We start from the raw sequence: 115,343 nt of genomic DNA on the forward strand, positions 1-115,343 counted from the left end.
CAAAAGCATGATATTCAAAACGATGAGGTAAAAGATCCCTCCCTGGTCACTCCAAAGCAAAAAATTCCGAAAATTCTTCCGCTTCAGATCCGGCCGGGTGATTATGAAATCAAAGTGCAGATAAAAGATATTCACTCTGGACATACAGGAGAACAGAAGATTGCAGTGAATGTCCCTGAATTTCCCAAAGATTCATTGGTTCTGAGTGATATTGAAATTGCATCCTATATTTTGAATGCAGAAGAAATGAGTCATTTTACCAAGCTGGGCCGTTATGATGTCATCCCCCATGCCCAACGGGTTTATAATCCGGACAATCCATCCATGATCGTCTATGCTGAAATATACAATCTGACAAAAACGGACAAACGGCGTGACAAAAACCGGTATACACAGGTCAGCCGCGTGTTGGATATGAACGGCCAAGAAGTGATGAAGAACAAGGAACTGGAAATTGACACCCCCGGATCTTTCAGTGTGGTTATGGATAAATTGAATGTGGGGACGCTGGAGCCGGGTATTTACACCTATGAACTTCAAGTGGAAGACTTAAATACCGGGCAGACAGATATTTCCTCGAAGAAGTTCTATGTGATGAGTCCCCAGGGAGCGATGCCGCAAAAAAATCCGCTGGATGATATTGTCCGGAATATGAGTGCTGAGGAAGTGGATTCCATTTTTAGTATTTTACAGCCGGTGATGGCAAAAGAAGAAATTCGCATGTACAAAAACAGCAACCTTGAAGGGAAACAAAGTGTGTTGATCCGCTTTTGGGAAGCCCGGGATCCGGATCCTGCCACACCGGTGAATGAATTCCGGATTGAGCTTGAAAAACGGATACAATATGCCAATGACCAGTTTTCAACACAGATTCGACGTGGGGCTCAAACAGACAGGGGTATGGTTTTGTTGAAATACGGTTTTCCCAGTGACAGAGAGGTCTTCCCAAGCCGTATGGAGAGAAACCCTTATGAAATATGGAGTTATAATCATATAGAAGGTGGCGTGGAATTTGTGTTTGTGGACGAAATGGGAACAGGGCTTTATGAGTTGGTTCACAGCACCAAGAGAGGAGAACGCTACGATCCAGACTGGTACGAAAGGTATAATTACCGATGAATAAGTCGAAACATTTTGCCATTGGGGTTGATCTGGGAGGAACAAAAGTTCGCCTTGGGCTTGTGAATGAAGCCTATGAAATAATAGGAGAAACGCCCAGGTTAAATACATTTGATTGCAACACGGGAGATGAGGTTGTCGCCCGGATCCATCAGGGAGTTCGGATTCTGATGGAGAAGAATGATTTGAGTTCCGGCCAAATCAAAGGTATCGGTGTAGGATCTCCAGGGCCTTTAGATCCCTACACCGGATACATTAAGGAAACATTGAATTTAAAGGCTGTATGTAATTACCCGTTGGGAGAATCCCTGGCAGAAGCGACGGGGATGCGGGTCTGTGTGGATAATGATGCAAATTGTTTTGGGTTGGGAGAACAGCGTGCAGGAAAAGCCAGGGGCATGCACCACGTGCTGGTAGGTACTCTTGGGACAGGTTTTGGTTTTGCCTATATACTGAACGGGAATGTCCTGCACGGCTCCACAGGTACGGCGACTGAAATAGGAATGCTACCCTATCAGGGTGGGATTTATGAGGATTTTGTGACGGGGCGGGGTCTTCGGGCCATGCATGCCCGGTTGAGTGGTGAGGATCTTGATCCAAAGGAAATTTCTGAACGGGCGTACAAAGGTGATGAAAGCTGCCTGAAAACCTTTGAGGAATATGGGCAGACCGTGGCTTATACCATTTTACCCTTTATTGCGCTGGTAGATCCGGAGATTGTGGTCCTGGGAGGATCAGTATCCATCAATTGGCCCTTTTTTCAGGCCAGCTTAAAAGAAACAATCCGACAACATATCTTTACGCATCAGCAGGAACATTTAAAAATTGAGAAATCCGAATTGGGTGAACTCGCAGCCGTCATCGGTGCAGCCGGACTTTTGGATATGGATTATTCTATTTAAGCAGTTCGGATTTTAAAAATTAATATTTTGTTTACTGCTTTATTCAGTATGTTGAGAGGGGTAACTTTATTCGTTAATCAGTTTAATGATCCGGCTGAGTTATTGAAGGGAACATCATGTGTCAATATATTAATAATAATATAATCTTGACACGGCACGGGAATGGCTGTATCTTACCCCCGGGGTGGGGGGTGATACCTTATCGAAAATCTATATATGAGTGATGTAATTTGCAGTTAGAGATAAGATGGTGGAAACATAATATATTATTAATAATATTAAATTGAATTTTTTGGTTTTTTACGTTAATATTTGATTACTTATTTCTGAGAGGAATGAAAGAGTAAAAATATAAAATATCGTAAAAGCTGTCTATTTGTGCTGACATGTCCTAAAAAAAATCTTTCAAAATTGAAACATCTAATAAATATGTTTTTTCCCTCCCGATGTCTTATTTGTCGCCGTGTTGCGCTTTTTTCAACTTTTATCTGCAGGGATTGTTTTTTGGAACTGGAGATTTTTCTGGATATGCCGGTTGATTTTACACGGGATGATATGCCATGGCTGGGAGATGTTGTGTGTGTATATTGGTTCACGCCAGGACTCCAGATTTTGGTGCATCATCTGAAGTATAAACAGTCTGATTACATTGGCCGTTTCCTGGGAATGAAAGCGGGTTTACTTACCAAACATCTTCCTGTGAGCCAGGCTGATGCATTGATTCCGGTACCTCTGCATCCCCGGCGGAAACGGCAGCGGGGATATAATCAAAGTGAACAGATTGCCCTTGGGATTTCTCAGATATGGAATGTTCCCGTCCATTCAGAATTGACTTACCGAAAAGTCCATACGTCTACACAAACTCGGTTGAACAAGGAAGAGCGACGGAAAAATATTTCCGGTGTATTTGGTATCAAGAGAGGCCAGATTCCCCCGGCTCACTGTGTGATTGTAGATGACATCCTGACAACCGGCGCTACAACTTGTGAACTGAGCCGGACCCTGTATGAAGCCGGTGCAAATAAAATCAGCATCATGACATTGGGCACTCCGTTTACGCATCTGGGAATTCAATTTTCACCGGATATTGATGAAACAGATGAAATAAATAAAACATTAAATTCTGAATGATATGCGATGGCTAAAGTTGAGTTACCCGAATAAGGTTTTGGGTTTTAAATCCGCGTTCCTGAAGTTTCTCTGTCAACCGTTGATATAATGTTTCGCTCATTGTTTTTGACCGGCTTAATATCCAAAGATATTTTTTTGAGTTGCTGGTTACAACGGCATATTGATAGTTTTTATCAAGGTCTATTACAATATAGTGAGATGAAATCAACGGGAAAAAACGGACTTTCAAGTGACCGTTCTTTTTCTCAGAGGCTCTGTAGGCCACTGCCTCAGCTTTTTTTACCTTTTCCGGATTATCGCTTTCTATACCTGTGTTGAGAACCTGGACTTTTCCATCTTTTCGGAGTGTGTATTTTGCCTGGTTGCTTATCAGTCCCCGTTCAAATGGGTGGTTAAAACGGGCAATTTCGTACCATGTGCCCATGTAGCGTTCCAAATCCAGTTCAGGTACTACATACTGCAGATTTTTACTTGAGCCGCATCCCCAAAGCATGAGAAATCCTCCCAGCAAAATGTATTTCCTCATTAGCTTCTCTCGCTTTCTTTTACTATAATTACGTGCCTGATTCAATGGAAACGTTACGATTCTGGGATCACAGATGTAACGAAAGAAAGAAAAAAGCACGTACAAACAGATAAAAACAGGGTGGAGCGTATGATGGTAATTGGAGTAATGAAAGAACCGGCTGGAGAGACGCGAATCGCTCTTCTGCCTGAACATGTACAAAAGCTGATTGATTCAGGGAAACACGAAGTGCTTGTTGAAAAAGGTTTTGGTGAATCCCTTTTTCTGCCGGATGGAGATTATGTAAAGGCAGGAGCGACGGTCACAGACCGGGATACCCTTTTAAAAAAGGCTTCTGTTTATGTACGGATCAATCCCCCTGATAGTGAATTGATTCAAAAAATTCCCAAAGGGAATGTATGGATCAGCTATCTGGATCCGGTGAATCGAAAAAAAACAATTGAAGCATTGGCCCAGAAGGGTGTAAAGGCTTTAAGTCTGGAGTTTATTCCCCGAAGTACCTATGCCCAGAAAATGGATGCTCTGAGTTCCCAGGCAAGTCTTGCAGGGTATGAAGCCGTAATTCTTGCGGCTGAACGGTTGAATAAAATTTTTCCCATGATGATGACACCGGCAGGAACGATCCAGCCGGCCCGAGTATTTGTGATAGGGGCCGGAGTCGCCGGTTTGCAGGCCATCGCAACAGCCAAGCGGCTTGGAGCCCGCGTTGAAGCCTTCGATACGCGCCCGGTTGTGGAGGATGAAGTCCGCTCACTGGGAGCAAAATTTGTTAAAATTGATCTGGGAGAAACGGGTCAGACAAAAGACGGATATGCAAAAGAGCTTACGGAAGAGCAATTGGAAAAGCAGCGACAACTGATGGCCAAGCATTGTACTTTGTCGGATGTTGTCATTACGACAGCTCAGGTGTTTGGCCGAAAAGCCCCCTTGATTGTCACCCGGGAAATTATTGAAAAGATGAAAAAGGGGAGTGTCATTGTGGATTTGGCTGTTGAGTCCGGGGGTAATGTAGAAGGTTCGAAACCTGGAGAGGATGTCATGATACATGATGTCACGATTGTGGGTGTACGAAATGTCCCGGGGCGCGTGCCCGTGGATGCCAGCCGGATGCTGAGTGGGAATTTCACAGCCCTTCTGACACATCTTATGGATTCTGAAACCGGGGATTTGAAATCTCTGTCAGATGATGAAATTTTCCAATCGATTTGCCTTACCCGGGATGGTGAGGTGATCCATGAAACGCTGAAAAAAATGTGGAGTAAATAATGGAATTCATTTATCTCATATTCATTTTGATGCTGGCGATTGTTGCCGGGTTTGAACTGATTTCCAAAGTACCGGCGACCCTGCATACCCCCTTGATGTCCGGCAGTAATGCTATCTCAGGGATTACACTGGTGGGTGCGCTGATTTCTGCTGGTTCAGCCAATGAAACGGTCACCATCATTTTGGGGACACTGGCTGTAACGTTTGCTACCATCAACGTGGTAGGCGGATACCTTGTAACAGACCGCATGCTGGCCATGTTTAAGAAGAAAAAAGAGGGGGAGGATAAATCATGAATATTGATCAACTGATTAATCTGGTGTATATCCTGGCGGCCCTTCTTTTTATTATCGGTGTCAAGAAACTCAGTTCCCCCCAAACTGCCCGTCAGGGGAATGGCCTTTCATCCCTGGGTATGTTATTGGCCGTTGTTGCAACATTGTGGCATCAGGATATTATTGGTTATGAATGGATTATTGTGGGACTCCTGGCCGGTGCCGTGATAGGAACAATCAGTGCCCGGGTTGTTAAAATGACAGCCATGCCGGAAATGGTGGCCCTATTTAACGGGTCCGGCGGGATTGCCAGTCTGCTGGTAGGGTGGAGTGTCTATCATGTAGGAAGTTCTCTGATACCCTCTACGACTATTCCCATTATTTTATCTGTCCTCATTGGGGGTGTCACCTTTACAGGAAGTCTCATAGCATGGGCAAAATTATCCGAGGTTATTGATGGGAAACCACATATTTTCAAGGGACAGCATATTCTAAATGTTTTGATACTTTTAATCCTGCTGGCAGCGGGTATTTTTCTGGTGATTAAGCCTGTTGGAATGTTCTGGGGTACAGATTTGTCCATGTACTGGATTTTTATTTTGCTGGTGCTTGTCTCAGGTATTTTAGGTGTGTTGATGGTAATTCCCATTGGTGGCGCAGATATGCCGGTTGTGATATCCCTCTTGAATTCTTTTTCCGGTCTTGCCGCCGCTGCCGCCGGTTTTGTGATCAGTAATAACGTTCTGATTGTATCCGGAGCTCTCGTAGGTGCCAGCGGAATTATTCTTACACAAATTATGTCCAAAGCCATGAACCGGAGTCTCGGAAATATCCTGTTCAGTGGTTTCGGATCGGTTGTATCCAGTGAAGGATCATCCGAACAGGGCGATGTGAAACCCATTACCGTTGAAGATGCTTATCTGATACTTGAGGCAGCCCGTTCAGTTGTGATCATTCCCGGTTATGGGATGGCGGTAGCTCAGGCTCAGCATGTCGTGCGTGAATTGGCGGAACTGATGGAAAAAAATGGAACGGAAGTGAATTTTGCCATCCATCCAGTGGCGGGCCGGATGCCGGGACACATGAATGTCCTCCTGGCGGAAGCCAATGTGGACTATGATAAACTGCGTGAAATGGATGATATCAATCCTACCATGCCCACGGTGGATGTTGCAATCGTCATTGGTGCCAATGACGTTGTGAATCCAGCCGCCCGGGAAGATCAAAGTAGTCCCATATACGGCATGCCGATTATTAATGCTGATTATGCGCGAACCGTCTTTGTGTTGAAACGATCCATGCGTCCGGGTTTTGCCGGTATTGAAAATCCTCTTTTCTTCAAGGAAAATACGCGCATGCTCTTTGGAGATGCCAAACATTCCATTCAGGGACTGGTGGCAGAATTTAAAAGTTGATATATCCGTTGGGAGTCCTGTGTAAGGAATTCCCAATATATCGTCAACAAAAGATAACGGGTTTATTAAAGTGAATGTTAAGTAATATAATATATCAAATGTAATATAAACTTGCATTTTTGTGTAGTCCGGACTATTTTATCCCCGGGGGTTTTTGGATATAACATAAACTATATATAGTATACTGCTTATAATCTATTAAACGAACAAGTATCTCAAACATCTAAGATATGATTAATTTTTTCGAATATTAAAAAGGGGTGGTTATATCTCCACCCCTTTCATCATTCGAATGTCAGAACTCATCAATCCATATGCGGATATCGATAGTCTTTCGGCGGCAGAAAGTTTTCTTTGATAGCCCTCATAGAGACCCAGCGCATAAGATTCATGGGTGAGCCGGCTTTGTCATTTGTACCGGATGCCCTTGACCCTCCGAAAGGCTGTTGTCCGACAACTGCTCCGGTTGGCTTATCGTTGATGTAAAAATTACCTGCGGCATGACGTAAAAGTTTCTCTGCCTGCCGGATAGCAAATCTGTCCTTTCCAAAGACAGCTCCCGTCAAAGCATACGGACTAGTTTCATCACAGAGTTTGAGCGTCTCTTCATAGGCATCGTCTTTATATATGTAAAGGGTGATGACCGGCCCGAAGATTTCCTCTTCCATTGTGATAAATTTAGGATTTGTCGTCAGTATCGTTGTGGGTTCGATAAACCATCCCTTAAAATCATCATAGTTGCCACCGGTTACAAATTCCGCCTCACGGGATTCTCGGGCCAGGTCTATGTATTTTGTAATGTTTTTAAAAGCAGCTTCATCAATCACTGCTCCCATAAAATTCTTCAGATCTGTAGGATCTCCCATGGGAATAGATTTGACTGTTTCCACGTATTTATCTTTTATGGTATTCCAAAGGGATTCAGGTATATATGCTCTGGATGCGGCGGAACATTTTTGTCCCTGATATTCAAAAGCCCCCCGGACCATGGCTGTAATCAATTCATCAGGATCCGCAGACGCATGAGCAAAGATAAAATCTTTTCCGCCTGTTTCACCGACGATGCGTGGGTATGTTTTATAATTGGCGATATTATTTCCCACCGTTTTCCACATACTTTGAAAAACAGCTGTAGATCCCGTGAAATGGATACCAGCCAGATTTTCATTTTCCATCACCAGTCGACCCACCACAGAGCCTTTTCCGGGAATAAAATTGATGACTCCATCGGGCAATCCAGCCTCTTTGAAGAGTTTCATCAGGAAATAAGCCGAATAAACCGCTGAAGAAGCCGGTTTCCAAAGGACCGTATTTCCCATAAGAGCGGGAGATGTAGGAAGATTACCGGCGATGGATGTGAAATTAAATGGTGTAACCGCAAAGATGAATCCTTCAAGGGCCCTGTATTCCAAGCGGTTCCAGGTTTCCTTCGTATTGTAGGGGGGTTGATCTTTATAAATCTGGCACATGTAATCAGCATTGAAATTGAAAAAATCAATGAGTTCACACGCACTGTCAATTTCTGCTTGAAAGACGGATTTACTCTGGCCAAGCATGGTGGCGGCATTCAGCAATTCTCTGTATGGACCGGATAAAAGAACAGCCATGCGTTTAAAAATTGCTGCCCGGTCTTCCCAGGGCATTTCGGACCATTTTTTCCAGGCTTCTGCAGCAGCCTTCACTGCCATATCAATTTCTTTTTCACCGGCCTGATGAAACACGCCCAGATCATGGTGATGATCATGAGGTATGTGACATCTTTCCAGGTTTCCGGTTTGGACTTCTTTACCCCCGATGATTAGGGGAATTTCTATTGTTGTTTTTTTTAATTCTTTAAGCTTTTTCTCCAGACGAACACGCTCCGGACTTCCAGGAGCATAAGATAAAATCGGCTCATTGACTGCCGTCGGAACTTTAAATATTCCATTACTCATTAGTCACCTCATCATGGTTAATGTTCTCTCTTCTCTCTTCTCTTTATTCTATATCATGCATCTCAACTTATCCTTTTCATTCGATTATTTCCATGAAAAAATCATGATAAATCCTCCGATTTTCTGAGGTTAGTTGTGTGATATATGTCACGGAGCCTTTTCTGAAGGTCAGAACAAGCCCCTATGGATAAAAAAACCTTGCACTTGTTCATATCCTTTGAGTAAGATAAAGCAAGTACAAATAATGAATGGTTGAATGATGATGCTAAATGGTAATAAGATACACCCATCTCTGATGGAAAATTTTTTATTTGGAATAAGGAGAGAACGATGAAATTTGTTAAAAGTATTGTATTACTCCTGATGTGCGCTGTCCTGTTGTGGGGACGGTCTTTTACGGTCCTGGAGTTCAGAGAACTACAATCTGATTTTAAAGCTCAAACCGATCCTGAACTGGATATGGACATGAATTATTGTTCGGTTTTACGGGTGGAAAGCACCCGGGCAGTGGAAATCTCCCTGAAAGAAAAAACCTACAGGACAGAAAAAATTGGACCGGGTAAGTTCTATTTTTATTTTTCCTCACGGGAAAAATCTTTGACGCTCCAGTCCCATAATTATGAGCCTCTGACTATTGAGGCTCCAGATCGGGGTTTTAAGCCCGGAATAGTTTACTTTTTAAGATTGGATACCCGCGATGATGTGGATGTTTCAATCCGGGTGAATCCTCAAAATGCCAACATACGGATTGATGGAGAATTATGGGCTCAAAGCACCGGTAAACTGACTCCGGGTAATCATGCCCTCGAAATTACCCTGGAAGGATATGAACCCATCCATGAGACGCTTCAGATTGAAAACCGGGCAGCTGTTTTTAACTATACCATGACACCAAAAACATCGGTTCCGGAAACTCCTCCACCTGCAACGCCATCAGCACCTCCATCGGAGTCCGTATCAGCAGTAAAAGCCTATGATTTTTCCTTTGATGTGCTATCCTGTAATCGGATTCCCGATGGGAACGTGATGATTAAAATCCGGATTACCAATCTTTCCCTTGATGACAGAGAATTGGCGATTCACCGAAACACCCGTTTTTATGATGACCAGGGTCGTGAATTCGGGTCTCCGGTCAGAACTATTGGAAATAAAGAGGCGACATATCACACTGTGTTGCAACACCGTATGATCAGCCAGGTTCCTACATTGTTGACTCTCACATTTAATGATGTTCCCCAATCATCCAAATCCATCAGCCTTCTTGAACTGGTTACTCAGGAGTGGATTTTACCCTTCAGAGGTCTTCCGATTAAATGATGATGTATGTGATATACCCAAAGCCGGTGATTTCACCGGCTTTTTTATATAGGGATATGACATATTTAAATCTCGTGATGTGCTCGCCCCCCACCCCGGGGGTAAAATAATCCAAAATCTGAAACAAGTCAAGTTAATATTATTAATAATATATACAATAATAATGATTATTGTTCTATTTTTTTGATGATATTTTCAGAAAAGTTTTTCAAGGATCGAAATAAAGATTTATTCCTTTAATTTTTGTTTTCTACATTTGAATAATCATACCCGAAAGGATAGATGATGAAGGAACTAAAATGGGGAATTCTCGGTACAGGACGCATGGCAGAAATTTTTACGAGTGAATTAATGAAATTGCCAGACGCACATGTTGTGGCTGTCGGTTCCCGCATTCAAAGAAAAGCAGAAGCTTTTGGAAAACAGTTTCATATTCCTGAACGCTTCGGCAGTTATTCGGACCTGGTGAATCATTCTTCTGCAGATATCATTTATGTAGCAACTCCCCATCCTTTTCACAAAGACAATACGATCCTTGCATTGGAGGCCGGTAAGCATGTATTATGTGAAAAACCCTTTGCTATCCATGCCGGGGAAGCTGAAGCAATGATCAGAGTTGCCCGATCCCGGGGATTGTTTCTCATGGATGCTTTGTGGATCCGCTTTACACCTCTGATGCAATGGCTGAAAGAGTCACTTGGAAAGGGTATTTTGGGAAACCTGGGTATTTTTTCCGGTGCCTTCGGATATGCCATGGATTTTGATCCCCAAAGCCGGGTGTTTAATCCCCATTTGGGTGGTGGCGCATTGCTGGATGTGGGCATTTATCCTCTGTCAACCAGTGTTTGGATCATGGGAAATCCCGTTGAAACAGCAGCTCTTGCCACCCTGGGCAGAAGTGGTATCGATGAACGGACCGGCATCGTGATGAAAACAGCGGATGAAAAATTGTCAGTCCTCTATACATCTGTTATTAACCAGACCCCCTATGATTTTACGGTGATGGGTGAAAAAGGAGTGGTCACTGTCCATGGACCCTGGTGGCATCAGGATTCCCTCACAATTCATCCGGGAACAGAGAAGCCGGTTGTCAAACATTTTGCTTTTGAGAACCGGGGATATGGCTATATGGCGTCTCACGTTATGACCTGTATCCGAAATGGAAAGACTGAAAGTCCTGTTGTACCCCATACAGAAACACTCACGATTATGAAAGTGATGGATCAGATCCGGCAACAGATAGGATTAAAATATCCTGGTGAGGCCTGAAATTCAATCAATGTGGATATGGTTTGTAATCTGATATTGTGAAATATATTCGAGATGATGTGAGTTGATGAGTTGTGTCTCCAGTTCCGAAATACTGCCCCGCCCCATTTCACAGGGCAGGCAATCCCCTGTGAAATACGCTGCACTCATTTCACGGGGCAGGCAATCAAACCAATCATTCAATCGAATCAATCTCCCCAATCCCCCCCAGTCTCTCCGCGCCCTCCGCGGGAATGCCCAAAATAAACTCTGCCTCTCTGCGCCCTCTGCGGGAACCCCCCAAAAAAAACCAGTCTCTCCGCGCCCTCTGCGGGAATGCCCAAAATAAACTAAGCCTCTCCGCGCCCTCCGCGGGAATGTCCAAAATAAACTCTGCCTCTCCGCGCCCTCTGCGGGAAATGCCCAAAATAAACTCTGCCTCTCTGCGTTCACTGCGGGAGGAATCAAACTTACCACTATTCTCTCATTTCATGATACCCACAAAATATCCATCAGTATCAAAATCCTGTGGACTAATCCTGAGCCAGGGGGTTTTTGAAGGTTTCAGTGGCAAATCCAGGTCCTGAATCATATCTGAAATTGGTACCGGATTTAAATGAGGCCAGGTTTTCATAATATACTCCATTTGTCCTTCATTTTCTTCGGGCAGGATGGAGCAGGTTGCGTATATAAGGCGTCCACCCGGTTTCATCAGCGGTATGTTTTCTTCAAGTATTTTTCGTTGCATTTCCACGTAGTTTTGGATAATCCCCGGGGTCAGATTCCATTTCAGGTCCGGCCGACGCCTGAAAGTACCGCTCCCACTGCAGGGCACATCCAGAAAAACTATATCTGCCTTGCCCTGAAGGGTTTTGAAAACTTCTTTCTGGTCCATCACCTGAATACGGGCCTCTGTACGGGCTGCCCTGTGCATGAGTTCCATCAGCCGTTCAGGATATTTATCGGTGGCAATAATCCGGGCCTGATTTTGAGTGAGGGCTGCAAGGTGGAGAGATTTTCCTCCGGCTCCGGCACAGGCATCGAGGATGCAATCTCCCGCCTGAGGTTGAATTAAACGGGTAATAAGCTGACTCCCCTCATCCTGAATTTCAACCCATCCCTGCCTGAATATTCTGTGATGTCTGATATCCGGGTTCCCTTGCATTCGAAGGGCTTCCGGCAAAAGGTTACCCTTACGGATGGTGTATTCCGGACAGGCCTGTATGACATCCTTAACCTTTGCTTTTAGTGTATTTACCCGAAGATGAATCCCCGCCGGTTTTAATAGAGATGTGGCAGTGGCATGTAATGTCTCATGGTCAAAAATTTCCTCCAGCTCAGTCCACATCCATTCCGGGAGGCTGTAAGTGACAGGATCCGGAGGGTTTTTCTCCATTTTATTTTTTTCTGTATGTCTCCACGCCTGACTAATAGCATCCTCTTTCCGGAAGTCCGGTGCCGGAGATGTGGGGTAAAGATCCCGGTAAGCCCAAATCACCAGCTCTTCCACAGGTATGGTGGTGCTCATGGTAGGAGATGCAACTTCGGCAGAATGCCACTCCAAACGCGACTTGTGACGCATCACATGCCAGAATAATTCTGATATCGCCCTGCGATCCCTTTTTCCTAAAAAATGCCTTTGTTTAAAATAGTAGTGTACAATTTGATCTGCCGGCTGACTGGATTCTTTGGAAGCCTGCTGATACAGCTCGGTGACCAGAGTGAGCAGGAGTGGAATGTTCATACAAGAATCACTAACCGAAGGTTTTTTTAGAGATCATCGTAAGAAATTCTGCCCGGGTTTCCGGATCATCGTGAAATTCCCCAAGAACTGTAGAGGTTGTTGTATAGGAATTTTTCTTTTCAACACCCCGCATTTGCATGCACATATGCTGACCTTCAATAACCACCCCCACACCAATGGGATGCACCGTGTTCCAAAGTGCTTCTGCAATCTGGCGGGTCATGCGTTCCTGAATTTGCAAACGACGGGAATACATTTCGACAATCCGGGGAATTTTACTGAGCCCCAAAACCTTTCCGTTGGGAATGTATCCTACATGGGCGACACCAAAAAAAGGCAACATGTGATGTTCACACAGGGAGAAAAAATCTATATCACGGACCACAACCATACCCCGGGATTCTTCATCATAGATGGCATCGTTGATAATATCCTTAAGCTTCATTTCATAGCCTTTTGAAAGAAATTCCCAGGACTTCGCTACACGGTATGGTGTTTTTAACAATCCATCCCGTTGTGGGTCTTCGCCGATTTCTTTTAACAGATCCAGGGTGATGGCTTCGAGTTTTTTTATGCGGGGATTACTCATTGCTTATCTTTGCTCCTAAATCAGGGGTTTCGCGGACTTCCACCGATATCAGCGTCACAGACGGGGGAAAGGCACGCTTGAGTTGATGATATACAAACAAGGAAATGTTCTCGGTTGTGGGAAGATGCTCCCTGAACCAGGGGATATCTTCTTCCAGATGGGATATATGCAGAATGGATATGATTTTCTCTTTGAGGATTTGTTCCACCTCGAAAAAATTGATTATCATTCCGCTTTGCATATCTACAGGTCCGCGCAATCCCAGGGTTACTTCGTAATTATGTCCGTGGACACGGCTGTATTTTCCGTATTTCCGACGGTTTTCTTCCGGGGATTTGTCTTTGTCCCGGTAGCTGTGGGCGGCGGAAAAGGTGATGCGGGTATATAGTTCGAGGATAGGATTGCTATTCTCCACGATAAACAACCCAATTGTTTTCTGTCTCCCACAGTTTCAGCTCATACAGCATTCCTGGTTCCAAAACCTTTTCCAGTTCTTTCCAGATCAATACAATCAGATTTTCTGATGTGGGGATGACTCCTTTCAGGAACGGGACATCCGTGTTCAGGAATTTGTGGTCCAGTTTATCTACAATACTTTCATGAATGATGAGTTTCAGCTTTTTTAAATCGATGATCATGCCCGTTTCTTTAGGGATGTGTCCCTGTACGGTGACTTCGAGGATATAATTATGCCCATGGCCGTGAGGCCAGCTGCATTTACCGTATATATCCTGATTGGTTTTATCGTCAAAATCCGGATTCCGGAGTACATGAGACGCTGAAAAAGTCACCCGTTTTGTCAGGTAGATCATGGAATCCTCCTTGTTTTTATCTGTCTCTCCATGATGAATCTTTTTGGACACTTTCCATGGGGCTTCGTTACTATTTATTCGTGTTCAGGCTGTATTTCGAGTCCCAGGCGGACCATGGTATCGTGGCGGCTGGTACGTTCAAGGCATTCCTGGCAAATGTAAAATCCTTTGTTGAAAGGATCCTCTGTTAATTTTTCTCTGTTTTCTTCACCACACAGGGAACAGGTTTTTCCAAAAGGTTCCGGTGTTTTTTCTTTCTCTTGATTTTTCATGGAATAAAATCCTTATATAGCCTTCGATTGCAGGAAAAGCTGCTAAAACTCAAGATATCCACCCAAAGCCAGTTCGATTCCTTTTGCTGTCTGCAGGCTGAATCCATTATGCAGTGCCATGGCAAAATCCAGGTTTAAAATCCAGGTTTTTACCGAAAAACCGAAGGAGATATGTTTGTTATTTTTTCCACCCCAGGCCAATCCGGCCCGAACCGGGAAGGCGGGTGAGCGGACAATTTCGATACCGTTGCTCCACAGCCACGAATCCCGGGCAAAAAAGATATTGTGAAAGGATGCTGAAAAATCGCTGACCCAAACAACTTCCGGATTCAGTTGCCGCCGGAGGCCAAAACGGACCCATGCGGGATAACGGATTTTAACGGCTCCATCAGGAGGATTGAGTGAGGATTCCTCAGCCATATAAATTTCTTCAAATGTTGGCATCACGCCTGTTGTATCCCCGAAGAAATCCATGGGAGTCAGTTCTTTCAGACGGTACACATACTTTTTACTCTGATAAATATCTCCTTCATCAACACCCAGCAGCATCCGTGCATAGCTGGGTTTGTTCCAGTAGGTCTGGGCAAAGAGATTGTTCAGTGCCACACTGAACTGCCAGCCATTCCAGGGATTGGAGGTGTAACCCAGGTCCAATCCGGCACCGGTCCCGCCATACATCAGCCGGGTAATATACTCGGCACCGGCTTTAAGGGATGTTGTATCAGTAAGGAAATGGGCCGTGGATTCGTCGCTGTCAAAACCATAATAGGTCAATCCCTGGAAATAGCGGAGTGTGAATCCAACAGCCCCGAATTCAAAGGGAAATCCCATCGAGTAATCGGCAACGGCCATGACCATCGAGTTGAGATCAATGGTCAGATCATAATCTTTGAGGATTCTGTTGCCATTTACAAATAGATCCGCATAATCGTAGGGCATGATGAAGTCGGCTGCAGAGATCATCCGGGTGGTAACAGCCCAGTTTTTATGGGACAGGCTCAGAAAAGGAACAACCAGTGAAAGCCCGGCTTCTCCCCGGAATCCATCCTCCTGGAACAGTTCAAGAAACCCTTCCTTGGGGATTTCTCCGGTGTAGGGATCGGGCCTTTCCAGATCGCGGCCGTTATAATAATTTACATCCTTCAGGGAGAGGACTGTATTTTGAATCCGAAAATCTACATACCCCAGTGAGATACGTGTATTGCCTGAAGAATCGGGAAAGGCAAGGTTGGCCGGATTCCACCCGACAGCCGAAAAACCACGGGAAATTGTGCCATAGGCTCCTGCCAGTCCCACAGCCCGGGGATCCCGGTCAAACTGGGCTTGCAAAAAGGCGGTTAGCCCTACAAACAGGATAAGAAAGCGTCGCATCATTCTCCGCCTTCCTCGTCCTCATCATCGGAACCGTAGATAAAATCACCGGTGTTAACCCGGAAACCGATATAGGCATGAACGCCGATATAATCCTGGGGCCGGATAAAAATAAGGGAATCGGAACTGGTTTGAAGATCAATCCGGGGCATCACATAATGTTTGACCTGGCGGGTCAGTTCAATCACCAGTTCTGCTGAAACGGTATCGGTAATCATAGAATCCACCGGTGTTATGATCATACCTGTTTCCGGATCTACCCCTGCCCGGGGCAAAGGGACTGAGAAAAGTGTATCCAGACGAATGGTATCCCCGTTATTAAAATAGATCCGGTTGTTTCCCATACCCGCAATATTCAGTGAATCCAGAGTCGCAGGCAGGGTGTCCTGAGGGAAAATCGTGCTGTCTGACATGAGAAGGGTAAATGTTCCATGCATCGGGATGTGATTGGTCAGATTGGCATATACAATGGCTCCCGTCGCATTCTCCTTAATAAAAGCTGCTGTAGAACTATCCCACGCAGCAATTGTTGTGTGCTCTTTCGGCATAAAGCTCTGACTGCTTGCCAGAAATTTAAAAGGGGCTTCCAGTGTATAATCAGCCCACAGGCTGTCTCCGATGCCAATTGTTCCTTCACCCCTCACAAGGGCACTGGTGCTGATACGGAAGTTTTTGGGATTCAAATCTATCAGGTCTGCAATTGTGGGGTGTGTCTCGTCTTCCAGGACCAAATTTGATTCGTCATCCCAGTAGACAAACATGCCCTGTCGGTTAAACTTGATGATGGAAACGGCTGAATCTGTTGCTGCTGCATCCGGATGATTGAGAGACGGTTCCACATGCATGGTGCGGGATTCCGTTTTCTTGATGGCTGTAATATCCATCATCAGTTTTACAGGAAGAATACGGTTTCGTACTCGGAGTGTCATTTCTGGTTCGGCAATGCCAATACCGGTGATGCCTTCCGGAAGTTCCATCTGTTGTTCATCTCCTGGCAGCAGCATGTTGAATTGCCCCTTCAACGAATCAAAACGCATGTCCGTTACCTGAAAGTCAACCTGGAGGGTTCCTATACTTTCATTCAAGGGGAAGGTGGCATTATATCCTGCCACATCCGGTGCGGCACTGTCGATTTTTACCTGATAAGTGTATTCCAGCTTGTCTAATAATTCATCGTCGTCACTGTTTTTAACATGGTATCCACCCAGATCCAGGGTCATGTCCAGGCCTGGAGTGAGCAGAGTATCGGGAAATGCTGCAGGATGGTTTCCCGGCGGAGGTGATTGAATCTGGGGAAAGATGAGCCCGAACCGGATAGGTGCATCAAAAGTGTTGTTTAAAACAGACATGCTGATTTCATTGGTATCCGGTCCGGTCACGCTCAATGCCCCTTCCTCAATCTGTGTGTTGCTTTGGGGCAGTGGAAATCCCAGAGTTGTATCCATGAGGACTATTTCTTTTGTGCGTCCATGGATGGATGTAAAGGACATTTTGGTGTTTTGCCGGTAATAAAGTCCTGTTTCAATATCGGGATTTGCATAAAGGGTATCGCTGACCGGGACACGGTAAATCGCCATGGATGCATTCAGTCGCGTTCCTTCCACCATTTTACCTGTCAAGTCGGTGGAATCCCTGAGTGTGCCGTAGGCTGAAACGGTTCCTCCTTCGTGCACCACCAGGTCATAGCGGGACATGTCATCACGGATGACTTCGATTTTTACTGTATCGATAAGGACAGGACCCGGCAAATCGTTTCGAAAATCTGTTACAAAAAAACTGCCTTCACCGGTTTCCAGGGCATAAGCAGAAAAGTATCGTCCCAGTTCTTCACGCGTTTCTTCTCCAAAATCTACCATCTCATCCACATCTGCAACCGGTTCACTGATCTGATCATTCCACACATCCGGTGGAATGGTTGAGATATCTGCTCCTACAATGTCTTTAAGGGTCAGTTTATCGCTGACATCCCTGCTGACCGGGTCAACCCTGAGGGTTTGTCCTTCTTCCTGTACAGAAATACCGGTGTTCACCGGGACGATGAAATTATTTTTGGACAGGGCCACCTGACCCAGTTCTCCGCCGAAGCGGAGGAACATGGTATCGCCTTCGGCAAAGAACGTGGAATCATTTTCCAGATCGATCACCGGATATTGTTCATAAATCAGGGGAAGCGTAAGTGAGGCTTTCCAGGCGGGAGGTTCCAGCTTGGTGGGGACATTTAAGTCACAGGAAGAGAAAAAGAGTGTACAGAAAAGTACACATGCCAGACAGGCTTTTATGTACAGCCATGTATGATGAGGGTGTTTCATTTTCCAAAAACCGGAAAGGCTCAGGAAAGATATTTTTTGAGTTCCTCTGCCTTATCTGTTTTTTCCCAGCTGAAGCCACAATCTTCACGGCCAAAATGGCCATAGGCTGCAGTTTTCCGGTAAACCGGACGCTTCAGATCCAGATAATCAATGATCTGATGAGGCTTCAGGGGGAATTCCTTCCTGGCAATGTCTGCCAGTTGATGATCCGGGAGTTTTCCGGTGCCAAAGGTTTCAACAAAGACGGACACGGGCTCGGCTACACCGATGGAATAAGCCAGTTGAATTTCACAACTGTCTGCCAGTCCGGCTGCCACGAGATTCTTTGCAATGTACCGGGCCATATAGGTAGCGGACCGGTCCACTTTGGAGGGATCTTTTCCGGAGAAGGCACCGCCGCCGTGACGGGCATATCCTCCGTAGGTATCTACAATAATTTTCCGTCCTGTCACACCGGCATCCGCCTGGGGTCCGCCCATTTCAAACCGGCCGGTGGCATTGATATGCAGTGTGGTTTCATTGTCCATCAGATTACCCAGGACTGGTTTGATGACCATGTTGGTGATATCCTTGCGGATTTTATCTGTGTCGGCATCTTTCCGGTGATGAATGGCGATAACCACCGAGCTGACCCGGGCAGGCACCCCATCGTGATATTCCACAGTCACCTGGCTTTTTCCGTCAGGAAGTGCCCAGAGCAGTTCCCCTTCTTTGCGTAGGGTGGACATCCGGAGTGTCAGTTTATGTGCCAACGAAATGGGGAGAGGCATCAATTCCGGTGTTTCCCTGCAGGCAAAACCGAACATGAGTCCCTGATCTCCCGCACCCTGCTCGTGACCTTCTGTTTCGTCAACGCCCTTTTTTATATCAGGAGATTGTGGATGGATGGATTCAATGACCGCGCAGTTTTCATAGCTGAGTCCACTGTCATAACTATCATACCCGATGCGTTTCAGGGTTTTCCGGACAACTTCCGGAATGTCTACATAACATTCGGTGGTGATTTCACCAACGACCATGACAAGTCCGGTTGTCACCAGGGTTTCACAGGCGACCCTGGCTTCTTTATCTTTTTCCAGGATGGAATCCAGAATGGAATCGGAAATCTGATCGCATATTTTATCAGGATGACCTTCTGTGACAGATTCAGAGGTGAAGTATGTAATACGCAATAATGTCTCCTTTATTTAAATCCTGATAATTTAATCATTTCAAACCTTATTCAAAAGATTCTGAAAAATCTCCCAGATTCACTGGTTTTAACCGGCCCTTGCAGATGGTTTTCTGACCGATGATGGCTCCTGATAGAAGGGCATGTTCGATGTCGGCTTCTTCATAAATAATGGAATCCCGGATGACAGAGCCGCATATATCGGCTCCGGCTCCGATGGATACATAGGGACCGATTACGGAATTTTTCACGGAGGCATCATCTGAAATATACACGGGGGGGATAATGGCGCAATTTTTGGCATTTCCAGGCCGGGAGCCTTTCTGTTCCAGGATCAGGCGGTTTGTTTCCAGCAGGGTTTCCTGTTTTCCGCAATCCAGCCAGCTGTCTATTTCGGCGGCGGTAAATATTTCTCCCTGATCCATCATGATTTTGAGGGCGTCCGTAAGCTGGTATTCTCCCCGGGTTTTTTGTTGGTCCCGGACCAGCTTTTCGATGGCTTCTTTCAGCATTCCCTGATTCCGGATCAGGTAGAGTCCCGCAATCGCCAGATTTCCCGGCGGGTTTTCCGGTTTTTCCACCATGGAAAGCACATGCCCCTCTTCATTGGTTTCTACTATGCCAAAACGTCTGGGATCATCCACCTGAACGACACCCAGTGTATGGGTCTCCCGGGAGATGAATGTCTTGTAATCTGTATTAATGATGGTGTCGCCGAGTATGATCAATACGGGTTCATCCGTCTCTTCCAGTCCGTATAATACAGCATGACCCAGTCCCAGCATCTCTTTCTGTTCCGGAAACTCACATTGGAGTCCCTCTTTACCTTTAAAATAATCCATCACCCGTTCTTTTTTATATCCGACGATAATCGATAATTGGTGAATGCCGGCTTCCGTCAGTGTATCGGCAATATGTCCGATGATGGGTTTTCCGGCCACATTGAGCATGACTTTAGGACGTGTAAGTGTATGGGGGCGCAGACGGGTTCCGATCCCGGCAGCGGGTATGATTGCTTTCATAGAAAAGCCTCCTTTGCCGTTTCAAGGTTATTCAAAATCTCCTTTAAACCGCTTGTCATTCATGGTCGAAGCCTGGAGCTTAAGTTTGTTCATCAATTCTTCCTGAAGTTCTTTTGCAGGATCTTCTCCATGGAGTTTGAGCATATAATTGAGGGCGATCACTTCAGCGATCACGGTGATGTTTTTTCCGGGATAGATGGGAAGGGTTATAAAGGGGATATCCACATCCAGGATGGTATTTTTCTGTTCATCCAGTCCAAAACGTTCGTACTGGGCTTCAGAATCCCATTCCACCAGTTCAATCTGGACCTCGAGGCGTTTCCGGGGCCGGACGGCGCGGATGCCGAATGCCTTCCGGACGTTGACAACACCCAATCCCCTGATTTCCAAGGTGTTTTGCAGGATTTTTTCACCGTAACCCATGAGGATGGTTTCACTGGCTTTTTCAATATTCACCACATCATCCGCAACCAGCCGGTGTCCGCGTTCAATCAAATCCAGGGCGATTTCACTTTTCCCGATACCGCTCCGGCCTGTCAGTAAAACGCCCACACCGTAAATATCCAGGAGTGTCCCATGGACATTGATGCGGGGTGCAAATTCCTTGTAAAGGAAAGAATTGATTTCCTTCAGGAAATCGGTGTTTTCCACCTTTGTCTGTAAAAGGGGGATTTTCATTTCCGTGGCAAGGTCCACCACAAGCGGGGGGAGTTCCAGATCTTTCAGCAGGATAACCGCCGGTATTTCATAGGCAAACATCCTCTGAAAGATGGATTTCATGGCGGTGGCCGAGATGGTGGATATGAATTTGACTTCCTTATTTGTGAGGATTTGCAGGGATTTTGGGGAAAAGAAATCCCAGTATCCCGCCAATTCAAGTCCGGGAATATTTACCTTGGATGAGCGGATGATATTCTTCCGCCCTACCCGGCCGTTTAACTGAACAATGCGGAGTTTGGCTCCGATTTCATTCAGAAGGCGCTGTATGGTCAGTTCAAGTGTCATCCCTAAAATTTATCTTTATATTTTTTCAATTGCCTTACCATTTTTGCCACAGCCTGGTCAACGGCTTTTGTGAGTTCACGGCTTTTTTCTTCGATGGTCAATGTTTTTCCGGGGACATTCACTATGAGTTCGGTTTTCACCTGACCGGCTGCTGCATCCTCGATGATGACATGGACATCGACAATGCGTTCAAAAACTTTGGTCAGGCGGTTTAATTCATCCTGTACATACTGTTTCATCTTGTCTGAAACATTCAGGTGTCTTGCCGTGATTTCAACTCTCATCGTGGCCTCCGTTCATGTTATTGGGTTTATTCCGTCTACCGGCCCGGGGATGTGCCTGCCGGTAGACATCCTTAAGTCGTCCTGTGTTCACATGGGTATAAATCTGGGTTGTAGAAAGACTTGAGTGTCCCAAAAGGGACCGGACCGCCTGAAGATCGGCTCCGTTTTCCAACAGGTGTGTGGCAAAGGAGTGGCGAAGGACATGGGGACTATTTTTCCGGGCACCTTCAGAAAAGGCCCGGATGATTTTTTCAATACGGTATTGGACATCCCGTGGACTGATCCGTTTATTTTGTTTAGAGATAAAAAGGGGGGAAGAGGTTTCAAAGCTTCCAAATTTTTCCCGTCTGAAAGCCAGATAAGCGTCAAGGCTCTTCATGGTTTCTGTGCCGACGGGCAGGACCCGTTGCTTATCTCCCTTACCTACAACCGAAACGGTATTTCCATGTGTATTCAAATCCATGATATTCAACTGAACCAACTCATTCAGACGCATTCCCGTGCTGTAAATCAGATCCACCAGGGCTTTATCCCGGCTGTGTATGAACGTGTCTGCAGGTATTGAACGGAAAAGGGCTCTCATCTGTTCCTGTGTGATAAAAACCGGCAATTTTGAAGGGAGTTTCGGCGAACGGATGGCATAGGCCGGGTTTTTATCGATCCATTCATTCCGCATGGCAAATTTGAAAAGGGATTTTAACGCCGCCAGTTTCCGGGCGATGGTTTTGGCAGACTGCCCTTCTTCAGAAAGTTTACCCAGGAAATGCCGGAGTGTCAGTTTGTCAATCTTTTTTATATCGATTTCCGGCTCGCTGTAATAATCCCGGCAATAATCCCTGAACTGGAGTAAATCCCTGCCGTATGCTTCCAGGGTGTTGGCGGAATAACCCCGTATTTCGTGAAGATAGGAAAGAAAACGGTTCAGGCATGTATCATAACTTAACATAGGGATTCCCCGTCATAGCCTAAAATCTGAAGGACTTCACACATATCCCTGGGCAGGGTAGAGCGGACATGCACCGGTTCTCCGGTCCGGGGATGATCAAAAAACATCTCATAACTGTGAAGTGCCTGTCGGTGAATGCAGTCCAAAACCTGAACGGCTTTTTCCCGTTGACGCGGTTTCAGGCTTTTTAATTTTTTTGTCCGCCCTCCATAGGTGCTGTCTCCCAAAACCGGGTGACCGCTGTAAGCCATGTGGACCCGGATCTGATGTGTCCGGCCGGTGATAATCCGTAGTCGGACCAGACTGAGAAAATCCAGATCCGCTAAGACTTCATACCGGGTTTCAGCATCTTTACCGTCAGGTACAACGGCGAACTTTTTGCGGTTGGAGGGATCCCGTCCGATAGGATCCAGAATGACGCCGGAAGAAGGTGTGATGGTTCCCCAGACCAGTGCCAGATAATATTTCTCGATTTTCCGGTATTCAAATTTCCGGGCCATTTCATTGTGGGCGACATCATTTTTCGCGGCGATTATGGTTCCTGAAGTATCTTTATCCAGCCGGTGAATGATGCCCGGGCGGTAATATCCTCCGGCGGTTGAAAGCGTTGTACAATAATGGGCCAGGGCGTTGACCAGTGTCCCGGTCCGGTTTCCTGCTGCCGGGTGGACAACCATATCCGGTGGTTTGTTGATCACGATCAGATCATCATCCTCATAGACGATCTGAAGGGGGATCATCTCCGGCTCAACCGTCAAAGGCCGCCGTTGGGGTATGCTAATGGTCAGGATATCCCCGGGGGAGATTTTCAAAGAGGCTTTATCAATGACTTGGCCGTTCCGGAGGATGTGGCCGTTTTCGATGAGTAACTGAACCCGTGTCCGTGAGATACGGGGAATGGACTCGGCAATAAAACGGTCGAGACGCAGGGACTTTTGATGTGGAGAGACAATGATCTGATACGTCTGCGTATCCATTGTCTCTTCATAGAGTTCATCCGTCAGCATGTTTGATTTGTCGATTCTGGAGAAATGTTCCCAGAATAAAAAGCAGCACTCCGATGGTTATGGCTGAATCCGCAATGTTATAAACCGGCCAGTAATATCCGGATATCCCCATCTGAATCATGTCTGTAACTGTGCCCCGGAAAAGCCGGTCGTAAAAATTGCCCAGGGCACCTCCAATGATCAGGCTGAAAGCAATGTCATTCAGCAGGCTGTAAGCCTCCCGCCGGTACTGGTAAAACAGATAGAGGATAATCACTATAAAACCCAGATAAGAAATAATATGAATCCCGGGAAAGTGAATACCGAAGGCTACGCCGTGGTTTTCAACCCGGGTGATGATCAGATTATCCCCAAGAAGATGAATCGGATTCCGTACAGGGATGCTGAAATGTGATCGGGTCAGAACTTTTGTCCATTGATCCAGTAACACCACACAGATGACGATTAAAGCAAACCGAACCCGGCGCGTAGAAAGTTTAAGTGTCTTGTGGATCATATACCAATTTCCGGGTCAACCCGTGCCGGCCCTGAGATTATTTAATTTTTGATTTGCAGTTTACACAATGACGGGTATGGGGCACTTCCTCGAGCCGTTCATTGGGTATGCGGCTGCCGCATTCCACGCAAAAACCATATTCCGGGTCATTATCCACCCGGTTGAGTGCTTCATTCAGATAATTCAGATATTTGAATTCACGGGTATAATGCATGAAGGCTTTTTCTCGTTCCTGGGCGTCGGTTCCCACATCAGCCATGTGATAGGCATAATTGGAATCAATTTGTGCCGAACCACCTGTCGGAGAATTGTCCATGAAAGCCTGGCGTTTTTCATCCAGCTGCTCCATGGTTTCTTCTCTTTTTTTCAGGATGACTTCCCTGAAATGTTGCCGTTCTTTGGCCGTGAGACCTTTATTCTTTTTGTCAGCCATTACCGGTTCCTTCTTTGCTTAATCGTTTGATCATCATGCTTATTTCAGCACCTTCAAGTTTCAGTGCTTTTGTGGCCTCAGGATAATCTACGGTTTCTGACAATTCATCTGCAAGGGTTTCTGTCATGAGATAATCCTGATGGGCCTGGACAGCTCTTTTTACCGGGTCAGGGCCCTGAATGCCCAGATGGATCCGGTCGTCTACACGAAAATCGGCATCTTTTCGAAGGGTCTGAATATGCCGGACCAGATCCCGGATGAGTCCCTCATCTTTCAATGCCGGTGTCAATTCTGTATTCAGGGCCAGAAAATACCCTTTATCTTCTACAGCCGCAAGATTTGGCTGCTCTTCCATATTCACCTGAATTTCCGAAGGTTCCAGGGTATATCCCTTCACCCGGATACTCTCGCCCCTGCGGACCTTTTCCGCCGTTTCGTCGGCATTCAATTCAGCCAAAGCTTTGGCAACGACGGGCATATCTTTTCCCAGTTTCTGTCCAAGCAGTTTGTAGTTGGGCTTGATGACAAAGCGAATATAATCCTGGGGATTTTCCGTAAGGGTCACATCCTTGATGTTCAGTTCTTCAAGAATCTGGTCCTTTAAGGCCAAAATGTGATCACTTTCGCTTTTACGAGCCGGTTTGACGATCACATTGGACAGCGGTTGCCGTGTGCGGATATTGGCTTTGTTCCGGGCGGAACGGCCCAGTTCCACAATCTTGATGATGGTATCTATCCGTTCGGAAAGTGCTTCGTCAATGCATGATTCATCCGCTTCGGGAAAGGGATTCAGATGGATACTCTCCGGGGCGTTTTTATCTACGGAAAGAACCATGTTCTGGTAGATCTCTTCTGTCACGAAAGGCATGATGGGAGCCATTGTAAGAATGATGGTTTTCAGGGCTGTATACAGAGTAAAATAGGCTGCCAGTTTGTCGCCGTCATTTTCACTTTTCCAAAAACGGCGGCGGCTACGACGGACATACCAGTTAGACAGGTTATCCAGAAGTAATTCGAATTTCCGCATAAGCCGTTCAACATGGTAGTTGTCGTAATCATACCGGGCTTCTTTGACAAAGGTATGGATTTTGGACAATGCCCAGCGATCCAGTTCGGTCAATGATTCCCGGTCCACCTTTCCGGTAACCGGATTATATTCATCCAGATCGGCGTAGGTGATATAAAATGAATACATATTCCAAAGCGTGAGGAGTTTTTTTCGGATTTCATCAGCGGGTCCATATCCGAAATTGAGGTTATTTTCCGGATTGTGAGCCGTAAAGATCCACCGCATCACGTCCACACCCATCTTGTCTGCTGCATCCTCAAACCAGATGGCATTGCCGGCGCTTTTATGCATGTCGTTGCCATGCTCATCCTTTACCAGGGCATGTCCCAACAAGGTTTTAAAGGGTGCTTTCTTTTCCAGAACCGTGCTCATGGCCAGGAGTGAATAAAACCAGTTCCGGAACTGCCCCGGAAGGCTTTCGGTGACAAAGTCTGCAGGGAACCATTGTTTCCAGTATTCCCGGTTTGAAAGGTATCCCAGGGTGCTGTAGGGTACAATCCCGGCATCGAGCCAGGGATTTCCTACATCGGGAACCCGTTTGGAGACACCGCCGCATTTGGAACAAGCAATTTCAACCTTGTCAATATATGGTTTGTGTGGACTGTGTCCTTCAAATTCTTCCCAGCCCTTAACGGCCCGTTCTTTAAGCTCTTCTTTACCGCCGATGACCTCAAAATGGCCGCAGGCATCACAGACCCAGATCGGCAGACTGAGTCCCCAATACCGCTTTTTGGAGATCATCCAGTCATGCATGTTTCTCAGCCAGTCCAATTCCCGTTCCCGGCCCCAGGCGGGTATCCACTGGATATCATCCACGACCTTCGCAATTTCATGGCGAAGTTCATCCATGGAAATAAACCACTCATCTACCAGGCGGAAGACCAGTTCCGTGCCATGTCGCCAGCAGGTGGGATAACGGTGCGTGATCTGATCCCGCTTGTAGAGAATGCCTTTTTCCTTGAGGGATGAAAAAATATCAGGGGCGATAGACTGGACATTTTTACCGGTAAGCCAGTCAAATCCTTCCAGATAATTTCCAAACTCGTCGATGGGAGCAATGACGGCTATCTCATTTTCCTTGGACAGGGCAAAGTCCTCTTTACCACATCCGGGAGCAATATGGACAATGCCTGTTCCGTCGGAATCGCTGACTTCATCCCAGGCGATCACAATGTGACGGACACCCTTCTGGGCTGTGAGTTCATCGAAAGGTCCGCCATATTCCAGTCCCAGTAAATCTGTTCCCTTCAGGGTTTCCACGAGGGAATATTCTCCCTTGAGGATGTCTGTAAGATTCTGTGCCAGGTAATAAATTTCATCACCCTGTTTTACTTTGACATAATCCAGGTCCGGATGGACCGCCGCGGCAGTATTGGCGGCAAGTGTCCAGGGAGTGGTGGTCCAGACCAGCAGGTATTCGTTTTCTTTATGTTTCAGACGGAATTTGGCGAAAATCGTGGGGTGGGTTAGCTCTTTGTATCCTTCAGTTGCGATTTCATGTTCACTCATGGCAGATCCGCACTGGGGACACCAGGGCATCACATCATATCCTTTGTAAATCATGCCCCGGTCGTAGCACTTTTTCAAAAAATGCCAGATGGTATAATTGTTTTCATCGGACATGGTATAATATGAATGATCCCAGTCCATCCAATATCCCAGCCGGATGGATTGTTTCGTTTGGATTTTTGAGTATTTATTTACCCGGTCTTTGCAGGCCTGGACAAATTTTTCAATGCCGTAGGCTTCAATATCTGTCTTGGATTTAAACCCAAGCTCTTTTTCCACTTCCACTTCGACCCAGAGTCCCTGGCAGTCAAAACCATTCTGATACCGGAGTTCTTCCCCCAGCATGGAATGATAGCGGTTAAAGACATCCTTCAGGGTTCTTCCCCAGGCATGGTGGACTCCCATGGGGTTATTGGCTGTAATGGGTCCGTCCAGAAAGGACCATTTCTTATGCCCTTTGTTTTGTACACGCAGTTTATTGAAAATGCCTTTTTCTTCCCAGAATTTCAGCTTTTCGTGTTCCAGCTGGATGAAGTCCACTTTACTTGATACCGGTTTGTACATGAAAATCTCCCGATTGATACCGCGGTTTCAGATCATTTCTGCCATGATTTTCCCACCCCCTTCACGGGCTTTTGAAATCCAACCTGCCTGTTCGTTTTGGGGTCATTGCAGATAACTTTGAATTTATTTCCATCTGGGGGGAATGTCAACGACAAGAGACAGGATACCTCTTAAAAATACCGAAACTGCAAGAATATTCAATCTATCAAAAATTTTTATCCTTTGACTATTGAAATAGAAAGATATACATTTCAAATTAAAATAGAAAAAAGCTAAATAAGCATGACAGATCCAATTAAAAGAACAAACATAGAAAGGAGTTCGGAATGAAACGAATGCTAACTGTCCTGGTACTGTTATTTATGGTATCAGCCCTCTGGGCCGAATCGGCTCAAACCGTGGCGTATATGGAATATGATCCCACGGACAGTACAGCGGCCTGGTATGGCACCAGTGGAAGCCGGGGAGTAACCGGCGGCTATGACCTGGATGGAGACGGAAAAATGGAAGTCTATGCCGTTCACTACGGCCAGGGCGGCGGAGTTGTGGGACTGGAATATACCGGAGATGGTGCCATGGAAGTGATCTGGCACTCCGATACAACCTCCACAACCTATTCAACCGGAACCCGCATGGTTCAGGTGGCCGATCTGGATGGCGACGGACTGAAAGAAGTCATTTTCTTCCGTGGTTACTATACGGATGATCCCAATGGCGGTCTGTACATCTATGAAGCAGACGGAACGGATAACGGTTTCAAAGATCCGGTCCATTATACTCTCAATGGCCTGGGACAGATCTTCAACTTCAACGGCGTTGGAGCCATGGGAGCTACCCGCGTGGAATATTTCCTGGTGGATGATGTCGACGGAGACGATACTGAAGAATTACTGGTTCCCTTTAACGGTCCCAGTATGGTCTTTGATTATGGCGATACAACGGAAACAGATACAGTGGCTTACAGGCATTCCGGAGATTTCTTTGCCATTATGTCGGCTACAGGAGATCTCCAGGGTGGCTTTGGAACTCTGGTCAGTGAATATGTTGTTTCTGCCCGTGATGTGGATATGGGAACTGTAGGTCCTGATGATCCGCTTTTTGATCTGGACAACCGTCTGGGCGGCGGCTCTCCCAATACCCTGACAGTTTCTGATCTGGATGGCGACGGCAACAAAGAGATGTTCTGCCATGTGTGGAATTATTTCAACAACTTTGTTGTGGAAGCCACCGGTCCCGATGCGTATACACTTGGTGATACAACCAATGTCAATGTAACGTATCCTGACGACCATGTGTGTCTGATGCATCCCGATGCCGCCGATCTGGATGGCGACGGGAAAGACGAAGTGTACGTGTCTAATTACTACAGTGGACATCTGTGGAAAGTGGAAGATCTGGATGGAGAGGCCACTACCCTCACCATGGATGAATTTACGATTTTGAATGACACCACTGCCGGTGCTGATCCTGTAAGTGCCATCTTTGGTGTTGCCGCTGCCGATGCAAATGGTGACGGAACAAAAGAGATCTACGTAGGATCTTCTTACAATACCGGTGACCTGATTCGCTGGGACGGTTCAGAATTTACCGTTTTCAAAACGGACACGATTGATGCCAGTTTCCCGGAAATGTTTATTGCCAAGATGTGGCCTGCAGACATTGACGGAGATGGTAAAGAAGAACTGATTACGGCACATCAGGGTGTACCGGATTCTATCGTCATTGAAACCGAGACAGATACAACAACTATCGCCAATCCCCACAACTGGATTATCCGGGTCGTCGAGGTTGGAGATGTGGTTTCAGTGAAAGACCTTCCGGTAATCACACCGAATGATTATAAACTGGCTGCAGCTTATCCCAATCCCTTCAATCCCACAACGGTGATTGAATTTACACTCCCTGTAAACAAAGAGATTTCTCTGATTGTTTACAATGAGCTGGGACAGGAAGTGACCCGCCTGATTGACGGAAAGACCTATCAGAAAGGTAGCTATTCCGTAACCTGGAACGGGACCAATGCCCTGGGTAAAGAAGTTGCCAGTGGTGTTTATTTCTATTCATTGAAGTATGGAAATTTCACCAAGACCCGCAAAGTCACATACCTTAAATAATCGTAACTGAACATAGGCGACCGTATGGGAGCATTTCCGGTGCGGTCGCCTTTTATATTTGATAATAGGGAAAACTATGTTAGCTGGATGGAAAAGACGGATTAGTACATTCTGCATATCACTTTTTTGTGTAGCCGGATTCCTGCAGGGCGCTACAGGCGGAAAAATTGCCGGCCGGGTAACCCACGGTGAGAGCGGTGAACCCCTTATGGGTGTCAACATTATGGTTGTCAATGAATCCCTGGGGGCGGCCTCGGATGATGAAGGCTATTACACCATATTAAATGTTCCTCCGGGGACTTATGAAATAATGGCCACATCCATTGGGTTTAAAACCGCAAGGATTCAAAATATTCAGGTCAATTCGGATATGACCCGTACAGTGAATATCCAGCTTGAACCGACAGTTCTTCAGGGAGAAGAAGTTGTCGTGGTGGCGGAACAACCCCTGGTCCGCTCAGACCTGACTTCTTCAAAATCCACGGTAACAGAAGAAGACCTTGAAGTGATGCCCGTTGAAAGTTCTTCAGCCATCCTTTCCACACAGGCCGGGGTAACCCAGGGTTCGGACGGTGCCCTCCATATCCGGGGCGGCCGCTCCTCGGAAGTGGTGTATATGATCGATGGAATTCCTGTCAATGCGAATCTCGGACAATCCATTTCCACGAATATTATTTCGGAATTGACCCTGATCTCCGGAACCTTCAATGCAGAATACGGCAAGGCTATGAGCGGTATTGTCAATATCACAACCAAGGACGCCAGCCGGGATCTGTCCGGAAATGTGAAATTACAGGCCGGTGATATGTTTTCCCAAAATACCCATGTCTTTACCGATGTGGACGAATACAACCCCACGACCTTTTTACGGACCGATTTTGATGTGAGCGGCCCTATCCCTTTGCTGAAAAACAGCGGATTCTTTATAACAGGTACGATCAAGAATTCCAAAGGCTGGCTGTATGGGGTACGCGAGCATAATACTTACGACAGCTACTCCCTAGTGGGAGACCAGTGGGACATTATGATGACCGGCGATTCACAGCGTGTGGCACTGAATGATAATTTTTCCGTGAACACCATGATGAAATTGTTTGTCACTCCTACAGATAACACAAAATTGATGTACCAGGTGGCAGCGGAAAAAAGTGACTGGCAGAATTATGACCATGCCTGGAAATACAATCCCAACGGCCGGTATCAGCATGAAAACCAATATGTATTTCATGCCCTTCATTTTACACACTCCCTATCCAACAAAACCTATTATACCCTCAAATTCAGTCATTCTGACAAGCATGCAGAAGATTATGTCCATAAACTGGATATGCCCTTTGAATGGAACGAAGATATTAATGGAAACGGCAGAATTGATGAACTGGGCCGAAAAAGCGATGGGTCTCCTTTCACGGAAGATTTAAATGACGACGGTCAATTGACGGTTGTCTCTGTAGACTGGGATTTTATTAAGGAACATGGAAGCTTTATTCCCAATCCGGTTTGGTATACCATCGGCGATTCCGTGAGTGTTCCCCATTATGTAGTCAATACCGCCCGGAGTGATGTGCCTTCGTATCATTTTATTTACGGGGGCCAAAACACAGGCTATTACCTGAGTGATGAATTGACATCCACCGTTAAATTTGATCTGACCAGCCAGGTCACCCGGAATCATCTCATCCGGACCGGGGCTGAAGCCAATTTTCATACCTATCACCGGAACAACATGGCTATCGAAATGAGCAGCCGGACTATGTGGGAACCCTATATTCCTGATGTCAGCTCATCGGCTCATGACGATTATACACGTTACCCCTTTGATTTCAGCGCCTATATCCAGGATAAAATTGAGTTGCAGGATTTTATCATGAATATCGGGTTGCGCTATGATTATTTTGATGCCAATGATTATACCTTTTCAGATGCCACCCATCCCGCCCAATCCGATACGGTGGAGGCATCTCCCAAATCGCAGTTCAGTCCGAGGCTTGGACTCAGTTTTCCCATTACGGATCAGGGCTTCATTCATTTCTCGTATGGCCATTTTTTCCAGATGCCATCCTTTTACTACCTTTACCGGAATCCGGATCTGAAGCGGACATCGGGAGTAACCCAGTTTGGGAATCCCAATCTGAATGCACAGAAAACGGTCATGTATGAACTGGGTTTCCAGCAACAGCTCTCCATGACCACGGCCATCGATGTGACCCTTTTTTACAGGGATATTATCAACTGGCTTTCTTCAGAATATAATTTTATCGACAATACATTCCGCTACACAAAGTATGTCACCGAGGATTATGGAAATGTCCGCGGGATTACTTTTTCGTTTACGCAGCGAAGCGGACATGCTTTGACCCTGAATCTGGATTATACCTATCAGCTGGCTGAGGGGAATTCCTCATCACCCGATGCGGCGTATTATGACAATTTGCAGATCCCACCGATTGAATCGGAAAAGTATGTGGTGCCTCTGGCCTGGGATGTCCGCCATTCGGTGAATGCCAATATCACGATTCGTCCCGTACAAAATGCCGGAATCTCTTTCCTGAACCGCTTTTCAACCGGCAAACCCTATACACCGGCGGTACAGGGACAACGGAATGCCGAGGAAAATTCGGACAACAAGCCCTTTCACATGACGACGGATATGCAGGCATATTATGATTTTTATGTGATGAAAAGCCGCTTCAGGCTGGCATTGAAGATTTACAATCTCTTTGACCGTCTGAATGAAAATTATGTGCACGATGACACAGGCCGGGCAGGATATTCCCTGATTCCCACCTATGCCGGGCACGCGGTGCAGGAACATGAAGATCATCCGGCGGTTCATCCCCTGGAGGAATACATCACACCGCCTACCTACTATTCAAATCCAAGACAAATTCTGTTAAGTCTGAGCTGGCAGTTTAAAAGGAATTAATCCATGAAACAATTGATGACACGCATATTCATAAGTATACTGATGATAGCTCTCACGGGGTTTGCGGCAAATCCCTTTCAGGAGGGGTCTCCGAAAACATGGCCCCAATCCCGTGTGGACAGGTTTTATAACGCTTTAAAAAAGCAGGGTGCGGTCATGGACCGGCCCACACCACGGTCTGCCGTTCTATCAGGGAATCAAATCCGGACACTGGTTTTTGATTTCGGTTCCATCGGCGCACCGGGACGGGAGCCCTCTCTGGAATGGCCGATTTATTCCTATCATGGCTACGGCTATGAATTTGGTCCCCTCGTCGGGGTGGAGGTCCCGGTGGATACCAATGGCTATTTCCTGCCCTATGTCGATGACGGCAATGGGAACTATGTGATAGATGAAACCAATCCCCTGTACGACACCACGTATTATATTATCAATGACGGGTTGCTGGATGGGGGAGCCCCCGGAGCTGCAGAAGAATTATCTCCGGACAATGAGCCCTGGGGCTGGCAGCCTTTGGATAACTATGCCAACCCTGCATCCGAAAGTATTCCCCTCTCACACAAGCCTGATACCTGGCCGTCATTGTGGAATAATCAATGGCCGGGGACGTATAAAGCCAACGCTTCTACAGCCGATCAGGCCATGTATTATCTGATGGATGACCGGTACAACCTGGAATTTCCCTTTAAGCCATATCCTGATAATCACAGTATCGGAGGCATGGGCCTGGAAGTGGAGGTCCGGGCTTATCAATGGTCGAATCCCGTTGCCAACGATGCGATTTTCTTTGTGTATGAAATCACCAATAAAAGTCCCAATGATTATGAAAAAGTCGTCTTTGGAATGTTCGGTGATCCCCATATCGGCGGAAGCAACGATTTTTCCGATGATATGGCCTATTTTGATACGGAAATTAACATGGTCTATGGATATGACGGGGATGAAACAGGGGAATGGGGTGGAAAAACCGGGTGGCTGGGATATACGTTTCTTGAATCTCCCGGAAATTCTTATGATGGTATCGATAACGACGGGGATGGTTTAATTGATGAATCCATGTTTAACGGGATTGATGATGACGGGGACTGGGACCCGGATGTTCACGATGTAGGTGTAGATGGTATCGGTCCGGAAGATCCCAAATATCCTGGTCCTGACAAAGGTGAGGGAGATGGTGTCCCCACTGCGGGAGACCCGTATAATCCGATTTATCCCGGCGAACCGAATTTTGACGGGACGGACCTGGATGAAGCGGATCAGATAGGATTGACCAGCTTCAATGCCTATCAGTACGGAGCCGACATGATCCGGAATGATGCCAGCATGTGGAGGCGTATGCGTCCCTATACCCTGGTGGGTATGGAAAATGCATTTACGGATATCCAGCAGAGAACAGATAATATCTTTCTCTATGGATCAGGTTATTTCCCCTTGAAATCCGGAGATACCCAGCGCTTTTCAATTGCCCTGATCCTGGGCGAAAATGAATATGATCTGTTCCAGACGGCAAAGGTGGTACAAAGAATTTATGACAGCGGTTACCAGTTTGCCAAGGCTCCGGAAAGACCAAACGTAAGTGTTGTTCCCGGAGATGGTAAAGTAACCCTCTACTGGGATGACCTGGCAGAAAAATCCTGGGATCCTGTTTATGGATATGATTTCCAGGGATACGCCATTTACCGGAGCACCGATCCCGGTTTTAATGAAGTCCATACGATTACTGACAATAATGGTATTGCGACCCTATGGGAACCCCTTGCCCGCTTTGACCTGAAGGATGGGATCCATGGAGAGAGTTATGTGGGAATTAACGGCATTCATTATAACCTGGGTACGGATTCAGGACTCCGGCATCAGTTTGTGGATACCACCGTCACCAACGGCGTGACCTATTATTATGCAGTGTGTTCCTATGATATTGGGGATACCACGGGAACGATTGATATTCCTCCCAGCGAATGCACCAAAATCATTGATAAAGATCCGTATACCGGATTGATCACCTTTGATGTCAATACCGGTTCTGCCACACCGTCAGCTCCTTCACCGGGGATCGTGGATCCCGGCCTGACAGAAGAAGGGATGACCCATGTTGGACCCGGGACAGGTGATATTGAGATTGAGATACTGTACCCGGAACAGGTCCGTGATCAAATCACATACCGGATCACGTTTGGAGCACCCACCAACAACGTGCAGGATACGGTCATGTTTGTTACGGAGATGACACCCATCACCGAAACCATCACCATTGAAGATAGTGTCTATTACCAGTTAAACCGTTCTCAGATCGGCGATGTGACCATCAAGGCAAATGGACTGCCCGTCCCTAAAAACAAATATCACATTAACCGGGCATTGGGGCGTGTATACAGCATGGCTCCCGAATATTGGAATCAGGCGCTGGAAGTCACCTATTACCATCAGCCGGTTTTTGAAAACAAGTATTTTAACCGGGAAGATGCCGCCACCGTTTTCGACGGGATGCGCATCTTCACCAAGGATGAGGCTGTCTCCTTAAATAAAGAGGAAACCGGTTGGCTGACAGGTGAAACCAATTATCTGCATAAGGTGCAAATCTGGGATCTGGGGCAATCTGCCCAGGGATTTGCCCACCCGCGGATCTATGAACTCCACTGGGATGAAAAATACCTGGATACACCGACCCGGTTCAACCAGAAAGCTCCCTTTATCATTCAGGATGTGACCTATGCGTATAAAGATAGCATCACCAATGCACCTTTTTATATTGTGGGTGGACAGACCTTCAATATCGATCAGCATAAAATCGGAATTCTGAGTGAACCGGATCTGAAAATTGAGAATAAAACCTGGGAGATCAAATTCACCCCGCCTGCCGGACAGGATAAAATTCCTCCTGCAAACGGCGATGTATTCCGTGTAACGGTCAGTCAGCCCTTTTCCAATATGGATACACTGTGGTTTACCACTCAAGCGGCTGAATACGAACCTTCAACGGTGGAAGATCCCCTGGATAAAATTGCGGTTGTTCCCAATCCATACCGTGCCCAGGCCGTTTGGGAACCGAAAAGTGCCTTTGCCAGCGGGCGCGGCGACCGGATTATCAAATTTATCAATTTGCCGCCTGTATGTACGATCCGCATCTATACTATTACAGGTGAACTGGTAAATACTTTGCATCATAACAGTTCCATGTGGGATGGCAGTGAAAATTATAACTTGCTGAATAAAGATAATATGGAGCTGGCTTTTGGCATGTATTTGTGGCATGTGGATGCATCGGCGTCGGGACTTGGAACTAAAATCGGAAAATTTGCGGTGATCAAATGAAAAGTAAAATTGTTAGCATATTTCTTGTTTTGTTGTTCATGGTGAACCCTGGGTTGGCTGTCAATAAAGTGGGGACCTCCGTGGCACAATTTCTGAAAATCGGAACATCGGCCCGGGCTCTCAGTATGGGTGAAGCAGCCGTTGCCGATGTCCGTGGACTGGAAGCCCTGCATTACAATGCGGCAGGATTGGCTCATCATCAGATCCAGGAGGCAATGTTTACCCAGAGCGACTGGCTGGCATCCACCCGCTACCTGTATGCTGCGGGTTCCATGAATTTGGGACGTTATGGCGCCGTGGGTGTGAATGTCGCCCATCTGGATTACGGAGAGATGAGTGTCCGCACAGAGGCCATGCAGGATGGAACGGGAGAATATTTTTCAGCCCAGGACCTGACTATTGGCCTGACCTATGCCAACCAGCTGACTGACCGGTTCAGTATGGGTGGACAGGTTAAATTTATCCGCCAGGAGATCTGGCACATGAGTGCCAGCACGATGGCCCTGGATATGGGTGCCCTTTTCATTCTTCCCTTAAAAAATATCCATCTGGGGATGAGCATAACCAATTTCGGTGGGAAACTTTTCCTGTCTGGCAGGGATGTTCGCTTTTATGAAGATCCCGACGAAGAAATGTATGGAAATAATGATCAGATTCCAGCCCTCTATGAGCTGGACCGTTGGCCTCTGCCCATAATTTTCCGGATCGGTTTGTCCGGTGATGTGTTTACCACGGAGAAACTGACACTCCGCATGAATGTGGATGCTTTGCACCCCAGTGATAATCTGGAATATATCAATCTTGGGACAGAACTGGAGATGTTCGGAACCGTCTTTCTGAGGGCAGGCTACCGTCAGCTTTTCCTTGAAGATGCCGAAGGTGGCTTATCTTTCGGCGGAGGCCTGTACTATCCTGTAACACCGGCTCTAAAGATCAGGGCAGATTATGCCTGGTGTGATTATGGCCGCCTTCATCAGGCTAACATGTTTACTCTATCCCTCGTCTACTAAGTCAGACATAATACATGAAATAAAAAGAGACGTGATATCACGTCTCTTTTTTTTTGAACTGTATATTTTCTGTCAGAACTTATTCAGCTATTTGTTCAAACCCCCGGGCTTTAAGATCCACATAGATAATAGCGACCATGGCAGCGACAATGATGAAATAGATAAGAGCCATCAACCATTCTCCAAAGATGAGTTTTCCCAGCCCGAAGAGGGCGGAATAAACCATAATCACTCCGCAGATCCAATCCAGAAACATTCTTCCGAACCCTGTATCGCCCTGCACATCCGGGAGTTTTTCCGCAATGGTTTTCCATCCGATTCCCCCGGGATGAACCTTCCGGTAGAACTCCAGAAGTTTCTCCTCTTTTACGGGACGGGTCAACCAGGTGACAATGAGCCATACGAGGGTTGTCCCGAAGACAGTGGGATAAAGGGTAATAGGGGATTGCATGCCGAAACCGTAGCGGGCAATGGGGTAAATGATCAGGGGGGCAATCAGTGCGGAAATCTCGCTCCATGCATTGATACGCCACCAGAACCACCGGAGCAATAACACCAGTCCGATACCGGCCGAGGCATTGATGATAAATTCCCAGGCACCCGATATAGTCGTTAAAAAATATTTTGTGATAACCAGAGACAGGACCGTCATCAGAATCAATCCGATCCGTGAGATGAGGACATAATGCTTTTCTCCGGCGTCGGGTTTGATAAAACGGCGGTAAAAATCATTGATCAGATAGGATGTCCCCCAGTTAAGCTGGGAAGCAATTGTAGACATATAGGCTGCCAAGAAAACAGCGATAAGGAGGCCCAAAAGACCACTGGGCAAATATCTCATCATCAGTTTGGGATACATCCGCCCCGGATCCACTGTGTTTTCATATTTTTCATAATAGGCAAGAAAAGAAGCGTCATCTGCCAGGTTTTCATCCTGGACCTGGCCATGATTTTCAAAAGTTTCCTGAGCCGCAACATAGTAAGCCGGATTTTCCTGCATTAGGATTTCCGGGCTCTCAGCCCGGGGAAGAATCACGAGGGCACTAAGGGCCACAATAATCCAGGGCCATGGACGGATGGTGTAGTGAGCGATGGTAAACCAGAGGGTGGCAAAGAGGCTGTGTTTTTCATCCTTGGCACTCATCATCCGTTGGGCTACATATCCGCCGCCACCAGGATCTGCCCCGGGATACCAGCTGGACCACCATTGGAGTCCGATATGAGCAATAAAAGCCCCGACACTTAAAGCCAGCACACCACCTGTAACTCCTTCAAGTACACCGGAAGTTCCGATTTTGGGGACAAAGCTCATCACCTGTGGAGCCAGTTTTTCTTTCAGTCCTGTCATACCTCCGACAAGAGGCAGGCGGACAACCAGCACTGCCAGAACAATACACCCCACCATGGCAAACACAAACTGAAAACTATCGGTTCGGGCAGTTCCCAAAAGTCCGGAGGCTGAGGCATATACAGCAATAATCATAGCTGCAATTGTCACCAGTAAAAAGGCATTTACTCCCGGCAGCGTGACCAGGAAAATTTTTTCCATGGCCAGGTGAACCCACCCCAGGACGATGATATTCATGAAGAGACCCAGGTACAGGGCTCTGAATCCCCGGAGAAAAGCCGCTGCTTTCCCGCTGTAGCGCATTTCGACAAATTCCACATCGGTCATAATACCGGATCGCCGCCAAAGACGGGCGTAGAAGAAGACCGTCAGCATCCCGCCGATGGCCATATTCCACCAGAGCCAGTTTCCGGCGATGCCGTTTCGGGCAACCAGTTCCGTAACCGCCAAAGGCGTATCGGCTGCAAAGGTTGTGGCTACCATGGCTGTCCCTGCCAGATACCAGGGAAGATTCCGGCCGGATAGAAAAAATTCCCCTGTGTTTTCTCCGGCTTTACGGGAATAATAGATGGCTATGCCGAAAATCACGGCAAAAAAAGACACGATAACCGCAATATCCAAACCGTTCAGATTCATGTCAACATCTCCTATGATAGGTTGCTTACAAATTTTCTGCAGAATTTAACGGTAATTGACTACACAAAGCAAAGGTTAGTCAACTCTTACAAAGCCCGGCTCATTTCATCTACAATTTCACCGAATTTTTGGAGTGTATAATTTACAGCATCCGGTTTGGACATATCCACACCGGCATTTTTCAGCAGGTTGATGGGATAGTCAGAGCCGCCTGCCTTCAGCATATCCAGGTAATCGGAGACAGCCTGTGAATTGCCATCGAGAATTTTCCCGCTGAGATAGGTGGAAGCACTGATGCTGGTGGCATACACATAGACATAAAAACTCCGGTAAAAATGGCCGATACGACCCCAGGTCAGTTTGTACAGGTCATCCAGAACCAGGGAATCCCCGTAATAGGATTTCAGGATGGCCATGTATGTTTCATTAAGGGTTTCAGCGGTAATGGGAATGCCGGCTTCAGCCTTTTCATGGATGGTTTTTTCAAATTCGGCAAAGAGGACCTGTGTATAAAGAGTTCCAACAATATTGTCCGCCCACTGGTCCATGAGGGCCAGACGGATATTGGGATCTTCGGTGGTTTTCAATAAGTGGTCCAGAAGAAGGGCTTCGTTCATGGTAGAAGCCACTTCCGCAACAAAAAGACTGTAATCTGAATAGATATAGGGCTGGTTTTTATTTGTCAGCATACTGTGAATGGTGTGTCCCAGTTCATGGGCCAGGGTGAACATGTTATCCCGGGTATCGTTGTAATTCATCAGGATATAGGGATGAGGCGCATCATACGTTCCCCATGAGTATGCCCCGTTGGTTTTCCCCCGGGTCTCATAGACATCAATCCAACGACCATAAAGGCCTTCCTTCGCCAGTTTCAGATAATCCTCACCAAGGGGATGGAGAGCTTCCAGGACCTTTTGACGGGCTTCTTCATAGGGGACTTTTTCTCCTGCTTCAGGTACAATGGGGACACTTGTATCATACAGGTGAAGATTATCTACACCTAAAACCTGCTTCCGGAGTTCCATATATTTCCGGAGAGGCTCCAGATTGTTGTGGACACTTTCAATCAGATTATCATAGACATCTGTTGGAATATTATCACTAAAGAGGGAAGCATGGAGAGTGCTTTCAAAATTCCGGGCCCGGGCATAAAAAATATCTGCTTTAAGCATCCCATCGAAAGCCGCGGCATTGACATTCTGAAATTTCTCATAGGTCCCGTACATTCCTTCGAATGCGCCACGACGGACATCCGGATCTTCGGAATACAACATCTGATAATAACGGCCCGGGGAGAGTTCAACCCATTTTCCCTCTTCATTTTTTACTTTGGGAAAACGGATGTCAGTCACCGTCAGCATTTCGTGAACCCGTCCCGGTGTACGGGCCATATCTCCGGTCATGGCTAAAAGCCGTTCCTGGTCGGGATTCAGTATATGGGAACGACTCCGGTTCAGGTCATGAAAATAATGTCCGTACATATCAAGTCCGGGTGTGTTTTCTATGTAACGTTCCAGTGTTTTTCCGGCAATTGTCTGAAGTTCAGGGACGATGTACGACACCATTTCATGAAAACGGACTTCCAATGAGGCAATCCGGTTTGCACGGCTTTGAAATTCCGGATTCCGTGTATCCGAATCCATCGCCAGATGGGCATATACATAGAGCTTGTCAATACGGCTTGCCAGTTCATCCCGTTTTTTCAAACATTCAAGGATAATATCTCCTGAATGGTCCAGTTTACCCTGGTAAGTTTTTAATTCGGGGATAGAATTCTCTACAGACTGGAATTCCGCTTCCCAGGCTTCCAGCCCGGAGTACAAATCGTTCAGGTTCCATGTGTATTCCTCAGCAATGTCTTTCCGCTCAGGAAGTGCACCGGAGCTGTCCCCGTCTGTTTGACTGCAGGAAAATCCAAGTAAAACGGCGAAGAGCAACAGCATTAAAATTTCATATTTTCTTTTCATGACGGTCCTTTCATTTTTCCATTCCAAGAGGATGTAATTTGATGAAATTTTTCGATTTAAAAAAGGAGTAGTTAAATTTAATCAGTCAAAAACACTGATTAAACATGAGTTGATTTAATAAATCCCGTTTCTGACAAGAATTTTGGAATGAACTCAACCTATTTCAAGGTTAAAAAGAGATAAAAGATAAAAACCATTCCTATAGAAAAAAGCAATGCCCGTACCAGTGATTTAATCAATGGGCGAAAGCTGTTGTATTCATTCTCTCTTATTTCGTGTGTTTCATCACGCATCGTCAACCCTCTAAACAGTACACGTGTATTTTTTTGCTTTCATAAAACATATATATTCATTGTCTTCTTTCTCAGAAAATAATTTGATGATTTAAAATTGTCAAGGATAAAATGTTGTTGATATAAAGACAAATAATAAGAATCCTGCCTGGATGATTGATATACGGACATCTTTTTTATCAGATTTTTTCATAAGTGAGGCCGAATTTTCCAGTAAAGAAATATGTGAAATTTCTGATTTTCATCTTGAATAGGACACCAATATATAGTATGTTAAACAATAAGGCCCACATCATACTGTATAAAGTGATAAGACTCACAGAGAAAGTTCTGAGTTCTTCATACATTGAAACAGGCAGGGAGGTAAGTATGAAAACATACATAAACAAAGTCACGCTTGCTCAGGGCCTGATTCGATTTTTACTCTTAATCAGTCTGATGACCTTATTTGTCTTTCTTTATTCCAGCCTTTATCCTGGTTTTTAATCGGTCTACTTCAAATAAATCATTTTATGAACTGAATGATAATCCTTTGATTTAATCTGTAAAAAATAAATTCCGGAAGAATAGGTGTCCATGTTGACGGTGATATCATGATTGCCGGCATTCAGCAACTGTTCTTTTTCCAGGATTGTCTGGCCTGTCAGGTTGTGCACCGTCAGGGATATGGATTGTCGGTCCGGCAGACGCAGGGGGACATGAAAGATGGTGTTGAAAGGATTGGGATAAGGTTGGGGTGTGAGTCCGTACGGAATGCGGATACGTTTGTGAAAGTGGGTTGTTTCTTCTCCGGAGTAGCTGTGATCTGTAAGCCAATAGGTGTAAATCCCGGCGAGTACAGGGTAATCTGTAAAATGATAGACATGCTGTTCCGTTGTAGATCCGTATCCCTTCAGTTCAGGATTGCTGGTGAAATTTGCCAGGAGAAGGGGTTCTTCATCTTCATACTGACGGGTTATAGAAAAACCGGCGTTTTCCGTCTCTGATTCGGTGGACCAGGAGAGATGGACGGTATATCCGGAGGCGGTACCTGAAAAGGTGCCCAGGGAAACCGGCAGGGAGTTTTCGTAGTTGGTGATGATGCCGGGTGAAAAGGTCTCGGTGCCTGAAAGGGTTGTGTGCAGGACAAAAGGTCCCGTTAGAGCCGGATTCCGTACCAGTGATTGATCCTGACTGCCTTCAGAACCCCAGGTATGTTGGTGAACCAAGGTGGAATCATGGGTTCTTATGCAGACGGATTCTCCAGAGTTGTTCAGTGAAAGAGTTCCTGACGTCGCCAGATATATGTGTGCATCGGAATCAGGTAAATTTGGTGATCCTCCCCCGAAAACCACGAAAATACCCCCGGCAGGTATCACTGTCCCGTAAGGGAAAACATGCCGTATGTCATCGCCGTCACACAATATCCAACTGCTCAGGTCGGCATCGGATGCAGAGGTGTTGACCAGTTCGATGAATTCGTCCTCAGACGCGCTGCGTGTGCCGTCTCCATTGGCATCTCCACTGATGTCTGTTGCCGGATCGGCCAGGATTTCATTGATAACTATCGGATAATATCGAAGGGATTTTTCCGGCGCCTGGACAGACCATGACGTATCGGAACCGTTCACAAGGTAAGCATAAGCTGTTACGTAGTAGAAACGTCCTTCAGTTATGCCTGAAAGAATTAGAGAACAGGTTGTGGAATCCTGAATGTGTCCTGCACAATAACTGCCTTCATGAATGCTGGCAAGGGATAGGACAGGATTTGGACAGATCATCTGCTTTTCCAGCTGTGACGGATTCAGTGTGTTTGAACTGTCCGGTCGGACAAAAAAGTAAAAGCCACTCCAGTCTGTTCCCAATTCTCCATCCGGTGTATCCCAGCTCAAAGTCATGGTAGAATCTGTTGCTTCCGGTATTGATAGATTTTTAGGAAGGGGAACTTTACTGTTCAGCGTTCCTTCGACGATCACATCCTTTCCCGGCCCTTCAAATCCTGCAGATCCGGCCGTATAGGTGTTTCCGTATCCGTAAAAGCGAAAGATCAGGCGGGATTCTGTGGCAGGGAAAGAATTCAGATCCACTGTAATATTTTGGGAGGATGTTGTGATCTCCCAGCTTCCGAGATCTTCGCTGAATCTATCCAGACTGCTTCGAAGGGTAAAACGTGAGGGACCGGTGGAAGACCTTTCGATCTGCAAAGTGATGGATGTGAGCTGCAGGATACTTCCCGGAATTGGATATAGCTCCCACTCAAAATAATCTCCCTGGTCCATGGCCGAAGGCAAATCCGCTTCGGTCCAGTTGTTGGCATTGAATCGGTCATTGTTGGGTGCATGCTGAATTCCAGGCCCGCGGCGGATCAGAAAAGATGAATCGGTTTCAGCTAAAAAAGGATGGACCGATTCTGCCTGACCTGTAGCCTCTTCACCGGTATATCCGGCAAAATCCCAGGCAATGAGCGTGTCAGCCCAAAGACTTTTTACACATATCAGTGCCTGAAGCAGGACCATAAGGGCAACAGAAAACAGGTAACCCTTCACATGTTTCATGATGAACTCCTCTTGTGCTTTTCCGGGGGCACCTGTAATATGAGAAATTCGAAAACATAAATCAAGATAATATTAAAATTATAATATTCGAGAGTTCTAATAACGTTTGCAGATTCCCCTGCGGATTGATAGATTCTTCTGTTAACCATAAGTTAAAGGAAGTCGCATGGAGTGCAGGCAGGATAAAAATCTGAAGCAGTGTAATTGCACCTATTCACCGTGTCCCCGCAAGGGAATATGTTATGAATGCATCACCTATCATTTGAAAATGCGTGAGCTGCCCGGGTGTTTTTTTCCGGATGATGCCGAAAAGACCTGGGACCGGAGTTTTGAACATTTTTCCCGTCTGGTTCAGGCAGGGCGGGTTTAACTGAAAGCACGGAGAGGAAAGATGAAAAAGATTCATTATACGCTGGATAATTTGAATGAGATGCTGGAAGCTGAAGGCTTGAGCAGTGAACAGATTGCAAAGGCGAAAACCCTGTTTCTTAAACGGCTCTCCTTTGATGCTCATACCTTTTATAATGGAAAAATGCAGACAGTTCCCAAGGCTGCTGTTTTTGGGTTTAACTGGTTCAATGTGTGGTATACTCCCGGTGTTTCAAAGGTGTCTACCACGATTCGTGACAACAATCTGGCATCCTATGATTTATCCAACCGGGGGAATCTGGTGGCAGTCGTGAGTGATTCCACCCGGGTGCTGGGAGACGGTAATTGCACACCTCCCGGAGGGCTGGGCGTGATGGAAGGAAAGGCTTTTCTAATGAAATACCTGGGGGGTGTGGATGCCAATGCCCTGTGTATAGACAGCCGGAATGAAAAAGGCGAACACGATCCGGATAAAATCATTGATTTTGTAAAAATGCTCCAGCCAGGTTTCGGTGCCGTCAACCTGGAGGATATATCCCAGCCCAATTGTTATAAGGTTTTGGATACCCTTCGGGAGGTGTGTGATATTCCGGTGTGGCACGATGATGCCCAGGGGACGGCGTCGGTTACACTGGCGGGGCTGTTCAATGCCCTGAAGCTGGTGGATAAACCCATTGGGGATGTCCGAATCGTGTTGTTTGGTGCCGGAGCCTCCAACACCACCATCGCCCGAATTATTCAGAAAGCCGGAGGGGATCCTGAAAAGATGATTATCTTTGATTCCACCGGATCCCTCAATCGTGACCGGGAGGATATCAGGGCGGATACCCGCTATTACCGGAAGTGGGAGCTTTGTGAATTCACCAATCCTCAAAAAATTCAGACCATGGATGAAGCCATGAAAGGGGCGGATGTTTTGATTGCTTTGTCCAAATCCGATCCGGATACCATCAAACCCCGGTGGATTCAGAGCATGGCCACCAAACCTATTGTTTTTGCCTGTGCCAATCCGGTGCCGGAAATTTATCCGTACAGGGCCAAAGAGGCCGGAGCCTATATTGTGGCGACCGGGCGGGGAGATTTTCCCAACCAGGTGAATAATTCTTTGGGATTTCCTGGAATTCTCAAGGGCGCATTAATGGCCCGTGCCCGGAAAATCAGTGATGAAATGGCCATTGTGGCTGCCCGGTCCCTGGCGGATTTTGCCGAAAAAAGGGGCATTCATCCGGACAATATTATTCCCACCATGGATGAAGCAGGTGTTTTCCCCTTTGAAGCGGCTGATGTGGCCTGTCAGGCAGTGAAAGAGGGACTTGCCCGGGAGGATATTACCCACGAGGAGGCCTATGCCCGTGCGGAAAAAGGGATAAAGGAAGCCAGAGAGCTGGTCAAATTGATGATTGATGAAGGATTTATTAAAACACCTCCCCAATCCATGCTACAGACTGCATTTGACTGGGCGGTTAAAGAAGTCAGATAAAGGGTTTCCACGTGGCAGGCGGAGGTGCTGTAAAGGTCATTTTTTCCCGGCTCACGGGATGAAGAATGGTCAGTTTCCAGGCATGAAGTGCGATTCCCTCTCCCGGCCAGTCATGGCGGCTTCCATACCGGCGGTCCCCCAAAACGGGATACCCCCGATGAGAAAACTGAATCCGGATTTGATGATGCCGGCCGGTCAGCAGGTCTATTTCCATCAGTGAAACATCCTCCTGGGTTTTCCGGCGGCGGAAATGAAGCTCGGCAGACTGATCCCGGGAATCCCCCGTCACAAAACCTGCAATTTTATCCCGTCGGATATAATCTGAATATGTCCCTTCTTCCGGTGGTTTTCCCTCCACCAGTGCCAGATAGGTTTTGTTAATCCGGTGTTTGCGGAAATACCTGCTAAGCCGTGAAGCCGCCTTCGAAGTCCGTGCAAATACCATCACACCCGATGTGGGCCGGTCCAGGCGGTGAACCAATCCCAAAAAAACATTTCCCGGTTTGTCATACTTTTCTTTAATGTAGATTTTTCCCATATCCAGCAGGTTGGGATCCCCGCTGATATCCCCCTGGGAAAGGAGTCCCGGTGCCTTATTCACCACAAGCATGTGATTATCCTCGAATAGGATCTCATCTGATGTTATTTTCTGATAGATGTGCATTGGACAAGTCTACATAAGTCAGGACAGAATGAAAAGTTTAAACATCGCCGGTAAAATCCCGTCTGTTTTCTGGAGAATGAAAAGTGTAAATTGACCCCATGGATAAAGGATATGAAACGGGTCAGAAACCCCGGGATTTTTTAGCCTGTCTTAGGGATCATGTGCTTTTGTTTGACGGAGCCATGGGGACCATGATATATGAACGGGGTGTCTATGTTAATCAGTGTTATGATGCTTTAAACATTCAGAAACCGGATTTGATTCTGGGAATTCACCGGGATTATGCCGATGCGGGAGCGGATGTATTAACGACCAATACCTTTGGGGCAAACCGGTTTCTATTAAAAAAATACGGATACGAAGAACGGACGGTTGAAATCAACCGCAAGGGAGCTGAACTGGCCCGGCAGATTGCCGGCGACGAACTTTTTGTTGCCGGTTCCATGGGGCCTCCGCCAGACCGGATGGAGCCTTTGGGTAAACTGACAGCCCGGGAGATCCGGGAAGCCTATCATGACCAGGCCGAAGCTCTGATTCAGGGTGGTGCGGATATCCTGATCCTGGAGACCTTTTCGGATCTGGGAATGATTTGTGAAATCATCCGGGAAATCAAAGGAACCTTTCCCCGGGTCCCATTGATAGGTCAGATGACTGTGGATAAGGAAGGCCGGACATCCCTGGGAAGCACACCGGAAATTTTTGCTTCAGAAATTGTCCGGGCGGGTGCTGATGTGGTGGGGGTGAATTGCAGCCTGGGTCCCAGTAAGATGCTGGAAGTGGCTGAACGAATTTTCCGGATTTCACCGGTTCCCGTGAGTGCCATGCCCAATGCCGGACTTCCCCAGCGTGTGGACGGTCGGAATATCTATTTTTCATCTCCTGAGTACTTCAGCGAATACACCCGTCGATTTGTCCAGGTGGGTGTACGGATTGTGGGAGGATGCTGCGGAACCACACCGGATTTTATCCGGAGCATGCGGAATGCTCTTCGGTCTATACAGCCCCGGAAAAGCATTCAAATCACATCTCTTCCGCCTCAACACGATGAAGATGTGGATTTGATTCCTACATCCAAAAAATCCCGTATGGCTGAGAAAATAAGCCGGGGTGAATTTGTGACCACCGTGGAAATCGTCCCTCCCCAGGGACCCGATCCCAAAAAGGCCGTGGAACAATCCCGGATTCTCTTTGAAGCCGGTGTGGATGCCATCAATATACCTGATGGTCCCAGGGCGTTGTCACGGATGGCGTCCAGCTATCTTTCCCTGATCATTCAGCAGGAAACAGGTGGCGAGGCCATTCAGCATTTTACCTGCCGGGACCGGAACTTACTGGGGATGGTGGGGGATTTTCTGGGGGCTTATGCTGCCGGAATCAGGAATATTCTGATTATTACCGGTGATCCGCCGAAAATGGGGACCTTCCCCGATGCATCTGCCGTTTTCGACGTGGATTCCATTGGTCTCACACGGGTGGCTTCTATCCTGAATCACGGCCGGGATTTAGGCGGAAATGTCCTGAAAAAAGCAACGGGTTTTTTTATTGGTGTGGGAGCGAATCCAGGGGCCATCAATCCGGAGGAAGAAATTCGTCGTCTAGAGGAAAAGCGGGATGCCGGAGCCGAATATATCATGACCCAGCCTGTTTTTGATCCGGAAATTTTTCTCACCTTTATGGAGCGGATCAGGCATATCAATCTCCCCGTTATCGCCGGGATATGGCCCCTGGTGAGTGTAAGAAATGCCGAATTCATGAATAATGAAGTCCCAGGTGCCAATGTCCCCGATTGGGTTATGGAACGGCTGAAAAGGACCCGCAGCAGGGAAGAAGCCCGGGAGACTGGTCTGGCGATAGCCCGGGAAACCCTGAAAATTTTGAAACCTCATCTTCAGGGTGCCCAGATTTCCATGCCCTTCGGCAACGTGAAATATCCCCTGGAAGTGTTAAAGGAGGTCTTATCATGAACGATTTGAAATCTTCACCCCATGCCCAGGTGCAGGTGCTCCGTCAACAACTCATCTGGCTGACGGGATTGCTGGTGATTTTTGCAGCATCGTTTCTCTTCGCCAGCTGGCGAATGCAAAGCCTGATTGTCCGGGTGGCAGCCGGATTGATCCTGGCTGACCTTGCAGCGGCTTCTGCGGCCTTTATGGGATACCGCTTTGCCCGGCAGGATCTGCCGATGACAAACCGGACAGCCCGGTTTATCCGAAGGGAGCTCCTTGTGACCTTTGTCAGCAGCCTGATTCTTGTGGGATATGGTGTCCGGGTTGCCCTGGATATACCCGGACGGTTCAGAACCCCTGTTGCCGTGAATCCCGATGCCGTTTTTATTCTGACAGCAGCCTTTTTCCTGATCAATATCCTGAGTGCCTGGCTGATGAAAAAAATCCTGAACCGGGGCGGCTTTTCACTCCGTATCCTTTCCGTGATAACCATGACTGCCGGCGGATTTCTTCTGTTGAAAAGTCCGTGGAAAAGCTGGGATCCCGTCATTGCAATTCTCATGACCCTCCTTTATGTTGCAGCCATTTGGGATGTATTTAAATCGGTGGCCGAATTGCTTCAGCAGGGGGTCCCTACCGGAATTAAACTCAATAAGGTGGTTCAGGGACTGGAAAAGCAGGTGGATGTAAACACTGTATCCCAGGCCAGGCTCTGTTGGGAGGATGATGGTTTGCAGTTTACAGGTAAAGTGGCACTGAATACGACGTATGATCCGAGCCGGGGAGATGCCATCCGCAGCTATTTGAACGAAAGTTTCGGGATTCACAAGGCTGTTTTGGAAATCACATTCAGCGAGGACAAGAAATCAGATAACGATTAATCATTGAGGATTATTTATGATACGCATCGTCCGTACTACATTTGCAAATGTTTATGAAGGCCCTTCTTTTTCATCTCAGATGGTAACACAGGGAGTGGCCTGGGAAAAAGTGGAGCTACTGGACCGTCAAGAGGACTGGCTCAAAATCCGCCTGCCGGATGCTTATGAAGGGTGGATGCAGAATTTTTCAACCCTTGAAATGCCTGATGAAGAATATGAAACATATCAAGGACTCAGGCAGCGGGTCATGGATTTTCCCTTTGGCCGTTTGATGAACGATAATGGGGAATTTATCGGTGAAACGGTGATGGGAGGCTGCTATCCCATCCCGGAAGATGCTCCGGATTGTGTCATCTTACCTTCCGGAGTCCGGGGCTGTGTACGGGGACAGAAACTCGAGACGGTTCACACGGTTCGGGCCCGGGTTGTAGCCCTGGCTGCAGAAATGATGGGGACAGCTTACCTGTGGGGTGGAAAAACCGAATACGGAACCGATTGCAGTGGACTGGTCCAGTGTTGTTTTGGCATTGAAGGGATTCAAATGCCCCGGGATGCATCAAAACAGATCGGTGTTGTAAAGCATAAGGCGGTTGAGCCTGAAGAAGCCGAACCCGGCGATCTGGCATTCTTCCAAAATGAAAAGGGGCGGATTGTACACGTGGCTATCATGACCGGTCCATCACAGTTTATCCACTCGTCCGGAGAGGTTAAACGGAATTCTTTCAGAAAAGATCATCCCCTGTACTCTGAAAAACTGGCCTCCATGCTGGAAGGTGTTTATAAAATGCCAGAAAAAGGGAATGCTGAATTCTGACGATTCTTTAAATCATGATAAATGACCATGTGTTAAGGTACCCAATCATTGATTAACATTCACCGGAGTGAATGAAAGGAGGCAATGATGAATGGGATCATCTTTTTTAAAACCCGGAAACTGGCGGAGGTCACCGCTTTTTATACGCGGACTTTGGGTATGTCAATCTGGCTGGATCAGGCGGATTGTGTGATTCTGAAAAAGGGGAATCTTCTCCTTGGATTTTGCCAGCGGGATTCTGTAGATGCCCAGGGAATGATTACGATTTTTACCGAAAACCGGGATGAAGTGGATCAGATATACAGCCTTCTCCGGGAACGGGCAGACAACGCACCAGTATTCAATAAGACCTACCAAATTTATCAGTTTTTTGCCCGGGATCCGGAAAACCGGGCAGTTGAAATTCAATGGTTTGATCACAGTCTGAACCCGTACCGAAGTGGATCGGATTTACTTATATCCCGCCGGAGCGTCCGGTCTTTTACATCTGAACCCGTCTCTGATGAAATCCTGCATCGAATACTCGATTCCACCCGGTATGCACCCTCAGCCCGAAATTCCCAGCCAGTCTATTTTGTGGCGGTCCGGTCTGAAGATAAAATCCGCAAACTGGCAAATGTCCGTTCCGCTGCGGCGCCGATTGCAAATGCTCCCATGGCGCTGGCAAATGTTGCCGATCCCGGGATTAGTCGTCGTGCAGTACAGGATGGGGATATTGCCGCATATCATCTGCTGCTTGCTGCCTGGGATTATGGAGTAGGGACCTGCTGGATCGCCGACATGGACCGTCCGGAGGTGAAAACAATCCTCAAAATACCGGATCATCACTACATCAGTACAGTGACACCCCTGGGATGGCCTGCCGAATCACCTCCAATCCGGGAAAGACGGCTGGTTTCATTGAAAAATTTGTGATGAATCAACGGTCATTTTATTGACAATCAAAAGGAGTTTGTCATGGTTCAACGGGTTATCATTCTTTGCCTTATTGGATTTTCAATATTATATGCTAAGGAGCCACAACTTGAATACGTCCCGGCAAAGTGGGATCAAATTCTTCAGCAGGTAAAGGATATTCGGGAGGATGCCAATGCAGAGGAGGATTCCCTGACCCGGACGATTCTGGATCAGGAAGAAAAAATCCGGGAACACAAACGGGAAACCAAAAAGGTTCTCCGATGGAATACGGAAGATATGAAAGCTCCCGGTAGTCCGTCGGATTTTACGTCCTGGTTCCATTTTTCACCCAATCATCAGGATGCCACCGGGACCTGCTGGGCTTTTGCCGCCACATCTTTCGTGGAATCGGAAATCGATCGGATCAGCGGTAAAAGAATAAAACTCTCCGAAATGCATACTGTCTATTATGAATATCTGGAAAAAGTCCGGCGCTTCGTGGAAAAACGGGGGAATTCCTACGTGGGTCAGGGAAGCCAGATTGGCAGTGGACTTCGAATTATGGATTGGTACGGCATTGTGCCGGAATCTGTCTATCCCGGAACCCCGGGAGAATTCCATGATCATGAAGAGATGTACGACGAAATCATTGACTATTTGGATTTCATGGAGTCTCATGATATTTGGGACACCGAACGGGTTCTGGAGGGTATAAAAGTCATCCTGAACCACACCATGGGTGAACCCCCTGCTGAATTTGTCTTTGCTGGGGAAACCTGGACCCCTAAACGGTTTGCCCGGGAATTCTTGCAGTTCGACGGAGAAGATTATGTGGATTTGATTTCAACCATGAAAGATCCCTTTTATAGTTACACAAGCTTTGATGTCCCGGACAACTGGTGGATGGACAGCTCATATTATAATATTCCTCTGGACGATTGGATGGAGGTGATTGAAACGGCAGTAAAGCAGGGATACACTGTTGCCATTGGTGGGGATGTGAGTGAGCCGTCATTTCATAAAGAGAGAGATATTGCCGTGACGGCACCGGTGGACATCCCGGAAAAAAATATTGACCAGGAATCCCGGGAATACAGGATTTACAATGGATGCACCACGGATGATCATGGAGTGCACATTGTGGGATACACAAAGCATGGTGGCAGGGACTGGTACCTGATCAAAGATTCCGGAAGTACCGGTCGGGCGGGAGACCATTTTGGATATATGTTTTACAGGGAGGATTACATCCGGTTGAAAATGCTGGGTATCACCCTTCACCGGGATGCAGCGGAAAAAGTGATTGGATCATTTTAAAAATTGTGATTGTCACCGGCTGAGGGGATATGTAAATTTTCCCCCGGTGAGGGCGATTGGCTCAGTTGGTTAGAGCGCTGGTCTCACATACCAGAGGTCACTGGTTCGAATCCAGTATCGCCCACGAGAAGATGTAAAGAATCGCAGTTGGTTAGAGCGTCCCGACACACATGTCGGGAAGGTCGCTGGTTCGAATCCAGTATCGCCCACAAGAAGATCTTAAAAATCGCAGTTGGTTAGAGCGTCCCGACACACATGTCGGGAAGGTCACTGGTTCGAATCCAGTATCGCCCACGAGAAGATGTAAAGAATCGCAGTTGGTTAGAGCGTCCCGACACACATGTCGGGAAGGTCACTGGTTCGAAAAATTTACTATGAGATGTATACTGTATACATTTTAAAAAGTGAAAAAACGGGCAAATTATATATTGGGCAGACAAATAATATAAATAAGCGGCTCTGGCGTCATCAAAATAATATGGTTTTATCGACAAAGAATAGAGGTCCTTGGATTTTAATCAAGACAATACCATTTGAAAATAGATCTCAAGCAGTTCAAATGGAATACAAACTTAAGAAAATGAAAAATCCTCAGCGAATTTTATCATATTTATCTAAGTATGGTTAGAGCGTCCCGACACACATGTCGGGAAGGTCACTGGTTCGAATCCAGTATCGCCCACAGAAAGAAGCACGAAGAGCGAAGGACGAGTTTTGTCATAGAACAGGCCGCTGACGGGGGAGCTTATCGAGGTACTACTTCTGATAGAACAGATCTACCTTACCTACGTCATGAATGACTAATATATTAAATATAATATAATCTTGCATTTGATCAGGTTTGGGGTTATTTTATCCCCGGGGACCCATAAGCATAGAGATATTCTTATATAGTAGGATTAAAATTATCTGGATTTATATAACTTTTAACCAAATGTGCTTTTGATGTTATTAAACAGAGGAAGGGATAGACCAAAGGTGTGAGGGCAAGAGTGCAAGAGGGTACGGGGGCCGGAAAGTGAGATGGAGTGAGGGGTATTGATACGATGTACTTTTCGGGAGTTGACGAAAGGGTTATTGTCTTAATATATCCACTGGTAGGCAGTGATTGAGTTAAATGACTTTCGATTGAAGTCCAATAAGTTATTCAGCAATTAATATATACGATTAATAATATTAACTTGCATTGTGTCGCCTTTTGGCGTATTTTACCCCCGGGGTGGGGGGCGCTACCTAATCGAAATCATATATTCCATCTCTCTTATAACCGGGTTTCAGTTAGGGAAAAAGATTCCAATCATTTATAAGAAGTTGGAAGCTGGAAGTAGGGACAGGCCGTGGCCTGTCTGAAGTTGGCGTCGCTGCGCTCCTGGTAGTTGGTTCAAGGGTTCAGGGGTTCAAGAGTTCAAGAGTTCAGGGGTTCAAGGGTTCAAGAGTTCAGGGGTTCAAGGGTTCATGGGTTCAGGTGTTTAGGGGCTCAGGGGCCAGGGATGGTCAATGGTCAACTGTCGACTGATGACTGCCGACTGTCCACTGAAAAAGTAACGCGTAACCCGTAACGCGTGACAAGGAATTCAAGCACTTCACTGCGTTCGGTGTTCAATAGCCGCTACGCGGCTTTCAAACGCTGCTGCGCAGCGTTCAAGGATCTCACTTCGTTCGATCTTCAATCCCGGCTTTGCAGATTTCAATAGGTGACTGGACTTCTTTTTTGAACACTGCGAAGCAGTGCTGGAATGCTGAGCGAAGCGAAGCTATTGAACGGCACGAAGTGCCGCTTGAATTATTAAACGCTGCTGCGCAGCGTTCAAGGATCTCACTGCGTTCGATCTTCAATCCCGGCTTTGCAGATTTCAATAGGTGACTGGACTTCTTTTTTGAACACTGCGAAGCAGTGCTGGAATGCTGAGCGAAGCGAAGCTATTGAACGGCACGAAGTGCCGCTTGAATTATTAAACGCTGCTGCGCAGCGTTCAAGGATCTCACTGCGTTCGATCTTCAATCCCGGCTTTGCAGATTTCAATAGGTGACTGGACTTCTTTTTTGAACACTGCGAAGCAGTGCTGGAATGCTGAGCGAAGCGAAGCTATTGAACGGCACGAAGTGCCGCTTGAATTATTAAACGCTGCTGCGCAGCGTTCAAGGATCTCACTTCGTTCGATCTTCAATCCCAGATATGCGGATTTCAACAGGTGACTTCTTTTTTGAACACTGCGAAGCAGTGCTTGAATGCTGAACGTAGTGAAGCAATTGAACGGCACATAATGCCGTTTGAATTTTTAATCACTGAAGGCAATTGAATGCTAAGCGCAGCGAAGTACCAATCCCCCAATCCAATCAATCTATTCAATCGAATCAATCAACTAACGACTGCCAACTGTTGACTGATGACTGTCCACTGCCGACTGTCGACTGTCGACTAATGACTACCGACTGTCGTCTCAACCTCTCAAGGTTTAAACGGATTACCATAATTAATTGCTAAACGCTATACCTTTCTTTAAATTAACCAGCTTTGTAAAATAAATTATCAGGAGACCGACTATATGGGTGTCATGAATCAAATGCGGGATAAAATGTCTATCATCCTCGGGATCGTGATTGTCGCATTTCTGGCGACGATTTTTTTTAGCTGGGGTATGGGCGTGAATGGCCCCCGCAGCCAAAAAAATGTCATTGCGGAAGTAAACGGGACTGAAATTACCCTGGAACAATACATGTCCGCCCTGAACCAACAGATGTCTTACTACCGAGATCAAACAGGACAGGAACTGGATGCCATGACCCGGGTCCGCCTTCAGGATCAGGTCTATGAAAATATGGTCCAGGAAATTCTGATTCAGCAGGAAATTGAAAAACTGGGACTCGAAGCTACGGACGAAGAGGTTTATTTTTATCTGGAAAACAATCCTCCGGAATATATCCGGCAGGCAGAAATTTTTCAAACAGACAGCCTTTTTGATCATCAGAAATACCTGAATATTCTCAGAGATCCTTCGAACCCCTATGGGATTAACTGGGTTCCCATCGAAGAAGAGATCCGGAGGATACTCCCTTATGAAAAGCTGAATGAACATCTGGCTTCCACTGTCATTGTCACCGACGAAGAGGTCCGCCAGGCCTACGCAGATGAGACGGTTCATTTTGATATAGAATTTCTGACGGTTACTTCAAGTAAAATTCCCAACGATACCATTCAACTCAGTGACGAGGAAATACGGGACTTATATAATCAGAACAGAGAAGATTATAAAATCCCGGAGACAAAAATTCTTCAGTATGTCAGCTGGTCGAAAATTCCCTCTTCGGAAGATACCCTCCTTGTCCGGAAAGAGATTGACGAGATCTTGCTCCGCCTTGAAGAAGGCGAGTCTTTTGAAGATCTGGCCAGAATTTTTTCCCAGGACCCCTCTGCCTCAGAAGGGGGTAGCCTGGGATACATACAAAAAGGTGAAATGGTCAAACCCTTTGAAGATGCTGCTTTTAATGCTCCTCTAAACAAGGTGATTGGACCTGTTGAAACTCGTTTTGGCTTCCATTTGATCCGGGTTGATGATCGGAAAGTGGAAAATTGTGAACCCCAGGTGAAGGTTTCCCATATCCTGCTGAAAGTGGATGTGGGTCCCAATACCCTGGATAATCTTGCTTCCGAAGCACGGATTTTTACCTTTGATGCGGAAGATCAGGGTTTTGAAAAAGCTTTAAACTATTATAAGCTTGAAGCAGATACAACACAGATGGGTGTGACGGAAGATAACTATTATTATCCGGGACTCGGATTTGTCCCAAACCTGACCCGGTGGGCTTTCCGGAATAAAGCCGGAGCCATTACGGAACAGCCTTTTGAAACCCAGGATAAAATTATTGTTGCCCAGATTATTGAGGAAAAACCCGAATCATATCAATCCTTCAGCGACCTCAAGCCTACGCTGGAACGGCAACTCCGGCAGGAAAAGAAGGATGAACTCAGCCGACAAATTGCCCTGGAACTGGCCAAAACAGAGAAAAATCTCTATGAGTTAAAAGATGAAAATCCCCTGACGGATTTTGGCAGTGAAGAAGCTATTACACTGAAAAACCCACCGGCTCAGTTCAGAAATAACCCTGTATTCAATGATCTGGTCCGCATGGCTGATTTGAATGAAATTGTTGGTCCCGTTAAGACATCCCGGGGATATACCCTCATCCAGGTCATGAAGAAAAGTGCCTTTGATGATAAAGGGTTTAGAGCCCAGCAGGAATCTATCCGCCAGCGGCTCCGGAGAGACAAAGAAACAGTGGTGATTGAAGCCTTTCTCTCGAAACTCAAAGAAGAGGCAGAGATTCACGACTACCGGAATGAATATTTCTGATTATTATTTCCATTAAAATAAAAAAGGCAGAGTTTCTCTGCCTTTTTTTATGCGTTGCCTTTTTTCAGGTTTATTAAAGGACTTTTATCATCTCCTGAAAACGTTTTTCCACTCCATCATTTTCACTACGGAGAGCTTTTACGAATTTATTTCCGTCATACGTTCCACGGACCGATTCAAAGTCTTTCTGCTGAATGGATTCATCTCCATCCAATCCGTATCCAATGCGGCTTGTTGGATCAAATTCTTTTTCAGCATCTTTCAGAATCATATTGTTCAGCTTCAGAACATTCTTTTTCCAGTCTTCCAGAATTTGTTCCAGTTGATCCCGGCTCAGATCTGCCGCCTGCTTGCCGTAGGTTTCTTTGATAACCTGTGCCCACCATTTTAGATTGTCGTTTTCATAGCCGGCAGCCGTATCCTGAAGGATGGCCAGCAGTGATTCAACTGAATCAGTCGTATCGTGGCACATCGCATCAATACAGGCATTCAGGCTTGTTTCCGAAACCAACATACCTGCCAGATCATACCATTTTTCCGGTCTATCACCCGTATCCTCTGATATTTCAGTCAAAAGATCCCTGAGTGTTTTCCCGGCTTTTACCTGGTTTAAAAGCTTTATCAGGATGTCTCCCAGGTAAATGGCCACGGCGATCTTGTAGTATTTGATACCTGTTCTCAGTAGCAGCCGCTTAATGACCAGTCCTTTGTAAGAGACGAATTCCTGCTCTTTCCGGCTTTTCTCGTTCAGGTCCTGGAGGATGGATATGGCGTTCAGCACCTTACCGATACTTCGGGGATTGAAGAGATCAAAGTGGATCTGGTCGAAAGTCCGGGGATCTTTACGGCGGTCACGGGCCGGCCATTTTTCACTGTCCCGCCGGGTCCCCACAGTAAAGAGATTCATGGCTGGAGTAAGCTGACTTTTTCCCTCTTCGGCGGTGATATATGAGAAAGGAAAATCCGCCGCATCGAAATTTCCAGTGTGTTTTCCAGTAACCACACTGAAAGCACCCACACTGCAGGGCCAGAGCATATAGGAAAGTGAACCGGTTTTGGCTCCCCGTTCCAGGATTCCCTGGTGTAAAGGGCCCAGTTTGTACATGTGGTTGCTTTGGTTTGTTCCGCTTCCTGCATTGTAAAAGGAAAACATACCGGCGATCATAAGTGTCGATTTGTGATGGGTCACCGTATACGGTCCGCCAAAAACACTTACGGCTTCCCCGTGGAATCCCTCACAATTGGCAAAAAAAGCGGATCCTTCCGCGGAGTATTGCTTGCCAAGACGAACACCCTGCCCGACAAAACATTTATCCAGTAAGACTCCATCCTGAATATGGGATCCGGATTGGACAATGAAGTGTTTGGCTGTAACACCTGAACCAATTTTAACAGGATCTTCCCGGCATCCCGCCAGGGATCCGTCTTCCAGAATGAGTGTTCCCTGGACTTCAGCTCCTTCGCCAATTTCCATGTTCCGTAATACCTGGCAGTTCCGGACCTGGGCATAAGGTCCCACATAACCGGTTGTACAGGTTTTTCCCTTACAATACTCCAGGATCAGAGATTGCAGTTTTTTCATCAAAGCATCATGATGACGGAAATGGACCAGCATATAGGCAATTTGTGCAGAGAGCTTGTCGTAGATAAGCAGCTCCCGGCCTCCACCTTCATTGAGTACTTCAATTTCTGTCCCGTTTCCAAAACGGGTCTCACCGGTTACTGCCAGAGATTGCACCGTATCCACAACTGCATGATGTGAAATCTCATACCGGTACAGATTCTGAACATTGGTAATCAGGGCATTATCCCCAATGGTGCAATCTTTCAGGGTACTGTTCCAAAGACCTGCAGGATGACTCCCCCGGTCCGGAAGGTTCAGATCCTCCGTGTAAATTCCAAGATTTACCTTCCCCTGAAAACGGATATTGTGGATTCGTTCAGGGGTAAAGCGTTCATGAACCAGGACCGTTTCCCAGGATTCGGCAGAGCATCCCTGACGGGTCAGGCAATCGATTTCCGGTGATTTGAGTTTACGATACAGCATCGTGTCACCTGTATTTATACTTTCGGTAAATTGTGAAGGGCGTCGTATTCAATATCCTTGAAATATTTCACCGTTCCCACTTTCAATTCCATGGAGGCTTCCTCGTCGCAGCAAATGATGCCATGGCGGTGCATTTGAAGCATGGATACGGTCCACATGTGATTTACCCCTTCTTCCACCACTTTTTGAAGCGCCCGGGCTTTTTTATAACCGTTTACAATAATCAACACTTCATGAGCTGCCATCACTGTTCCTACACCGACTGTCAGGGCCATTTTGGGGACTTTGTTCACGTCATTGTCAAAAAAGCGTGAATTGGCCACAATGGTATCATAGGTTAGGGTTTTGATGCGTGTTTTGGAGGAGAGTGAAGACCCCGGCTCGTTGAAGGCGATGTGACCGTCCGGACCGATTCCTCCCAGGAATAGATCAATTCCGCCGGCATCTTTGATTCTTTGCTCATAATCACAGCACTCTTTTTCCAGATCTGTGGCATTTCCATTCAGGATGTTCACATTTTCTTTGGGGATATCGATATGCTTGAACAGGTTATCCCACATGAAAAAGTGATAGCTCTGGGGATGATCTTCCGGAATACCGACATATTCATCCATATTGAAAGTGATCACATTTTTAAAGGAGACTTTTCCTGCTTGATAAAGCTTTACCAGTTCCTGGTAAGTCCCAATGGGCGAAGAACCGGTTGGAAGCCCCAGGACAAAAGGTTTGTCTCCCTTCTTTTCTGCCTGGTTGATTTTCCGGGCAACATAATGAGCCACCCACTGACTCAGATGATCATAATCATTGTAGATCAAGATACGCATCGCATACCATCCTTTCGTTTATTCATATTTTATCATTATTCTGGCATCGGCTACAAAAACCCCTTTGCCTTTATCCCGGACGATGAGGGGATTGATATCCAGTTCCTGAATATGAGGGTGATTCACAGCCAGTTGCGAAAGCCTTAGAATGCACTCCACAATTTTATCCAGATCCCGTGGTGCATGTCCCCGCACACCATGAAGTATGCTGGCGGATCGGGTTTCTTCAATCATATGTTCCACATCGGTGGTTTGAAGCGGAGCCACCCGGAAGCTCACATCCTTAAAGACTTCCACATAGATACCGCCCAGTCCAAACATAAGCACCGGTCCAAAACTGTTGTCCCGGTTAAGTCCGAGGATCACTTCTTCCCCTTCAGGAATCATTTGCTCGATGAGGACCCCCTTCACTTTGGCATGGGTATCATAGGCTTTCGCATTTTTAAGGATTGTTTTAAAAGCCTCTTTTACCTCCTGGCCAGACCGGATATTCAGTATCACACCGCCGGCTTCCGATTTGTGAACAATCTCATCAGAGACGACTTTCATAACCACGGGAAATCCCATTTTTTCAGCCTTTTGAACGGCTTCATCTTCAGTGGAGGCAAGCACCGATTCAACAACCGGAAGGCCGTATGCCTTCAGCAGCTCATCGGAAAGATCTTCCGTCAGATAATGTTTCCCCGCGTTTTTCACCTCCTGAAGGATCTCTTCCACCCGGGCATCGTCCACATCTTTAAACACCGGTGCCGGTTTGGATACTTCTTTCCGCTCCTGGCTGAAACGATAGACGGTGGCAAAAGCCCGGCACATGGATTCGGGAAGAGTATAATGGGGGATTTTGTTCCGTTGGAGTACATCGATCCCCTGGGCAACATCAGCCTCTCCCATAAAGGAGGAATAGACCGGTTTGTTGTAATGGTGAGCCACTTTGGCGATTTCACGGGCGATAAGATCAATTTCCGTCATGGATTGAGGTGTGAGAATCACAAAAACACCATCCACCGCCGGATCCTTGAAAGCGGCGGACAAAGCCACACTGTAACGGTCTGCCCGGGCGTCCCCGATGACATCTACGGGATTTTTGATGTTTGCTGTTGCAGGCAGATTCTTTTTCAGGATGGCCGTGGTTTCATCAGAGAATTTTGCCAGTTCCAGGCCGTCGTGTATGGCAGCATCCGTCGTAAGTACTCCCGGACCTCCGGCGTTGGTGATAATAGCGACCCGTTTGGATTTGGGGATGGGCTGATAGGCAAAGGCGATGGCCATATTGAACATTTCCTCAATATCCTGGCAGCGGATAATGCCGGCCTGTCGGAAGGCGGCATCACACACTTCATCGCTTCCGGCCATGGACCCGGTATGTGAAGCGGCGGCACTGGCCCCCTCGGATGTCCGGCCTGATTTCAGAATCAACACCGGCTTTCCTGCCTTTATCACTTCACGGGCTGCTTTCATCAGTCCGGGACCGTCTTTGACTTCTTCAAGATACATGAGGATGACCTTTGTTTTGGGGTCATCCTTCAAATAATACAGGAGATCAATTTCCGTCACATCTGCCTTGTTTCCGAAACTGATGAATTTTGAAAATCCAATGTGTTTTGCATAGGCGTAATCCAAAACGGCGGTACAAAGAGCACCACTCTGGGACAAAAACCCGATGGTGCCTTCTTCCGGCATGCGGCGGGCAAACGAAGCATTGATTTTGGAACGGGCATCTGTATTGATCACACCCAGGCAATTGGGACCGATGATGGACATCCCGTATTTATCCGCAATGGCCTTGACCCGCTTTTCCCTTTCAATGCCTTCTCCGCCGACTTCTTTAAAACCGGCCGATATAATGATGACAGCTTTGATACCCTTTTGTCCACACTGCTCCAAAGCCAGGTGAATCACGGAAGATGGAAAAACAATGATGGCCAGATCCACCGGATCCGGAATATCCGTCACATATTTGTACGCCTTGATTCCGGCAACAAAACGCTCACGCGGACTGACAGGATATACGACACCATTGAAATCTGCATCCAATATGTTTCTGAGGATGTCGTGGAGTACCGTGCCCACAACTTTATTTGTACCTACAACTGCAACAGAATCCGGATAAAATATTTTATCCAGATTTGCCTTGAAATCCTTTTTCATGAGGGTTCCCCCGTTTGATTAATCCGTCGGTTATGATACGTATGATGAAATAAATTCCACAGCGTCTGCAACTGTCTGGACTGATAGTGCTTTGTCTTCATCCATCTCAATGTCGAATTCTTCTTCAAAAGCAGCCACTAGTTCCAGACTCTGCATGGAATCCGCTCCCAGATCAAAGATGAAATTGGCATCTTCAAAGACTTCTTCCGGATCCATTTTCAGGACGTTGGCAACGACTTTCTTTACCCGTTCCTGTACCTCATTTTTTTCCATTCTTTCCTCCTGTTGGTTGATCTACCGGTTATGGTGCATATTTTTTCATGGGTCTATAGATGTTTCCCATTCATGATAACAGGATTGAATCAACGGACCTTTGCTTAGGGTGAGTGTCAAGTATCGGAACACGCGATAATAGGAGCCCCGTTTTCAAAATTTAAATAAAGTATAAAAGGATTTAAAGCGACATGCAATATATTCTTTCTATCCATTCTCCGTGAAATTGGCTTGCCGGCGGACTTTAATTTTGTGACTTGATTTTGTCTGTTGTATATTCGAAAAAATTTAACACAGGGGATTTCTGAGATGAACGAAAAACGCTCGATCGCTTCATGGGCTTTGTACGACTGGGCCAACAGCGCTTTTGCCACCACGGTGATGGCCGGTTTTTTTCCGCTTTTCTTCAATCAGTACTGGGCCGATCCTTCCAATCCGACACGAAGTGTTATGTATCTGGGCTGGGCGAACTCTGTTGCGTCCATCGTTGTGGCCCTTCTGGCTCCTTTTCTGGGTGCTGTGGCAGACCGGGGGACCGCCAAAAAGAAGTTTCTCTTCCTCTTTGCTTTTTTGGGTGTTTTAATGACGGGCGGACTTTGGTTTGTGGCCCAGGGGATGTGGAAATTTGCCGCTCTGCTGTATGTCCTGGGTACAGTGGGATTCTCAGGAGGAAATATTTTCTATGATTCCCTCCTCCCGGGAGTTGCCACGGAGAAAAAGGTGGATTTTGTCAGCAGCCTGGGCTTTGCCATGGGGTATATCGGCGGCGGGATCCTTTTCGCCGTCAATGTGTTGATGTTTCTTAAACCCGGTTTATTTGGTATCCCCGACGGGGCGACTGCTATCAAACTCTCTTTTCTCAGTGTGGCTGTGTGGTGGGCTGTTTTTTCCATCCCCATCTTTCTCTTTGTGAAAGAACCCCGGCTGGTGGATGCCGTCCCCCTTCATAAGGCCTTTGTGATGGGATGGCGACAGTTGATGGATACTTTCAGTCATATCCGGCATCTGAAGGTGGTGGGACTCTTTCTCTTTGCCTACTGGCTTTATATCGACGGAGTGGATACCATTATCCGGATGGCTGTGAGTTATGGGGATTCTTTGGGTTTTGACAGCAGTATCCTGATTTCTGCGCTCCTTATTACCCAGTTTGTCGCTTTTTTCGGATCCCTTGGCTATAGCTGGTTTGCACGGAAAATCGGTGTAAAACCCTCCATCATGGTGGCGATCTGCGCTTACTGTCTGATTACTATCCTCGGTTACTTTATGAACCAATCCTGGCATTTTCTGGCCCTGGCCATCTGCATCGGACTCTTTCAGGGCGGGATTCAGGCCCTGAGCCGGAGTCTGTATACACGAATCATCCCCAGGAAAAAGTCTGCGGAATTCTTTGGCTTTTTCAATATGCTGGGGAAATTTGCCGCTGTGGTTGGTCCCTTTCTCATGGGAACTATCGGATATATCTCAGGCAGCCAGAGAATGGGCATTTTATCTATCTTGATTCTCTTTATTGGCGGTGCCTATTTTCTCTCCCGGGTGAATATCACTGAAGGAGAGATTATGGCGAAAAAATATCTGGCAGACTAAAGAGGAATCCCTTTACAAAGGGGTTTATGATGTGTATCACATTTTTATAATCAGTCTTGCATTAAGGTAAAAATACCTCTATTATAATTACAAACCATAACGAACAAGGTAGGGGGTACATGATGAAAAAATGTGCTGTTGTTTTGATGAGTCTCCTCATATTGGTTGGAATAACTTTTGCCGGTATGACGGAGCAGGAAATGCAGGTACGGGCTCAAAAAGCCGTACAAAGTTTGCGGCCCGATTCACCACTCATGAAGATGGACCAGAACCGTCTTGAAACCGCAAACAAACCCCACAGTCCAAAACAGTTGAGAGATCGGAATGTGTGGAAGGAAAATGTGGCATTGCATCGCTTTTCCGGAATGTCCATGCAGAAATCCACAATTGATTTCTCAATACAAATTAATGGCGCGGATACTACCACGTATTTTGTCGGTGACAGTATTACACTGACCGTCACCACTAACCGCCCATTAGGTCTGATGCTGTTTGTGGATGATGGGGACAATGTGTTTTCTTTCTCGGATCTCAATGCCTTTGCCCACCTGGAAATGGGTGGCGAAGAATTTGTCTTCATGATTGAAGACGGGGATGAAATGGATATGACACCTCCCGGTGATGGTATCTGGGAAGTGAAAGTCCCTACGGATTTTGCAGATGATGGCCCACTTATGTCCCTTCAGAATACCACTTTCTATGTTGTCGCCATGGATATGGATACGGAATTGTATGATCTGGCCGTGGCCTATGTTGAAGAACCTCTTGGATCTACCTCTTATGTCTGGGGAAATGTATCTGATGGAACGAGCCCGGTTCAGAATATCCTGATGGTTGCATTTCCAGGGACCATGGATGACACTCTGTATGCGAAATCTGAAGGTGAACCGGGGGTTGTGTACATGACCCTGACAGATCAAAATGGAAATTATGCACTGTACATTCCCAAAGAAGCAGAGAGTATGTATTCCGGGCCCTGGACGGTTTTTGCCCTGAATATCTGGCAGGTTCCGGGAGGGATGTATGCCGATCCCATGTATCAAACTGTTTTCATTCCCGGGACTCCGAGCGCCGATTTTACTCTTACCGAAGGTGCTTATACCATCTCCGGTGTGGTCACATCAACCATGGGACTTCCGGTATCCAATGTGCGCCTGCTGGCCTGGAACGGCATGTATGAAGTGATGGCCACGACCGATGGGACCGGTTACTATGAAATTCCGGTGATGTCCGGCTGGTGGGAAATTGAATTTTTTGAAGAAGACCTGGCCGGCCAATACCTCATTCCCTATTGGGGTCAGTATTATGCCGATGTCATGGATGCAAACGTCACCCTGAATATCCAGCTGTACAATGTGTATCCGGAGGATGCGATCAGTGGGACGGTCTCTTTTAATGTCCCAACCAAATATGCATTAACAGATTTGTCTGTGATTGCAGATAAGTGGCCCATGGGATATTCCATTGCACCAGTGGATGAATTCGGCAATTATGCCGTTCCTGTCACCTCCGAACTGGATTGTGTGTATGTTGATGACTGGGGTGGCATGTCTTATGGATATGGTGTGTGGGTATCCCGCAATGATTACGAAGATCCCGTAACGGTTCCTGACTATTATTCGGAAGTCATGTCCGGTGCTACCGGCATTGATTTTCTGATTGTGGAACCGGATGCCTCGCTTTTCGGTGTGGTGACCGATTTCGATAGCGGAGCTCCTCTCTATGATGCGGAAGTGAATGTCTATACACCTGATTATGCGTACGATTACTGGACCTATACCGATGAATTTGGAAATTACTCGTTCGACCTGATCGGGGGCATGACCTATATCATTGAAGCCTACTATCCTTACGAATGGTATATGCCGGCCCATGTGGATTCCCTGTTTGTACCTGAGGGCGGTATGGTAGAATATCATATGGCTCTTAAATCTCCACAGGAATCAGTCCACTTTCAGGGGAATGTCTATGATGAGTATAGAAATCCTGTCGGTGGTGCCGTTGTGGATATTGAAAGCTATGAGTACTATTCCAGCACCGTGACGGATGGTGGCGGATACTTCTATTTTGATGGACTAAAACCTTACGATTCATACTACATTACTGTAAATGCAGCAGGATTTGATACCTGGTATGGAAATGTCTGGGTTGAAGGTCCGATAGAAAATTATGAGATCTATCTGTCGTCCCATTCAGATACCGGTTATGTATGGGTTCAGGGACAGGTCACAGATGGTGTAAACCCGGTCAGTGAAGCCATCGTATGGCATTATGATGAATACGGTGACCATCACCAGTGGACCGGTGAAGACGGATATTTTGATCTCTGGGTTCCTCAGGGTGAACTGCATCTGAAGGTCGGAGCCAATGGATTTATGGCCACAAAACCTGTGTTCTTTCTGAATCGGGATACAACCATTGTGGTTCCCTTAAGCCCGGCGACTTTGACAGAAAATGTCTCGGCTCAGGTGGCGGATCCGGAAGGTACCGGTATTCAGGATGCATTCATCTATTGGGAAAGCCAGGATTATATCGGTCATACCTATTCCGGTGAGAATGGAAATTATTCCATCGATCTCATGACCGGTGAATACTATGTTCATGCTGAACACTGGGACTTCTATGACAGAAATTACGAGTGGAGTGTTCCGGATCCCGAAAATGACTATCATATTACTATGATCTCTCTTTATGAAGTCTATGGGCCGCAGATTGTTACCGTGGAAGATGTCCCCGAAGATCATGGCGGTAAAGTCATTCTGTCCTGGAGAATTAATGAAAGCCTGGTATGGCAGGGCATACAGGGATTTGTTGTGCTCTTTTCGGAACAGGATCCGGCTAGCCCTGATTTCAAAGGCTGGCTGAATTTTCCGGGAAATGTCTTTATGGCCTTGCCCGAAATGGATACATACCACGCCGTGGTGCCGGTCCTGCATAATGATGTTGCCACACATTTTGTGGTGGTGGCTGTGAATGACTGGGATGCCTGGCCTTCTCATCCGGCAATGGGCATGGCCCATGATAATCTGCCGCCGGCGGTACCAACCGGTCTTGGTGTTGCTGAACTGGATGGAAACGTTCAGATCTGGTGGGCTCCGGTGGAAATGGAACCCATTCAATATTACTCCGTCTACCGCAGTGTGAATGGCGGTGCCATGGAATTGCTGGATCATACCATTGATCTTGAATACACCGATTCAGACATGATCCCCGGAAACACCTATCTTTATGCGGTAAGTGCCACGGATTATTCAGCCAATGAATCGGAAAAATCCGAACAGGTCAGTTTCCATATTACCTCTGTTGAAGGAAATCAGATCCCCGAAGACTTCGCCCTCAGACAAAACTATCCCAACCCCTTCAACCCGGTAACCACCCTTTCCTTCGACCTGCCCAAAGCCGTGAATGTCTCTCTGGTTATCTATGACATCCTTGGAAATCATGTGAAAACCGTGTATACCGGCGAACTGGAAGCCGGCCGCTATGATTTCAAGTGGGATGCTACAAATGCAAGAGGACGTTCCGTCAGTTCCGGTATGTATATCTATAAACTGACAGCCGGTGAATTTTCTGCCTTTGAAAAAATGATCCTGCTGCGGTAATAAAGATATCACCCCCCGTCCGGAGAGAACTCCGGACATACGATAGATCAGGTGCCGGGATTCCCGGCACCTGTTTTTTTATGGGATAAAATGAGTATAAAATAAGTAAAACACTCTTTTATAAATATAATCCGTCATCTTGTGGATATGTGCCCAGGGCGAGATTCGAACTCGCACGAGAGTAATCTCACTAGACCCTGAACCTAGCGTGTCTGCCAGTTTCACCACCTGGGCATATCTCAAAAAGCAGGTGAATTTATTCTGATTATTGTTTGTTGACAAGAAAAAAGATGGAACGGGAGTTGAGAGTGATGAGTGATGAGTGGTGAGTCTGAGTTTTGAGTTGAGAGTTTGTTTTTGTGGGTTAATGATGTTTTGGGTTTATTTGCTAAGTTGTGTTATAAGTATAGCCCAAAAAACGTATCTAACGCACTTAACCAAACTCTTAACTCAAAACTTGTACTCAATACTCTCCACTCTCCACTCTCAACTCCCAAAACAATCATTGTTTAAAATCATCCCGGAGATTAAATTCTGACGCTGGAAAAACAGGATGAATTATGGGTAAAGTTGTTTCAATAGCCAATCAAAAAGGGGGTGTGGGAAAGACGACGACGGCCATCAACCTGGCCGCTTCCATTGCCGTCATGGAAAATAAAGTCCTCCTCATAGATATCGATCCACAGTCCAATGCAACTTCCGGACTCGGTGTCGATGTAACCCATGCAAAATACACAACCTACGAGGTCATTATTGGGAATGAACCGGCAAAAAGTGCCATTGTCAATACAGACCTGCCTTATCTGGATATCATGCCGGCCAATCCCAGGCTGGTGGGTGCTGAAGTGGAGATGGTCAATATGCTGGCACGGGAAACCCGCCTGAAAGAGGCGATCCGTCCCGTGGTTTCCCTCTATGACTATATTTTTATCGATTGTCCCCCTTCAACCAATGTCCTGACGGTCAATAGTTTTACCGCCTCCGATTCGGTCCTGATTCCCATTCAGTGTGAATATTTTGCCCTGGAAGGACTTACACAGCTTTTAAATACTATCCGGCTGATTCAGAAAAGTCTGAACCGGAAGCTGGACATTGAAGGTATTCTTTTAACCATGTACGACTCCCGTCTTAATCTGAGTCACATGGTGAAAAGCGAAGTGGAACAATATTTTGGAGACAAGGTCTATAAAACCGTGATCAACCGGAATGTCCGCCTGGGAGAGGCGCCCAGTTACGGAGAACCGATCATCACCTTTGATATTCATTCTACGGGAGCCAGGAATTACATGGACCTTGCAAAGGAATTTATCCGGAATGACAAACAGAAAACATAAAGCCCTAGGGCGCGGACTCAGCGCCATGATCCCCAATTTTGAAACGGAGGATGCCCGGGAGAACCTGAATGAAATCAAGCTCTCCCTCATCAGCATGAACCCTTTCCAGCCGCGGAAACTCTTTGATGAAACGGTGATGGACGAGCTGGTGAATTCCATCCGTGAAAAGGGTGTGATCCAACCGGTCACGGTCCGGAAAAAAGGCGAAGGATATGAACTGATTGCCGGAGAACGGCGGGTTCGGGCGGCTCGGATTGTCGGGCTCCATACCATTCCTGCCTATGTGATTGATGTGGCTTCCGATGAAGAGATGATGGAACTGGCCCTCATCGAAAACATTCAGCGGGAGGACCTGAATCCGGTGGATGAAGCCCTTGGATATTCCCTGCTGATTGAAAAATATGGGATTTCACAGGAAGCCGTGGCCACGAAAGTTGGGAAAAACAGAACAACCATTACCAACAGCATCCGCCTGTTGAAATTACCTGAAGAAGTTTTAAACGGACTTCGGGACCGGAAAATCACAACAGGACACGCACGGGCGTTGCTGGGACTGCAATCCTCCAAACAACAAATCACCCTGTATCAGAAAATTGTTCAGGAAGGACTCAGTGTAAGGAGTGTGGAAGAATGGGTCCGGAAGATTTCCGAAAGGGGTCACCGGCCTCAGAAAGAATCCAAAACACGTCCTAAAAATCCCTACCATCGGAAAATTGAATCCCTCCTGCAACAAACCCTGGGGACCCGTGTCCGGATCAGACCCTCAGCCCGGGGTGGAAAACTGGAAATCGATTACTATTCTCCGGAAGACCTTGAACGCTTGATGGAATTATTCGATACCATTCAGTATTGAGAGGTATGGGAAACAAAAAAAAATATACCATCTGTCTGATCCCCTCAGATCACGGGCCGCAGAAAATGTTCGAACTGAACGCCCGGGTTCTGACCTTTCTTATATCCCTCGGTATTTTTCTTATCATACTTATTATTGTTTCCTATGTGTTTCTTATCCCCCGTGCAACCCGGTATGAAAACCTTCACCGGGAGGTCACCGAACTGGCGGGGGACAGGGCGCGGTATATCCAACTGGTGGAAGATTTCCGAAAAATGCAGGAAATGCACCAGTATGTCCGTCGCCTGCTGGGAGTGGATATGATGGCTTCGATGGACAGCGTGTCTGCTTCGGATTCATTGGATTTTCCTGCCGCCCCGCCCATGCAGAGAAATGTCATCGTGCTGGATAACATTCCTACAACAGCGCCCCTGACGGGACTCGTCACACAACGGTTCGATTCCTCAGTGCCGGAGCTGTTTACCGATTCCCATAAAGGAATAGATATTGCCTGTCGCGTGGGGACACCTGTTTTGGCAGCTGCCTCGGGATGGGTTGTATTTTCGGGATGGACCCTGGGATTGGGAAATACCATCATTATCCACCACGGTTCGGATTATCTGACAATATATGGTCATAACAGCAGAAACCTGGTTGTTAACCGGCAGTCAGTGGAAAGGGGACAGCGAATCGCCCTGTCAGGAAACAGCGGATACAGCTCAGGTCCTCATCTTCATTTTGAAATCTGGAAAAACGGCGAGGCAATGGATCCGGAAAAATACATTCCGGAATACGCAACGGGAAACGGGGAACTATGAAAGAAAAGCCAACGTATACAATCATCGGCGATGATACGGAAATCAAAGGGGATGTCTTTATTAAAGGCAGTATCATGATTGCCGGAAAGGTTGAAGGGAATGTAACGGCCGGTGAAACCGTAAGTGTGACAGCCGGCAGCGTGGTGAACGGCTCCATCCGTGCGAAAGACATTTTCATCAGCGGGACAGTCCTGAATGGAGTACACGCCACGGGAAAAGTAACCCTGGGCTCTGATTCCCGCCTGGAAGGAACCCTTAAGGCCACCCGCTTGATTATCGAAGACGGGGCCCGGTATAGCGGCCTGTGTGCCATGACTGATGAAGAAAAAATCCCCGAAGATGATGAAAAAAATGGGAGTCCGGCTTAGGATTCGAGACCTGAAAATCTTAAATTTCTATGGTGACTAAAAGAACTGACATAAACCAAATGCCCGATACTGACAAACCGGGATTTTAATGTAACCGGTGCAATTCGGCAGCGAAGGAGCAATAATGGAAGTTAAACTGGAAAACCTTATAAAAAAGATTAAAGACGAAGGGGTTGGGGCTGCAGAAAAAAAAGCGGCGGAAATCCTGGAAAATGCCCGGAAAGAATCGGAAAAAATCCTGAAAAATGCGGAAAAAGAAGCAGAAAAAATCCGGGAAGAGGCCAAAAAAGATGCTGAAAAGACAAAAGCAAATGCTGAAGCATCCATCCAACAGGCGGCCCGGGATACCCTTCTCTCCCTGAAAAAAGAGATCCGGCGCCTTTTTGACCGGCTGCTGAAACAAAAAATTGATCTAAACCTGGATGAAAAATTCCTTGGGGATTTAATCGTGAAACTGGTGGAAACCTGGGCCAAAGGGAAAGAAGTCCGTGTGTTGGCCGGGAAAGTGGATGCCGATAAACTGACATCCCTCGTGATGAATGAATTGAAAGCCGATGCCAAAAAAGGGGTGGAAATTAAACTGGATAAAAGAATGTCCCACGGATTTCGTTTCGGACTGAAAGAGAGTGATTTGACCTATGATTTTACAGATGAAGCCCTGATGGAAGCCCTCGGTTTTTTCCTGAGCCCTAAACTGGCGGATCTTCTGCAGGAGAAATCTGAAAAAGAGACATCAGGGAAATAATGGATAAGTATTATTATCTGGCTGCCCAGCTGCCTTTGTTAAAACCGGATATGGATTCACCGCCAAGCCTTCGGTGGTTTCTCGATGAAGCCCGGAAATGGCTCAGTCCCCGGGATTACCTCAAAGTGGCATCTGCCAGTATCCGGCACTATGAAAAACCCCCTTACGGGTCCAAAACCTCCCTTCAGTATGCCGATTTTGAAAAAAAACTCCGCCGTGAACTGGCCGGCTATCGAAAAGCCCGGAAGGAAGATCATGAATATCGCCTGCAGGGTTTTTCCCAGAATCTGGTGAAAGAGGGCAATCCCCTGGAAATTGAAAAGAAACTCATCCTGGAACGATGGGCTTATCTGGATGAACTGGAATTCGGCCACTATTCCGATGTGGATTTTTTGGTGATTACCGCTTTGAAAATTCAGCTTCTGGAACGCCTGATGTCCTTCGATAAGGAAAAGGGAATGGAAACATTTGAATCGGTGGTATCCGAAACACTGTCCGGTGAAAATGAGCCCGGTGAAACAAAAACGGATACGAATGAGAATGATGCAAATAATTGATTTTTTTCTTCCTGCTGATGGCAGGAGAATGTGATAAGGAGTCTTACATGAGTGACATGGTCAAGGGTACGATCACATCCATCAACGGAAATATGATTACCGTCCGCTTCAAAGGAAGTATTGTCCAGAATGAGGTGGGATATGTTGTGCTGGGTGAAGAACGGTTGAAATCGGAAGTGATAAAAATCAACGGAGATCTGGCCTACATGCAGGTATATGAACTGACTAAGGGCATCAGGATCGGAGATCCTGTTGAGTTTACCCGTGAAATGTTATCGGTCCAGCTGGGGCCCGGTGTTCTCAGCCGCGTTTATGACGGCCTTCAGAATCCCCTCAATGATCTGGCGGCTGCCCATGGATTTTTTCTTCCCCGGGGAGTGGTGCTGGATGCCATCGACTTGAATGAAACTTGGACTTTTACACCGGCTGTGAAAAAGGGGGATGTCCTGTACCGGGGAATGGCCCTTGGAACTGTTCCTGAAGGAATTTTCGACCACAAAATCATGGTCCCCTTTAACTTTTATGATGAATACACCGTTGAATCCATCGCCGATAAAGGTGATTATAAAGTAACCGACGAAATTGCGGTCCTGAAGGACAGCCGGGGAGAAAAACATCCGGTCACCATGATATTTGAATGGCCTGTGAAAATTCCCATTGATGCCTACAACCAGAAAATTGTCCCCAAAGAACCCATGTCGACCCGCGTGCGGATCGTAGATACCTTTTTTCCCGTAAACAAAGGCGGTACTTATTGTATTCCGGGTCCTTTTGGTGCCGGTAAAACGGTTTTGCAGCAGTTGACAAGCCGCTATGCGGATGTGGATATTGTGATTATTGCTGCCTGTGGTGAACGGGCCGGCGAGGTGGTGGAAACTCTCCGGGAATTTCCCAAGCTGGAGGATCCAAGGACCGGTAAGACTCTGATGGAGCGGACTATTATTATCTGTAACACCAGTTCCATGCCTGTTGCGGCCCGGGAAGCTTCGGTGTATACAGCCGCCACGATTGGTGAATATTACCGTCAAATGGGACTGGATGTCCTTTTGCTGGCGGATTCCACATCCCGCTGGGCCCAGGCGATGCGGGAAGTTTCGGGCCGGCTGGAAGAAATTCCCGGCGAAGAAGCCTTCCCGGCCTATCTGGAATCACGGATTGCCGAATTTTATGAACGGGCCGGCTTTGTGGAACTGCTGGATGGATCCTATGGGAGTATGACCATCGGCGGTACGGTGAGTCCTGCCGGCGGAAATTTTGAAGAACCGGTAACCCAGGCTACCTTGAAAGTGGTGGGGGCTTTTCACGGACTCTCCAGGGCCCGTTCCGATGCCCGGCGCTATCCTGCCATTGATCCCCTGGAAAGTTGGAGCAAATACAAGGGAATCATCCCCCGGGAAAAAGTGGAAGAAGCCCATGATGTCCTCCGCCGTGGCAGTGAGGTCCACCAGATGATGATGGTTGTGGGCGAAGAAGGAACATCTCTGGATGATTTTGTTGTCTACCTGAAAGGGGAACTCCTGGATTCAGTCTACCTTCAGCAGGATGGATTTGACCCGGTGGATGCTGCCTGCTCTGCAGAGCGCCAGGAATATGTCTTTCAGAAAATTCATGATATTCTGTTGGATTCCTACGAGTTCAACAATAAAGATGAAGCCCGGAAATTCTTTAATGTTCTCCGGCAATTGATTGTGGACTGGAACTATACCCCCATGGATAAGGACGCATTCAAAACTCAGGAAAAAGAAATTGACAAACATCTGAAAAAGGCACGGGCGGAAAAGACCGCAGCGTAGGAGGAGATGTAAAGCATGAAAAAAGTTTACAATAGAATACTCAGTGTCATTGGAAATGTGATCACGGTCCGCGCGGAAGGTGTTTCCTACGAAGAATTGGCGGAAGTCACAACATCCCGGGGTAAAACACTGGCACAGGTGATTAAAATCGATCAGGATATTGTATCCCTCCAGGTCTTTGCCGGCAGCAAAGGGGTTTCCACTGAAGACGAGGTCCGCTTTCTGGGACACCCCATGCAGGTTGCCTATTCAGAAAATATGTTGGGACGGATTTTTGACGGAAGCGGTCAACCCCGGGACAAAGGCCCGGCGTTGACGGAAAATATGATTGAAATTGCCGGTCCCTCCGTCAATCCGGCGAAACGGATTATTCCGGACCGCATGATCCGGACGAATATTCCCATGATTGATGTCTTCAATTCTTTGGTCGTATCCCAGAAACTCCCCATTTTTTCCGTTTCCGGGGAACCGTATAATGAACTCCTGGCACGGATCGCCCTCCAGGCAGAAGTGGATATGATCATTCTGGGGGGTATCGGACTCAAATTTGATGAATATATGTATTTCCGGGATGAACTGGAAAAGGGCGGCGCCCTGAACCGGTCCGTCTTTTTTGTCCATACCGCATCGGATCCGGTGGTGGAAGGACTCATGGTACCGGATCTTTCCCTGGCCGTGGCGGAACGCTTCGCCCTGGATGGAAAGGATGTCCTGGTGTTATTGACGGATATGACCAATTACGCCGATGCCCTGAAAGAAATTGCCATCACCATGGAGCAGGTCCCCTCAAACCGTGGCTATCCCGGTGATTTGTACAGCCAGCTTGCAGCACGGTATGAAAAAGCTGTGGATTTTGACGATGCCGGCTCCATTACCGTTTTGGCGGTGACCACCATGCCCGGCGATGATGTGACCCATCCTGTTCCCGATAATACCGGGTATATCACGGAAGGACAGTTTTACCTGCGAAACGGCCGGATTGAACCGTTTGGATCCCTGAGCCGACTGAAACAACAGGTGAATGACAAAACCCGGAAAGATCACCGGGCTATCATGGATGGCATGATTCAGCTCTATGCCCAGTATCAGGAGACAGAAGAAAAGCGCTCCATGGGGTTTCGGATGACGGATTGGGATAGAAAACTTCTGAAATACGGAAAACTCTTTGAAGACCGCATGATGAACCTGAAAGTGAATGTCCCCCTGGAAGAAGCCCTGGATAACGGCTGGAAAACCCTCGCAGAATGCTTTACACACGATGAGACCGGATTCCGAACCGAACTGGTGAAAGAATTCTGGCCCAAAGGTGAGGGGAAGACTGAGAAAAAAAGTGAGGGGGAGACTGAGAAAAAGAGTGATGGGGAGACAAAGAGAAAAAGTGAGGGAGAGACTGAGAAACAGGATGATGGGGTAGGTAAAGAGCAGAAAAAGGAAACACCGAAGAAAAAAGAAAAGAAAACAACGAAAAAAGAGAAAAAGTAGATGAGAACCGGTGAGTACGATGAGGTTGTTGCCGGGGTGATGGATGACGACGTTATTAAGACTCAAGACTCAAGACTCAACACTCAAGACTCAACACTCAAAACTCAAAACTCAAAACTCAAAACTCAAAACTCAAAACTCAAAACTCAACTCATCACTCACCACTCTAACTCACCACTCATCACTCATCACTCATAACTCCTAAAGGCTTTATGGCAAAGATAAAACTGACAAAAAACGAATTCAAAAAGCAAAAAGATGCCCTGAAACGGTATACCCGTTATCTTCCGACCCTTGAATTAAAAAAACAGCAGTTATTATCGGAAATCCGGCGGATTCAGGATGAGATCGAAAAACTGAAAAAGCAGTATGAATCCATGAAAACCCAGCTGGAAAAATGGGTGGCAGTTTTTGGGGAAGATGTGGATATCGGTTCACTCTTTTCTCTTCAGGAAATTGAAACCGAAACCGGGAATATTGCCGGTTCAGACATTCCCCTTTTTAAAGGGATAAGCTTTGAGGATGTGGATTACGACCTCATGGAATATCCTTTCTGGGTGGATGAGGGGATTGAAACCATCAAGACATTCGTCGCCATGAATGCAGAAATTGATATTTTGAAGCAGCAGGAAGAAATCATCCAGGAAGAACTTCGCACAACGGTCCAGCGGATCAACCTGTTTGATAAAATCCTCATTCCCCAAACCCGGGAAAATCTCCGGAAAATCCGGATTTTTCTGGGGGATCAGCAGACAGCTTCCGTGGTCCGGGGGAAAATCGCCAAATCCAAACTGGAAAAGAAAAAGATGGAGGAAGCGGTCTGAAACGTCTGCCGGCGTAACAGACCTGAATACCGACTATGATCGTACCCATGCAAAAAGTAACACTCCTGGTAAGCCGTCAGGACAGGGATAGCGCCCTGAAAACCCTGCGGAAGATGGGAGTGGTTCACATAAATATTCCCCGGTCCGTCATCAGTGAAGATATCAGCCGTCTTGAGGAAAAACTGAACAGGGCTGAAAAAGCCTTTCGCCTTGTCCCTGAAACGGAAAAACCGGGTAAGCCGGGGAAAGAAAGCGCCCGGGATATAATCGATGACATCCTGGAAATTGATGAGCTTAGGTCTACACTGACCCAGCGCCTGTCAGAGCTTTCCGACATGGAAGCCTGGTATGAACGGTGGGGAAAAATATCCCTGGAAGATGTAAAAAAACTGGCGAAATCAGGTCTTTTTATCAAATTGTATGCCACATCCCGCTCTGCCCTTGAGGATATCCCCGGGGATGCATGGGTTTTTGAAATCGGCGGGGACAAGAATGATGTCCGACTGGTACTTGTCGCGCAACGTGAAGACGAAAGGCTTCCCTTTAAAGAAGAAGTTTTCCCTCCCATGGAATATAAAGCCATCCGGGAGGAACAGGGGGAAATTGAAAAAGAACTGAAAGCCCTGTCTAAAAAATTATGGCAGTATACCGGGGATGTGGAAAAAATTCAGGGATATATCCAGTCCGCGGAAAAAGACCTGAAACTGGCTAAAGTCCGTGATTCCATGGCCGAAGAAGGACCGGTTCTGCTGCTGGAAGGATTTATCCCCGAAGAGAAAAAAGACATCATCAAAAAGGGCGCTGACAAGTATGGATGGGGATATGTACTGGAAACACCCTCGGAAGAGGATCTTCCGCCGACCCTGATTAAAACGCCCAAATGGGTAGATGTCATCAAACCGGTCTTTGATTTTATGGGAACGGTCCCCGGTTACCGGGAATACGATATAAGCATGTGGTTTTTGATCTTTTTCAGCCTCTTTTTTGCCATGTTGATTGGTGATGCCGGATATGGTTTGCTTTTCATCGGGATCACCGCGTGGGCCAGGACACGGATGAAACACTTTCCGCCGGAACCCTTCAGACTTATGTATATTCTGGGTGGGGCGACTTTTCTGTGGGGAGTCATCAGCGGGACCTGGTTCGGATCCGAAACCATCGCTTCTATTCCTTTTCTACGGCAGTTTATCATTCCGTCTGTTTCCAGTTTCGATCTGAAAAACCCTGCGGCTTTCAATGATAACCAGACCTTTATGATGGCCATGTGTTTTATCATTGGTGCCGTTCATCTGACCATTGCCCACCTTATCAATGCCTGGAAATTGCGACATTCGCTGAATGCCGTGGGACAGCTTGGCTGGGCCATGATTATTTGGGGTGTATATTTTCTGGCGGGGCAACTGGTACTCAACAAGCCGATGCCCTCTTTTGGCGGTTGGCTTCTGGCCATTGGTTTTCTGATGGCACTTTTCTTTTCCGCCACGGAAAAAGGCATCATAAAAGGCGCCCTGAGTACCCTGGGTAACCTGCCCCTGGATATGATCAGCGGTTTCTCCGATGTGGTTTCGTACCTGAGACTTTTTGCCGTGGGATATGCATCGGTGGTTGTGGCTTACAGTTTCAATCAGATGGCCATTGGGGATGGAATCAGCAGCGTCTTTTCCGGACTCATCGCCGCCTTTATCCTCTTTCTGGGACATGGTTTGAATATCATACTGGGGGCCATGTCCATCATCGTCCACGGTGTGCGCCTGAACATGCTGGAATTCTCAGGCCATCTGGGAATGGAATGGTCCGGTGTGAAATATGAACCGTTTAAAGAGAGTTAAGAGTTGAGAGTTGAGAGTGGTAAAGACAGGCTGATGCCTGCCTCTGAGTAGGAGTTATGAGTTTAGAGTGATGACTACTTCGCGAAACACTGCCGACCCTGTGAAATACGCTTCACTCATTTCACAGGGCCAACTGCCGACTGTCGACTGCTGACTGCCGACTGATGACTGCCGACCCTGTGAAATACGCTTCACGCATTTCACAGGGTAAACTGTCAACTGCCGACTGCCGACTGCCAACTGATGACTGACGACTAAAAAAAAAGGAGAATAGAATGGATTTTGCAATGTTGGGTGATATGAATTTTTCGTTAACGCTGGCTGCGATTGGATCGGCACTTGGGACCGGTGTTGCCGGCATGGCTGCCATTGGAGCCTGGAAAAAGGCATTTGCCGCCAATAAAGCGGCTCCTTTTATTCTGGTAGCTTTTGTAGGAGCCCCATTGTCCCAAACGATTTATGGAATGATTCTGCGGAATGCCATTCAGGGAGTATCCTGGACGGCTGAAACCAGCGGATATGCCATGGTTATCGGTGCCCTGAGCGGACTTGCCATGGGTATGAGTGCCTTTATGCAGGGAAAAGCCGGAGCCCGGGCATCAGACGCCCTGGGAGAAACCGGCAAAGGATTCGGTAACTACATTATGGTTTTGGGTGTAATCGAAACCGTCGCCCTCTTTGTCATGGTCTTTGCCATGACAGCATTACCGCAGTAACAGCAGTGCGTGTCCTGCTGCTGAACAGGATGTGTCCTGCTGCAGAACTGAAAACATCCATGAGCGGCCACAGAGCCGCTCTTTTGATTTGGATAGGACATGACGTCACATCGTTTATATGATTTTTTTCAGCGATACGAACCGGTCACCATGACAAAGATGATCGGGATTTATTGTCGCGGAGTCCATCAAACCCATGACGGATTGTGTCCGGAGTGCGACGCACTCAAAACATACGCCCTTGCCCGCCTGGAGGCATGTCCTCTCCATCCCCGAAAACCTGTGTGTGCCCGATGTCCCGTTCACTGTTACCGGACGGACATGCGGCAGCAGATTCGTGCCGTAATGCGCTATGCAGGTCCCCGGATGGTTTATAAAGCACCCCTGTTAACCCTGGTTCATGGAATCCACTCCCTCATCAGCCGCAGAGGGTCATCAGAATAAAAAAATTTTATCTCAGAGAAATGGATATATGATCACACAACATGAGCAGCTGACAAATCACATCATATATCCTGAAACATATCCCGGATTTCAGGGCCGGACATCCTTGAAATATTTACTTTTTCTCCTTGTCATTTTCAGTTATTCATCCCTGTTTGCCATTGAAAAATTTTATTTTATCATTCGGGTGGATGATATCCAATCCCGGACGACGTGGGAACCCCGGCGGATCATCGATTTTCAGGAAGCGGTTGAAAGCCGTGGCGGGAAAATCTCGTGGGCTGTGATTCCCCATCGCCTGATTGAAATCCAGAACACGGATGGGCAACTCACCCGGGATTTAAGGGAGTCTGTTGCCCGGGGACATGAAATTGTTCTCCACGGGTACAATCATATATGTCCCACATGTGGTCAGTCCAGCCATGAAATGTATTGTTCATCCACGGCCACGCATCATACCTATGAAGTCCAGGCGGAGATGATCCGGCAGGGAATGGACATACTTTGGGATAGTCTTCAGGTCATCCCCCGGAGTTTCGTCCCGCCGGGCCATCAGGCCGATACCACCACCTACCGGGTACTGCTGGATCATGATATCGAATTGATATCAACCACGGGCAGCACCCGGGATTCAATGTACCATCATTTGTACAACCTGGCACCCCACAGTGAATACACCTGGACCTTGTCGGAATCGGAGTATCACGCCAAACTCCGGACAGCATTATCGGAAATTGAATCCAGGCGGCAATCTGACGGCTATTATTGTCTGTTACTTCATGATCCTTTTATCCGTCAGGGATATGAAAACGGCCGGGTCATTGCCTGGACCGCGGAACTGCTGGATTCCCTCAGGACCCGTTATGGCCGGGGACTCGCCTTTGTCACCCTGAGTGAAGCGGCGGAAATATTCAATCCGTCGCCCGTCAATGTGGCACATGCTGAAAATAGGATTCCCCGAACGCCGGTTTTACATCCCAACTATCCCAATCCCTTCAACCCGTCCACCACCCTCTCCTATACCATCCCCCAGGGGGGACATGTGACCCTTACCATCGTTGATGTATCGGGAAAAGCGGTAGCCCGTCTGATAGACACATATCAGGCCGCCGGGAAACATTCATACCACTGGGATGGCAGCTCGCCGGATGGCCAGCCCCTCAGCTCCGGCGTTTACCTGTCCGTACTCCGCCAGGGGGATCGAACCGTCTCGGGGAAAATCATATTTTTGAAATAAAAGGGCTGAAAAAGATATCCTCATAGAATTGAGTATAAAAGCAGAAGCAAGGGGATTGTGATCAGAAGGTAAATGTAGAGGGAAAGTGCCCTGTGACAAGAAGTAAAAAAATTATGAATAAGCGGGAAATCTTGCTTACATTTTATATGAAGTGAAGAGGTGTGAACATGTTGAGCAAAAACGAAATAAAAAATATATCTGAATATTTTAAAGATAAGCCTGTTTTAAAAGCCTATCTTTTTGGCTCACATGTCAGAAATGAATCAAAATTGGATAGTGATATTGATATTCTTGTTGAACTGGACTATTCACAGCAGATCGGATTAAAGTACATTAAAATGCAACTGGATTTGGAGAAATTACTCAATCACAAGGTAGATCTGCTCTCTGAAAATGCCATATCAAAATATATCCGTCCAATGATTGATCGTGAAAAAAAACTGATCTATGAAAAACAGAATCGCTGACGAAGTAAGAATCAGACACATCCTGGACGCAATTTCAGATATTGAAAAATTTACTGAGAAAAAGAATTTTGAAGATTTTTCATCTGATAAAATGCTTCAATCTGCATGTGTACATCAATTGCAAATAATCGGTGAAGCTGCCAACCACTTTACACGGGAATTTATGAACCAACATAATCATGTAGAATGGGCAGAAATTGTAGGTTTGCGAAATTTACTGATTCACGAATATTTTGGTATTGACATAAAACTGGTATGGCAGGTCATTCAAAATGATCTTCCACGTTTGAAAGAAAATATTCAGAACATATTTGAAAACCTGATATAAATTTTTGTAACAGATAAATATATAATCAATCCTGTAAGACTTGTTTTGAAAAGCCAAAAGAGGAAAAAATAGTGATAGTCAATTCCAAAACTTACTCCCATTTTTTTATGTGTCATCTGACACTTCAAAACGCACAACCCCCTTCGGTGGGCACTTTTCCGGTGTATTTTTAGAAACCAGAAATATAGACTGCTGTTAAAACACCAAATGATTTCTTTTAATTATTATTTAACCTATATTAAAAAAGTAGGAATGATAATATTAAAATAATTTCTAAGGATACCGTGTGAACGAACAAATACGTATTGCAGCATTTAGCTGGCTTGAGCAACAGGTTCGTTTATATGATGAAGTTCTACCAAGAAAACTCCTGGAATCGGGATTTTATTATCACGATCAGCATATTACTTTAGTGGGACCACAGGGGATCTGGAAACCCAAAGCATGTCAGTTCCCACTTTCCATCACGACAATTGCCAATAGTCCATACGATGATAGAATTACCCGGGAGAATTTTCTCCAGTACCGTTACAGAGGGAAGGATCCTTATCACCCGGATAATGTAAGATTGCGGGAAATGATGCAAAGGCAAATCCCACTTATCTATTTTCTGGGAATTGACAAGGGGAAATATCTGGCAACGTGGCCTGTATTTATCAGTCAGGATGATATGTCCGCCTTAACCTTTACGGTTGCCGTCGACGAGTCCAAAGCCATCATGCAAGAAATGGTTAAAGAAGACCCCGAGACATTTTACAGAAGATCTTATCTGACAACACAAACCATGCAGAGACTTCATCAGAAATCCTTCAGGGAAAGGGTCCTGGCGGCTTATCAAAATCAATGTGCATTATGCCGGTTAAGACATCGTGAACTTCTGGATGCCGCACATATTATCTCTGATACACAAGAACGAGGTGACCCTATTGTACAAAACGGACTTTCATTGTGTAAAATTCACCATGCCGCTTTTGATCAATCCATTATTGGGATTTCTCCGGATTATATAATCAAAATACGTCACGATATACTGGAAGAGACGGATGGACCTATGTTGAAATATGGCATTCAATCCCTTGAAAACCAGAAAATTATACTACCATATCACCGGAGAGACTGGCCGGACAGGGATAGGTTGGCAGAACGATTTGAGCAGTTTAATGTGTAATAAATTAACATCTAATTGAATAGGCTTAAATTAATGCGTTGCAATTTAAAACTGGATATGTGTTATTATTTCAATAAATCATGAATATCTCATTCCCCTTTCGTCAAAAAAATATTACTTTTAAACACTTTTTAAGTAAATAAAAAGGTCATTGAATGAATTATTCATCAATCAAAGATAATCACGATCATGGATCAGTTGGAGATTTTCTGCGCGAAGTAATACTCTCTGAATCAGATATGTCCATTGTGTCTGCCTATTTTACAATTTATGCTTATCAGAAATTGAAAAAGCAGCTTGATCGTATTCACAGACTACGTTTTTTGTTTGGGGAACCCACATTTATTAAATCTTTGGATCCGGAAAAGGTGAATACACGGGATTATCAAATAGAAGATAATAAATTGGCGATTCCACTTGAAAGCCGTTTAAACCAAAAGCGTGTTGCTCAAGAATGCGCTGACTGGATTCGTGACAAAGTTGAAATCCGGTCAATGGTAAAACCAAATTTTCTTCATGGAAAACTATATCATATAAAACAAAAAAGTGGTATAGAAAAAGCTATTGTTGGAAGTTCAAACTTTACGGTTAATGGTCTTGGACTTGGTGGATCAAAAAATATTGAATTGAATCTTATTGTTGATAGTGACCGTGATCGCCGTGAATTAAAGGACTGGTTTGATACTCTTTGGAATGCAGATGAAGCTCTCGTACAGGATGTTAAAGAAGAAGTTCTTAAATATTTGAATCAGCTGTATATGGAAAATGAACCGGAATTTATTTATTTCAAAACACTGTATCACATTTTTGAAGATTATTTAAGTGAACAGAAAAAAGGTGGTCTTCTGGATGAAATTACCGGGTTTTACGACAGTGAAATCTGGAATACTCTCTATGATTTTCAAAAAGATGGTGTTAAAGGGGCAATTAACAAAATTCTTAAGCATAATGGATGCATTATTGCTGATAGCGTTGGTTTGGGTAAAACTTATGAAGCTTTAGCTGTTATCAAGTATTTTGAACTTCTAAACGCCAAAGTATTGGTTGTATGCCCGAAAAAATTATCAGGAAACTGGACAATTTATCAGGCCAGCCAAAATCACACATTGAACCCTTTTAAAAAGGACCGGTTTAATTATACTGTTTTATATCATACAGATATGGCCCGGGAGACGGGAATTTCTCATGCTAATGGTATTGATCTGGCAAATTTTAATTGGGGTGCTTTTGACCTTGTTGTCATTGATGAGTCACATAATTTCCGGGGTAATCCTATTGAAAGGGAAACCTCAGATGGTGAATTAAAAATGAATCGGGCAAAATGGCTTATGGAAAAGGTGATCAAATCCGGTTCAAAAACGAAAGTCCTGATGTTATCTGCTACTCCAGTCAATAATACACTCAGAGATCTCCGAAATCAGATCAACTTTATTACTGAAGGAAAGGATGATGCCCTTGCAGAAATGTGTAAAATACGAAGCATTTCTACAACAATTGAAACAGCTCAGAGACACTTTACACAATGGGCAGATCCCAAAAATCCCTCGAAAAATTTAAAAGAACTTTTGGAAAAACTTAATTCATCATTTTTTAAATTGTTGGATGAGATGACGATCGCCCGATCACGAAAACATATTGTTAATTTCTATGATCACCTTAAAATCGGCAATTTCCCCATTAGAAAAAAACCAATATCAATTTACCCTGAAATTGATCTTAACAATCGATTTCCATCTTACGACAGAATTAATAAGCAAATTTTGGAATATAAATTGTCTGTTTTTAATCCATCTGCTTATGTGAAAAAAGAAAAACAGAAGAAATATGAGGAGATAGCCCGAACTGAAATCCTTTCATTTAAACAGGCTGATCGGGAGAATTTTTTAATCGGAATGATGAAAGTCAATTTCTTAAAACGGCTGGAAAGTTCTATCAGATCGTTTGAAATTTCTTTGGAAAGAACAATTCAAAAAATTGAGGCACTGGAAGAGAAAATTCAAAAATTTAGAAATAATGATTTATTCGATAAGGAAGAAACGCTTTACGACTACATCCCAAATAAAGAAGAATTGGAGGAAAATTCAGAAGAATGGGATGAGTGGCTGGTGGGAAAAAAGTTAAAATTTAATCTGAACGATCTTGAATTAGATACATGGCTTGAAGATTTAAAGAAAGATAAAGATGCCTTGGTTGATTTATTCAATAATGCACAAGCCGTCTCCTGGGATCGTGATGCTAAACTACATGAGCTTAAGAAGATCATCCTGCATAAAGTAAAAAAACCGATTAATGATAATAATAAAAAAGTTGTTGTGTTTACTGCCTTTGCCGATACTGCAAATTATCTTTACGATCATTTAAAAGAATGGACAAGGCAGGAATTAGGCCTTCATATCGCACTGGTTACAGGAAACAGTACTAAAACAACTCTTGGACGAAATGATTATGATAGTATTCTGGTTAATTTCTCACCCAGATCAAAAAATCGGGATTTATTAATCCATAATTCGCAACATGAAGAAATTGATCTTTTAATTGCCACTGACTGTATCAGCGAAGGGCAAAATCTTCAGGATTGTGATTACCTGGTAAATTATGATATTCATTGGAATCCTGTTCGGATTATTCAACGATTTGGGCGGATTGACAGACTTGGAAGCCAAAATGAAACCATACAACTTGTAAATTTTTGGCCGACCAAAGATCTGGATAACTATATCAATCTAAAAGAACGGGTAGAAGCCCGCATGGCTCTGGTGGACGTGACGGCAACGGGTGAGGATAATATTCTCAATAATGAACAACTTGAAGAACTTATAACTGATGATTTAAAATATAGGGATCGACAATTAAAAAAACTCAGGGATGAAGTTTTAGATCTTGAAGATATGGACGAAACGATTTCTCTTACAGACTTTACCCTGGATGATTTCCGGATTGAACTCCTTAACTATATTGAAAACAACCGGAAAAAACTGCATGATTCACCCCTGGGACTCTACGCGATTGTTCCTGCGCCAGGTGGAAAACATGCAAACCTGATACAAGGACGGCAAATATCACACCAAGAAAAAGAAATTATCAAACCGGGTGTGATTTATTGTCTTGCCCAAAAAGATGAATATGAGGGGAATGAACAGGTCAATCCTTTAAATCCCTATTTCTTGGTTTATATCCGGGATGATGGAACAGTTCGTTATAACTACACACACTCAAAACAAATTCTTGAAATCTTCCGTCTTTTATGCCAGGGCAAGAAAGAACCGTATGAACAGTTGTGCGATTTGTTTAATGATGAAACCTCCAATGGCGAAAAGATGGATAAATATTCAGATTTGTTATTCCGGGCTGTGAATGAAATTGTAAAAATTTACAGAAGCAGGAGCAACTCAAATATAACAACCAACCGCTCAGCCATGATAGCTCCGATTGATAAACAGATCAGAAAAATAAATGATTTTGAACTGGTAACCTGGCTAATACTTAGGTGAAAACCATGAATGATTATGAATTAAAAAAAGCCATTCAGGATTCCATTCAACGGTTTAATTCTCAAAATCTTTCTCACAACGCATTCGAATTATTTAAAATCTTAGGTTATGATACATCACGTCAGAATCCGCTGGTACCCAAAACATATCAGGAATTCAAAAGAAATTTTATAAGGAAAGAATCCTCCTTTCATGAAGACAAAGCTTTTACTGATGAGTGGATATGGGTTGATTTTTTGTTTCAGTTAACACAAGAAGAATTATCAAATCAGTCATCTTTTTTTAATACCCACCAGGTCAATGATCAAATAATTGAATCCTATCTCTTTTTTGCTATTGAGCTGAAGAATCAAGACTATTCAAGAACAAAACTGGCACAGATTACACGGGAAATAAATAAGGTTTTCTCAATTCCCTCTTTAATACTTTTTAAACATGGAAATACATTGACCCTTTCCGTCATAAACAGGCGCTTGCACAAAAGGGATCGGCAAAAAGATGTATTGGAAAAAGTCACTTTAATCAAAGATATCTCCGTTTCAAAGCCACACCGGGCTCACATCGAGATTTTATACGATCTTTCGTTATCAGAACTTGTGAGGGTCCATAGGGTAACAAATTTTGTTGAACTTCACCATGCCTGGCAAAAAACCCTGGATTCCAAAGAGCTTAATAAACGTTTTTATAAAGAGTTATCAGAGTGGTATTTCTGGGCGACCCAGAAAGTGACGTTTCCCGGTCTTTATCATACCACAAAAAATCCAACACAAGAGGCCCTTAAAGAACAGAATTCTAAAAATCTCATACGTCTTCTCACCCGTTTGCTATTTGTCTGGTTTGTAAAAGAAAAAGGATTGATCCCGGAAGAACTTTTTGACGAAAAGTTCTTGAAAGATGAGTTGTTGAATCACTTTGATCCCAATAATCCGGATGTTGAAAACCCCGATACAAAAGGTAGCCGTTATTACAGGGCTGTTTTACAAAATCTCTTTTTTGCAACCCTCAATAAACCTGTTGAAAAAAGAGAATTCCGTAAAGACGGCCAGCATATGAATATTCATAACCTGATGCGGTATAAACGGTATTTTAAAAATCCCGATCTGTTTATTGATCTGGTCGAAAAGAAAGTCCCTTTTATGAATGGCGGGCTTTTTGAATGTCTGGATAAACCGGATCCTGAAAAAAAAGGACCTCAGGGTGGGGATGTCATCATTTATGAAGACGGATTTTCAGATCGTCCTGATAACAGGCTGTGTGTTCCGGATGATCTTTTCTTTACGCCCGAAACACATGCCGATTTATCCCGGGAGCTGGGGGATAAACGAAAAAAGGACGTTAAAACATGTGGTCTGTTGAATATCCTTAAGAAATATAAATTTACCGTGGCTGAAAACACCCCGATTGAAGAAGATATCGCTTTGGATCCCGAGCTCTTAGGCCGTGTTTTTGAAAATCTTTTGGCCAGTTACAATCCGGAAACAAAGACAACCGCCCGGAAACAGACCGGGAGTTTTTACACACCCCGTGAAATTGTGAATTATATGGTGGATGAATCCATCAAAGCATATTTGAAGCAAAACCTGCAATCCAAGCTTGGCATGCCTGAAGAAGATGCTGAAGTTGGCCTGGATATTCTCATCGGATATTATGAAAAAGATCATGCGTTTAATGACCAAGAGACAAATGAATTAATCAAAGCGATCGATAGTGTTAAGATATTGGATCCTGCCTGTGGATCCGGGGCGTTTCCCATGGGGGCACTGCATAAGCTGGTGCATATCTTGCACAAACTGGATCCCCAGAATAAGCGATGGAAAGAACGCCAGTTACAGAAAGCCATGGCTATTGAAGACCCGGATATCCGGGATCATTCTATTGATGATATTGAGAAGGCTTTTGAAGAAAATACCCTGGATTATGGAAGAAAATTATACCTGATTGAGAATTGCATCTATGGTGTGGATATCCAGCCTATCGCCGCTCAAATTAGTAAACTACGGTTTTTTATTTCATTGATTGTTGACCAGAAAAGCAATCATAATCCAAAAGACAATTACGGCATTCGTCCCTTGCCGAACCTTGAAACCAAATTTGTCGCGGCCAACACCCTGATTGGTATTGAAAAGCCGAAACAGCAGATGAATTTTCTTGAAAACCCGGAAGTTCAAAAGTTAGAAGATCGCCTTAAAGATGTCCGGCACCGCCTATTTTCTGCGAAAACTCCTGCGACCAAACGAAAATTGCGAGAAGAAGATAAGCAATTACGTGAACGCATGGGGCAGATATTGGAAAATTCCGGTTGGAGCAATCAATCTGCACGGCAGTTGGCAGCCTGGGATCCTTATGATCAAAATAGTTCCAGCAAATGGTTTGATCCGGAATGGATGTTTGGAATGGATGATGGGTTTGATATCGTGATTGGCAATCCGCCTTATATTCAGCTTCAGAAAATGAGAAATGATCCAATTCGGGAAGTATATAAAAAACAGAATTATGAAGTATATGAACCTACAGGTGATATCTATTGCCTGTTTTATGAAAAGGGTATTCAATTACTTTGTAACAATGGACATCTTTGTTACATAACCAGTAATAAATGGATGAGAGCCGGATATGGAAAAAAAATGAGGGAATATTTTCTCAAATTTGATCCCAAAATATTAATTGATTTAGGACCTGGTACATTTGAAGCAGCAACAGTTGATACAAATATATTTTTAATCAAAAAAGCACAAAATAAAAAAAAATTGAGCGCTTTAACGATTAAATCAAAAATAAATAAAAACGAATTAAACCTTTCAGATTATATGGGAAAAAATGAGGTAGAACTCAATCAATTGAATCATCAGGCCTGGTTTATAGGCAGCGCCGCTGAGCAACAACTCAAAGAAAAAATAGAACACATAGGCAAACCCCTCAAAGATTGGGATGTGAATATTTATCGTGGAGTATTAACCGGCCTCAACGAAGCCTTTATCATTGATAGCCGGAAACGGGAGGAGATACTTAAGAATTGCCAAACCGAAGACGAACGCCGCCGCACCGAAGCAATCATCAAACCCATATTGCGAGGAAGGGATATTAAGCGGTATTACTATGAGTGGGCTGGGTTGTGGGTTATAGGTACATTCCCGGCTTTGAGATTAAACATTGATGATTATCCAGCCATTAAAAAGTATTTTTTAGATCATTTTAATATTAGTCAATTAGAACAATCTGGGAAAAAATACTCCGAATTTGGTTTTAATGCCCGTAAAAAGACTGGTAACAAATGGTTTGAAACCCAAGATCAAATAGCTTACTACTCCGAATTTGAGAAGGAGAAGGTGGTGTGGGCAGAAACTGATCAAGCACTAAATACTGTATTAGTTCCTTCTAAAATTTATTTACAAAAAACTTGTTTTATGATAATTTCTTCTCACAATAAAGTAATAAATGCTTTCTTAAATTCTCAATTAACACAATGGTATACTCGCTTAAACAGTCCAAACTTGGGAAATAAAGGATTATCCTTAACAAAAGAGACTGTACAAGAAATTCCACTTCCACCAATTACAGTACCCAATCAGTCCTATGTTCAGCAGATAGAGACGTTGTTTGATAAAATTATTCTGGCCAAAAAAAATAACCCACAAACAGACACATTGGAATGGGAAAAACAAATTGATAAATTGGTCTATGAATTGTATGGATTGACGGAGGAAGAGATACGAATTATAGATGAGTCAGTTAAGTGAAATGCTTATTTAGTAAAAATGGCGATATTAATCCAATTGATGAGCATTTGAATAAAGTTCCAACGATACTTTATAAATATCGTTCCTTTGATCCATGTGGCTATAGTTTAAAACTTGCATCGAAAGGGGAGGTCTTTTTCGCAAGTGCAAAAGACTTTAATGATCCTTTTGATAATTATTTTATACCTAAGAGTGAATTAGAAAACCTTGATGGAGATTCTTTAGATTATATTCTTCGTAAGAAAGCAAAACAATTCTATAAAGATGCAAGTGATAATTTTATAGAAAAAATGGTTGAAAAAGGAAAAAGACGACTTAAGGAATTTCAAATAAATAAGCGTCCAATAATGAAACAACTTTTAAATAAACAATATAGTTCATTTGGCATTTGTTCTCTTTCGGCCAACCCAAAATCGTTGCCTATGTGGGCATATTATGGGGATTCTCATAAAGGTTTATGTATTGGAATAAAAACTTCTACAATTGCTCAGCATCAAAGATATTTAATTAAATCAAATATATTGTTAATGCTTCATAAAGTGTTTTATACTAAAAAGATTCCAATTGTACATTTTGGAATAAATACAAACTTTGATAATGATAAAGAGATTTTAAAGACCCTATATACTAAATCTATAAATTGGAAACATGAAGAGGAATATAGATTGATTTTTGAAAAATATTTTTCAAAAAGTTATTTATTTGGGACGGATGCAATTGCTGAAGTAATAATCGGTAATCGGGCAAATAAAAAGAACATCATTTCTTTATTAAAAGAACTAAAAGAATCAAATTCCAATGCAGTAGTTAAGAGAGAAATTTGCTCAGAATCTGAATATAAAATTGATTTTAAAATAATGAAAATAGATTAATCAAAATAATAAGTAAATGAATAATTTTTGCTTTTCCTTTTAAAAATAAATTATTAATAATCTATTCCCTTATCTCCAGCCCAAAATGCATCTCCCGGTGGCAATTCGGGCACAGGGCCATGGCGTTTTCCACGGTATCCTCACCTCCCTCTGCCAGAGGTATACGATGGTGGACCTCCAGATAGGGTGTGTTGTCACTGCGTCGCAAAAAGGGTGCGGGTTGATGACATCGTTCGCAGATTCCATTCGCACGCTCCAGGACTTCAACGATAACATCGGGATTTCGGTGAAAGACCATCTGTTGTACGGTGGTTTTTAAAGGAATTTTTGGAGCTTCCGAGCGCCTTCTCTGCCTATCTTCCCTGGAAAGTTTTCGCGATTCTTCAACACGCTTTTCCAGTTCTTGATCAAATGTTTCCTTAGTTGTAATTGATATCATGATTGATTTCTGATCCCATAACTGCACCAAGCGTTCATATTCTTCTTCGCTTAAAACAAAATTTGATCCCGTTTTAATTTTTACAATGTGCATATTGGATAACAGAGCATCTGCTTTGATATCATCCAGGGTTAACATACCGGCCTTTTTTGTCAACCGGACTTCAGATAACTCAATACATGCTTTAATCTCATGAGGTTCTTTGGATTTATCATACCATAAAAGATCTGAAAGTTGTTCATACGGATCAGGAATCTGTGATTTGGGAATACAGGGTCCCGCAATTTTCCCCAGGGCCACAATTCCAGGGGTATCTTTTGTGGAGCCTTTTGCACGCCATAAAAAGACAGAATCACCCACAGATACCATTTTTTGATGTTTTGGAAACGTCACGGTCCAATAAATGATTTGCTTACTTGACAAATACTCATTCACGTTAAAATTATCCGGATTCCCCTGAAAAATCCAACGTGTCATGGTACAAAACCCCCTTTATTTAAACATCATTTTGAACATCATTTTGCAAAAAATAATAAAACAAAATAATCATGTCAAACCATAATCTATTCAATGTACATTTTTAATGATAAATTGTATTTGTATTTATAAATTATCATTGTTTGTGAATTGGGTTTGTCTGGTCATTCATCAAAGGCGAGAAATGATGCAATACAATCGTGAAAAACACCACCGCCATTCCATTCGTCTGCCGGGATATGATTATTCCAAACCGGGGGCGTATTTTGTCACCATTTGCACCCAAAACCGGGAATGTTTGTTTGGGGAAATTGTGGTCGGTGAAATGGTGTTGAATGATGCGGGGTGGATGGTCAATATTGTCTGGGATGAAATGCAAAATAATTACCCCGGTGTTGAAACCGATGAATTTATTATCATGCCGAATCATATACATGGAATCATTGTCCTCGTGGGGGCAGGCCCCCGTGCCTGCCCTGATAATGGGCAACCACAAATTACCGGGCAACCACAAATTACCGGGCAACCACAAATTACCGGGCAACCACAGGGGGTTGCCCCTACGTTGTCATTACCGGATGTTGTGCATCGATTCAAAACCATGACCACAAAACGATATACGGATGGTGTTAAACAAAATGGTTGGCCGCCATATCCCGGGAAATTGTGGCAACGCAATTATTGGGAACACATTATTCGTGATGAACATGAATTAAACCGCATTCGTCAATATATCCGCAACAATCCCATGAATTGGAAAAATGATGATCATTTTGACAAATGAAATACAATCCTGTAAGAACCACCAGACGGTCGTCCCAACACCACCGCCATTCCATTCGTCTGCCGGGATACGATTCTTCACGGGGCGGGTCCCTTTTCACAGGGCAGGCAATCCCCTGTGAAATACGCCGCGCTCCGGTATGGAATTCAAGCACCTCACTTCGTTCGGTGTTCAATAGCCGCTACGCGGCTTTCAAACGCCGCTGCGCAGCGTTCAAATGTCGACACCTGGAATCCTTGAACGGCACGAAGTGCCGCTTGAATTTTTGATCGCCGAAGGCGTTTGAACACTGAGCTCAGCGAAGTGCCAATCCCCTGTGAAATACGCTGCGCTCATTTCACGGGGCAGGCAATCATCTCCTGGAAGTTGGAATTTGGAAGTTAGCGTCGCTTCGCTCCTGGTGTGTCAATCAAATCAATCTATTCAATCAAATCAATCAACTAACGACTGCCGACTGTCCACTGTCGACTAAAAAAGTAACGCGAAACGCGTGACAAGGGGTTCAATCATCCAATCCCCCAATCGAATCAATCTCTCCAATCCCCTCGCCACAGTCAATTTTCCACTGCCGACTGCCGACTGCCGACTGCCGACTGTACACTGTCGACTGCCGACTGATGACTAAATAATAATTACTTGAGATTGTAATCGAGAAATATTATAATAATAAGTGACCAAAGGGGTGCTTATGGATAAAATGGCACTTGTCTACCGTTATCTTCAAAATGAACTGGAAAAAGACCTTTTTCAGGGAAAGACCCTGATTTTATATGGTGCCCGGCAAACGGGAAAGACAACTCTGATCGGACAGTTACTGCAAAACCGGCAGGAAAACATCGTTTGGATGAATGGCGATGAAGCCGATGTCCGTCATCTTTTTACTCATTTAAATTCTGACCGTCTAATACCCTATCTTCAGGGAAAGGATGTTTTGGTCCTGGATGAAGCACAGCGGATTCCTGAAACCGGCCTGGCAATTAAAATCATCCACGATCATTTTCCGGCGATCCAACTGATTGTCACCGGGTCATCTTCTTTTGAATTGACAAGTAAAATTATGGAGCCAATGACAGGCCGGAAATTTGAATATTTTTTGTATCCCTTTTCATTCAATGAAATGACACAACATCATGGATTGTTGACTGAAAAAAGACTTTTGGAGCATCGGTTGATCATGGGATATTACCCGGAGATTGTGATGCATCCGGAAAATGATCAAAAACGACTGGATTCCCTGGTTTCCAGTTATCTATATAAGGATTTGCTGAAACTTGAACACATACGCAAACCGGTGCTTCTGGATAAAATAATCAGAGCCCTTGCCCTGCAGGTGGGTCGTGAAGTCAGTTATAATGAACTGGCACAACTCCTGAATTCTGATAAAGAAACGGTTGAAAAATACATTGATCTTCTGGAAAAAACCTATATCGTCTTTCGGGTCCCTGCTTTCAGCAGAAATGTGAGGAATGAAATCAAAAGAAACCGGAAAATATATTTTTATGATAATGGGATAAGAAATGCTGTCCTTGGGAATTATTTACCGTTACACGCAAGGACCGATACCGGGGAATTGTGGGAGAATTTTCTCATGAGTGAACGACGAAAATTTTTGAATAACCGGAGTATTGGAGCCGGGATGTATTTTTGGCGCACAACACAACAGCAGGAGATTGATTATGTTGAAGAACGCAGAGATGGGCGTCTCCTGGCCTTTGAATTTAAATGGAATCCCCGTAAAAAATGCCGTTTATCCTCTACGTTCGCCTCTGCGTATCCATCCACCCCTTATGCCGTGATCTCCCCGGAAAATATTGAAGAATTTCTCAATCAATAATCAATCCACCAGTCCAATCCCCTGTGAAATACGCTGCGCTCATTTCACGGGACAGGCAATTATCTCCTGGAAGTTGGAAGCTGGAATTTGGAAGTTAGCGTCGCTGCGCTCCGGCATAGAATTCAAGCACCGCTTTGCGGTGTTCAATCGCTGCTGCGCAGCGTTCAAGGATCTCACTTCGTTCGATCTTCAATCCCAGATATGCGGATTTCAATGGGTGACTTCATTTTTTGAATACTGCGAAGCAGTTGAACGGCACGAAGTGCCGCTTGAATTTTTGATCGCCGAAGGCGTTTGAACACTGAGCGTAGCGAAGTACCCAATCCCCTGTGAAATACACTGCGCTCATTTCACGGGGCAGGCAATCATCTCCTGGAAGTTGGAAGCTGGAATTTGGAAGTTGGCGTCGCTGCGCTCCTGGGGTTTCAATCAAATCAATCAATTCAATCTAGTCAATCGACTTTTTGACTTTCGACTTTCGACTTTCGACTGATGACTGCCGACTGTCAACTGTCAACTGTCCACTGCCGACTGCTAAACGTCTTGCTTCTCCTCCCCCGAACCCCTAAATTTATCTACGTCTTCGGGACAGGGTGAAAATCCTGACCGGCGGTGACAGTCCGCGAGTCCCCCTGGGGACAGATCCTGTGAAATTCAGGAACCGACGGTAAAAGTCCGGATGGGAGAAGATTAAAAAGTCCCGAACGTATGGGATTTTTTTTATGACTACACATTTTCAGTGGATGCGAAGAGCCTTGCACCTGGCCTCAAAGGGACGGGGATTCACAAGCCCCAATCCTATGGTGGGAGCTGTTTTGGTTAAAAATCATCACATCATCGGCGAAGGCTACCATGAAAAATTCGGAGGTCCCCATGCCGAGGTGATGGCTCTTCGGCAGGCGGGGGTCAAGGCAAAAGACGCCACGATGTATGTGACACTGGAACCCTGCAGCCACCAGGGAAAAACACCACCTTGTGCCCCACAGGTGATTAAGGCCGGTGTGTCCAGAGTCTATATCAGTATGACCGACCCCAATCCCCTGGTGAACCAAAATGGTATCCGGATGCTGGAAAATGCCGGTGTTAAAGTCTATACCGGACTCCTGGAAAAAGAAGCCCGCGATCTGAACCGGGGGTTTATCTCCCTCATGGAGAAAAAACGTCCCTGGCTTACCTTGAAAATGGCCCAGACCGCAGACGGCTATATCGCTGATCTGTCCGGAAAAAGTCAGTGGATCACCTCGCCTCCCGCACGGGAGTTTGTTATGTCCCAACGTGCCCTGCACGACGGCATCATGGTGGGACTGGGAACCGTCCTTAAAGATAATCCGGGCTTGTTGCCTGCCAAACGCGATGCGTATATCCCCTGGCGCATCATTCTGGCCGGAACCCTGATGATGCCCGATTCCCTTAAAATCCTGACAGACGATTATACACAACGGACCATGATTTTAACTTGTGAAAACCCGGAACCGGAACGTCTAAAATTCCTGACGGACCGGGGTTTGAAAATCCTGACCATTCCGGCAGATTCCACAGGAAAGGTGTCAATCCCAAAAGTCCTGGAGGTGCTGGGAGAGCAGGGAATTACTTCCGTGTATTGTGAAGGGGGTGGACAGATCGCAGGCACACTGATCCGGGAAGGATTGTGTGATGAGATTCAGCTTTTTGTGGCACCCAAAGTGTTGGGACAAGGATTACCGGTTTTTGGAGGATTTGCGAAAAATCTGGACCAGGCTGTTCGACTGAAATGGGAAGATATTCAACGAATCGGACCCGATCTCCTGGTCCGCGGGAGGCTTGATTCATGTTTACAGGATTGATTGAAGAGGTGGGATCCATCCGGAAAGTCATGGCAAATCCTGAAGGGAAAGCTTTCCAGATTGAGGCCCACAAGGTTTTGGACGGATTAAAAACGGGGGATAGTGTGGCCGTGGATGGGGCCTGCCTGAGTGTGACATCGGTCCTTAAAGACGGTTTTACGGTCCAGGCGGTTCACGAAACCATCCGCAAAACCACCCTGGCGTTTTTTCGTCCCGGCTTACAGGTGAATCTGGAGCGGGCCATGGCGGCAAACAGCCGGTTTGGCGGACACTTTGTCCAGGGACATGTGGACGGGATTGCTCCCATATCCTCCATTGAAAAAAAGGGGAATTCAGCAGTCATAACACTGGAAATCCCGGAAAATATACGGCGTTATATCGCCGTCAAAGGATCGATTGCCATAAACGGTATCAGCCTGACAGTGGCGGAATATACCGGAAGGTATCTTTCTGTGGCCGTGATTCCCCTGACCCTGAAAGATACTCACCTGGGATTGAAAAAAACCGGGGACTATGTCAATATCGAGGTGGATATCCTGGCCAAATATGTGGCACGGCAAATCTCCGGGAATTCAGAAGATGAGACACCCCTGGAAAAAAAAATGACAAGCTGGGGATATAAAAAGAGATAAGGAATACCATGGATTTTAAAGAAGTGAAAAAGGCGGTTGAGGATATTCAAAAAGGGAAATTCGTCATTGTAGTTGATGATGAAAAACGGGAAAACGAGGGGGATTTTATCATTGCCGCAGAGAAAATCACCCCTGATGCCGTCAATTTTATGGCCATGCACGGCCGCGGACTGATTTGTGTGGGACTCACGGAAGGCCGGGCGCGGGAACTGGATCTTGATCCCATGGTATCGGAAAATACAGCCCTCCACAGTACACGGTTTACCGTCAGTGTGGATTATATCCGGGGTACGAGCACCGGGATTTCTGCCTTTGACCGTGCTGCCACCATAAAAGCTCTGGCAGATTCGGGGACACACGCAGAAGATCTTGGCCGGCCCGGGCACATTTTTCCCATCATTGCCCGCCAGGGAGGGGTGCTGCGACGAGCCGGACATACTGAAGCGTCGGTGGATTTGATGAAAATGGCCGGACTCACTCCCGTGAGTGTCATGTGCGAAATTATGAATGATGACGGAGACATGGCCCGGGGAAAAGCCCTTGAAGACATCGCACGGAAATTTGGCATCCGGATGATCACGGTAGAAGAATTGATTGCCTACCGGCGGACCGATGAATGCTACATTGAACGGATCAGTCAGGCCACACTCCCTACAAAATACGGGAAATTTGGGATATCCATCTATGTGGATCATCTGGAAAACAAGGAGCATGTGGCCCTGACCATGGGGGATATTGCCAACGGAGAACCGGTCATGGTCCGTATCCACTCAGAATGCCTGACCGGTGACGTGTTCGGATCCCTCCGCTGCGACTGTGGTGACCAGCTCGACGAATCCATGCGGATGATCGCCCAGCACAAACGGGGCGTGATTCTATACCTTCGGCAGGAAGGACGGGGAATCGGTCTTCGGCATAAAATCAATGCCTATGAATTGCAGGACCAGGGCCTGGATACGGTAGAAGCCAATATTAAGCTGGGCTTTTTACCGGACCTGAGGGATTATGGGATGGGTGCCCGGATTCTCCATGACCTGGGTGTCCGGAAAATCAGGCTGCTCACGAATAATCCCAAAAAGATTGTCGGCTTGCAGGGGTATGGACTGGAAATCGTTGAACGGATTCCCATCGAAATTGCCCCCAATCCCAATAACGAAAAGTACTTGAAGACAAAACGTGATAAAATGGGACACATTTTTTTAAACTCAAAGAAGGTGTAATATGGTAAAAATTATTGAAGGACACTTATCTGCCGAAAAAATCAAGACGGCGATTGTGGTCAGCCGCTTTAACGACCTGATCACAAAAGAGCTGACCGAAGGCGCGGTGGACTGCCTGAAACGGCATGGCGCCAGCGAAGACGATATTGCCATTCACTGGGTGCCCGGTGCTATGGAAATTCCCCGTGTGGCCAAATCCATTGCCCAGTCAGGGAAATACGACGGAATTCTCTGCCTTGGGGCTGTGATCCGCGGTGCAACACCCCATTTTGATGTGGTGACCGCCGAATCCTCCAAGGGGGTGGCCCGGCTCTCCATGGAATCCGATGTGCCGGTGATCTTTGGAATTATTACCACCGATTCCATTGAACAGGCCCTGGAACGTGCGGGAACTAAAGCCGGCAACAAAGGCTGGACTTCCGCACTGAACCTGATCGAAATGGTGAACCTGCTGAAAGTCATCCAATCAACCCCGGGCTTCAGTCCGGGGTAACAAAAAAGCCCGTTAAAACGGGCTTTTTGTGTGTAAGAGAGGATGGTGATGAATATCAAAGAGTCGGTATGATTTCGTCTATGAGTTTTAACAGTGTTTCCAGTTCTTCCGGCTGACGGTCTGCCATGTGGGCAATCCGGAAGGTTTTTTCCTTCAGATCCCCGTAGCCATTGGAAATCTGGTACCCTTTTTCACCCAGTTTGGCGTTCAGGTCTTTCACAGAAATACCCCGGGTGTTTTTAATGCAGGTCACGGTGTTGGATGCATATTCTTCCACCGGAAAAAGTTCAAAATGTTCCTTTGCCCAGGCACGGGTCCGTTCAGCCATTTTCAAATGACGTGCAAAGCGGTTTTCCAGCCCTTCTTCATTCAGGATATAATCCAGTTGGACATCCAACGCGTACATGTGGCTCAGGGATGGTGTGGAAGGGTACTGGTAGGGTTTTTTCAGGATATATTTGTACAGGTCCAGCAGATCCAGGTATCCACCCCGGTATTTCACCTGTTTGCCGTATTCCAGTGCCCGTTCGCTGGCTGAACACATGGAAAATCCCGGGGGAAGTCCGATGGCTTTTTGGGTGGAGGTGATACATACATCCACACCCAGCTCGTCGACGGGAATGGGTGTCCCCCCCATGGAAGAAACGGCATCCATAAGCCATAAAACATCGGGATACTTTTTCCGGACCTCGGCGATGGCTTTCACAGGATTCATCAACCCGGTGGATGTCTCGTTATGCGTAATCGTAAACACATCGTATTTCCCGGTGGACAAATATTCATCCACGATTTCCGGTGTGGTCGGGTGTCCCCATTCCGCCCGGACAAGATCCACGGGGACGTTGTTGCATTCTGCCAGTTTTGCCCAGCGGTCGCCAAAAGCTCCCACAGAGAAAACAACGGCTTTTTTTGCCGTGAGAGACCGGATGGATCCCTCCATCAGGCCTGTGCCCGATGTAGTGGATAAAAGTATGGGATTTTTTGTCATAAAGACTTTTGCAACTTTTTCCGATACCCGTTTCTGAAGCTCGGTGGCGTCTTTGGTCCGGTGACCGATCATGGGCGTCCCCATGGCTTCAAGGACCTCCGGCCTGACGTCAACCGGTCCGGGAATAAAGAGTTTTTTGTGCATGGGACCTCCTGAAAATTTGCGTTATTTTAATCATATCAATGAACAAATGCAGGTAAAAGTTTAAAAAAAACGACAATTATTTTTTATTTCTCAAAATATGTCGGATAATTGTATCTGTTTCCGCTTCAGGATTCTCCAGGGCAAACCGTTCTACGGCTTTCAGAACATCTGTCTTCCGGAATCCCAGGGTTTCCAATCCGGCAAGGGCTTCTTCCACCCGCCGGTCCATGGGACCAGCCGGTGCTGAACCGGTCATTTCCGCCAGTTCTTCCTCCGACAGTTTTTCTTTCAGTTCAATGATGATCCGCCGGGCCTTTTTTTCACCGACTCCGGGAATTTTTGTCAGGCTTTTGATATCTCCCGACAGGATACAACGCCGGAATTCATCTGCCTTGATGCCCGAAAGCATGCTTTGGGCGTTCCGTGGACCGATGCCGTTCAGGGAGATAAGTTTTAAAAAGAGATTTTTTTCCTCGGGATCGGCAAAACCGTAGAGACTCAAAATGTCCTCCCGGACATGCAGGTAGGTATATAACTGACAGGATTCACCGGTTTCCGGGAGGGATTCGTAGGTGTTCAGCGTAATAAACACCTCGATACCCACGGGTCCCGCCTGGATGACGGCAGTATCAGGATGCTTTTCTGTCAGTATTCCCCGGAGACTTGATATCATCGGGTTTTCCTTTGTGTTTTATCCGGGTTCATCAAAGATTCGTATTTCATGTGATGGCAATGGGTCAAGGCGATTGCCAGGGCGTCGGACGTGTCCATTTCCGGAGGGAGATTTGTGAGTTTCAAAAGTTTCATCACCATGTACCGGACCTGTTCCTTGGATGCGCCTCCGTTTCCTGTCAGGGCCCTTTTAATATAGCGGGAGGCATATTCAACGACGGGAATGTCCAGATTCCGGGCGGCCACCATCAAAACACCCCGGGCGTGCCCCAAAAGGAGGGAGGTGCGGGGATTCCGGTTGGAATAGGTTTCTTCGATAATCACCAGTTCCGGCTTGTAATGGCGGATCACATCTCCCAGTTCCCGGTACAGATGGTGCAATTTATCCGAAAAGTTCATGGTCCGGCTGTTTTTGATCACACCGGTGGCCATAAACTGGGTATGATGGGGTTTATAATCAATGAGTCCGTATCCGGTGGTGTTCAACCCCGGATCTATGCCGAGTATGATCACTCATTCTCCAACGCGTTCATGATCTCTTCCGGGATATCTGAATTATCCCAGATGTTCTGGATATCGTCGTGATCTTCCAAAAGATCATAGAGTTTCATAAATTTTTCCGCCGTGTGTTCATCCTCAATTTTCACCGTGGTGCCGGGGACCTGGGAGATTTCCGCACTTTCTATGGGATATTTTTTCTCCAGAATCTCATGGATATCGTTAAAAGGAGAGGGATCCGTGGTGATTTCGAAATAATCACCATCCCGTTTCATATCCTCGGCTCCGGCTTCCAATACATCCATCATCAGCTCATCTTCATCCACATCTTCCACCGGTATCAGGATAACACCCTTGCGGGTAAAATTCCAGGCAACCGATCCGTTTTCCCCCAAATTGCCCCCATGCTTGCTCAGGATATGACGAATTTCCGAAACCGTCCGTTGCTTGTTGTCTGTAACCGCTTCCAGTAAAAGCGCCACTCCCCCGGGTCCGTATCCTTCATAGGTGATTTCCTCGTAATGAACCCCCTCCAGTTCACCGGTGCCCTTTTTTACAGCCCGCAGAATTGTATCATTGGGGACATTGCTTGCCCGTGCTTTCAACAAGGCGGTCCGCAGACGGGGATTGGCATTCTCGTCGCCTCCCCCTTCCCGGGCGGCAATGGTGATCTCCTTCAGCAGTTTCGTCCAGATTTTTGCACGTTTGGCGTCCTGGGCTGCCTTCCGGTGCTTGATGTTTGCCCATTTTGAATGACCGGCCATAGATACCTCAATATTCGTTCTTCTGTCGTTTCTTACGGAGATTAACTTCCGGATGCCTTATGTTTCCGGAACTCAGGGTAAATTTAAAAATTTCTTCATTCATTGCACAGAACAATCAGTGGATCATCCAGTGTACATCTCGTTGATCAGGGCTGCATACCGGGATTCCACAACCTGGCGTTTGACCTTCAGGGTGGGGGTCAGTTCGTCTTTTTCGATGCTGAAGGGCTCGGGCAGCAGGATGAATTTCTTCACCTGTTCATACCGTGAAAAAGGTTTCATCCGCTCTTCAACCTCTTTCCGGATGATGTGGAATATGTCCGGATCTTTTACCGCCTTCTCCGGCGGGAGGCTTGGTTTTCCCTGCTTTTGGAAATATTCTGCCAGGGTTTCATGGGATGGGACAATCAGGGCACTGATAAAATTCCGGCCATTGCCTGTGACCATGACCTGTTCGATCCAGGGGCTGGTGAGCAAGGCATTTTCCAAAGGCTGGGGACTGATGTTCTTTCCTCCGCTGGTGACCATGAGGTTTTTAAGCCGGCCGGTGATATAGAGGAATTGATCCTCATCCAGTGTTCCCAAATCCCCGGTGTGGAACCAGCCCTCCGGGTCGATGGCTTCTGCCGTTAATTCCGGATCCTTGTAATATCCCTGTGTGACATTATCTCCCCGGACCAGAATCTCCCCATCTTCGGAAATGTTCACCTCGTTGCAGTCAATGGGCTGTCCCACGGAGCCGGAACGGTTTGCTTCCGGTTTGTTCAGGGCTATAATGGGTGCTGTTTCGGTCAAGCCGTATCCTTCAATGACACTCAGGCGGATAGACCGGAGAAAATCGCCGATTTCCGGTGTCAGGGGAGCACCGCCGGTGATAAACATGCGGAGTCGTGGACTCACGGCGGCCAGGATTTTTTTGTAGACCAGTGTATTGTAGAGTTTGTCTTTGAAGCGGTCGGCCATGTTGTATGTGACCTCACCCTGTGTATACCTGAAATGTCTGGTTCCCTGGGTCATGGCTTTTTTAAAAAGGAGCCGTTTCACATCCGGCATGGCGGCTATTTTTGCCTGAAGTTTTTCATAAAGTTTTTCCAATAGCCGGGGGACCGTATTGATGATGGTTGGATGAATTTCTTTGGCGTTGTCAATGACGGTTGCAATGCTTTCAGCGTAGGCAATCTGGGCACCGACGAAAAGGGGGCAGTAGTATCCGGCCATGCGTTCAAAGGCATGACTCAAGGGCAAAAAGCTGAGGAAACGGTCTGAAGCGTAAATGGGAAGGGACCGGATGGCGGAAAAGGCATCGGTGATGATATTCCGGTGAGTCATTAATACACCTTTGGGCTCTCCGGTGGTTCCGCTGGTATAATTGATGGCAATCACAGCGTCAGGATCCAGTTCGGTAATGCGATCCAGATAGGCAATCCGTTCGTCCATATCAGCTTTTGAGAGTCTAAGCCAGCGAAGGTGGGGGATATCATCCCGAATCCGGTCGATGGAATAGAGGGAAATTCCCAGCTCTTTCAGCATCGCTTCATGAGGCTCCAGAAGATCCCGGTTTTCCACAAAGAGGGCTTTGGCTTCCGAATGCCGGAGCATGCTTTTCGCGTGTTCACTGCTCAGGCTTGTATAGAGGGGGACCAGGACTGCTCCGATACTTTGAACGGCCAGATCAATGACCGGCCATTCGAAACGATTTCCACTCATGAGGGCGATTCTATCACCGGATGTAAATCCCTCTTCCTTTAAAAAGGAGGTCATCCGGACGATGATATTACCCAATTGGTCATAGCTGATGGATTCGTATGCCGGAACGTCAAATTTCTGATAAACGGCCGGCCGGCTCCGCTGAATCTGAATCTGCTCCCAAATCACTTCCGGAATCGCTTTCATCACTTACCTCCACTCTCTCAAAACTTAATACTCAACACTCAATTCATCATTCATCATTCATCATTCAATTCATCATTCATCATTCATCATTCATCATTCAATTCATCATTCATCATTCTTCATTCATCATTCAAAACAAATATCCCAACCCAATATAAAGTCCTCCATTCCCGTCATTTTTATCAGCTGCCAGACCGTAGTCCACGGCGATGATAAAATTCTCATTCATGGCAATGCGGAAACCGCCGCCATAAGCCAGGTGGAGTTCATCATCCTGGACGGTGATTTTTTCGTCATCCGGGACTCCGTTTTGATCGTAATCCCAGCGGTTTGTCACCATTCCGCCATCCAGAAACGTATTCAAAGCCAGGTAGAAATTCTGATTCAGTAGTGTGAAATATGTGAATTTCCACCGGAGTTCAGCATTGCCGAAGGCCACGCCATCTCCAACCAGGCGGTTCCGGAAGATGCCACGGATGGTTTTCGCACCGCCGAAGGCATCCCGGGTCTGATAAGAGTTGATGTAGTAAGGAAGCATATAAAAGGGAATATTTCCGCTGAGTTTTCCCTGGTATCCCAGGCGGAGAGCCAGGGACAGATCCCGGGGAATCAGTGTCACATAGTGGCGGTGGGTCAGGCTGAGTTGCGTATAATCGCCTTCCTCATTACCCAGGAAAGAGGGTGCCAGCACCAGAAAGCCCTCGGACCACATACCCCGCATGGGGTTAGCTTCATTATCGCGGGTGTCGTAAATGGCTCCAAGCTTCAGGTAACTTGTGGCTCCGCCATCTGCCTGATCGGCGGGGATGATGCCCCACTGGACGTATTTGTCATAGAGTCCGTCCACATCCGGCAGTTTGTCAGCGTCATCCTGTCCTTCATTCAGGGATTCGATATCCACCGGCCCGATATCATGACCGAAATAGCCAAAACCGGCCAGCCAGCGGAGATTCTTGTGCATCAATTGTCCCTGAAAGTCGGAGGTTACCCTGAAAAGTTTACGCTCGTGACGATAGTACACCCGGGAAATGTAGTCCGGATTAGTCGGGTCGTCATCCACAAAAGATTCATCGAAGATGGATTCAACCCCGTTAAAACCATAGAAATCCAGGGCTTTTTCCGTTAAATAATTGATTTCAGCCGTCACGCGGATACCATAAGGCAAAAGGTATTTGGAATCAAAAAAGAGCTGGTTGGTCCCGCTGCCCTTGGTTGTCCTGGACCATTCACCGTAAATGGAATACCGGTAATCCGGGTACATACTTCCATCGCCATAATTAAACAGGTTCAGAACGATGCCATAGCGGAAGCCTGTATCGGTGCTATAGGCAACCGCCGGTACACCTCCCACGTTCCAGCCGGATTTTGCATCGGATGCAGGTGATTCTCCTTCAGCCAGACAGAATCCGCCCAGCCATAAAAAGAGCAAGAGTCCTTTCAAAAGATACATACGTGTCATGGTTCCCCCTGTGTTTTACTTTCGTCGTAAATACCAACCCGGCTGTATTTATCCAGCCGCTTTTCCAACAGTTCATCCTGTGTGAATTCTTTGAGTTTATGCAGTTCTTCCAGGATCACATCTTTGAGAATTTCCGCCATTTTCAGAGGATTGCGGTGAGCTCCCCCCAGGGGTTCAGGAACCACCCTGTCGGCGATTCCCATATCAAAAAGATCCTGGGCTGTCACCTTCATGGCTTCGGCAGCCTGTGGTGCCCGGGAGGCATCGCGGAAGAGTATGGAAGCGCAGCCTTCCGGCGTAATGACCGAATACCAGGTGTGTTCCAGCATTACCAGGCGGTCTGCCACACCAATGCCCAGAGCGCCGCCGCTGGCTCCTTCACCGATGACGATGCTGAGAATGGGAACACTCAGTCTGGACATTTCAAACAAATTCCGGGCGATGGCCTCTCCCTGTCCCCGTTCTTCCGCCCCCAGTCCCGGATAGGCACCGGGTGTGTCTATAAACGTGATGACCGGCTTATGGTATTTTTCTGCCAGTTTCATCAAACGAAGAGCTTTCCGGTATCCTTCCGGCTGGGGCATGCCGAAATTCCGGACCATATTTTCTTTAACATTCCGCCCTTTTTGATGACCGATGATCATCACGCCTGTTTCGGCGATCTGGGCAATACCTCCCACGATTGCCGGATCGTCGGCAAAACGCCGGTCCCCGTGAAGCTCGGTCCAGGTATCGGTGATTTGTTGGATATAATCCAGGGTGTAGGGCCTGTCCGGATGCCGGGCCAGCTGGACCCTTTGCCAACGGTTCAGATTGGCATAGGTCTTTTGTGCCAGTTCCTCAAATTCTTTTTCCAATACCCGTATTTGCACACTGTGGTTTTCACCGTACAGTTTTTCACGTTCTTTCAAATCCCGGATTTGGGCTTCAATTTCCGAGAGTTCCCGTTCAAAATCCAAAATAATTTTTGCCATGTCCCTACCGTGTTCCGCTTATGGTTCGCACCAACAGTTCCACATCCATCATGATGGAATAATTTCGCATGTAAAAGGTCATGTACCTTTCATGCTCCTCTTCGGATATTTTTCCGGATTTTTCAAGCTGAAGAAGGCCTGTCAATCCCGGTTTGTAATATCGTTTATGATCTGCAAAGGCCGGATCATCTCCCACGAATGTCCAGTCTCCTTTCAATATAAGGAATAATTTACCATACCCCCGGGCCAGGGGGGACTTAAAAATAGCGCTGACTGCTGCAGGAAGTGCCAGAAGAATCAGCAGGATAAAACTGACAATAACATCAAAGGTTCGCTTGATAAAGGCACTGACCGGCTGATAGATATTAAATTGCATATCCACCATGGAAATATCTTCGATGTTTTCCAGGTGGGTTTTCCCATAGATGGTGTCCAGATTTTCGGGGACGATTTTTATATTCACCGGCATGGTTTGAAGCCGGTTCATAATTTGCATCATGTCTGTGCTTCGGGTTTCACCGGGGGCAAAAATGATTTCATCGATATGTTTCATCCGGACGATTTCGGGGATATCCTCAATCCGGCTGATGGTCATGGGATGGTTGAAATTCCGGTCGGCAAATCCCACAAAAAGATATCCTGTTTCCGGATGAGCTGTGAGGGTTTTGGCAATTTGTTCTCCTTTGCTGCCGGCTCCCACCACCAGGGTTTTCCGGAGGGTGGATGTATCATCTGTCCGTTTCCGGAGAAAAATGTGATAGACCAGCCGCCATCCCGGTAAAAACAGGAGGGTGAGTAAAAAAGCGATGAGAAACACCAGTCTGGAATGGGCGATAGGTGGTATGAAAAAAGTGATGGATCCGTTGATGAGTCCACCCAGTACCACACCGGCAAAGGTCCGGGTGTAATCAAACTTCCGGTTTCTCAGGGTACCCAATGCCAGAATAGCGCCCAGATAGACGGCAGCGTAGAGGGGAATGATGGGCTGGTAGGTAAAAAACCATGAAGGATCCCTGAAGCGAATCACCAGAGCCAGTGCATGGGCCAAAGCGATGAGGAAAAGATCGAAAAGGGGCGCCCGCAGCTGATAGAGAATCCTCCCGAAAAATTTAAAAAGCAGGTGAAGGAAAATGCCCAGGCGGAGAACCAGGACGGTAAAAAGCCATTTCCCCGGCCCAAAATGTTTACGGACAAACTGATCCATGGCCCGGTAAAAGGCAATCAGGCTGTCAAATGGTGCCGATTTGGAACTTTCTCCTTTGTAATGAACAATGGTGGTATCCGGCACATAGGTCACCTGGTAACCTGCTTCCCTGACCCGGTAGCACAAATCCAGATCTTCCCCATACATAAAAAAGCGTTCATCAAAGCCTTTCAGGGACTGAATCAATTCTGTCCGGCAGAACATAAACGACCCGCTGACGGCATCGACGGGATAACTTTGGTCCGGATCCAGGTAGGTCAGGTTGTATTTTGCCAGAAAAGAGTTCCCGGGGAAAAGGGCACTGAGTCCCAGCATTTTGGGAATCGCCACTGACGGCCGGGGGAAGCTTCGCCGGCAGGCCAGTTGAAGGGTCCCGTCGGTGTTCAGGATTTTACAGCCTGCCAATCCTGTTTCGGGATGATCCTCCATAAATTGTCTCATGACAGTCAGGGTGTCTTCACGGATGATGGTGTCCGGATTGAGAAAAAGGGTGTATTTCCCCCGGGCAGTTTTCAGGGCCTGATTGTTCGCTTTGCCAAAGCCCAGGTTTTCAGAATTGGCAATCAGATGGACATCGGGAAAATTTTTCCGGATCATATCCGGCGTACCGTCTACCGACCGGTTGTCCACGACAAAAATTTCCGTCGACAGATTCCGGGAAGCCTCGTGAACCGATTGAAGGCACTGACGCAGAAAATCACGGACATTATAACTGACAATGATAACGGAGATATCGAATGAAGAGTCTGAAGAATGTGTGTGCTTCATACGTTTATGACGGATTATGACCTGTGAAACAGACTGTTGAATTTCAGTTTCCAAACCATGAGAACCGCCTCCCGGATGATTTTTTTGGACATTTTGGATTGTCCCACGGTGCGGTCAACAAAGATAATGGGGACCTCATGAAAACGGTACCCTTTTTTCCAGGCCCGGAAATTCATTTCGATCTGGAAAGAATAGCCCTGGGATTTGATGGTATCCAGGTCAATATTTTTTAGCACTGTGCTTTGCCAGCATTTAAAACCGGCGGTCCCGTCCTTGATGGGAAGACCTGTAATCAGACGGGTATACCAGTTGGCCCCATAGCTGAGAATCAGGCGGTTCAGGGGCCAGTTCACCACGTTGATTCCTGTCACATAACGGCTGCCAATGACCCAGTCGTATTCTTCGGCTGCTTTAAAAAGTTTCACCAGATCTTTCGGATCGTGGGAATAATCGGCGTCCATCTGGGCAATCAAATCATATCCGTGATCCAGTGCATAATGAAATCCCTTGATATAGGCAGTCCCCAGTCCCAGTTTACCGGGGCGGACAATGAGATGGAGCCCCTTGTCGTTTTTTTGCATATTCCGGATCAGATCCGCGGTTCCATCGGGAGAGTTGTCATCCACGATCAGAATATCCAGTGGATTCAGTTCCAAACTCCGGATATCCCGGATCAGGTTGCCTACATTGGCAATTTCATTGTAGGTGGGAATGATAACGATACGTTTCAATATCCTGTTTCCTTTATGCGTTTGAGGATTGTTTTCAAGGGTGTCAGGGGAACATCTGGCAAGGATTGTATCCGGCTTATATCCAATCCGCCTTTTAATGGCCGGGGGGCTGCCAATGCCAGGCGGTTTGTGGCGATGGGATGGATCAGGGCCTTGTCCAGATCAAAAATGTCACTCACCATACAGGCAAATTCATAGCGGTTCATATAATCCGGTCCTCCATAATTGAGAACTCCGGTAAGTTCCAATTGATCCAGTTTTTTCACGGCCTGTGCCAGATCGTCACTCCAGGTGGGGTTGTTGTACTGGTCATCCACCACATGGATGAGTTTATGGTTTCTCAGGCTTTCCACAACCCAGCGGACAAAGCTTGCTTTTTCGGTGGGACCCTTGCCGAAAAGGACGTTGGTCCGGATAATCAGGTGATTTTTGAGGATACGCCGGATCTGGGATTCACCGCCCAATTTGGATAAGCCGTAGATGTTGATGGGATCGGGACACGCTGTTTCGCTGTAGGGACCTGCTTCTCCGTTGAAAAGGTAATCGGTGCTGAAATGGATCAGCTTGCACGGGTTCAGGGCACACCACTCCGCCAGATAGCGGGGACCGAAGGTGTTTACGGCAAACGCAGTGTCGACGGACGTTTCGCAATCATCCACATTGGTGAAAGCCGCCGCGTTCAGAATCAGGGACGGTTTGAATTCATTGCACAAAGTGAATACGGCATTTTTATCACAAATATTCAGGGGGGAATAGGAGACGCCGGGGCTCAGAATGTGATCATGGATATCTGTTGAGAGGATATTCCACGTACCATCCCCGTAGACCCGGGTCAGATGATAACCCAGTAAGCCGTTCCCGCCTGTAATCAGTACATTCTTTGTTTTCATAGCTCTTATGATCAAAAAAATCTGAAAAATCAATGAAATATAAGGGATTTCCTCCATGAATAAAAAGAACGTTTAGGCATTCAGAGGTTTGATGGTTGAGTGGACAGTCGGCAGTCATCAGTCGGCAGTGGACAGTCGGCAGTCGAAAGTCGAAAGTCAAAAAGTCGATTGACTAGATTGATTTGATTGATTTGATTGAAACCCCAGGAGGGCAGCGACGCTAACTTCCAAATTCCAGCTTCCAACTTCCAGGAGATGATTGCGGATTTTTTGTTGATCTGATGATGAGATTATTGGAGAAATGGAATATATGATTTCGCTTAGGTAACGCCCCCCACCCCGGGGGTAAGATACAGTGAAATGCGACACAATGCAAGATAATATTGTTAATCATATATGTGTTATTTCGAATTATTTAATGGATTAAATACAGTCCTCATTTAAACTTTGCGGCAGTCGTATCAAGATATCCGCTTATGAAAGATAATGGACTTGAACACTGCGCAGCAGCATTTGAACACCGCAAAGCGGTGCTTGAATTCTATGCCGGAGGGCAGCGACGCTAACTTCCAAATTCCAACTTCCAACTTCCAGGAGATGATTGCCTGCTCCGTGAAATGAGCGCAGCGTATTTCACAGGGGATTGGGTACTTCGCTACGCTCAGTGTTCAAACGCCTTCGGCGATCAAAAATTCAAGCGGCACTTCGTGCCGTTCAACTGCTTCGCAGTATTCAAAAAATGAAGTCACCCATTGAAATCCGCATATCTGGGATTGAAGATCGAACGAAGTGAGATCCTTGAACACTGCGCAGCAGCGATTGAACACCGCAAAGCGGTGCTTGAATTCTATGCCGGAGCGCAGCGACGCCAACTTCAGACAGGCCGCAGCCTGTCCCTACAGCTTCCAACTTCCAGGAGATGATTGCGGATTATTGTTGATCTGATGATGAGATTATTAGAGAAATGGAATATATGATTTCGCTTAGGTAATGCCCCCCACCCCGGGGGTAAGATACACCGAAAAGCAACACAATGCAAGATAATATTGTTAATCATATATGTGTTATTTCGAATTATTTAATGGATTAAATACAGTCCTCATTTAAACTTTGCGGCAGTCGTATCAAGATATCCGCTTATGAAAGATAATGGACTTGAACACCGCGCAGCAGCATTTGAACACCGAACGAAGTGAGGTGCTTGAACACCACGAAATGGGGTTTGAACGCCGTCAGGCGTTGGAATACCACACAGCGGTTCATGAACACCACGAAGTGGCGTTTAATAATTCAAGCGGCACTTCGTGCCGTTCAATAGCTTCGCTGCGCTCAGCATTCCAGCACTGCTTCGCAGTGTTCAAAAAAGAAATCCAGTCACCTATTGAATTCTGCAAAGCTGGGATTGAAGATCGAATGAAGTGAGATCCTTGAACGATGCGCAGCAGCGTTTGAACACCGAACATTGTGAGGTGCTTGAACACCACGAAGTGGTGCTTGAATGCCGCATAGCGGCGTTTAATAATTCAAGCGGCACTTTGTGCCGTTCAATAGCTTCGCTGCGCTCAGCATTCCAGCACTGCTTCGCAGTGTTCAAAAAAGAAGACACCTATTTAAATCCGCATATCTGGAATTGAACACCGAACGCAGTGAGGTGCTTGAACCCCATGAAATGGGGTTTGAACGCCGTCAGGCGTTGGAATACCACACAGCGGTTCATGAACACCACGAAGTGGCGTTTAATAATTCAAGCGGCACTTTGTGCCGTTCAATTGCTTCACTACGTTCAGCATTCAAGCACTGCTTCGCAGTGTTCAAAAAAGAAACCCAGTCACCTATTAAATTCTGCGAAGCTGGGATTGAAGATCGAACGAAGTGAGATCCTTGAACGCTGCGCAGCAGCATTTGAAAGCCGCGAAGCGGCTATTGAACCCCTGAGCTCTGAGCATTTTAAGCACTTAATCATGGAAAACATCTCAACGTTTATAGGTTGAGATTGACCGTGGGAATCTTTAAAATCAGCGTCTTGAAAAAATAGGAGTCGATCATGCTATATGCCCTTATCATTGTTCCTCTTGGATCAGTAGCGGCCCTGTTTGTGGCCTGGCTGATGTACCACTGGATTTCCGGTCAAAACCCGGGTCACGAACGGATACAGGTGATTGCCGGATATATCCGGGAAGGTGCCATTGCCTACCTGAAGCAGCAGTATAAAACTTCAGGAATTTTCTTTCTGGTAGCCTTTGTCCTTTTACTCATATTTGCATTCGTGTTTGGTGCCCTTTCGGGATTTGTGCCTTTTGCATTTTTGACCGGTGCGTTTTTCTCCGGTCTTAGTGGGTTTATCGGTATGATGACATCCACCAAAACATCCAGCCGGACCACCCATGCTGCCGGTACATCCCTGAACGAAGCCCTGAAAATTTCCTTCCGGGGTGGGTCCGTCCTGGGCCTGGTGGTTGTCGGTTTGGGGCTCCTGGATATTATCGTCTGGTTTGTGATTCTGGAGATGACGGTGAACATCCCCAATCCTGTGGAAAAACTCCAGATTATCACCACCACCATGTTGAGTTTCGGTTTTGGTGCTTCGGCACAGGCTCTCTTTGCCCGTGTTGGTGGAGGTATTTTTACTAAGGCGGCCGATATGGGAGCAGACCTGGTGGGTAAGGTGGAGGCGGGAATCCCGGAGGATGATCCCAGGAATCCTGCTGTGATTGCCGACAATGTTGGGGATAATGTAGGTGACGTAGCCGGTATGGGGGCGGATCTTTACGAATCTTATGTCGGATCCACACTGGGTGCTGCAGCCCTGGCTGTGAGTGCCTTCGCCGGGACCGATTTTCTGTATCAGGCCGTCACGCTGCCCATGATTATTGCCGCCCTGGGAACACTGGCTTCAATTCTGGGAATTTATATTGTCCGGACCAAAGAGCAGACGGAACAGATTGGTCTGCTGAATGCCATCAATAAAGGTATCAATTTTTCGTCCATTCTGACATTGGCTCTCAGTGCCCTCGTGATCCATTTCCTCATACCCGGTCATTTCTGGTCCCTCTTTTTACCCATTATTTCCGGCCTGGCAGTGGGTGTGGCTATTGGATATTCCACCGATTATTATACGAATGCCGCTTTTTCCCCTGTGAAGCGCATCGCAGCCCAGGCGCGGACCGGACATGCCACGGTGATTACGTCCGGACTTTCAGTTGGATTCATTTCCACAGCCCCTACCTTTATTTTTATTCTGGTGGGAATGTTTCTTGCCTTCTGGACCGGCGGTGGATTTGTGGATTTCTCGTCCGGCTTATTTGCCATTGGACTTGCTTCCGTGGGGATGCTTTCCACTTTGGGCATCAATCTGGCGACAGACGGATTTGGTCCCATTGCCGATAATGCCGGCGGACTGGCGGAAATGGCCGAAATGCCAAGCCATACCCGGAAACGGACCGATGCCCTGGATGAGCTGGGGAACTCCACAGCCGCCCGGGGTAAGGGACTCTGTGTGGGGGCTGCAGCCCTGACGGCCATCACCCTGATTGCCGCATTTATTGAAACCATCCGGGCTGCACTTATGACAATGAATGTGGATATCATCTCCCTGGATGCCGTGGATATCCATATCAAAGATGCCAATGTGTTGCAGATCCTGGATTACCTGGGGGCATCCATCATGGATATCCGCTTTATTATCGGACTCTTTATCGGTGGAATTCTCTGCACATCTTTTATCAGTAAAACCATCGATGCCGTGTCCCGGGCTGCCGGTGAAATGATTGATGAGGTCCGCCGGCAGTTCCATGAAATTAAAGGGGTGATGACCGGTGAAACACCTCCCGACTACAGCAGTTGTGTGCGTATATCCACACTTGCTGCCCAGAAAAAAATGGTGAGCCCCGCCATGATCGTGATTCTGACGCCTATTTTTACCGGACTCTTTCTGGGTCCCATCGCCGTGATCGGACTCCTGTTGGGTAATCTTTTGGTGGGTATTATTCTGGCCATTTTTATGGCCAATGCCGGCGGTGCCTGGGATAATGCCAAAAAATATATTGAACGGTCCAAATCAGAACTCCGCTTTCAGATTGAGGATGGGATCAAATCCATCTCGCGGCGGGGACTTTGGCCTTTTTACCTGACACATGAAACCAACCGTTTCCTGTACGAACTGGTGAATCTGAATCCCCTGGCCTTTTCCATCGATGAAGAGGTCTCCGATTATATGGGACACATCATCGAATATGTCCAGGATGAGTATGTGGAACAAGGGAAAGATCTGAAACCCCTCATAGACTGCTATGGTTCCCGGAATGTCAAACCCTCTGAGGATGAAACCCTCCATGAACTTTGGGAAAAACTGAACCGGGACGATAAATTCATGTTCCGTGAATTCCTGAAGCTCTCTCAGGAGGATCAGGGAGTTTTGATGGAAATGCGCAAGACGAATGCGAAATTCAGGATAGTGATGGAAAGCTACCATGCCGCCGTGACAGGTGACACCGTGGGAGATCCCCTGAAAGATACCAGCGGTCCCTCTTTGGATATTGCCATTAAACTGGCAACCATGGTCAGTATTATTACAATCGGACTCATTCTCCGGTTTAATCTGGCTCAATACTTCTAAATTTGCTTTATTATGTTGTGGATATCACAAAGAGGCAGTGAGAACTGTCTCTTTGTCCTTATTCACAATAAAAAAATTGAAAAGTATCATGATCATGTTATATTTAAGGGCATTTTTGTAACTGTGAAGCAATTCACGGGACTTAACACACATCACATTCTTCCGATGAAAAATGTGGTAATTTCTGTAAAATGAATTCAAAATGGAGATATCGATGAATATCAAGAAAAGTGCAGCATTGATAACAGCCATCCTGATGCTGGCCGGCTGTATGGAGGTGAATACCAATCCTTCCCTTCCTCAATGGGAAGTGGAATTGGATGCCCCCATCACGAAGGTGGTTGTTAAAGCAGAAGATATTATCCCCGAAGATTCCCTGATACACAAGGAAGCTGTCGTGGGAGAAGACGGCTTTCAATATGTTTTTAAAGACACGGTGGATATTGAAGAACAGGAGGTCGGTGATCAGTTGAAACTGGATGCCATCAGCCCCCAGACTATATCCCAAAGTGTAGATGATGTGACGGTAGAAGGGACCGAGAAAAATTTTGAATCGGAGTTTGATACCGTGGGTGTGGATCCCATCAACAACAGCACCCTTTCCGAACTGGGGAACATCGAACTGAATGATACCGATCCTGCGTCAACTCCCGAGATCACCATGACGGAAGTCTTTCCCGATTTGCCTGCGGACGGACAGAGCTATACGATTCCACAGGGAACCGATTTTGATCCTATCGAAAAGGATATTGAGTTTACAGACTTTTCTTCAGCAACCTTTGTCAATGGTGAGTTGGAAGTCAAAATTGTGAACGACCTGGTGGTTGAACTGGGATATCCGATTCAGGTGGAATTGCTGAAGACAGATCTTACACCCATCGGATCCGGTCTGGTAGCCACCTGGAATACAGGGGTTATGCCCGGAGATTCCAGCAGCCGCTTTATTGATGTGTCCGGCGAAACACTCCCGGGAAATATGACTGTACGTGTCTCGGGTAAAATCGCCGGCAGTGGCGACGCAAGCGGTGTGGTGGATGAATCGGTCCGCAACTCATCTTTTATCATTAAATCCCAGGCCCGGAATCTGGTGGTTTCCCAGGCAACAGCAATCGTACCGGAACAGGTCATTGATACTACAAGTTCCATCACTCTGGCGGCGGAAGAAAAAAATAAAGTCCAACGGGCTGTTATTGAAGAAGGGAATCTTGGTATCTCGATTCAAAACGATCTGCCGGTGAATGCCGTGATCGACCTTCAGGTCTCCTCTCTGGACGAAACGCCGGATCAGAGCGGTGTACAGCCTTTTGCCAGGACCATCAACGTGCCTGCCAGTCAAATTACAGACGTGACGTATGATATCAATGATATGGCTTTGGTGATGGATGTGTCGGACCAAACGGTCTATTATTCGTACGAAATCCGGACGGAAGATACATCCCCCAACAAGGTTCCCCTGAGTAAAAATGACGATTTTCAGGTGGATATGAATATTTACGGGGTCTCCCCATCCGAGCAAATCACATTCAAACGAATAACGGGGATAGTGGAACCCCAGGATATTCTGGAAAGCGGTGAAATTGATGTCAGCTCCGATTCGGAAATCCAGGAAGCGTACATATCCAGGGGATCCATTACGATCGAAGTGGATAACCAAATCAACCTGACGAACACAGCTTTACCGAACCTTGTGTTGGATATGCCTGAATTTTTCAATACATCCGGTGACCCCATCCGTGAGGAACGGGAATTGGGACCGGGATTGACCACTATTGTGATTCCGCTGGCCAATCATACCCTCGTCCCACAGACCCGGATCAGCGGATCAGAACTGGAGCAGTTTATTACATACCAGTCCCATGTTACAACACCCGCAGATGAACTGGGCTCCTATGACGTTACCGATTCCATCCGGGTGAATATTCAGG

The 115,343-nt window shown here is 46.2% G+C and carries 89 protein-coding genes, 2 tRNA genes, 1 pseudogene and 1 riboswitch (2 of these 93 cut by a window edge); of the genes and pseudogenes, 54 read left to right on the plus strand and 38 right to left on the minus strand.

All coding sequences use genetic code 11. From position 1 onward, the window contains the following. The 3 genes from strainIA91_RS01735 to strainIA91_RS01745 all read left to right on the plus strand — a co-directional run. Nucleotides 1-1,119, plus strand: the 3' portion of a protein-coding gene (locus strainIA91_RS01735; RefSeq protein WP_400167376.1) for a GWxTD domain-containing protein. 255 nt of this gene lie to the left of the window's left edge; only the last 1,119 of its 1,374 coding nucleotides appear in the window; the start codon falls outside the window, past its left edge; the stop codon is at nt 1,117-1,119. Then, the gene (locus strainIA91_RS01740; protein ID WP_400167377.1) at nt 1,116-2,021 is read left to right on the plus strand and encodes an ROK family protein; all 906 of its coding nucleotides are present in this window, start codon (nt 1,116-1,118) and stop codon (nt 2,019-2,021) included. Before strainIA91_RS01735 ends, strainIA91_RS01740 begins: the two co-directional genes overlap by 4 nt. Before the next feature lie 504 nt (nt 2,022-2,525). Next, complete coding sequence (locus tag strainIA91_RS01745; RefSeq protein ID WP_400167378.1) at nt 2,526-3,152, plus strand: ComF family protein; 627 nt, start codon at nt 2,526-2,528, stop codon at nt 3,150-3,152. Nucleotides 3,153-3,162: 10 nt separating this feature from the next. Here the strand turns inward: strainIA91_RS01745 and strainIA91_RS01750 are convergent, their stop codons facing one another. Beyond that, on the minus strand, nt 3,163-3,678 hold the full coding sequence (locus strainIA91_RS01750) for a lipocalin family protein (RefSeq protein WP_400167379.1): 516 nt from the start codon (nt 3,676-3,678) through the stop codon (nt 3,163-3,165). Nucleotides 3,679-3,807: 129 nt separating this feature from the next. On the opposite strand from strainIA91_RS01750, the gene strainIA91_RS01755 reads away from it, so the two are divergent. From strainIA91_RS01755 to strainIA91_RS01765, 3 genes are read left to right on the plus strand one after another with little or no spacing between them, the layout of a single operon-like run. Beyond that, the gene (locus tag strainIA91_RS01755; RefSeq protein WP_400167380.1) at nt 3,808-4,944 is read left to right on the plus strand and encodes an NAD(P) transhydrogenase subunit alpha; all 1,137 of its coding nucleotides are present in this window, start codon (nt 3,808-3,810) and stop codon (nt 4,942-4,944) included. After that, on the plus strand, nt 4,944-5,240 hold the full coding sequence (locus strainIA91_RS01760) for an NAD(P) transhydrogenase subunit alpha (protein ID WP_400167381.1): 297 nt from the start codon (nt 4,944-4,946) through the stop codon (nt 5,238-5,240). The genes strainIA91_RS01755 and strainIA91_RS01760 overlap by 1 nt, the downstream gene beginning before the upstream one ends. Next, nucleotides 5,237-6,634 carry an NAD(P)(+) transhydrogenase (Re/Si-specific) subunit beta gene (locus strainIA91_RS01765; protein ID WP_400167382.1) on the plus strand — a complete coding sequence of 466 codons (1,398 nt, stop codon included), beginning with the start codon at nt 5,237-5,239 and terminating at the stop codon, nt 6,632-6,634. Before strainIA91_RS01760 ends, strainIA91_RS01765 begins: the two co-directional genes overlap by 4 nt. Before the next feature lie 305 nt (nt 6,635-6,939). Here the strand turns inward: strainIA91_RS01765 and pruA are convergent, their stop codons facing one another. After that, nucleotides 6,940-8,568: an L-glutamate gamma-semialdehyde dehydrogenase gene (pruA, locus tag strainIA91_RS01770; protein WP_400167383.1), complete on the minus strand. Its 1,629-nt coding sequence runs from the start codon at nt 8,566-8,568 to the stop codon at nt 6,940-6,942. Nucleotides 8,569-8,898: 330 nt separating this feature from the next. Here pruA and strainIA91_RS01775 point away from each other — a divergent pair, with 330 nt between their 5' ends. Continuing rightward, nucleotides 8,899-9,885: a PEGA domain-containing protein gene (locus strainIA91_RS01775; protein WP_400167384.1), complete on the plus strand. Its 987-nt coding sequence runs from the start codon at nt 8,899-8,901 to the stop codon at nt 9,883-9,885. A gap of 282 nt (nt 9,886-10,167) precedes the next feature. Next, entirely contained in the window at nt 10,168-11,154 is a 987-nt protein-coding gene (locus strainIA91_RS01780; protein ID WP_400167385.1) for a Gfo/Idh/MocA family protein, read from the plus strand. Nucleotides 11,155-11,617: 463 nt separating this feature from the next. On the opposite strand, the gene strainIA91_RS01785 is transcribed toward strainIA91_RS01780, so the two are convergent. From strainIA91_RS01785 to ileS, 16 genes are all read right to left on the minus strand, one after another. Next, nucleotides 11,618-12,877: an RsmB/NOP family class I SAM-dependent RNA methyltransferase gene (locus strainIA91_RS01785; protein WP_400167386.1), complete on the minus strand. Its 1,260-nt coding sequence runs from the start codon at nt 12,875-12,877 to the stop codon at nt 11,618-11,620. Nucleotides 12,878-12,887: 10 nt separating this feature from the next. Beyond that, nucleotides 12,888-13,466, minus strand: a complete 579-nt coding sequence (gene folE / locus strainIA91_RS01790) for a GTP cyclohydrolase I FolE (RefSeq protein ID WP_400167387.1) — start codon at nt 13,464-13,466, stop codon at nt 12,888-12,890. Further along, nucleotides 13,459-13,881, minus strand: coding sequence for a 6-pyruvoyl trahydropterin synthase family protein (locus strainIA91_RS01795; protein ID WP_400167388.1), 423 nt, complete (start codon nt 13,879-13,881; stop codon nt 13,459-13,461). Before strainIA91_RS01795 ends, folE begins: the two co-directional genes overlap by 8 nt. Beyond that, a complete protein-coding gene (locus strainIA91_RS01800; protein ID WP_400167389.1) occupies nt 13,871-14,278 on the minus strand; it encodes a 6-carboxytetrahydropterin synthase in 408 nt (135 codons plus the stop codon). The genes strainIA91_RS01795 and strainIA91_RS01800 overlap by 11 nt, the downstream gene beginning before the upstream one ends. Before the next feature lie 74 nt (nt 14,279-14,352). Beyond that, nucleotides 14,353-14,550 (minus strand): hypothetical protein, encoded by a 198-nt coding sequence (locus strainIA91_RS01805; protein ID WP_400167390.1) that lies wholly within the window; start codon nt 14,548-14,550, stop codon nt 14,353-14,355. A gap of 42 nt (nt 14,551-14,592) precedes the next feature. Then, nucleotides 14,593-15,924 (minus strand): hypothetical protein, encoded by a 1,332-nt coding sequence (locus strainIA91_RS01810; protein ID WP_400167391.1) that lies wholly within the window; start codon nt 15,922-15,924, stop codon nt 14,593-14,595. Next, nucleotides 15,921-18,230, minus strand: a complete 2,310-nt coding sequence (locus tag strainIA91_RS01815; protein WP_400167392.1) for a hypothetical protein — start codon at nt 18,228-18,230, stop codon at nt 15,921-15,923. Before strainIA91_RS01815 ends, strainIA91_RS01810 begins: the two co-directional genes overlap by 4 nt. 20 nt (nt 18,231-18,250) lie before the next feature. Continuing rightward, nucleotides 18,251-19,402, minus strand: a complete 1,152-nt coding sequence (gene metK, locus strainIA91_RS01820) for a methionine adenosyltransferase (protein WP_400167393.1) — start codon at nt 19,400-19,402, stop codon at nt 18,251-18,253. A 46-nt stretch (nt 19,403-19,448) separates the two neighbouring features. Continuing rightward, a complete protein-coding gene (locus strainIA91_RS01825; RefSeq protein WP_400167394.1) occupies nt 19,449-20,423 on the minus strand; it encodes a sugar phosphate nucleotidyltransferase in 975 nt (324 codons plus the stop codon). A gap of 27 nt (nt 20,424-20,450) precedes the next feature. Further along, on the minus strand, nt 20,451-21,428 hold the full coding sequence (hprK, locus tag strainIA91_RS01830) for an HPr(Ser) kinase/phosphatase (protein WP_400167395.1): 978 nt from the start codon (nt 21,426-21,428) through the stop codon (nt 20,451-20,453). Between the two features lie 2 nt (nt 21,429-21,430). Next, on the minus strand, nt 21,431-21,712 hold the full coding sequence (hpf, locus tag strainIA91_RS01835) for a ribosome hibernation-promoting factor, HPF/YfiA family (RefSeq protein ID WP_400167396.1): 282 nt from the start codon (nt 21,710-21,712) through the stop codon (nt 21,431-21,433). Further along, nucleotides 21,702-22,658: a site-specific tyrosine recombinase/integron integrase gene (gene xerA / locus strainIA91_RS01840; protein ID WP_400167397.1), complete on the minus strand. Its 957-nt coding sequence runs from the start codon at nt 22,656-22,658 to the stop codon at nt 21,702-21,704. Before xerA ends, hpf begins: the two co-directional genes overlap by 11 nt. Next, nucleotides 22,652-23,665 (minus strand): RluA family pseudouridine synthase, encoded by a 1,014-nt coding sequence (locus tag strainIA91_RS01845; protein WP_400167398.1) that lies wholly within the window; start codon nt 23,663-23,665, stop codon nt 22,652-22,654. The genes xerA and strainIA91_RS01845 overlap by 7 nt, the downstream gene beginning before the upstream one ends. After that, nucleotides 23,652-24,161, minus strand: a complete 510-nt coding sequence (gene lspA, locus strainIA91_RS01850; RefSeq protein WP_400167399.1) for a signal peptidase II — start codon at nt 24,159-24,161, stop codon at nt 23,652-23,654. The genes strainIA91_RS01845 and lspA overlap by 14 nt, the downstream gene beginning before the upstream one ends. 37 nt (nt 24,162-24,198) lie before the next feature. After that, nucleotides 24,199-24,594, minus strand: coding sequence for a TraR/DksA family transcriptional regulator (locus strainIA91_RS01855; RefSeq protein ID WP_400167400.1), 396 nt, complete (start codon nt 24,592-24,594; stop codon nt 24,199-24,201). After that, nucleotides 24,587-27,736, minus strand: a complete 3,150-nt coding sequence (gene ileS / locus strainIA91_RS01860; protein WP_400167401.1) for an isoleucine--tRNA ligase — start codon at nt 27,734-27,736, stop codon at nt 24,587-24,589. The genes strainIA91_RS01855 and ileS overlap by 8 nt, the downstream gene beginning before the upstream one ends. Nucleotides 27,737-28,062: 326 nt before the next feature. On the opposite strand from ileS, the gene strainIA91_RS01865 reads away from it, so the two are divergent. The 4 genes from strainIA91_RS01865 to strainIA91_RS01880 all read left to right on the plus strand — a co-directional run bounded on the left by strainIA91_RS01865 (nt 28,063) and on the right by strainIA91_RS01880 (nt 37,098). Then, nucleotides 28,063-29,850, plus strand: a complete 1,788-nt coding sequence (locus strainIA91_RS01865) for a T9SS type A sorting domain-containing protein (RefSeq protein ID WP_400167402.1) — start codon at nt 28,063-28,065, stop codon at nt 29,848-29,850. 76 nt (nt 29,851-29,926) lie between these two features. After that, a complete protein-coding gene (locus strainIA91_RS01870; RefSeq protein WP_400167403.1) occupies nt 29,927-32,776 on the plus strand; it encodes a TonB-dependent receptor domain-containing protein in 2,850 nt (949 codons plus the stop codon). Between the two features lie 3 nt (nt 32,777-32,779). Continuing rightward, the gene (locus tag strainIA91_RS01875; RefSeq protein ID WP_400167404.1) at nt 32,780-36,088 is read left to right on the plus strand and encodes a hypothetical protein; all 3,309 of its coding nucleotides are present in this window, start codon (nt 32,780-32,782) and stop codon (nt 36,086-36,088) included. After that, entirely contained in the window at nt 36,085-37,098 is a 1,014-nt protein-coding gene (locus strainIA91_RS01880; protein ID WP_400167405.1) for a PorV/PorQ family protein, read from the plus strand. The genes strainIA91_RS01875 and strainIA91_RS01880 overlap by 4 nt, the downstream gene beginning before the upstream one ends. Nucleotides 37,099-37,177: 79 nt before the next feature. Here strainIA91_RS01880 and strainIA91_RS01885 read toward each other — a convergent pair whose 3' ends face one another. The 3 genes from strainIA91_RS01885 to strainIA91_RS01895 all read right to left on the minus strand — a co-directional run bounded on the left by strainIA91_RS01885 (nt 37,178) and on the right by strainIA91_RS01895 (nt 43,876). Further along, nucleotides 37,178-39,082, minus strand: a complete 1,905-nt coding sequence (locus strainIA91_RS01885) for a sodium:solute symporter family protein (RefSeq protein WP_400167406.1) — start codon at nt 39,080-39,082, stop codon at nt 37,178-37,180. An 86-nt stretch (nt 39,083-39,168) separates the two neighbouring features. Beyond that, the gene (pepF, locus tag strainIA91_RS01890; protein WP_400167407.1) at nt 39,169-41,049 is read right to left on the minus strand and encodes an oligoendopeptidase F; all 1,881 of its coding nucleotides are present in this window, start codon (nt 41,047-41,049) and stop codon (nt 39,169-39,171) included. Between the two features lie 784 nt (nt 41,050-41,833). Continuing rightward, a complete protein-coding gene (locus strainIA91_RS01895) occupies nt 41,834-43,876 on the minus strand; it encodes a lamin tail domain-containing protein (protein WP_400167408.1) in 2,043 nt (680 codons plus the stop codon). 166 nt (nt 43,877-44,042) lie between these two features. Between strainIA91_RS01895 and strainIA91_RS01900 the strand changes: the two genes are divergently transcribed. Beyond that, nucleotides 44,043-44,246, plus strand: a complete 204-nt coding sequence (locus strainIA91_RS01900; RefSeq protein ID WP_400167409.1) for a DUF6485 family protein — start codon at nt 44,043-44,045, stop codon at nt 44,244-44,246. A 21-nt stretch (nt 44,247-44,267) separates the two neighbouring features. Then, on the plus strand, nt 44,268-45,725 hold the full coding sequence (locus strainIA91_RS01905) for an NADP-dependent malic enzyme (protein WP_400167410.1): 1,458 nt from the start codon (nt 44,268-44,270) through the stop codon (nt 45,723-45,725). Here the strand turns inward: strainIA91_RS01905 and strainIA91_RS01910 are convergent. Next, nucleotides 45,718-46,389 (minus strand): RluA family pseudouridine synthase, encoded by a 672-nt coding sequence (locus tag strainIA91_RS01910; protein WP_400167411.1) that lies wholly within the window; start codon nt 46,387-46,389, stop codon nt 45,718-45,720. The two genes, strainIA91_RS01905 and strainIA91_RS01910, sit on opposite strands and share 8 nt — an antisense overlap. A 98-nt stretch (nt 46,390-46,487) precedes the next feature. Between strainIA91_RS01910 and strainIA91_RS01915 the strand changes: the two genes are divergently transcribed. From strainIA91_RS01915 to strainIA91_RS01950, 8 genes are all read left to right on the plus strand, one after another. Next, a complete protein-coding gene (locus strainIA91_RS01915) occupies nt 46,488-48,353 on the plus strand; it encodes a bifunctional homocysteine S-methyltransferase/methylenetetrahydrofolate reductase (RefSeq protein WP_400167412.1) in 1,866 nt (621 codons plus the stop codon). Further along, nucleotides 48,350-49,216, plus strand: coding sequence for a hypothetical protein (locus strainIA91_RS01920; protein ID WP_400167413.1), 867 nt, complete (start codon nt 48,350-48,352; stop codon nt 49,214-49,216). The genes strainIA91_RS01915 and strainIA91_RS01920 overlap by 4 nt, the downstream gene beginning before the upstream one ends. A 16-nt stretch (nt 49,217-49,232) precedes the next feature. Next, nucleotides 49,233-50,030 carry an NlpC/P60 family protein gene (locus strainIA91_RS01925; RefSeq protein ID WP_400167414.1) on the plus strand — a complete coding sequence of 266 codons (798 nt, stop codon included), beginning with the start codon at nt 49,233-49,235 and terminating at the stop codon, nt 50,028-50,030. Nucleotides 50,031-50,114: 84 nt separating this feature from the next. Further along, nucleotides 50,115-50,945, plus strand: a complete 831-nt coding sequence (locus tag strainIA91_RS01930; RefSeq protein ID WP_400167415.1) for a nitroreductase family protein — start codon at nt 50,115-50,117, stop codon at nt 50,943-50,945. A gap of 42 nt (nt 50,946-50,987) precedes the next feature. Continuing rightward, complete coding sequence (locus tag strainIA91_RS01935; protein ID WP_400167416.1) at nt 50,988-52,244, plus strand: C1 family peptidase; 1,257 nt, start codon at nt 50,988-50,990, stop codon at nt 52,242-52,244. A gap of 50 nt (nt 52,245-52,294) precedes the next feature. Beyond that, nucleotides 52,295-52,368 (plus strand) — tRNA-Val (locus strainIA91_RS01940). Nucleotides 52,369-52,623: 255 nt separating this feature from the next. After that, a complete protein-coding gene (locus strainIA91_RS01945) occupies nt 52,624-52,872 on the plus strand; it encodes a GIY-YIG nuclease family protein (protein WP_400167417.1) in 249 nt (82 codons plus the stop codon). Nucleotides 52,873-54,790: 1,918 nt separating this feature from the next. Continuing rightward, the gene (locus strainIA91_RS01950) at nt 54,791-56,596 is read left to right on the plus strand and encodes a peptidylprolyl isomerase (protein ID WP_400167418.1); all 1,806 of its coding nucleotides are present in this window, start codon (nt 54,791-54,793) and stop codon (nt 56,594-56,596) included. Between the two features lie 73 nt (nt 56,597-56,669). Here strainIA91_RS01950 and strainIA91_RS01955 read toward each other — a convergent pair whose 3' ends face one another. The 4 genes from strainIA91_RS01955 to acpP are packed head-to-tail and all read right to left on the minus strand — an operon-like array spanning nt 56,670 to nt 61,888. Next, on the minus strand, nt 56,670-58,643 hold the full coding sequence (locus strainIA91_RS01955) for a DUF4954 family protein (RefSeq protein ID WP_400167419.1): 1,974 nt from the start codon (nt 58,641-58,643) through the stop codon (nt 56,670-56,672). A gap of 14 nt (nt 58,644-58,657) precedes the next feature. Then, nucleotides 58,658-59,467, minus strand: coding sequence for a glucosamine-6-phosphate deaminase (nagB, locus tag strainIA91_RS01960; protein WP_400167420.1), 810 nt, complete (start codon nt 59,465-59,467; stop codon nt 58,658-58,660). 18 nt (nt 59,468-59,485) lie between these two features. Continuing rightward, entirely contained in the window at nt 59,486-61,615 is a 2,130-nt protein-coding gene (locus strainIA91_RS01965; RefSeq protein ID WP_400167421.1) for an acetate--CoA ligase family protein, read from the minus strand. A gap of 30 nt (nt 61,616-61,645) precedes the next feature. Continuing rightward, nucleotides 61,646-61,888 (minus strand): acyl carrier protein, encoded by a 243-nt coding sequence (acpP, locus tag strainIA91_RS01970; protein WP_400167422.1) that lies wholly within the window; start codon nt 61,886-61,888, stop codon nt 61,646-61,648. A 309-nt stretch (nt 61,889-62,197) separates the two neighbouring features. Between acpP and strainIA91_RS01975 the strand changes: the two genes are divergently transcribed. Together strainIA91_RS01975 and strainIA91_RS01980 are read left to right on the plus strand one after the other, a co-directional pair. Beyond that, nucleotides 62,198-63,472, plus strand: coding sequence for an MFS transporter (locus strainIA91_RS01975; protein ID WP_400167423.1), 1,275 nt, complete (start codon nt 62,198-62,200; stop codon nt 63,470-63,472). 119 nt (nt 63,473-63,591) lie between these two features. Next, nucleotides 63,592-67,074 (plus strand): carboxypeptidase regulatory-like domain-containing protein, encoded by a 3,483-nt coding sequence (locus tag strainIA91_RS01980; protein WP_400167424.1) that lies wholly within the window; start codon nt 63,592-63,594, stop codon nt 67,072-67,074. 150 nt (nt 67,075-67,224) lie between these two features. Here strainIA91_RS01980 and strainIA91_RS01985 read toward each other — a convergent pair. Further along, nucleotides 67,225-67,308: transfer RNA gene (locus strainIA91_RS01985), tRNA-Leu, on the minus strand. A gap of 326 nt (nt 67,309-67,634) precedes the next feature. Here strainIA91_RS01985 and strainIA91_RS01990 point away from each other — a divergent pair. From strainIA91_RS01990 to strainIA91_RS02080, 19 genes and pseudogenes are all read left to right on the plus strand, one after another. Further along, nucleotides 67,635-68,408 (plus strand): ParA family protein, encoded by a 774-nt coding sequence (locus strainIA91_RS01990; RefSeq protein ID WP_400167425.1) that lies wholly within the window; start codon nt 67,635-67,637, stop codon nt 68,406-68,408. After that, a complete protein-coding gene (locus strainIA91_RS01995; protein WP_400167426.1) occupies nt 68,389-69,261 on the plus strand; it encodes a ParB/RepB/Spo0J family partition protein in 873 nt (290 codons plus the stop codon). Before strainIA91_RS01990 ends, strainIA91_RS01995 begins: the two co-directional genes overlap by 20 nt. A 5-nt stretch (nt 69,262-69,266) precedes the next feature. Then, nucleotides 69,267-70,058 (plus strand): M23 family metallopeptidase, encoded by a 792-nt coding sequence (locus tag strainIA91_RS02000; protein WP_400167427.1) that lies wholly within the window; start codon nt 69,267-69,269, stop codon nt 70,056-70,058. Beyond that, entirely contained in the window at nt 70,055-70,426 is a 372-nt protein-coding gene (locus strainIA91_RS02005) for a polymer-forming cytoskeletal protein (protein ID WP_400167428.1), read from the plus strand. The genes strainIA91_RS02000 and strainIA91_RS02005 overlap by 4 nt, the downstream gene beginning before the upstream one ends. Nucleotides 70,427-70,550: 124 nt before the next feature. After that, a complete protein-coding gene (locus strainIA91_RS02010) occupies nt 70,551-71,171 on the plus strand; it encodes a V-type ATP synthase subunit E family protein (protein WP_400167429.1) in 621 nt (206 codons plus the stop codon). Next, nucleotides 71,171-71,728 carry a DUF2764 family protein gene (locus tag strainIA91_RS02015; RefSeq protein ID WP_400167430.1) on the plus strand — a complete coding sequence of 186 codons (558 nt, stop codon included), beginning with the start codon at nt 71,171-71,173 and terminating at the stop codon, nt 71,726-71,728. The genes strainIA91_RS02010 and strainIA91_RS02015 overlap by 1 nt, the downstream gene beginning before the upstream one ends. Nucleotides 71,729-71,784: 56 nt before the next feature. Continuing rightward, the gene (locus tag strainIA91_RS02020; protein WP_400168226.1) at nt 71,785-73,521 is read left to right on the plus strand and encodes a V-type ATP synthase subunit A; all 1,737 of its coding nucleotides are present in this window, start codon (nt 71,785-71,787) and stop codon (nt 73,519-73,521) included. 15 nt (nt 73,522-73,536) lie between these two features. Continuing rightward, nucleotides 73,537-74,823, plus strand: a pseudogene (locus strainIA91_RS02025) (V-type ATP synthase subunit B); the annotation flags it as partial. 392 nt (nt 74,824-75,215) lie between these two features. Continuing rightward, the gene (locus tag strainIA91_RS02030; RefSeq protein ID WP_400167431.1) at nt 75,216-75,827 is read left to right on the plus strand and encodes a V-type ATP synthase subunit D; all 612 of its coding nucleotides are present in this window, start codon (nt 75,216-75,218) and stop codon (nt 75,825-75,827) included. Between the two features lie 47 nt (nt 75,828-75,874). After that, a complete protein-coding gene (locus strainIA91_RS02035) occupies nt 75,875-77,656 on the plus strand; it encodes a V-type ATP synthase subunit I (protein WP_400167432.1) in 1,782 nt (593 codons plus the stop codon). 275 nt (nt 77,657-77,931) lie between these two features. After that, complete coding sequence (locus strainIA91_RS02040) at nt 77,932-78,372, plus strand: V-type ATP synthase subunit K (RefSeq protein ID WP_400167433.1); 441 nt, start codon at nt 77,932-77,934, stop codon at nt 78,370-78,372. 99 nt (nt 78,373-78,471) lie between these two features. Next, entirely contained in the window at nt 78,472-78,816 is a 345-nt protein-coding gene (locus tag strainIA91_RS02045) for a nitrous oxide-stimulated promoter family protein (protein WP_400167434.1), read from the plus strand. A gap of 28 nt (nt 78,817-78,844) precedes the next feature. Further along, the gene (locus tag strainIA91_RS02050) at nt 78,845-80,053 is read left to right on the plus strand and encodes a DUF2334 domain-containing protein (RefSeq protein ID WP_400167435.1); all 1,209 of its coding nucleotides are present in this window, start codon (nt 78,845-78,847) and stop codon (nt 80,051-80,053) included. A 167-nt stretch (nt 80,054-80,220) separates the two neighbouring features. Next, nucleotides 80,221-80,520, plus strand: a complete 300-nt coding sequence (locus strainIA91_RS02055) for a nucleotidyltransferase family protein (protein ID WP_400167436.1) — start codon at nt 80,221-80,223, stop codon at nt 80,518-80,520. Then, nucleotides 80,501-80,848 (plus strand): DUF86 domain-containing protein, encoded by a 348-nt coding sequence (locus tag strainIA91_RS02060; protein ID WP_400167437.1) that lies wholly within the window; start codon nt 80,501-80,503, stop codon nt 80,846-80,848. Before strainIA91_RS02055 ends, strainIA91_RS02060 begins: the two co-directional genes overlap by 20 nt. Before the next feature lie 286 nt (nt 80,849-81,134). After that, complete coding sequence (locus tag strainIA91_RS02065) at nt 81,135-82,016, plus strand: HNH endonuclease (protein WP_400167438.1); 882 nt, start codon at nt 81,135-81,137, stop codon at nt 82,014-82,016. Between the two features lie 155 nt (nt 82,017-82,171). Next, nucleotides 82,172-85,507: a helicase-related protein gene (locus strainIA91_RS02070; protein WP_400167439.1), complete on the plus strand. Its 3,336-nt coding sequence runs from the start codon at nt 82,172-82,174 to the stop codon at nt 85,505-85,507. 5 nt (nt 85,508-85,512) lie between these two features. Beyond that, a complete protein-coding gene (locus strainIA91_RS02075; protein ID WP_400167440.1) occupies nt 85,513-89,244 on the plus strand; it encodes an Eco57I restriction-modification methylase domain-containing protein in 3,732 nt (1,243 codons plus the stop codon). Further along, a complete protein-coding gene (locus strainIA91_RS02080) occupies nt 89,241-90,116 on the plus strand; it encodes a DUF2971 domain-containing protein (RefSeq protein ID WP_400167441.1) in 876 nt (291 codons plus the stop codon). The genes strainIA91_RS02075 and strainIA91_RS02080 overlap by 4 nt, the downstream gene beginning before the upstream one ends. Nucleotides 90,117-90,177: 61 nt before the next feature. Here the strand turns inward: strainIA91_RS02080 and strainIA91_RS02085 are convergent, their stop codons facing one another. Next, nucleotides 90,178-91,032, minus strand: a complete 855-nt coding sequence (locus strainIA91_RS02085) for an EVE domain-containing protein (RefSeq protein WP_400167442.1) — start codon at nt 91,030-91,032, stop codon at nt 90,178-90,180. Between the two features lie 184 nt (nt 91,033-91,216). On the opposite strand from strainIA91_RS02085, the gene strainIA91_RS02090 reads away from it, so the two are divergent. From strainIA91_RS02090 to ribE, 7 genes are all read left to right on the plus strand, one after another. After that, the gene (locus tag strainIA91_RS02090) at nt 91,217-91,816 is read left to right on the plus strand and encodes a transposase (protein WP_400167443.1); all 600 of its coding nucleotides are present in this window, start codon (nt 91,217-91,219) and stop codon (nt 91,814-91,816) included. 688 nt (nt 91,817-92,504) lie between these two features. Beyond that, a complete protein-coding gene (locus strainIA91_RS02095; RefSeq protein ID WP_400167444.1) occupies nt 92,505-93,650 on the plus strand; it encodes an ATP-binding protein in 1,146 nt (381 codons plus the stop codon). 73 nt (nt 93,651-93,723) lie between these two features. Continuing rightward, nucleotides 93,724-93,948 (plus strand): hypothetical protein, encoded by a 225-nt coding sequence (locus strainIA91_RS02100; protein ID WP_400167445.1) that lies wholly within the window; start codon nt 93,724-93,726, stop codon nt 93,946-93,948. 277 nt (nt 93,949-94,225) lie between these two features. Then, a riboswitch (FMN riboswitch) is annotated at nt 94,226-94,345 on the plus strand. Between the two features lie 27 nt (nt 94,346-94,372). Continuing rightward, a complete protein-coding gene (gene ribD / locus strainIA91_RS02105; RefSeq protein WP_400167446.1) occupies nt 94,373-95,473 on the plus strand; it encodes a bifunctional diaminohydroxyphosphoribosylaminopyrimidine deaminase/5-amino-6-(5-phosphoribosylamino)uracil reductase RibD in 1,101 nt (366 codons plus the stop codon). Further along, nucleotides 95,458-96,105, plus strand: coding sequence for a riboflavin synthase (locus strainIA91_RS02110; protein WP_400167447.1), 648 nt, complete (start codon nt 95,458-95,460; stop codon nt 96,103-96,105). Before ribD ends, strainIA91_RS02110 begins: the two co-directional genes overlap by 16 nt. Nucleotides 96,106-96,113: 8 nt before the next feature. Then, nucleotides 96,114-97,325, plus strand: coding sequence for a bifunctional 3,4-dihydroxy-2-butanone-4-phosphate synthase/GTP cyclohydrolase II (locus strainIA91_RS02115; protein ID WP_400167448.1), 1,212 nt, complete (start codon nt 96,114-96,116; stop codon nt 97,323-97,325). Between the two features lies 1 nt (nt 97,326). Then, entirely contained in the window at nt 97,327-97,818 is a 492-nt protein-coding gene (gene ribE, locus strainIA91_RS02120) for a 6,7-dimethyl-8-ribityllumazine synthase (RefSeq protein ID WP_400167449.1), read from the plus strand. Between the two features lie 55 nt (nt 97,819-97,873). Here the strand turns inward: ribE and strainIA91_RS02125 are convergent, their stop codons facing one another. The 10 genes from strainIA91_RS02125 to strainIA91_RS02170 form a co-directional block, all read right to left on the minus strand. Beyond that, entirely contained in the window at nt 97,874-98,950 is a 1,077-nt protein-coding gene (locus tag strainIA91_RS02125; protein WP_400167450.1) for a pyridoxal-phosphate-dependent aminotransferase family protein, read from the minus strand. A 76-nt stretch (nt 98,951-99,026) separates the two neighbouring features. Continuing rightward, complete coding sequence (ruvA, locus tag strainIA91_RS02130; protein ID WP_400167451.1) at nt 99,027-99,623, minus strand: Holliday junction branch migration protein RuvA; 597 nt, start codon at nt 99,621-99,623, stop codon at nt 99,027-99,029. Then, a complete protein-coding gene (ruvC, locus tag strainIA91_RS02135; protein ID WP_400167452.1) occupies nt 99,620-100,135 on the minus strand; it encodes a crossover junction endodeoxyribonuclease RuvC in 516 nt (171 codons plus the stop codon). Before ruvC ends, ruvA begins: the two co-directional genes overlap by 4 nt. After that, nucleotides 100,132-100,884 (minus strand): YebC/PmpR family DNA-binding transcriptional regulator, encoded by a 753-nt coding sequence (locus tag strainIA91_RS02140; protein WP_400167453.1) that lies wholly within the window; start codon nt 100,882-100,884, stop codon nt 100,132-100,134. Before strainIA91_RS02140 ends, ruvC begins: the two co-directional genes overlap by 4 nt. A 123-nt stretch (nt 100,885-101,007) precedes the next feature. Further along, complete coding sequence (locus strainIA91_RS02145) at nt 101,008-102,777, minus strand: AMP-dependent synthetase/ligase (RefSeq protein WP_400168227.1); 1,770 nt, start codon at nt 102,775-102,777, stop codon at nt 101,008-101,010. 130 nt (nt 102,778-102,907) lie between these two features. Then, nucleotides 102,908-104,236 carry an Omp85 family outer membrane protein gene (omp85, locus tag strainIA91_RS02150; protein WP_400167454.1) on the minus strand — a complete coding sequence of 443 codons (1,329 nt, stop codon included), beginning with the start codon at nt 104,234-104,236 and terminating at the stop codon, nt 102,908-102,910. Further along, nucleotides 104,233-105,210 (minus strand): acetyl-CoA carboxylase carboxyltransferase subunit alpha, encoded by a 978-nt coding sequence (locus strainIA91_RS02155; protein ID WP_400167455.1) that lies wholly within the window; start codon nt 105,208-105,210, stop codon nt 104,233-104,235. The genes omp85 and strainIA91_RS02155 overlap by 4 nt, the downstream gene beginning before the upstream one ends. A gap of 4 nt (nt 105,211-105,214) precedes the next feature. Next, the gene (locus strainIA91_RS02160) at nt 105,215-107,182 is read right to left on the minus strand and encodes a glycosyltransferase (RefSeq protein ID WP_400167456.1); all 1,968 of its coding nucleotides are present in this window, start codon (nt 107,180-107,182) and stop codon (nt 105,215-105,217) included. A gap of 14 nt (nt 107,183-107,196) precedes the next feature. Further along, entirely contained in the window at nt 107,197-107,913 is a 717-nt protein-coding gene (locus strainIA91_RS02165) for a polyprenol monophosphomannose synthase (protein ID WP_400167457.1), read from the minus strand. Continuing rightward, nucleotides 107,910-108,803 carry an SDR family oxidoreductase gene (locus strainIA91_RS02170; protein WP_400167458.1) on the minus strand — a complete coding sequence of 298 codons (894 nt, stop codon included), beginning with the start codon at nt 108,801-108,803 and terminating at the stop codon, nt 107,910-107,912. The genes strainIA91_RS02165 and strainIA91_RS02170 overlap by 4 nt, the downstream gene beginning before the upstream one ends. Nucleotides 108,804-109,952: 1,149 nt before the next feature. Here strainIA91_RS02170 and strainIA91_RS02175 point away from each other — a divergent pair. The 4 genes from strainIA91_RS02175 to strainIA91_RS02190 all read left to right on the plus strand — a co-directional run. After that, complete coding sequence (locus strainIA91_RS02175) at nt 109,953-110,225, plus strand: hypothetical protein (protein WP_400167459.1); 273 nt, start codon at nt 109,953-109,955, stop codon at nt 110,223-110,225. Nucleotides 110,226-110,340: 115 nt separating this feature from the next. Then, nucleotides 110,341-110,679 (plus strand): hypothetical protein, encoded by a 339-nt coding sequence (locus tag strainIA91_RS02180; protein WP_400167460.1) that lies wholly within the window; start codon nt 110,341-110,343, stop codon nt 110,677-110,679. Nucleotides 110,680-110,847: 168 nt separating this feature from the next. Then, nucleotides 110,848-113,418 (plus strand): sodium-translocating pyrophosphatase, encoded by a 2,571-nt coding sequence (locus strainIA91_RS02185; RefSeq protein ID WP_400167461.1) that lies wholly within the window; start codon nt 110,848-110,850, stop codon nt 113,416-113,418. A 214-nt stretch (nt 113,419-113,632) separates the two neighbouring features. After that, nucleotides 113,633-115,343, plus strand: partial view of a hypothetical protein gene (locus strainIA91_RS02190; RefSeq protein ID WP_400167462.1) — the 5' portion only. The gene runs 1,223 nt beyond the window's last position; only the first 1,711 of its 2,934 coding nucleotides appear in the window; it begins with the start codon at nt 113,633-113,635; its stop codon lies off the right edge, out of view.

It is taken from the genome of Candidatus Neomarinimicrobiota bacterium (assembly GCA_041154365.1).
In the GTDB taxonomy this organism is placed as follows: domain Bacteria; phylum Fidelibacterota; class Fidelibacteria; order Fidelibacterales; family Fidelibacteraceae; genus Fidelibacter; species Fidelibacter multiformis.

Coding starts and splice junctions, on each gene's coding strand:
- strainIA91_RS01945 (WP_400167417.1), top strand. CDS start 52,624: ATGTATACTGTATACATTTTAAAAAGTGAAAAAACGGGCAAATTATAT.
- strainIA91_RS01980 (WP_400167424.1), top strand. CDS start 63,592: ATGATGAAAAAATGTGCTGTTGTTTTGATGAGTCTCCTCATATTGGTT.
- strainIA91_RS02045 (WP_400167434.1), top strand. CDS start 78,472: ATGACGTCACATCGTTTATATGATTTTTTTCAGCGATACGAACCGGTC.
- ribD (WP_400167446.1), top strand. CDS start 94,373: ATGACTACACATTTTCAGTGGATGCGAAGAGCCTTGCACCTGGCCTCA.
- strainIA91_RS01870 (WP_400167403.1), top strand. CDS start 29,927: ATGTTAGCTGGATGGAAAAGACGGATTAGTACATTCTGCATATCACTT.
- strainIA91_RS02005 (WP_400167428.1), top strand. CDS start 70,055: ATGAAAGAAAAGCCAACGTATACAATCATCGGCGATGATACGGAAATC.
- strainIA91_RS01815 (WP_400167392.1), bottom strand. CDS start 18,230: ATGAAACACCCTCATCATACATGGCTGTACATAAAAGCCTGTCTGGCA.
- strainIA91_RS02175 (WP_400167459.1), top strand. CDS start 109,953: ATGGACTTGAACACCGCGCAGCAGCATTTGAACACCGAACGAAGTGAG.
- strainIA91_RS02160 (WP_400167456.1), bottom strand. CDS start 107,182: ATGAAGCACACACATTCTTCAGACTCTTCATTCGATATCTCCGTTATC.
- strainIA91_RS01755 (WP_400167380.1), top strand. CDS start 3,808: ATGATGGTAATTGGAGTAATGAAAGAACCGGCTGGAGAGACGCGAATC.
- strainIA91_RS01905 (WP_400167410.1), top strand. CDS start 44,268: ATGAAAAAGATTCATTATACGCTGGATAATTTGAATGAGATGCTGGAA.
- strainIA91_RS01785 (WP_400167386.1), bottom strand. CDS start 12,877: ATGAACATTCCACTCCTGCTCACTCTGGTCACCGAGCTGTATCAGCAG.
- strainIA91_RS01950 (WP_400167418.1), top strand. CDS start 54,791: ATGGGTGTCATGAATCAAATGCGGGATAAAATGTCTATCATCCTCGGG.
- xerA (WP_400167397.1), bottom strand. CDS start 22,658: ATGTTAAGTTATGATACATGCCTGAACCGTTTTCTTTCCTATCTTCAC.
- lspA (WP_400167399.1), bottom strand. CDS start 24,161: ATGATCCACAAGACACTTAAACTTTCTACGCGCCGGGTTCGGTTTGCT.
- strainIA91_RS02040 (WP_400167433.1), top strand. CDS start 77,932: ATGGATTTTGCAATGTTGGGTGATATGAATTTTTCGTTAACGCTGGCT.
- strainIA91_RS01845 (WP_400167398.1), bottom strand. CDS start 23,665: ATGCTGACGGATGAACTCTATGAAGAGACAATGGATACGCAGACGTAT.
- strainIA91_RS01805 (WP_400167390.1), bottom strand. CDS start 14,550: ATGAAAAATCAAGAGAAAGAAAAAACACCGGAACCTTTTGGAAAAACC.
- strainIA91_RS01825 (WP_400167394.1), bottom strand. CDS start 20,423: ATGAAAGCAATCATACCCGCTGCCGGGATCGGAACCCGTCTGCGCCCC.
- strainIA91_RS01780 (WP_400167385.1), top strand. CDS start 10,168: ATGATGAAGGAACTAAAATGGGGAATTCTCGGTACAGGACGCATGGCA.
- strainIA91_RS02015 (WP_400167430.1), top strand. CDS start 71,171: ATGGATAAGTATTATTATCTGGCTGCCCAGCTGCCTTTGTTAAAACCG.
- strainIA91_RS02110 (WP_400167447.1), top strand. CDS start 95,458: ATGTTTACAGGATTGATTGAAGAGGTGGGATCCATCCGGAAAGTCATG.
- strainIA91_RS02035 (WP_400167432.1), top strand. CDS start 75,875: ATGCAAAAAGTAACACTCCTGGTAAGCCGTCAGGACAGGGATAGCGCC.
- strainIA91_RS01800 (WP_400167389.1), bottom strand. CDS start 14,278: ATGATCTACCTGACAAAACGGGTGACTTTTTCAGCGTCTCATGTACTC.
- strainIA91_RS01875 (WP_400167404.1), top strand. CDS start 32,780: ATGAAACAATTGATGACACGCATATTCATAAGTATACTGATGATAGCT.
- strainIA91_RS02060 (WP_400167437.1), top strand. CDS start 80,501: ATGAAAAACAGAATCGCTGACGAAGTAAGAATCAGACACATCCTGGAC.
- strainIA91_RS01810 (WP_400167391.1), bottom strand. CDS start 15,924: ATGATGCGACGCTTTCTTATCCTGTTTGTAGGGCTAACCGCCTTTTTG.
- strainIA91_RS02000 (WP_400167427.1), top strand. CDS start 69,267: ATGGGAAACAAAAAAAAATATACCATCTGTCTGATCCCCTCAGATCAC.
- strainIA91_RS01740 (WP_400167377.1), top strand. CDS start 1,116: ATGAATAAGTCGAAACATTTTGCCATTGGGGTTGATCTGGGAGGAACA.
- folE (WP_400167387.1), bottom strand. CDS start 13,466: ATGAGTAATCCCCGCATAAAAAAACTCGAAGCCATCACCCTGGATCTG.
- strainIA91_RS02125 (WP_400167450.1), bottom strand. CDS start 98,950: ATGCACAAAAAACTCTTTATTCCCGGACCGGTTGACGTCAGGCCGGAG.
- ileS (WP_400167401.1), bottom strand. CDS start 27,736: ATGTACAAACCGGTATCAAGTAAAGTGGACTTCATCCAGCTGGAACAC.
- ruvA (WP_400167451.1), bottom strand. CDS start 99,623: ATGATATCAAGTCTCCGGGGAATACTGACAGAAAAGCATCCTGATACT.
- strainIA91_RS02095 (WP_400167444.1), top strand. CDS start 92,505: ATGGATAAAATGGCACTTGTCTACCGTTATCTTCAAAATGAACTGGAA.
- strainIA91_RS02050 (WP_400167435.1), top strand. CDS start 78,845: ATGATCACACAACATGAGCAGCTGACAAATCACATCATATATCCTGAA.
- strainIA91_RS02075 (WP_400167440.1), top strand. CDS start 85,513: ATGAATGATTATGAATTAAAAAAAGCCATTCAGGATTCCATTCAACGG.
- strainIA91_RS01935 (WP_400167416.1), top strand. CDS start 50,988: ATGGTTCAACGGGTTATCATTCTTTGCCTTATTGGATTTTCAATATTA.
- strainIA91_RS01865 (WP_400167402.1), top strand. CDS start 28,063: ATGAAACGAATGCTAACTGTCCTGGTACTGTTATTTATGGTATCAGCC.
- strainIA91_RS01855 (WP_400167400.1), bottom strand. CDS start 24,594: ATGGCTGACAAAAAGAATAAAGGTCTCACGGCCAAAGAACGGCAACAT.
- strainIA91_RS01760 (WP_400167381.1), top strand. CDS start 4,944: ATGGAATTCATTTATCTCATATTCATTTTGATGCTGGCGATTGTTGCC.
- acpP (WP_400167422.1), bottom strand. CDS start 61,888: ATGGAAAAAAATGAGGTACAGGAACGGGTAAAGAAAGTCGTTGCCAAC.
- strainIA91_RS02070 (WP_400167439.1), top strand. CDS start 82,172: ATGAATTATTCATCAATCAAAGATAATCACGATCATGGATCAGTTGGA.
- hprK (WP_400167395.1), bottom strand. CDS start 21,428: ATGACACTTGAACTGACCATACAGCGCCTTCTGAATGAAATCGGAGCC.
- strainIA91_RS01990 (WP_400167425.1), top strand. CDS start 67,635: ATGGGTAAAGTTGTTTCAATAGCCAATCAAAAAGGGGGTGTGGGAAAG.
- strainIA91_RS01765 (WP_400167382.1), top strand. CDS start 5,237: ATGAATATTGATCAACTGATTAATCTGGTGTATATCCTGGCGGCCCTT.
- strainIA91_RS02170 (WP_400167458.1), bottom strand. CDS start 108,803: ATGAAAACAAAGAATGTACTGATTACAGGCGGGAACGGCTTACTGGGT.
- nagB (WP_400167420.1), bottom strand. CDS start 59,467: ATGCGTATCTTGATCTACAATGATTATGATCATCTGAGTCAGTGGGTG.
- strainIA91_RS01925 (WP_400167414.1), top strand. CDS start 49,233: ATGATACGCATCGTCCGTACTACATTTGCAAATGTTTATGAAGGCCCT.
- strainIA91_RS01975 (WP_400167423.1), top strand. CDS start 62,198: ATGAACGAAAAACGCTCGATCGCTTCATGGGCTTTGTACGACTGGGCC.
- strainIA91_RS01915 (WP_400167412.1), top strand. CDS start 46,488: ATGGATAAAGGATATGAAACGGGTCAGAAACCCCGGGATTTTTTAGCC.
- strainIA91_RS01900 (WP_400167409.1), top strand. CDS start 44,043: ATGGAGTGCAGGCAGGATAAAAATCTGAAGCAGTGTAATTGCACCTAT.
- hpf (WP_400167396.1), bottom strand. CDS start 21,712: ATGAGAGTTGAAATCACGGCAAGACACCTGAATGTTTCAGACAAGATG.
- strainIA91_RS02010 (WP_400167429.1), top strand. CDS start 70,551: ATGGAAGTTAAACTGGAAAACCTTATAAAAAAGATTAAAGACGAAGGG.
- strainIA91_RS02115 (WP_400167448.1), top strand. CDS start 96,114: ATGGATTTTAAAGAAGTGAAAAAGGCGGTTGAGGATATTCAAAAAGGG.
- strainIA91_RS01930 (WP_400167415.1), top strand. CDS start 50,115: ATGATGAATGGGATCATCTTTTTTAAAACCCGGAAACTGGCGGAGGTC.
- strainIA91_RS02145 (WP_400168227.1), bottom strand. CDS start 102,777: ATGAAAGCGATTCCGGAAGTGATTTGGGAGCAGATTCAGATTCAGCGG.
- strainIA91_RS01995 (WP_400167426.1), top strand. CDS start 68,389: ATGACAAACAGAAAACATAAAGCCCTAGGGCGCGGACTCAGCGCCATG.
- strainIA91_RS02090 (WP_400167443.1), top strand. CDS start 91,217: ATGATGCAATACAATCGTGAAAAACACCACCGCCATTCCATTCGTCTG.
- strainIA91_RS01775 (WP_400167384.1), top strand. CDS start 8,899: ATGAAATTTGTTAAAAGTATTGTATTACTCCTGATGTGCGCTGTCCTG.
- pruA (WP_400167383.1), bottom strand. CDS start 8,568: ATGAGTAATGGAATATTTAAAGTTCCGACGGCAGTCAATGAGCCGATT.
- strainIA91_RS02185 (WP_400167461.1), top strand. CDS start 110,848: ATGCTATATGCCCTTATCATTGTTCCTCTTGGATCAGTAGCGGCCCTG.
- strainIA91_RS01965 (WP_400167421.1), bottom strand. CDS start 61,615: ATGAAAAAGGATTTCAAGGCAAATCTGGATAAAATATTTTATCCGGAT.
- strainIA91_RS02085 (WP_400167442.1), bottom strand. CDS start 91,032: ATGACACGTTGGATTTTTCAGGGGAATCCGGATAATTTTAACGTGAAT.
- strainIA91_RS01895 (WP_400167408.1), bottom strand. CDS start 43,876: ATGAAACATGTGAAGGGTTACCTGTTTTCTGTTGCCCTTATGGTCCTG.
- strainIA91_RS01750 (WP_400167379.1), bottom strand. CDS start 3,678: ATGAGGAAATACATTTTGCTGGGAGGATTTCTCATGCTTTGGGGATGC.
- pepF (WP_400167407.1), bottom strand. CDS start 41,049: ATGAAAAGAAAATATGAAATTTTAATGCTGTTGCTCTTCGCCGTTTTA.
- strainIA91_RS01880 (WP_400167405.1), top strand. CDS start 36,085: ATGAAAAGTAAAATTGTTAGCATATTTCTTGTTTTGTTGTTCATGGTG.
- strainIA91_RS01885 (WP_400167406.1), bottom strand. CDS start 39,082: ATGAATCTGAACGGTTTGGATATTGCGGTTATCGTGTCTTTTTTTGCC.
- strainIA91_RS02020 (WP_400168226.1), top strand. CDS start 71,785: ATGGTCAAGGGTACGATCACATCCATCAACGGAAATATGATTACCGTC.
- ribE (WP_400167449.1), top strand. CDS start 97,327: ATGGTAAAAATTATTGAAGGACACTTATCTGCCGAAAAAATCAAGACG.
- strainIA91_RS02140 (WP_400167453.1), bottom strand. CDS start 100,884: ATGGCCGGTCATTCAAAATGGGCAAACATCAAGCACCGGAAGGCAGCC.
- strainIA91_RS02155 (WP_400167455.1), bottom strand. CDS start 105,210: ATGGCAAAAATTATTTTGGATTTTGAACGGGAACTCTCGGAAATTGAA.
- strainIA91_RS01910 (WP_400167411.1), bottom strand. CDS start 46,389: ATGCACATCTATCAGAAAATAACATCAGATGAGATCCTATTCGAGGAT.
- strainIA91_RS01955 (WP_400167419.1), bottom strand. CDS start 58,643: ATGCTGTATCGTAAACTCAAATCACCGGAAATCGATTGCCTGACCCGT.
- strainIA91_RS02055 (WP_400167436.1), top strand. CDS start 80,221: ATGTTGAGCAAAAACGAAATAAAAAATATATCTGAATATTTTAAAGAT.
- strainIA91_RS02030 (WP_400167431.1), top strand. CDS start 75,216: ATGGCAAAGATAAAACTGACAAAAAACGAATTCAAAAAGCAAAAAGAT.
- omp85 (WP_400167454.1), bottom strand. CDS start 104,236: ATGACACGTATGTATCTTTTGAAAGGACTCTTGCTCTTTTTATGGCTG.
- strainIA91_RS01920 (WP_400167413.1), top strand. CDS start 48,350: ATGAACGATTTGAAATCTTCACCCCATGCCCAGGTGCAGGTGCTCCGT.